The organism is Cytobacillus sp. IB215665 (assembly GCF_033963835.1).
Classification (GTDB): Bacteria; Bacillota; Bacilli; order Bacillales; family SM2101; genus Nanhaiella.
Map to the genome: position 1 here is coordinate 346,028 of NZ_JAXBME010000001.1, position 115,343 is coordinate 461,370.

Here is a 115,343-nt window from a genome sequence, read left to right on the forward strand (position 1 = left end):
ATACAATGGCTTCCATTTGTTGTACTGCACCAGCTATGCTTCTTTCAGTTACTGTTAATGAAAGTAAGGTGTTCTGTGCACCACCAAATAGGCTGTTAGTAATGGTTGTAGCAGGTATGCTCATGCTCCAACCATAATGAGTGTTATCTGAGTGTTGATCAAATGAATCCTCTACAGCTCGAATATAAGGTATAGGATTTGACCAAACATCTTCACTATTTTCAGTATAACCACCACTACTAGAGTGGAAAAATGCCTGAATCGGTTCGTTGTTATATGTTGCATATATGCCATTTGTTTCAGCAATTGCTTGATTAGTCGTTGGTGCTTCGTTCGTTTTACCACCATAAACCTGACTAGCAACAGTCATGTTTAAATATTCTGATGTTTGCATTTGCGAGAACGCATAACTACGTGCTGCTACAGCTTGTGCTTTAAGAGCTTCAATTGGCCAATAAGATGGCATCTCACTCGGTACAACACCTTTGATGTAATCTTCAATATGTAATGTGTTAACTAAGTTAGGTGCTTCGTCTGTTAGCTGAGGTGTAATTGAAAACGAACCACGATACAGTACAGGCTTCGGTCCAGAACCTGTTTGAATGTTAGATATTTCTACAGCATTTTGGTCATTTTGTTCTACTTCATATAGTCCAAATCCAGAACTCGATTCGTATGAGTCACCATTAGTTGTAGCATGGACTATACCATTCTGTTTCTGGAAAATAATGTCTGTATCGTAAGGGAGAGTCGATTGATCATCTAGGTTTACAAAATGATATGACCCAAAAATTTTTGCTGAAAATGTTTTTTCTGGTAACAATTTCACCTTAATACTCGTCTCATAGAGTGGAGGTGATATACCGGCTGTCCCAGACCCAGCAGAGATGGTTGGGAGAAGAGCAATGAACATGATTGACATTATAGTGATAGCGAATTTTTTCATCGTTTTTACACCCTATCGTTATGAGTTATTTTCAAGCTTGTTTTTTAATTGATCTACTTGATCTTCAAGCTCTGTCACTCTTTGTTCTAGGTTTTCTACCTTCTCACTCAATGGATTAATTTTTGACAAAACCCATTCTACACTTGCAATGACAGGCTCTGTATTAGCAGCAGTCTTAACTGTAAATATTGATAGTGCAAGCATACTAGTTACACAGATTGTTAAAATCGATTTCTTAGAGAATTTCATTTTTTATTTCCTCCTAGTAGATAATGGTCAAAAAATGAAAGATTTGCACGAATATTATTATAGCAAAGAATTGAGGACCTGAGTTTCACTATTTTTAGTGAATGTTATAAAAATAGCAGTAAACTGTTAAAAATAGTTGCTTAGTATTCTATTTATCTTGTAAAGTAGTTATGATATAATGCAATTTGTATAACTAGAAAAAAAGATAGAAAATATACTTAAATTTAGAATTAATTGTAATTTTTTATGTAAAAAAAGAAGATAGTTTTGAATGAAATTGGGCAACATATATTACTAAGGAGGGTCTACATGATTTATTTGACCTCATTGATTTGTTTAATAATCTCCATATTGATTACGCCACTTGTCAAGAAATTTGCGTATAAAATTGGAGCAACAGATCGTCCGAATCAGCGCAAAGTACATCAAAAAATCATGCCGCGTTTAGGTGGCTTAGCGATATATATAAGTTTTCTAATCGGTGTGTTGATTTTACGACCTCAAGATGAATTTCAATTAGCTATACTTATCGGTAGTGCAATTATTATCCTCACAGGAGTATTAGATGATGTATTTGAATTGTCTGCGAAGATAAAATTAGGTGGACAGTTATTAGCTGCCGGTGTTGTTGTATTAGGTGGTGTACAAGTTGAATTCATCAACTTACCATTCGGTGGTGAATTAGAATTTGGATGGTTCAGTATCCCGTTAACAATACTTTGGATTGTCGGCATCACGAATGCCATTAACTTAATCGATGGTCTTGATGGTCTAGCTGCAGGAGTATCTGCTATCGCCTTGATTACAATTACTGGAATGGCAATGATTAAAGGGGATATATTTGTTGTTAGTATTGGGTTAATTATGCTAGGAAGTATTTTAGGCTTTCTATTCTATAATTTCCATCCGGCAAAAATATTTATGGGTGATACAGGAGCGTTATTCCTTGGTTATATGATAGCTGTTCTATCACTACTAGGATTTAAAAACGTTACATTTATCTCCTTGATTGTGCCAATCATTGTGTTAGGTGTACCGATTTCAGATACATTCTTTGCGATCATTCGTCGAATCGTAAATAAAAAACCGTTATCTGCACCTGATAAATCACACTTACATCATTGCTTGTTACGACTAGGATATAGTCACAGACAAACAGTTCTTGTTATTTACGGTATTAGTGCCATGTTTGGAGTTGCTGCTGTTATTTTCTCACAAGTAACGATATGGTATGCACTCGTCATTATTTCAGTGCTATTACTTGTTGTGGAACTATTCGTTGAAAAGATCGGCTTAATTGGTGAAAATTATCGTCCACTAATTAATTTCATTCGCGGCATTTTATATGCACCGAATGTAAAAAAATAATTAATAATAAAGTAGAGGATGACTATGATCTAACCCGATGGGCATGATCATAGTCATCCTCTTTTTTGGCTTATTTTATAAAGACTGTTTTCATTCATAGGTTCGAATTTTTAACATTATTTATCTTGTCTATTTTTATTAAAAAAGCAACTAAGCTTACGAAAAGAGCAGACCTAAACAAGTGAAAATAAAACAGCTCTACTCGTCGAATATGGACGAGTAGAGCTGTGTATCTTAATTATTATCAGACGATTGTTGCTCGTTGTTTACAACTGAATCATTTGTAGTATTATCTGCGTTCACATTCAAATGTGTTTTTAATTCTTGCTTAATATTTTCTAATTGCTGATCATCTAGATCATAATAATAAATACCGTCAATCATTGCATTACTACCTTGTAATTGGAGATTATCAATTGTAAAGCTTGATGTCGCATAATCATAGAAAGAAATCATCTCGTCAAAGGTTAAGTTTGTTTTAATGTTATTACCAAGTGCTTCGATGATTGCACTATATTTTGTAACTGAACCTAATGAAGCTGCTTTTTCAGCAATTGCTTTCATTACGAGCTGCTGGCGTTCACCGCGCTTTAAGTCAGAGTCAATTTTTCTCGTTCGAGCTAAAGCAAGTGCTTCTTCACCGTTAAGTGTTTGTAGCCCTTGTTCAAGATAAATTGCACCTTTACGATCTTGACTGTCTTGCTCAGAAAACGTAATTGGAACATCGACTTCAATACCATCAAGTGCGTCAACTAAATCAACGAATGCGTTGAAATTTAATTTTACAAAGTAATCAACTGGAATATCAAGTAAGTTCTCGACTGTTTCAACCGCACCGTCAGTTCCACCGAAAGCATGTGCATGATTTATTTTGTCATTATATCCTACTGAAGGGATATAAACATATGAATCTCTCGGAATACTTAATAGTTTTACAGACTTTTCTTCCTCGTTAAATGTAGCTAGTAATAAAGCATCTGTTCTACTATTACCACTACCTCTTGCTTCACTATCATCTACACCCATAAATAGAATTGAAATATTATCTGCTTTTGGGTGTACGACTTCTTCGCGTTTTTCTGATTTTTCGCCTCTGACTAATTCTTCATTGGCCTCATTAGCAGCTGATTGTGCTTGGTTTAATAAAATTGAACCGTATGTTGATACGCCTAATATAATCACTAATAATGGGATAGTAAAAAGATATATTATTCTTCTTCGCTTCTTTTTGCGATGCTTTAACTTAAGATAGCGTCTATCATTATTCATAGCATTCTACTCCTTTAAGTTATAAAGATTGTTCGAATGGGCACAAACAAAGTCTAGAAAAAGAGCCACTATATAAAATAATCGTGGCTACTGTTGATTTCAAAAAAAGTATAACAGCTTCCATTGTACCTTTTTTTTAAAGTCTCGTAAATGGGGAAAATTAGTAACATGTAAAGCTAATATTATTCATAGCCAACTAACATGTCATACTTCTAGGTGCTGTTAGTGGCTATATGTTGTTCCGACTGGTTGCCCAAAACGTAAGCCACTATATTTAGTATAACATGTTAGTGGTTGGTTCTAATATCCAATATTTAGGATATGGTTTGAACGTTGAAATAAATCATTGGTCGTTATCCGAGCTATCGCTGCTAGGAGACTCATTGTCTTCTAGATGATCCTGCAGTTCTTTTTTTACTTCTTCTAAATAAGCTTCATCTAATTCAAAAATATATGCTGCTCCAGCTGTTGAATCGTACCCTTGTAGCTGAAGTGTCTCGATCGTAAGATTAGACGAGGCATATTTGTATAATGAAGTGATTTCAGAAAAAGTAGTAAAATTATGCTTTAAGTTGTCTCCAAGTGCTTCAATCATCGTCCCATATTTCGTAATTGAACCGAGTGAAGCGGCTTTATCAATAATCGCCTCAATAATAAGCTGTTGACGTTTACCACGTTCAAAATCATTATCAAGCTTCCTTACTCGTGCTAAGGCAAGTGCTTCCTCACCAGTTAATGTTTGCAGGCCTTTTTCTATATAAATGCTATTAAGTCGATCCTGACTATCTTGTTCAGAAAATGTGATAGGGACATCAACTTCAATACCACCAAGTGCGTCAACAATGGCAACAAATGCATTAAAATCTAATTTAATATAACGGTCAATCGGTAGATCAAGAAGCTGTGAAACAGTTTCAATCGTTGCTTGAGTGCCGCCATTATGAGAATGTGTGATTTTGTCTTTCCTATCCTTATATGGAATATATACATAGGAATCACGTGGGATGTGTAAAAGCTTCACAGATTTTTTTTCTTCATTAAATGTAGCAAGAAGTAATGCATCTACATTATTTGCATCCACCCTCGTTTCACTATTCTCTATGCCCATAATTAACAACGAAAAGTTATCTTTTTTCTTTATATCCGTTTCTTGTACTGGTGGAGTAGATGTATCCTCATTAGTTGGAACATCTCGTGAATTTTCGAATGCGTTTTGAGCTTTTATATATAAATTTGCACCATAAGCAGTGGCAGCTATGATGATAATGAGCACTGGAATGATGAAATAAATAAGTCTTTTACGTCGTTTTGGTTTAACCTTTTCAGATTTATTGTCCTGATTGTCTTTCATTCCCTCACCCTTCTTCGTTTCGTATGATTGCTCATATTATAACGGTCTCCTCTAAATATGTGCTTATGCCCTCAGAGATGACAGCTTTACCATTCGTTAAATCTGTCATCCATTCTATAAATTGTTGCTTTTGATCTTCTTCTACATATACCTCAATATCAACATCTTCTAAATAGTGAATTTCCTTTAGCTTGTATATTGAAGACCGCAACTCATTTTCAAGCTTGCCAAGCCAATTATAATCAATTTTAGTGTGCATAACACGCATCAGCGTTCTTTCGACAATACCCGTCGCTTGAAGCCCCTCCGATACTGCTTTTCCATAAGCTCTAACAAGTCCCCCTGCACCAAGCTTAATTCCACCAAAATAACGAGTGACAACGACGACGGTATCTTTTAGGCCCTTCTTCTTCAGCACTTCAAGCATCGGTACACCTGCTGTGCCACTAGGCTCGCCATCATCGTTTGCTTTTTGAATCTGATCTCTTTCACCAATTAAGTATGCAGAACAATTATGAGAAGCATTCCAATGCTGCTTCTTAATATCTTGTATATATTGTTGCGCTTCTCCATCATCGGTTACTCGCTTTACGTGACAGATAAAGCGGGATTTTTGAATCGTAATTTCATGTTCTCCATTTCCCTTTACGGTATAATACTTTTGTAACAAACTGAAAACCCTCCTGATTATGCCTTCTCATGCTAACTTATATATTAATTTTAGGCTATTTTCGCATTAATGTTGTTTCAAACTAGCGCTTACGGTTATCCTCTACTCCAAAGATTGACAGCCCCATTTAGTAACATTATTTTAATAAAGAGCCTGATTTTATGTAGCGCTTTCGTCAACAAGCCACTATATTCATTATAAAACGACAACAATTTCACAGCAAATAACTGTGTCCAATTCATGCAAAGAAAAACAGCATATCAAATAATTGGTGAACAGGAATATTTTACTATACATTTTCCAATTTGTATAAATTTTATTAAGAAATGTAGCCAAAAAAAGCGAATGTTGTCGTTTGTTAAATGGGACAATATACTTGTTTACTCCATGATATAATGGGAAGTAAGAGGCCTTTTACAACACAATTTGACATTGTGTATACATAAATTGCTAATTTAATGATCAAAAGTCCTGAAAAGTAAATGTGGTGGTTTACTTATCGGACGAGAGTATGAGGTTACAAGTTGATTGCTTCGTTGACCCCTACTTCAACAATGGGACTTTTCAATCAGTGGCGTATACGTTCCACCTACCCATTGCTCAAGCTCTATGAATGAGTTTGCATAAGAAACAAAAAGACCATGCTAATTACATCCCATGGCAAAATATAGGTCATCCCTACTTATATTATTTGACAAGGAGGCACAATGACAAAGAAAATTGACACCAAAGCACTAGACAAAATACTAGAAAGAATGATTGAAACTGTCGATAATAGTAAAGGCGAAATTTTTCGAATAAGTGAGCAATCTAGAACGGAGTATGAAAAATTAGTCGAAGAATTATCTAATACGCGTGTTCTTGTAAACGAAGTGATTGAAGATGGAGACAAGTTAGACACACATGAAAAGTTCGCAAGACAACGCTTAGTTGAGGTAAGTAAGCATTTCGAGAAGTATAGTGAAAGTCAGGTTCGTGAGGCCTACGAACAAGCACATGCGTTACAGATGAACCTTTCCATGATTCGTGAACGTGAAAAGCAGCTTAGAGATCGTCGTGATGATCTAGAGAGAAGAATATTAAACTTAAGAGAAACGATTGAACGAGCCGATCACCTTATAGGGCAAATTACTGTTGTTCTACATTATTTACATAGTGATTTTCGTCAAGTAGGTGAAATTTTAGAAGACGCCATCCAAAAGCAAGATTTCGGATTAAGGATCATCGAAGGGCAGGAGGAAGAGCGGAAACGGTTATCACGTGAAATTCATGATGGACCAGCTCAAATGCTTGCAAATGTCATGATGAGATCCGAGTTAATAGATCGCTTGTATCACGAACGTGGAGGCGAGGAAGCATTAAAGGAGATTCGCGACTTGCGAATAATGGTTCGCTCAACTCTTTATGAGGTTAGAAGAATTATTTATGACCTACGACCTATGGCTCTTGACGATTTAGGATTAGTACCTACCCTTAAAAAATACTTATCAACAGTCGAAGAGTATAATAATAATGCAAAGATTGTATTTACTAGTATTGGCAAAGATAACAGACTACCAACTCGTTTAGAAGTCGCGCTCTTTCGTCTAGCACAAGAATCTGTTCAAAATGCGATAAAGCACGCGGAACCAACTAAAATTCAAGTGAAAATTGAGATTAGAGCAAAAGATGTTATACTGATCATTAAAGATGACGGCAAAGGCTTTAATATTGATCATAAAAAGGAAAATGCATTTGGGCTAATTGGAATGAAAGAACGCGTAGACCTGCTAGAAGGAGAAATGTCGGTTGATTCCAAAATCGGTGGAGGCACGCTTATAATGATTAGGATTCCAGTTACGAATTAATCAGCTCACAAATATGGGGAGGATTACGATGAAGACAAAAATAGTAATTATAGATGATCATCAATTATTTCGCGAAGGTGTAAAAAGGATTTTGGATTTTGAAGATAGCTTTGAAGTAGTAGCCGAAGGAAGCGATGGTAATGAAGCTTTATCACTCGTAGAAACATATAATCCAGACGTTGTCTTAATGGATATAAATATGCCAATCGTAAATGGTGTAGAAGCAACAAAGCTACTTACCGAGGAAAAAACTGAAGCAAAGGTAATTATCCTATCGATTCATGATGATGAAAGCTATGTTATGCACGCTTTAAAAACTGGCGCACGCGGCTATTTATTAAAGGAAATGGATGCTGATGCACTTGTTGAAGCTGTGAAAGTGGTTGCTGACGGAGGATCATATTTACATCCGAAGGTGACGCATAACCTCGTTAATGAATTTCGCCGTTTAGCTGAAGGTGGACAATCAAGTATGGTTAGTACATTGCAGAAAACAGAAATTCGCCGTCCATTACATATACTTACTAGACGTGAATGCGAAGTGCTTCAATTATTAGCAGACGGGAAAAGCAATCGTGGAGTTGGTGAAGCGTTGTTTATTAGTGAAAAAACCGTTAAAAACCACGTTAGTAATATTTTACAAAAAATGAATGTAAATGATCGTACACAAGCCGTTGTCGTTGCCATTAAAAATGGATGGGTTGAAGTCCGTTAACGAAAAGATTGTTGAGTGCATTCTTAAAGGTACACCTTTATTTGTTATCCTGCGAATTTGAGGCTGCGAAATACATATTAACAAACAGGGTTATACTCCAATTACTTAAGTGGAATTGGAGTTTCCGGCGGTATCCACTTGTGAAACTAGCTTGAGTGTAAGTGCTGTGCAGCGCTTCTTTTTCAATTAATAAAATGTAACCCCTTTCATTAAAGGGTGTTTCGTACTATGACATCACTCAACGAAACAAATTGTAGGAAGTTCATTGAAGAGTTCCTGAATGGCGCACTTGTATGGTGACATGACTCTATAATTTTGTTATTTATTGTAAAATTGACGCAAGTTCTGTCAAGGTAAAGGTGCCTTCTGTGCAATGTTTTCTTCTTTGTACGAAAAATCACAAAGGTAGCCTGGGAGAAAAATTAATGTTTTCGCTACATTTTAGCTTATAATTCATGTAAAATACATTATGCAATGATTATTTATTTCATAATCAAATTTTTAACAGTATTGATAAGGATGGGTTAATGTAATGAAAACGGCAATCTTAACTGATAGTACGGCATATATCCCTAAGAAAACACGTGACAATCTGCATATATCAATGATCCCACTCGTTGTTAATTTTAAGAATGAATCATTTGAAGAAGAGATTGAAATTACAACAGATCAGTTTTATGAAAAGGTTCGCCAAAACGATGAGCTCCCAACAACTTCACAGCCATCTATCGGTTTATTTGTGGAAAAGTTTGAACAACTAGCTCACGATTTTGATGCGGTCATTAGCATTCACCTTTCCAGTGGAATAAGCGGAACATATCAAGGTGCAGTCGCAGCTGGAGAAATGGTTGACAATATTAAAGTATTTACATTTGATTCCGAAATTAGCTGTATGATGCAAGGTTTCTATGCTATTGAAGCAGCTCAAATGGCTAATGAGGGAAAATCACCTAACGACATCATAGCTAGACTAAATGAAATGAAGAAAACATTGAAGGCATATTTTATGGTCGATGATTTGTCTCACCTCCAACGTGGGGGACGCTTAAGCAGTGCTCAAGCGATGATTGGCAGCCTATTACAAGTAAAGCCAATTCTTCATTTTGTAGATAAAATGATTGTACCGTCCGAAAAGATCCGTACGAGAAAAAAAGCACTCCAGCGTATAATCGAACTTTTTGAACAAGAAGCCGAAAAGGGTCTGCCTATGAAAGCAGTATTAATACATTCAAATCGTCAACAAGAGGTTGAAAAGCTGCAAGATCAGCTTGAACAGAAATTCCCTCATGTTGAATTTAGCATCAGTTACTTTGGTCCGGTGATTGGCACACATCTTGGAGAAGGTGCCATAGGATTTGGCTGGTATATAAAATAATGATTTTGATACATGCGTTGCAGGTACACTATCTGCAACGCTGTTTTGTTATATTGAGGTGTATTTAAGCAATTGATGAGATATCACGATTTCAAGTAAATGAACTTTGTTAGGTTTAGTTGAGAGAAACAGGATCGACCAATAAGATGGAGCTGTTGGACAGTAAACCGTAGTATTTCGACAGTAAGAAGTCGAGTTTGGACAGTAAAAGAGCGTTTTTGGACAGAAAGAGGTCGAGTTTGGACAGTAAAGGAGCGTTTTTGGACAGAAAGAGGTCGAGTTTGGACAGTAAAGTAGCGTATTTGGACAGAAAGAGGTCGAGTTTGGACAGTAAAGTAGCACTTTTGGACAGAAAGATGTTGAGTTTGGACAGTAAAGTAGCGTATTTGGACAGAAAGAGGTCGAGTTTGGACAGTAAAGTAGCACTTTTGGACAGAAAGATGTTGAGTTTGGACAGTAAAGTAGCGTATTTGGACAGAAAGAGGTCGAGTTTGGACAGTAAAGTAGCACTTTTCGACAGTAAAACCATAAATTTGGACAATAGACCAATCAGACAATAAAATAAAAAATCTAGTCAGTAAAACAGCAGGCTAAGCTCAAATTAAAGATCTATACTGAAACGTATATATTTTCCAACATTAAGAGGACTACAGTGAAAAATGTCGAATAACTTACTTGTCAAAAAATATACAATAAGGAGGAATATATGCGCTTTTTAAGTAAACAGGGACTCCTTATCCCCGAACCCCTTGTCCAACCCCTGAATCATGAACGAGCTAGATCAATTCGACATGCCACAGCCATTCACACCCCGACCTTAAACACTTCCTTCAATTACTCAAAAGAATTGCAGCAGCTATTAGCAGGAAAACAAACGCTTCTATGTGCTATCACTCACCCGGTTGAACAAATTTACGAGCATTATAAGAATGGATATGTATCATATACAAAAGGAATTGCTGAACAGAGAGGTTTATCTACTTGCGCGAGGTGCGGGAATAACGACAAGCATCTTTTCGGTGAATTTGACTGTGCTCGCTGTCAAGAGTCGTGCACGTATTGCAGAAAGTGTATACAGCTAGGGCGTATAAGTACGTGCACTGCACTTATTCATTGGCTCGGTCCTATCAATACAAGTGTCATAAAAAACCCACTACAATGGACTGGCACATTATCGAAGGGGCAACAAGTGGCTTCACAACGTGTTGTACAAGCAGTAACAAACAATAAAGACCTACTCGTCTGGGCTGTATGTGGTGCTGGCAAAACGGAGGTTTTATTTCATGGGATTGAAGCAGCATTACGAGCAGGAAAAAGTGTATGTATTGCAACACCACGTACAGATGTAGTGTTAGAGCTTGCTCCTCGTATGCGATCAGCCTTTCCACAGGTCGAAGTCATCGCTCTCTACGGAGGAAGTGAAGATCGCGGGAAAATAGCACCTATCACAATTACTACTACTCATCAACTGCATCGATATTATCAAGCCTTCGATATTGTCATTATTGATGAAGTCGATGCTTTTCCGTACTCTATTGATCCGATGCTCCAATATGCAGTCCTACAAGCAAAAAAACTTACCTCTCCAACGATTTATTTAACCGCAACTCCATCAAAAAAATGGCAACGAGAAATAGCATCCAATAGGCGTGATGCCGTTACAATCCCAGCCCGTTATCATGGCTTTTCATTGCCACTTCCTACATTTCAATCGTGTGGAGACTGGCGTAAGTTGTTACAGAAAAAACGTCTACCAAAACCTGTGCTCGCATGGTTGCTAAACCACCTCACTGAAAATAAGCAAGCGCTACTATTTGTCCCTCACATTGAAGCTTTATCGACAGTTGTCGAATTATTAAAACGTCACCATTCGAAAATTGAAGGCGTTCACGCAAATGATGTGACACGTAAAGAAAAGGTGTCTGCATTTCGTGACGGTAGCATACCTATTCTCATCACAACCACCATATTAGAGCGTGGAATCACAATACCTAATATTAATGTTGCGGTGCTAGGTGCTGAGGATCGAATATTTACTGAGAGCGCATTAGTGCAAATTGCAGGACGGGTCGGTCGTAGTGCCAAGCATCCAACTGGTGAAATCCGCCTATTTCATTTCGGTAAAACAAAGGCGATGCTTCATGCAAAACGGCATATAGCGTATATGAATGCTGAAGGTGAAAGGATGGGGCTGCTTCATAGGGGATAATTTTTTGCCAGGTTATTAAAACTAAATTGCCATTTTCCCTTGATAATATACGACTTCCTTCGTTAAATATGTGTTTTAGTAGGAAGATTACAGGAGGTTTGGTTATGTCATATTGTATACTTTGTCATGAGCCAATTAAACAGGAGGTCAGCTGGCATGACCTGGTTTTTAAAATTGATCAGCAAAAAGTTTGTTCAGCATGTCATGAGAGCTTTGCCTACATTGAAGGTGATGTATGTAAGGTTTGTGGACGACCGTTAGCAGAGCTTGCCAACAAATATAAGCACGGTGATTCATGCTATGATTGCATTCGATGGGAAGAAGATATTCGGTGGCAAGGTGTTTTAATGAAAAATCGTTCTATTTATTTGTATAACGATTTTATGAAGGAGAAGTTGAACTTATTTAAATTCCGTGGTGACTTTATGATCGCACATGCATTTAAACAACCAATACAAGCGTGCTTTAACATGTACTTTAATGAAAACGACTATATTATGCCCATTCCGTTAAGTGAAGAAAGGTTATACGAACGCGGCTTTAATCAAGCTACGGCACTTGCAAGTTTACTAGAGCTCCCCATCCTAAACCCACTTTCTCGAACCCATCATGAAAAACAATCTAAAAAATCAAGAATGGAACGTCTACAATCAACCAATGTTTTTACAATGAATGAGGATCATAGAAATGAGCTTAACAATAAATGTGTGTTACTCATTGACGACATTTATACGACTGGTTCAACTGTACGACACGCTGCAGAGGTGCTTCGACAAGCAGGTGCAAAGTCGGTTTCTTCTCTTACTCTAGTAAGAGGATGAGTAAGAGAGTTTATGATACGAGAAGTTTCACTTTATAATTATGATCGACAAGCGATATAATAAAGTTATCTATTAGAATTCTACTAACCAACTGAAGAGAATGGCTGAAAGGAGAAAGATGCTATGGCTGAGTTAGATAATTGCCCAAAATGTGACAATATATTTGTGAAAAATCAATTTCGTGATGTATGCGACAACTGCTATAAAGAAGAGGAAAAAGCATACCAAGAAGTATATAATTATATCCGCAAAAGGGAAAACAGAACTGCAACTATGGATCAAGTTGTCGTTGCAACAGGGGTAGAGGAAGAGTTAATCATTAAATTTATTAAAAAAGGTCGTTTAAAATTAGCTCAATTTCCTAACCTCGGTTATCAATGTGAGCGCTGTGGAACAACAATTCGCGACGGTAAGATTTGTCCAAACTGTGTGAGAGAATTACAAACTGATTTATTTACTCATAATAAAGAAGAAACACGTAAACAAGAATTGAAAGAAAAAGAAAAAGAAACCATTACTTATTTTTCGGTTAATAAAAATCGTAATAAGTGAAGCTAATCTATCAAATTACAAGAGGCTACATTTATAGTAGCTTTAAGAACTAACATTACGCTGAAGGATCTTACTTCGCTTTATGCCTAGATGCTAGAAAGTGAGTTTGATCCTTTAACTGTGTCTATGGTTGATGCTTTTTGTACTGAGGCATATTAAACGATATTTCGTAGCACTTTTTCTTCAATAAAAAGATGAGAACGGTATAAATCCTCATCTAACAATAGCACGATGTTTACTACAACAATCTTCTTAAGATAATACCTCACAGCATTCATACTATAAAATAAATAATTTTTCGTCACGCTACATTTAACAATCTCCCAAATTAACCGATAATAAAAACAAGATGATACTTCTGCCGCGAGGAAAGTGAGGGATCGGCATGAAAATAAACCAATTCGGGGTATCTGGAATCAACCCGTATAAGCAACAACTGAATAAGCTTGATACAATCAAAAAAAACAACACGATGAAAGATAAATTAGAAATTTCTTCAGCTGCTAAGGAGCTTCAAGAAACGACAGATATTGAAGCTGCTCGTCAAGAAAAGGTTGAGGCAATTAAGCAACAAGTAGACAGTGGAACATATACGATCAATCGTGAAGCTGTTGCAAGAGGAATATACGACTTTTATTCGAAAAAATAGGAGGGGGAGCATTGTCAGTTCAAGCCTTACAATCAACGCTACAAAAAATGTACAAGATCCATAAAAGCTTGTACGATCTAGGCACCAAGAAAACCGATATTGTAAAAAAAGGCGACATTAAAGCCCTCGATACATTATTAAAGGATGAACAAAAACATGTCGCTGCCATTCGTACGCTTGATGAAGAACGGAAAAAACAAGTGTACAAAATGGTCAGCGGTCATACAATTGCAGGAAGTGAGCCGACGGTTACAGATTGCATCGACATCGCAGCTGGTGATGACAAACAGCAATTAATTCACATCCAATCACAGCTTACTCAAATCATAAACGAGCTAAAACAACAAAATGAACTTAATCAACAGCTGTTATATCAATCGTTACAATTTGTAAATATCTCATTAGACATGCTCCTGCCACAGCCAGAAGTATTTAATTATGAAAAGCCAGCAATGTCAGAAGGGCCTCAACCAAGTCGTTCATTGTTTGATTCGAAAGCATAAGCGGTTATTAGCTTATGACCTTTGATGTGTCTGGAGTGAGTCAAAAAATAGATCTTAAATTCTACTTTTCTATGTTTTACAAAGGAGGAAACACAGCATGACTTCAACCTTTCATGGGTTAGAAACCGCCCGCCGCGGTATGGCTACACAGCAGTCAGCATTATATACAGTTGGACATAATATCGCCAATGCCAACACACCTGGCTATACAAGACAACGAGTGAACTTTGTCCAAACAGAGCCATATCCATCAGCAGCGATCAATCGTCCAGATATGCCTGGACAAATTGGAACAGGCGTTGAGACAGGTTCAGTACAACGCATGCGTGATAGCTTTTTGGACGTTCAATTTCGAGGTGAAAATAGTAAGCTAGGTTATTGGGACTCACGCGCACAAGCGCTTGAAAGAATGGAAGGCATTATGAATGAACCATCAGATACAGGTTTGGCAAATGTCATTGATCGTTTTTGGCAATCATGGCAGGATTTAGCGGTAGACCCGTCAAATGCAGGTGCCCGCGAAGTTGTACAGCAGAGGGGTATCGCAGTTGCCGAAACATTCAACTACATATCTGATTCGTTACAGGCTATCCAAAATGATTTGCAAAATGAACTAAGCGTAACAGAAAAAGAAATAAACTCTCTAGCAGATCAAATCAATGATATAAACCGACAAATTGCCGATGTCGAACCGCATGGTTATTTACCAAATGATTTATATGATGAACGTGATCGTTTGCTAGATCAATTATCATCTCTCGTAAATATTAAAGTTACGAATACATCTAGTGGTGGTCAAGCATTAGATATAGCAGAAGGAAAAGTGACGGTACATATTGTTGACAGCACAGGTAATCAAATTGGCACACTTGTGGATGGTAAATTTGATATTGTAAATGAACTATCGGTTAATTACAGTAATGACGGGCTAGTGGAAAGCGTCGATTTAGGTTCACAAAAAGGTATTGCTGTAGAAGACTTCGGCTCCGTCGGTTCGTTTGTTAGTTTGATTGAATCATATGGTTATCAAGATCGTAACGGCACACCTAAAGTTGGTGTGTATCCTGAGATGCTTCAGAAAATTGATGAAATGGCATATCAATTTGCGATGGAAATTAACCGTGTTCACCAATCGGGCTGGAATATTACAGATATTAATGATGGAACTCATAACGGTGTGAATTTCTTTGAAAATCTTACAGGTGTTGAGGGAGCAGCAAGTGCACTTAAAGTAGATGACGTCATTATGGCATCTATTGATAATATTGCAGCAGCAGCTGATAAAAGCGGATTAGTCGTTGAAGGTGGTTTTAGTGGGAATATCGGTGGAACTGCTTATGGTGATATACGATTAGAAATAGCTGTTTCTAATGGGGTGTATAGTTATAGTATATACGACAGTCTAAACAATCCGATAAAAACTAATCAACCGATAGATGATCTTGCAAATGATCTACCTGACCTTTCAATAGATATTTCTCATTTAGACAGTGGTATTGCCAATGGTAGCTGGACATTTAATATTTCAGAAGGGTCTGTTTGGGATTTCGCTTTTTCATCAAATGGCCCTGATAGTCCAAATTTGGGTGATGGAGATAATGCGCTAGCTTTAGCTGAAGTGAAAAATAGATTGATGAATATTGGTGGCGACTCAACGACAATCCAAAACTATTATGAAGGTATCATTGGTGAAATGGCAGTTGATACGCAGGAAGCTGAACGTTTAGCTTATAATAGCTCGGTATTACGAGACTCTGTTGAAACGAACCGGCAATCAGTGAGCGCGGTATCGTTAGATGAAGAAATGACAAATATGATTACATTTCAGCATGCGTACAATGCGTCTGCTCGAATGATTACATTAACAGATGAAATATTAGATAAAGTTATAAACGGTTTAGGAATCGGTGGAAGGTAGGTGTTAAATGATGCGTGTCACACAAGGAATGTTAGCTAACAATTCATTACGTCATCTAAGTAATAGCTATGAAAAGCTTGGCAAGCTGCAAGATCAATTATCAACAGGTAAAAAAATTACTCGACCGTCAGATGATCCTGTTGTAGCGATGAAGGGTATGTATTATCGCACAAATTTAACTGAGGTTGAACAGTATAAGCGTAACTTGTCTGAGGCATATATGTGGATGGATAATTCAGAGGATGCAATTAGTCATGCTAATAATGCCATGCAAAGGGTTCGGGAGCTTGTAGTACAAGGGAATAATGACGCATTAAGTGCAGAGGACAAGGAAGCGATAGCAAATGAAATTGAACAAATTAAAGAGGATATAGTATCTGTAGCAAACACAAAGGTAGCAGGTAAATATATATTTAATGGAACAGCGATCGACAAAGCGCCAGTTCAGAGTGGCTCACCTCCTACAGCTAACCAGCAGACAGATGCTTTTTCTATTGAAGTTTCCCAAGGTGTACAGCTACAAGTGAATGTTGATCCGAGTAATATTTTCGGGCAGGGTTTATTTGATACGCTACAAGCAATTGAAGATAATCTTAACGGTAACCCGTCTGCTGATTTAGATACGCTGCTAGCACAGGTTGATGACCATGTTGATCAAATAAATGCTGAACGTTCATCAATAGGTGCACGGTATAATAGGTTAGAACTAATTGAGGACCGAATTGGTAGTCAAGAGGTCGTAGCGAATCAAATTTTATCTGAGAATGAGGATATAGATTTAGAGCGAGTGATCATTGATTTAACAATACAAGAAACTGTTCACCGAGCAGCATTGGGTGTTGGTGCTGACATTATTCAACCAACATTAATGGACTTTTTACGCTAGTTTATCTTTATTCATTACATGCTATCTTCTTTATGGGAGATAGCTTTTCTAATAGTGATGTATTAAAAGTTTGGAAACAATGACTGTTGAAGATAATCTTACGGGACTTGCTTCCTCCATTTCGAATATGTTTGTTAGGGGTGAGAACATTGCAATTACCACAAATCCGTCTGCAATCAATATCTGCACAAATTGAATTGAAGGCCAACCAACCACAACAACGTATGGAACAACCAAAAGCTGAACTATCAATTCAACAACCGCAAGCGGACGTAAATATAGAAACAATTAAGGGAAAGTTAACGATTGATCAGACACAAGCATGGGAGGATATGGACTTAAAGCACATATCTAAACGAATTGAAGAAGCAGCTAATCTAGGGTATCAAGATTGGCTAGATGGGATTGCTAGAAGGGCACAACAAGGTGACGAGCTTATGAAAATAGAACTCGGTGGTAATCCAATCGCTAAGCAAGCGAAGGAAAATAGCCAAGATCCGATGTATGATTTTAATATTGGTTACATTCCGTCACACTTTAGTGTCAAAACAAACTATGAACCTGCGCAAGTGAAGATAGACGTCCAGGTAAATAAGCCAGTAATAGAAGCGAAGAGAAATAAACCAATTCTCGATTACACACCAGGGGATGTACAAGTAAATTTAGCAAGGTATAATGATTTGCAAATTGATTTTGTGAATTTAAAGCATATTGGTCCCAATTTTGAACTTGAAATATAGCTGTAAAGGAATGAAATGATGAAAATTCAGACAAAATACCATGGAGAAATGACAGTTGAAGAGAGCACTTTTTTTACGTTCAATAACGGATTGCCTGGTTTCATTGATGAAAAAAAGTATATTATTATCCCTTTCTCAGAGGATACACCTTTTTTTATATTACAGTCAGTTTCAACGGCTAATGTAGCATTTGTAATGATAGAACCATTTACTTATTTTAATGAGTATGATTTTCAACTTGACGATCATATTGTTGAGCAATTACAGCTTACTTCTGAAAAAGATGTAGCAGTCTATAATATTATAACTGTTCAGGAGCCATTTGATAAAACAACCATCAACCTGCAAGCACCCATCGTAATCAATGCTAACAAACGTCTCGGCAAACAAATCATCTTAACAAACACACCGTATCATACAAAGCATGCCTTATTTGAGAACAAGGCACAGTCTGTAAAATAAGGAGGGAGCACTGTGCTAGTGTTAACGAGAAGGAAGGACGAAGCCATTCACATAGGAGAGGACATTGAAATCACTGTTCTAGACATTGATGGCGAACAAATAAAACTCGGTATTCAAGCACCAAAGCATGTGGAGATTCACCGTAAAGAAATCTATGTAGCGATACAACAGGCAAATAATAAAGCTACAGAGGCTTCAAAGGATGTATTAAGTCAGTTGAATAAGCAAATGAAACAAAACCTCTAGACGATTGTGTAGGGGTTTTTCTAATAAATTTATTAAGGCTTGAAAATTATTAATCCTTTAAAACTGCATATTTTTAGCATTCATTTATCTACTTTTCAACAAAAAAATATAATATTCCACAAATAAATAATAAAAAAACTAAAAAACTATTAAACAACTCAAAAATAAGTCGATATATAGAATACAAGATAGTTACAAAAGGCGGCCGGCTTTTGTCTATCTGCAAAAAAATCCACAAGGATGTGGACAAACACAACTCAAGGAGGAAATAAAAATGAGAATTAATCACAATATCGCGGCGTTAAACACGTACAACCAATTAAACAGTGCTAACAATGCAAATGCAAAGAATATGGAAAAGTTATCGAGTGGTCTTCGTATTAACCGTGCAGGAGATGATGCAGCTGGTCTTGCAATCTCTGAAAAAATGCGTGGGCAAATTCGTGGATTAGATCAAGCGTCACGTAACTCACTAGATGGTATTTCTATGATTCAAACAGCTGAAGGTGGATTAAGTGAAACAACTGAAATTCTACAACGTATGCGTGAACTAGCTGTTCAAGCAGGAAATGACACAAATACAACTTCTGATCGTGAAGAAATTCAAAAAGAAGTTAACCAATTAACGAGTGAAATCAACCGTATTGGTAACACAATGGAATTTAATACTCAAAAACTATTGAATGCAAGTGCTGGCGATGTAACAGCTGGGACAAATGTTCCAGCTGCAGGAGGGACAGCAACTGGTATAGCTATAACGCTTGGTACTGGTACAAATTTTAGTGGTGGTAACAATTTGACATTTGATGTAACAGTTGGTAGTGGTGTTGCTCAAACAGTAGACCTTACTGCTGATTATGATGGTACTACTCTTGATGGGGATGATTTAGCTACTGCCATTTCGACTGCTATTACTGGGGCTACGGCTACTTGGGATGGGGCTTCAGGACAATTAACAATTACCGCAGATAATGATGCTGATGGCATTCAAATCGATAGCGCTTCTGCTGGCTCTTTGACTTCTATTGGTTTATCACAAGGAACTCATGCTGCAACTCCAGCATCATCAACACCAGATTCATCTAAATTCACATTGCAAATTGGTGCGAATGAAAACCAAACTATGACACTTGAATTTACTGATATGACTGCGGCAGCTCTAGGTATCACTGGTATGGGCACTGGTTTCACAACAGGAACTGACGTTACAAATGGTACTGATGACAACGGAATTGAAAGTGGATTAGATGTTGTTAATGAAGCAGGGAATGCAATTACTGTTATTGAAAATGCACTTACAAAAGTATCTGCAGAACGTTCAAAAATGGGTGCTTACCAAAACCGTTTAGAGCATACAATCAATAACTTAGAAACTTCTTCTGAAAACTTAACAGCAGCAGAATCACGTATCCGTGACGTTGATATGGCTAAAGAAATGATGGAAATGACGAAAAACAACATCCTTTCTCAAGCAGCACAATCTATGCTTGCACAAGCAAATCAACAGCCACAAGGAGTATTACAATTACTTCGTTAAGCTATTTAAAAACCACGCTCGAATTTTTCGAGCGTGGTTTTTTGTATATGTCATGTAATTCAAATATTCTTTATGCCAAGTATAGATTAACAACAAACTAAATAAACATTTTTCCATGATAAAATAAGCCTAGTAATTTTATAATATATAAGAAAAAAGCCTCATAAAATTATCCTCAATAATTAATTTTTCATTTTCTCTCCTCAACAATTTGCAATAATTACCGATAATAAAAGAAAAGTATTGAAAAGGGAGCGAGTTTCATGGAAATTGGAAACATAACGACACAATCTCCATCACCCACATCTTCGACTGGAGTAAAGATGACACAGCTAGAAACTCAGCTAGAAATGAAAACTACAACTGATAATAAAGAGACATTATCAAAAGATAAAATTAATGATGTCATAAAAAGTATTAATGAATTTTTAGAACCTACATACACATCGGTCCAATTTGAGCTACACGAAAAACTTGAGGAGTATTTCGTTGTCGTAATAGATGCTGAAACGAAGGAAGTTGTAAGAGAAATTCCTCCTAAGAAGTTACTCGATATGTATGCAGCAATGACCGAATTTGTTGGCTTAGTTGTGGATAAAAAAATATAAGTGAAGAGGGATATAAATGGTTGATTTACGTATAGGTGGTTTAGCAAGTGGTATGGACATAGATCAAATTGTTAGTGATTTAATGTCAGCAGAAAGAATCCCACTTGATAAGCTGTCACAAAAGAAACAAATCTTAGAATGGCAACGTGACAGCTATCGGGAAATGAATACGTTATTAAAAGAATTAGATACGTTTATTTTTGATGGGATTGATCGACAAAGTAATCTTTTGAAAAAAACGACAACAAGCTCGAATGAAAATATTGTCACAGCCGTTGCAAATGCAGATGCTTCAGATGTGAGTACAGAAATCGAAGTCCTTAATATAGCCAAGTCAGCAACATGGATTTCTAATGAGGCTGCAAACTTTACTGGTGGACAAGCAGTAACATTAACATTAGATGTAACAAATGGTGATGGGACGAAAAGTGAAGGTGTAACAATTGATATTGCAGATACAGATACACTCGATGATGTAATTAGGAAATTAAATGAAAATGAACAGCTTGGTATAAATGTGTTTTATGATTCAGAAACTGAAAAAGTAGTGATGACAAAAGAAGAAACAGGGTCGCAAGCTGGTCTAGAAGTTGTCGATAGTGATACACAACGTTTTTTTGCTCAACTCGGATTTACTGATCCAGATGCAATTAAAACTGATGGAGAAGATGCAGAGTTTATTATTAATGGTTTGCAGACAACTCGTTCAACTAATGAATTTTCTATCAACAACGTTTCTTACACGTTACATAATGAAAGTCCTGGAGAAAAAATAAGAGTTTCTACATCGACAGATGACGATGCAATTGTTGACACTGTTGTACAATTCGTTAATAAATACAATGAAATTATTGAAAAAATAAATAGTACGATCTCTGAAGAAAAATATCGGGACTATCCTCCATTAACAGATGCAGAAAGGGAAGAATTATCTGATGATGAAATCGAAAAGTGGGAAGGTTTAGCGAAAAGTGGTATTTTAAAAGGAGATTCAACATTATCAAGTGTATTAAATCAAATGAGGCTTGACCTCTATTCACCAATATCTGGTAGTGAAACGGGCTTTAGTCAATTAGCAGAAATCGGTATTACTACATCGGCTGACTATACTGAAAATGGAAAACTATTGATTGACGAAGATAAATTACGAGAAAAAATTGCGGAAAACCCTGAAGCTGTGTACGAATTGTTTAATGCTGAGGGAGATAGCTATGAAACCTCTGGTATTGCTAGTAGGCTTCGCGACTCATTAGATAATGCAATGACTCAGATTGTAGAAAAAGCAGGAAGTTCAACAAAGACGAATGACCAGTTCTCGATCGGCAAAAGCCTTGATAATGTTTTAGATGACATTTTAAATTTTGAGAATCGCTTAGAGATGGTCGAAGACCGCTATTGGAGCCAATTTACCGCTATGGAGCTTGCTATTCAAAAAGCAAACGAACAAGCAGCGTATCTGGCAAGTCAATTTGGTTATTAATTATAGTGTCTATGATTTTCTTTCAGAGGTGTCAATATCAAGCTGTGTAATGTTTAGTAACTATGGATAGATGATTGTATTATCTTTTCCAAACAATTTATTTTCAAAAGGAGTATGAAATAAAATGGCAACACAAAACCCTTATCAATCGTATCAGACAAATTCAGTGACAACAGCATCGCCTGGGGAGTTAACATTAATGCTTTATAACGGCTGTTTGAAATTTATCAATCTAGCTCGCAAAGCGATCCAAGAAAATAATATTGAGGAAAAAAATACGAATCTCATAAAATCACAGAACATTATACAAGAATTAATGGTGACGCTTAATATGGATGTCGAAGTGTCGAAAAATATGATGTCGATGTACGATTATATTAACCGTCGTTTAATTGATGTAAATATAAATAATGATTTAGATGCTCTTGCTGAAGTGGAAGCTCATGTTGCAGAGTTTCGTGATACGTGGAAGCAGGTTATTCAAATCAACCGTCAAAAACAATTTGCACAAGGCGGGCAAGCGTAGTGAGTGTCATTAAAGAGCTATATCAAGTAACGAAACAATTATTCGAGCTGCTTCAAACGGACATTAATAAAAGTGACCGTGATGAACAAATCGAGCGCATTCAACACCTTTTAACTGAACGTACGCAGTTTATTGAGAAGTTGGCGCCTCCATATTCAACGGGGGAAAAGCGTGTAGGCGCAGAAATTGTGACTTTAAACAAACAAATAGATGCTAAGCTTCTTGCTATGAAAGATGAAATTAAGCTCGATATTGCAGGATTAAAGAAGAAGAAGCAATCGCAAAAGAAATACATCAATCCTTATAATACGCGCACGGTAGATGGTGTATTTTATGACAAACGGAAATAGGTGAGTATATGGTGAAATTAGACGCACCACAATATGAAATTGTAAAGAAATATACTGAATTGCTAGATACGATTGAAGAAGGGCTTGACTATGTTAAGGGGAGTTTTGACAACCTTGAACGTACCGAAGGAGATAGAGTATTAGCTGACATATTTACTGCTTTTTCTAAAATCAATGATACGAATCAGCAGCTATTAGATATTTTTTCTCGAAATGAGATTGTTCGAAATCAAGTTAATCAGTTCCCAGGAGTCATTGCTGAGTGTGTGAAGCTGGAACAACATTTCTCGAACCAAACGGAAAAGCAAGCTATTATTAGTAAAAACATTATTCCAGCCTTTCTTGCATGGAAGGAACCAATTCAGCATACATTTTCAAGTTATATTCAACAATAGTACAATGCTCCTATACAAATGTATGGGAGTGTTTTTGTTTTTTAACATTTTCCATCAGGTACACTCTTTTGGAAACATATAAAAAATATAATTGTGTAATTTAAGGTTGTTTTCGGATTGATTGGTGCTTTTTGATCTAAGCAAGTATATTTTATCGTTCATAGCACCTTTGCTATTTTTACAATTAATGAGTACTCATAAAACATGCCAAACTGTCCATTTGCAGTAAAAAAAACCACAAAGTTTACGAAAAGAACCTTTAAATTTCGCAAAAAGGAATTTCCTCTCACATATCATTTTTCCTTACTGCATAACAATAAATACACATCAATTTTAACAATATATCGGTTATGTAAATAATGAAAATCGTCACAATTTATTCACAGTTAATTTCACGTTTAAGAAGGAATTGTTAAGGGTATTGTAGAAATGTATATACATAGCTTAAGAAAACCGCTTAGCGGATTTCTAGAGATAAGAAATGGAAATGTGGCTTTAATGTTTTAAGCATTTTCACCCATCTTAACTCGAATAAGTTATAAGTTTCAAGAAAAATGAGGATAAGAAGAATGGGGAAAGGAAAGTCACACTAAGTGCCGAATGAGTGGATTAGATCTTGTACAAGTTCATTATTCCCAGACTTATTTGAACATCCTTTCAAAATGGAGTTCAAAAAGGAGGAAAAAAGGACGAAAAAGATCAAGGCTGTGTAGCTTTGAGTACCAGAGTGTACGTTTGAAGAGTACATGAGGAACGGAAAAGCAAACCAACGCAGATATTCACTGTCATTTTTCCCGGACTTTTTTGAACATCCTCAAGTTAACTAAAGGAGGAGTTCGTGTATGATTTACAACATTCGTGGTGAAAACATTGAAGTAACTCCAGCATTGCGTGAGTATGTTGAGAAAAAGATTGGTAAATTAGAAAGGTATTTCGATGATTCTTCAGATGCCACAGTCCATGTTAATTTAAAAGTTCATAGTGATAAGCATTCTAAAATAGAAGTAACGATTCCAATGTCTCAGCTATTGTTAAGAGCAGAGGAAAATCATGAAGATATGTATGCAGCGATTGACCTTGTTCTTGATAAACTTGAGCGTCAAATTCGCAAACACAAAACAAAGGTGAACCGTAAGTTCCGAGATACTGGAACTCCTAAATATATGTTTACAAATGAGCCTGTAGCGATTCCTGATGAAGAAGAGGATGACTTAAAGCTTGTCCGTACTAAGCGCTTTAACTTAAAGCCGATGGACAGTGAAGAAGCAATTCTGCAAATGAATATGCTCGGTCATAATTTCTACGTATTTACTAACTCAGAAACGAACCGTACAAATGTCGTTTATTTAAGAAAAGATGGCAAATACGGTTTGATTGAACCGAATTAATAATAATGATTAGAAAACGTTAGGTTGCTTAGAACCTAACGTTTTTTGATGTTAAATATGCTGTAGGATGTTTTTGGTAGTTTATTGACCAATATCTCATTGTTCTTTTATCGAATGTTACTTTTTCAATATGATATAATAAAACATGTCTACAAACCTCATTTGTAGTCAATGGAAGGCTAGTTCGAGGATTATCTTTGATAATGAATGGAGGTGAATATGATGGAGAAGCTGTTACTAGAATTTATGAGCGAAATGCGCGAATTTAGAACAGAGGTAAATGGACGATTCACAAAGCTAGAACATGAAATGAACGACCGCTTTACAAAAGTAGATGAACGTTTTACTCAAGTGGACAAACGCTTCACAAAGCTAGAAGGTGAAATGGACAAGCGCTTTACAAAAGTAGATGAACGTTTTACCCAAGTGGATCAACGCTTCACGAAACTAGAAGTTGAAATGGCCGAGCGCTTTACAAAAGTAGATGAACGTTTTACTCAAGTGGACAAAAGCTTCACAAAGCTAGAACATGAAATGAACGAGCGCTTTACACAAGTAGATAACCGTTTTACTACAGTAGATATGCGACTATCAAAAATTGAAAACGATGTAACGGTAATTAAGGAAGCTGTTGTAAATAACCTTTCTGAGTCAAGGAGTCATTTCAAACATATCGAACAATCTCTTCAGCAACATCACTCCATGTTCCAGTTAATGACTGATGAAATTAATAAAAAGTACCGCTATTAATATGTACTACTTCATTCAAAAACATTAAAGTAACAACAAAGTTGTTAAGACCCAAATCTCTAGCTCACTTCAAGAAACACTTTTTTTCACATACACACCTCCAATTGTTAGCAATTGAACAGCTTTGGAAGTCTACAGCCTAATATGAAGGATTTACAATAAAGAAACGATGTGGTTGTCACATACCCTTCTTTTAACAATACTTTTCGTAAACTACGTGAGTTATTAAAAAAATACTCTTATATGAATGATCTAACTCTTTTTCATACATGGTTTGTTAAGGTTTTTGAATCAAATATAAAATATTCATATGATTCTGCCTTCTTATGCTCCCACATTCCTCCAAAATGTTGTTCACTTTGTCTCAAAATGTTAATATTAGAAATAGGATTTCTATAAGGGAAAAAAACTTAGTATATACATTATTATATATCCAGTGTGTGTATATGTCGTATTGGGTGTAACTTATATGAAAATAGAGGAGCGTTTTGAATGCTTGGAATGATAAAGAAAGTATTTGATGGTAATAAACGTCAAATTACTAAATTAGAAAAGCTTGCAGCACAAATTGACTCATTAAGTGCAGATATGGCGAACTTAACGGATGAGCAGCTACAATCAAAAACAGCAGAATTCAAAGGTCGTTATGATAAAGGGGAAAAGCTTGATGACATGCTTGTTGAAGCCTTTGCGGTTGTTCGTGAAGCAGCAAAGCGTGTGTTAGGCTTATATCCATACAAGGTACAATTAATGGGGGGTGTTTCCCTTCATGATGGTAATATCTCTGAGATGAAAACAGGAGAAGGTAAAACATTAACAGCGACAATGCCAGTATACTTAAATGCGTTAACAGGTAAAGGTGTGCACGTTGTAACTGTCAATGAATACTTGGCAAGTCGTGATGCTCATGAGATGGGTCAGTTATATGAATTTTTAGGATTAACAGTCGGTCTGAACTTAAACGGTATGTCTCGTGAGGAAAAAATTGAGGCGTATGCTGCTGATATTACATATGCAACGAACAATGAGCTAGGCTTTGATTATTTACGTGATAATATGGTGCTTTACAAAGAACAGATGGTTCAGCGACCGCTATATTATGCGGTTATTGATGAGGTTGACTCAATTCTTATTGATGAAGCAAGAACACCTTTAATTATATCTGGTTCAGCACAAAAGTCAGCACAATTATATGTACAAGCTAATGCGTTCGTTCGTACGCTAAATAAAGAATCAGATTTCATTTTCGATGAAAAATCAAAAAGTGTTCAGCTTACTGAAGAAGGCATGAACAAGGCTGAACGTGCTTTCGGGATTGATAATCTATTTGATATTACACATGTTTCATTAAATCATCATATAAATCAAGCGTTAAAAGCGCATGCTAGTATGCATAAAGACATTGATTATGTTGTTCAAGATGGCGAAGTTGTGATCGTTGATCCTTTTACAGGACGTTTGATGAAAGGCCGTCGATATAGTGAAGGCTTACATCAAGCAATTGAAGCAAAAGAAGGACTTGATATTCAAAATGAAAGCATGACACTGGCAACAGTAACGTTCCAAAACTATTTCCGTATGTATGAAAAGCTTTCTGGTATGACTGGTACGGCAAAAACAGAAGAAGAAGAGTTTAGAAATATATATAATATGCACGTTGTTGGGATTCCAACGAATAAGCCGATCGTGCGTGATGATCGTGCAGATCTTATATATAAAACGATCGAAGGGAAGTTTCGAGCAGTTGTTGAAGATATTGCTGAACGTCATCAAAAAGGGCAGCCAGTACTTGTCGGAACAGTGGCTATTGAAACCTCTGAAATTATCTCTAAGTTTTTGAAGAAAAAAGGTATTCCTCATCACATCTTAAATGCGAAAAATCATGGGAAAGAAGCACAGATTATCGAAGAAGCTGGTCAACCTGGTGCGGTTACGATTGCAACGAACATGGCTGGACGTGGTACGGATATTAAGCTTGGTGAAGGCGTGAAGGAAGCAGGAGGACTTTCGGTAATTGGTACAGAACGACATGAAAGTCGCCGAATAGACAATCAATTACGCGGTCGTTCCGGTCGTCAAGGAGATCCAGGTGTGACACAATTTTATTTATCTATGGAAGATGAACTCATGCGTCGCTTCGGATCAGACAATATGAAAGCGATGATGGAGCGACTCGGCATGGATGATACACAGCCTATTCAAAGTAAAATGGTTTCAAGAGCTGTTGAATCTGCTCAAAAACGTGTTGAAGGAAATAACTTTGACGCTCGGAAACAGCTTTTACAATATGATGACGTATTACGTCAGCAACGTGAAATTATATATAAACAGCGATCTGACGTCCTTTCATCAGAGAATCTACGTGATATCGTTGAAGGTATGATTAAGTCAACGATTGAACGATCTGTTGATTTGCATACACCGAAGGAAGAGCTTCCAGAAGAATGGAATCTTAAAGGCATCATTGATTATACAAATGCAACAATGCTTGCTGAAGGTGATGTCACACTTGACCAAATTAAAGGTCAGGAGCCTGAAGAAATTAGTGAGCTTATCTTTGCAAAAGTAAAAGAACGCTATGATGAAAAAGAACAGCAATTAGAGACAGAGCAGATGCGTGAGTTTGAAAAAGTTATCGTTCTGCGTGCAGTTGATAGTAAATGGATGGATCATATTGATGCGATGGATCACCTACGTCAAGGTATTCATCTTCGAGCTTATGGCCAGATTGATCCATTGCGTGAGTATCAAATGGAAGGATTTTCAATGTTTGAAAATATGGTGGCTTCCGTTGAAGAGGACGTTGCGAAGTATGTGATGAAGGCGCAAATTAGAAATAACCTTCAACGTCAAGAAGTCGCAAAGGGACAGGCGGTTAATCCAAAGCAAGACGGAGAAAAGCAAAAGCGCAAACCAGTTAAAAAAGCAGTTTCGATAGGCCGAAATGACCCATGTTATTGCGGAAGTGGGAAGAAATTCAAACAGTGCCACGGCAAATAACAGGGATCTGACCCCCGACCGAGGCATTAAAGTGATAAAATGTATTTTTCTTTACTGTGAACAAAGGTGAGTTGGCAGTGGATGCTTGCTCACCTATTTTCTATGATAATTTGTTTTGATGTATTTATTTTACAGTCAACGGGATATACATGTAAGGTAGGTAAAAATTTTATTGAGGTGGAAAATAAATGGATTTAGTTGAAATTAAGCAAGAGCTTGACAAAATGGCTACTCGTTTAGCTGATTTTAGGGGGTCTCTTTGACCTCGATACGAAGCAAGCTCGAATAGATGAGTTGGAAGAATTAATGGCAGCACCATCCTTTTGGGATGATCAACAAGCGGCTCAAACTGTCATAAATGAAGCAAATGGCTTAAAGGACTTAGTTAACAAGTTTACAGAGCTAAATGAGACATTTGAAAATCTCGAAGTGACTCATGAACTTGTCAAAGAAGAGCCAGATGATGAGTTACAAAAAGAGCTTGAAAATGAATGTAAAGCATTAACGAAGGACTTAAATACATTTGAATTAGAGCTGTTATTAAGTGAACCGTATGACAAAAATAATGCGATTTTAGAGCTGCATCCAGGTGCGGGTGGTACTGAATCACAAGATTGGGGTTCAATGCTATTGCGCATGTACACACGATGGGCAGAGCGAAGAGGTTACAAAGTAGAAACCTTGGATTATTTACCTGGAGATGAAGCTGGTATTAAAAGTGTCACACTGTTAATTAAAGGGCATAATGCATACGGTTATTTAAAAGCAGAAAAAGGTGTTCACCGTCTCGTTCGAATCTCACCTTTTGATTCGTCAGGACGTCGACATACTTCATTCGTATCATGCGAAGTCATGCCAGAGTTTAATGAAGACATTGAAATTGACATTCGTACTGAAGATTTGAAAATAGACACGTACCGTGCAAGTGGGGCGGGTGGTCAGCACGTCAATACGACAGATTCGGCAGTAAGGATTACTCATACTCCAACGAACGTTGTTGTTACGTGCCAATCAGAGCGTTCACAAATTAAAAACCGTGATCGAGCGATGAAAATGCTAAAAGCAAAGCTCTATCAAAAGAAAATTGAAGAACAACAAGAGCAGCTTGCTGAAATTCGTGGTGAGCAAAAGGAGATCGGCTGGGGAAGCCAAATTCGTTCTTACGTATTCCATCCGTATTCTCTCGTAAAAGATCACCGTACAAATACTGAAGTAGGTAATGTACAAGGTGTGATGGATGGTGAGCTTGATTCATTCATAGATTCGTACCTTCGTTCAAAACTTAACTAAACAGATGTTGCCCCATTCAATATGAGTGGGGTTTTTGTGTATCTTATTATGTGCTTACTACTTAGGGAAGTAAATCTTCTTATTTGGACAGTAAACCAAAAGTTCGGCAAGTAAATCTTCTTATTTGGACAGTAAACCAAAAGTACGGCAAGTAAATCTTCACATTTGGACAGTAAACCAAAGTATATGGCAAGTAAACCCTCCCATTTGGACAGTAAACAGGAAAGTATGAAAAATAAAAGCATACAAATGGACAATCACAAACATGTTCAACAAATAAATTATAGCTTTTGCACAATATACAGAACATATAACGTGAATATCATGCAAAGTGAACGATGAACGATAAATCGTATATAAACAAATCAATTTGACACAAAAAACTACTATACATAAGAATCAGATTCAATTAATGTCTCCGAACTCCCTGCTCCATCTCTTGTTATTTCCTATGTGTTAAATAATTTTTCATTTTTTACCACTTATAAGATAATTCTTCAAACAAAAAATAAGCAATAAGTTCCTTCAATTGTTTACTCCTTTAACACGTTATATGGTTAGCATTTACACTATATTTCCACCATGCTATACTCTCATAGGCAATTAGTAAAATTGTCTACATGACTTTTAGAATTGTGTTTAAAAAGGTGGAGAAAAAAGGATGAAGAAACGAAGCCGTAAGAGTCAAGCATTGGACCCGAAAATAATTGCAACATTAGACATATTTTATATACTGATTGGATCGGCTATTGTTGCTCTTGCTTTTAACTTGTTTTTACTACCCAACAATGTTGCCTCTGGTGGGGTAAGTGGGATTAGTACGATTACAAAAGAGATGTTTGGATGGAAGCCTGCTTATGTACAATGGGCATTCAATGTTCCATTATTTATCGCTGGCGTCATGTTGCTCGGTCGTAAATTTGGAATGAAAACATTAATTGGTACAGTATTTTTGCCGTTTGTTGTTTATTTATCGGAAAACCTCGAGCCTGCTACGCAAAATCCTCTACTAGGAGCTTTGTTCGGAGGAATGGGTGTCGGACTAGGGTTAGGAATCGTTTTTCGTGGACAAGCATCAACAGGTGGAACAGATTTAGCTGCGCAAATTTTTCACAAGTATACTGGTATTTCACTTGGAACATGCGTCGCATTTATTGACGGTTTAATCGTTATTACAGCAGCAATTGTATTTGATATTGAGAGTGGTTTATATGCAATTATCGCATTATTTGTTACGAGTAAAACGATCAATTTCATACAAGTTGGGTTCGGCTATTCAAAAATGGCAATGATTATTACAAATGAGCAAGAGGAAGTACGCAGTAAAATATTGCATGAACTAGATCGAGGAGTGACAAAGCTGTCAGCTTTTGGAGGCTATACAGATGACGAAAAACCAATTCTTATGTGTGTTGTCAATCAAACAGAGTTCACTAAATTGAAACAATTGGTTAAAAGTATTGATACATCAGCATTTGTCGTTGCTATGGATGCCACTGAGGTCCTTGGTGAGGGTTTTAAAAGGGCTTAAATTGGGTATAATAAAGTTATATTTTACTAATTTCAGACATGAGGGGGAATCGCAAATGAAAATGAAATTACTTGCATTATTGATGGGTACATCTCTTGTATTAGCTGCTTGTGGTGGTGGCGGAGATGAAGCTACAGAACCAAAAGAAGAGGCTGAAACTACACCAACTGAAGAAACAGAAACAGAAACAGGAGATACAGGTGCAGTGAATGTTGCTGCAGCAGAAGATGTTTATAAACAAAGCTGTGCTGGTTGTCACGGTGGAAATTTAGAAGGCGGATTTGGACCACAGCTAGAGAATATTGGCAGTAAGCTTTCACAAGCAGACATTGAAGATATCATTGCGAATGGTCAAGGTTCTATGAGTGGTGGAATCATTACTGGCGATGATGCAGTAAATGTTGCAGCATGGTTAGCTGAGAAAAAATAAGTAAAAATTAGCTTTTACATAAAAGTCATTCCATTAACATGGTTTGGCTTTTTTTTATTTGTATTCTATAAAAAAATAGCCAAATTATGCTTTCCTCTAGTACATTTTCTTCCTCATTTTTTTAAGTATTTAATTTCTCCTACTCAAAGATTTTCTGTAAAACAATGCTAATCGTAGAGCTTTAATCATCTCAAAAAAATATCATTTTTCTCCATTTTATTAGCCATTTTTTAAATAGCGATATTAAGCTCTATTTTTTTATCTTCTTTGACAATGTTCACGTGTAATTGAGTGAGTTTTATGGGTCCTTTTGAAATATAACTGTAATAATTTTTTGTCCTAAATAGTCTATCTTTGATGTTATAATGGATACTGTGAATGTAAAATTATTGGATTTATCCATATAATTTGTCAAAAAACAGACTAACACGAGTGGTTTTTACATAAAATGACAAAATTTAGGTGATATTAAATGATAGAAATGCAGGATGTGTATAAAACTTATCCTAACGGTGTCCTAGCGATTAACGGGATTAGCGTGAAAATTAATGAAGGTGAATTTGTTTATGTCGTTGGTCCTAGTGGTGCAGGGAAATCAACGTTTATTAAAATGATGTACCGTGAAGAAAAGCCATCAAATGGTTCAATTATGATAAATGGAATCAATTTATCAAGCCTTAAAGAAAAAAAGGTTCCTTTGTTACGAAGGCATATAGGAGTAGTCTTTCAAGATTTTAAACTTCTTCCTAAGCTTACTGTATATGAAAATGTGGCATTTGCTTTAGAAGTAATAGAAGAAAACCCAAAATACATAAAACGAAGAGTGATGGGAGTATTAGATTTAGTACGCCTGAAGCATAAGGCTCGTTTTAAGCCAGATGAATTATCTGGTGGGGAGCAGCAGCGTGTATCTATTGCCCGTTCCATCGTTAACTCTCCAAAAATAATGATAGCAGATGAACCTACGGGGAACCTTGACCCAGATACAGCGTGGGAAATCATGGACATATTTGAGGAAATTAATAATAGGGGAACGACAATTTTGATGGCGACTCATAATAGTGAGATCGTAAACAAAATTAAAAAACGAGTTATTGCAATTGAAAATGGCAAAATTGCCCGTGATGAAATGAGAGGGGAGTATGGTTATGAAATTTAGTACTCTCAAAAGGCATACACGGGAAAGCGTTAAAAACCTAGGAAGAAACGGGTGGATGACCTTTGCTTCTATCAGTGCAGTGACTGTTACGTTGTTATTAGTAGGTGTTTTCCTTGTTATTATGATGAATATGTATCACTTTACTCAATTGATTGAAGAAGATGTAGAAATACGTGTGTTCATTGATACTGTAGCTACTGGTGATGAGGTAAAGGAGTTAGAAAAGAATATTGATAAAATAGCTGAAGTTAAATCTATTACCTTCGTATCAAAGGATGAAGAGCTTGATAGCTTAGTAGAAAGTCTCGGACCAGTCCTTGATATGCTCAAAGGTGATAATAATCCTTTATCTGATGTTTATGTCGTGAAAACGAATCAACCGATTGAAGTAAATGAAGTAGCAAAAAAAATAGAAGATTTCTCAGCAGTCGCACAGGTTGATTATGGTGAAGAAGTTGTAGACAACCTATTTAAAATATTTAATGTATCACGAAATATAGGGTTTGGTTTAGTCATCGGACTATTATTTACCGCAATGTTTTTGATCTCAAATACGATAAAAATTACGATTGTAGCACGTAGAAGTGAGATAGAAATTATGAAATTAGTTGGCGCAACTAATTCATTTATTCGCTGGCCATTTTTCTTAGAAGGGTTATGGCTTGGAGTATTAGGTGCAATATTACCTATATCTATCATTCTAACAGCCTATTATTATTTACATGAAAATGCACAGCCGATGCTATCTGCTGATTTTCTACAAATGCTCCCATTTTACCCATTTGCACTGCAAATTGCTTTAATACTCATTTTGATTGGTGCGTGTATCGGTGTTTGGGGTAGTTTAATGTCCGTTCGAAAATTCTTAAAAGTATAGATAAAGAGATAACAAAAAATGAACTTAGTGTGTGAAAGAAAGAGATAATGAAAACTCAATGTTTGGAGGAATAAGACTTTGAAGCCTTTCAAATCAAAGCTATTATTACTTGGAGTTTCAGTTACAGTTGGGCTTAGTGGATTATTAGTCACTTCGGATAAAGATGCTGCTTTCGCAGTAACAACTCAAGAAATTGAAGATAAGAAAAACGAAATTAAAAATATCCAAAGTAAGAAAAGTCAAGTTGCTGGTGAAATTACTGATGCAGAAAAGGAAGTTGAAGAATTACAACAGGAACAAGCTGTGTTACTTGATGAAATTAGACGATTAGATATTGCCGTAGCAGAAACAAATGAACAAATTACTGCAAAGCAAGCTGAGATTGAACAGAAAAAGCAAGAAATCGAAGTATTAAAAGGTAAAATAGCTGATTTGAAAGAACGAATTGAAGCAAGAGATGAGCTTATAAAAAATCGTGCTCGTTCCTTACAAGAAGGAGGAGGAGCAGTTAGTTATTTAGAAGTTTTGCTTGGTGCAAAAGACTTTGGTGATTTGATTGGACGCATGAGTGCGGTAGCTAAAATTGTTAAAGCAGATAAAGAAATTTTACGTGCACATGAAGCGGACAAGCAATTGAAGGAAGAAGAGGAAGCAAATCTTACTCAACAAAAGGAAGATTTAGAAAAAATACTAGGTGAATTAGAAACATTACAGGCTGAACTTATGCAAAAATCACAAGAAAAAGAAGCATTTATGGAACAGTTAAGGGATAAAGAAGAAGAGATAGAAAGAGAGATTCTTTCAAAAGAGGAAGAACAAGAGATTCTTGCAAAGCAAGAGCAGGCAGAAAAAAATCTGCTAAAAGCATTGGAGGAAGAGCTTTCGAGACAGAATAGTGGCTCTTCAGCAGGATCTGGAACATTTATTAAACCAGCTGCAGGATCTTTTACATCTGGCTTTGGGGCACGCTGGGGATCAACACATTTTGGGGTAGATATTGCAAAAGGCGGAACAGTGCCTATAGTAGCATCAGCTGACGGGTATGTATTCAGATCATATTATTCTACTAGCTATGGTAATGTTGTATTTTTATTGCATGATATTGGTGGACAAACATATACGACTGTTTATGCACATATGAGTAGTCGATCAGTATCTGAAGGACAAGTTGTACCCCAAGGGCAGCAAATTGGTGTGATGGGTAACACTGGGTTTTCCTTTGGTCAGCATCTTCATTTTGAAATACATAAAGGCTATTGGAATGCATCAAAATCAAATGCTGTAAACCCTAGAGATTATATTAACTAAAGACTTATTATACAAATATTTACATCGTAAAGTGCTGTAAGAGGTATATATATTTAAGCTAGCTATTCTTTTTACAATAACAGTTAAGCTTATAAAAAATACCATACTAATGATGTGTTCAGACCATATAATAGAATTTGTTAATTAACCTGAGGTAGTCTGTGTAGAAAAGACCGTAAGTGCTCATGTCACTTACGGTCTTTCTTTAGCATTGCTTTTTAGTATACATCATCGGTAGATTCATATAGAATAAGAAACAAACGGTAAGCTACATTACAGAAAATTCAAGTTAACATAGGTACAATATACCTGTTCATACGGGTTGAAAGTCTTAGTTTTGATGTGCTTTATTCACATAATGACGGTGATCTATGTCTAATAGCTCTTCAGATAGTTTCAGCCTGTATTTGTTCACTTCAGAGTTGGTTAACTTAAAACACGTCTCCTTCAAGAAGCACAGCCTTCATAAGAAATGATTTCAGAATTTGGTGGTAGTCATAGTGATCACAAGCGCATTCAAGAGGTGTAGCTATTAAGGTGTAAATCAAATGCAAAGGAGTGAAAAATTTGTCTCAAGCGATAAATAATAATAAGCTTTTACAAGCAAAAAATGTTATGGAGCTACAAAAAAAAGAAATGACTGAATTTTTAAATAATGCTGATGGCATTGTCGAATCATCCAATAACTTAACGTACCTTTCAAACGATATTAATAACCAAGTAAATGAGGCAGCCCAGTATGCTGAAGATGGCACTCAAACAGTTGTCCGTACAGTTGAAGAGATGAACAGTATTCAACAATCTTCTACGGAGTTATTAACAAAGGTTGAAACGCTGGCTGGATTATCTCATCATTTAACTGAGATGATTAAATCATTACAAAATATTTCTTCGCAAACGAATCTTTTAGCTTTAAATGCCTCCATAGAAGCAGCCCGTGCTGGTGCTGAAGGGAGAGGATTTGATGTCGTCGCTAAGGAAATTCGTAAGCTATCTGAAGAAAGCGCCAAAGCAACAAAACAGGCGCAAACTTCAATTTCATCTATCTTATCTGAGATTCAAGATATTAGTGACCTTTCAAAGGATGGACAACATAAGATAGGAACAGGGATTCAAAGTGTTCAAACATCAAAAGAGTTATTCGATTCAATCCATTCAGCGATCTCAGTTGTAGCTAACCAAAAAGAAGAGCTAAGGAATGTAACTGAAGAGATCAATCAAATGAGTCAAAAGGCTAACACGATAAGTCAAAGTATTTCTGAAAATAGAAAAGTTATTGCAATAGGTTTAGATTCAGCCATAAGTGTACATAGTTAACTAGCCATAAGATAACTGGTGGAACGACAAGCAATACATAAGGTGATGGACCATATCGGTTAACGACAGTTCTCATGCCATGCATACATACAACAGGCGCATTTAACATGAACGTCCATCCAGCAACTGCTGCCACCATTTTCTCAGCAAATGTCCATTTCTTAAAACATAAATGTACGATTAGGATGCTTAAAATAGCAATAATAACTGTCTTTATGACAATTAAATACAATATGGATAGTGAAAACATTGTATGGTCTATCATAACTGATCGATAAATATTTAAGATAATAAATCCATATAAGCTAATTGTGCCGAGCTTTTGATATTGCTCGGTTTTCTTCTTATACAAGTGCATGTCCTTCTTTAATAAAAGCAAACCATTACATAGACCAATGAACATACCGAGTACAAAGTCATATACAAAAGGAATGTGAGGGAATAAATCGTATTTGAATGCAGCAACGATCATAGCTGTTATTGCTAATAAATATGCACTCTCCTTCGTAAAAGGGATATGTAATTTCTCTTTCTTTCCTATATACCTATCTTGTAAGTTATCTTTACTATAAAACTGTCTGCTCAACAGTAAAAATATTGGCGTGATGAAAAAGACAAGCAACATCTGAATCGAACACCAATAAGATACGCGTGTTAAATCATCTTCAGAAACAAATGTGCTCACAAGTTCAATGTTAAAAGCAAACATAATAGAACTAAAAACCCATGTGTCAGTGCCACTAAATAAATATGAAAGGACATTCAAAAGGGTAATCAGTAAGGCACAAATGATGATTAGAGCAACTAGTCTAGATATGTATTTTCTATTAAGGACCGGAGCCATTTGCATACCAATCGAAAAAAGAAATGCTGTTACCATAATTCTTTCTAACTCTAAAGGGAAAGTTAAAGGGTCGTTGAAAAATGCTGAAATTATAAACATTAGTACACTTCCGATGAACGGGATAGATACGAAATAATTTTGGAGTCCGTACTTTATAACTATGCTTTCACTTAATTTCATGACTAAGATAAGAAGAATGATCGATACTACTATCAACATAAACACTCCATATAATTGCTCTTATATCATAGCTACTCTCGCATTGTGTTGTTAGTGTAAAAAAACATATACAACTGTAGATCGTGACACTTTTGCTCTTCAGTCGGATATAACCGTAGCAACAAAGTATACGAAAAGAGCTTAAACAATAGAAATAAGGCAATGTGAATTATTAAATCATCTTCAGCAACTGTATAATATAAATGACTATAATTCAGTAAGCGACCTTACATCCTATTCTCATGAGCTGTAAATGGAGGAATTGATAAACTATATTTTAGAGTGTAGAGCACGATATTTAGTATTTATATGTAAATATATGGATTAATTACGATAGGATTTGAAAAAAGAGTTGGAAAGCTTTAAACTATATATAACGACATAAAATGAAATAGTTATTCATATAGTTGCTGTAAAGGCATCGCACTACTATCGTGTGATGCCTTTGCTACAATGTTTTAATAAACATGTAAGATCATACGTTATTTTGGTTACGCTTAATAGTGTGTGTTCAAATGGAAAGTTGGACATCATGATATAATAGTGAGTGTGAAGTTAAGGGGGAACGTAGTTGTGAGTCGAAAAACAGCAGTAATTTTGATCGTTATATCGATGCTACTAGGAGCTGGAGGTACTTACGCTGGAGTAAAGTATGTTGATGATGATCAACCAGTCATTCAGTCGGATCAGTTGACTAGTGTAGAAGACAAAGCTGTTCAGCAAGAAGTCACCAAAGATGAAGAGGATTTTACAAAAGTTGAAGAAGTGTTTGAATTAATTAAAAATCGTTATGTAGAACAAATTGATGACTCGGAGTTGATTGAAGGAGCCATCGAAGGCATGATTGAAACGTTAGAAGATCCGTTTTCATCATATATGGATAAAGAGACAGCTGACCAATTTAATCAGTCACTTTCATCATCATTTGAAGGAATTGGTGCAGAGGTAAGTATGGAAGATGGCATTCTTACAATTGTAACACCTTTTAAAAATTCACCTGCCGAAAAAGCAGGGCTAAAGTCTAAAGATAAAGTTATTAAAGTTGATGGTGAAAGTATAGAAGGCTTAGATTTATTTGAAGCAGTGTTAAAAATTCGTGGAGAAAAAGGCACGACCGTCGTTTTAGAGGTAATTCGAGAAGGTGTTTCTGACACTATAACTTTTGACGTTGTGAGAGATGAAATACCTATTGAAACAGTCTATTCATCTGTGAAAGAATACGCAGGGAAAAGCTTAGGATATATTCAAATTACTTCTTTTTCTGAAGACACGGATGAAGATTTCGAGCAACAGCTAGAACAGCTTGAAAAACAAAATATAGATGGTCTTGTTGTTGATGTTCGTGGAAATGGTGGAGGTTATTTAGATAGTGTCGAGAAAATGTTAAAGCAATTAGTTACGAAAGATAAGCCATATGTACAAATTGAAGACCGCAATGGTGAGAAGCTACGTAGTTCTTCATCATTAAAGGAACAGAAGCCATATCCAATCGTAGCTCTAATTAATGAAGGAAGTGCCTCTGCATCAGAAATCTTTGCTGTGGCGTTAAAAGAAGCAGGTGGTTACGATATTTTAGGGGAAACATCATTCGGAAAAGGAACAGTTCAACAGGCGATTCCGATGGATGATGGAAGCAGTGTAAAGCTTACACAATTTAAATGGTTAACACCAGATGGAAACTGGATTCATGAAAAAGGTGTGGAGCCAACTATTGAAGTGAAGCAACCAGCTTATTTTTACACAAATCCAATCCAGTTTGAAGAAGATTTAGCCTATGATATGAATTCTGAACAAATTAAAAATATTCAAATCATGTTAAAAGGACTAGGCTTCGACCCAGGCCGTGAAGATGGCTATTTCGGGAAAGAAACTGAAACAGCTGTATCGAAGTTTCAGCAAGAGAATAACATTGAAGCTACGGGAGTTATAAATCAAGAAACAGCAACACAAATAGAAGATAGAATTATTGAGGAAATCGGTAAAGAAGAAAATGATGCTCAATTAAAGGCAGCATTGGAACAACTGACAAAATAAGTTGCAAAGGTCTGACACTACAATCAAATTCTGTGTAAATATCTTTTTAGAGATGCTATACATGGTATGATTGTGTGGCAGACCTTTTTTTATTTATTTTCTTGTTTCTTCATGTGAATTTTTGTAGTAGACAAGATTGTCAGTCCACTCATCGAATTCAAAGATAAACCCTTTCCTTATACATTCAAATTCCATACCTACTCTTTTGGCTAATTGAATGGATGGTGTATTATCAGTATTAATATGGGCTTCAATACGATGGAATTTTAAATCTCTGAAGGCCATATTAAGTGCTTCATTTACAGCCTCCTTACCATAGCCTTTCCGCCAATGATGATTATGAATCGTATAACCAATTCTACCCCATTGAAAAGTATCTCTTGCTAAAGTGGAAAAATCAATCATGCCTATATGTGTACCTGCTTCTTTCAGGAAAATACCGAATATGTACACTTGATCACTCAATGCTAATTCTTGATGCCTTTCTACTAAGTTGTTAAACCACTCACGTGTACACATACTCACATCAATTTTTCCTTCGTCATGCCTATGTTGAGATTGGAGTCTATTGTTAAATTCGTTAAGCCAGTTTTCGTAATCTTCTTGTGCTAATGGTCTTATGACTAATCTTGTTGATGCCGAAGCAGTATTAAATTGCTGCAAATAAACACCCCTAAATACTTTATATTTTTTTCATACTTAAATATACAACTAGTGCTATTTTCGTAAACTTTGTTGCTACTGTTATCAAATTAGTTCCAAAAAGTGGTTTGATATTGTTAGTTATCGATGTACAGAAGAAAAGATGCCACGAACTCTAGTTGTGTATATATTTATTTCTTAATACGAAAACAACAGTCAATGCGAAAACAGCCTTTATAAAACGCTTATTAAGCTTTATGTAACTAATTTACTTTAGTAAACAAAGAGGTAAGAGCTAACGAGCTAACTCATTTGCTAGATCACACACACAATCATGTAAACTACTAAATAAATTCGTATTTGATGTAATATTCATAGATGCAAATTATGTATTCACATCATATCATGAAAGGTCAAGCAGAGGTTAATATTGAACATATCCTTTTTTCCAACAATTTGATAAAATAATAGATAACTAATTGTACGTATTTTATAGATAACAGAGGGGGTGGCTTAGTGGTAGAAGAGTGGGTACTAGAGTTCCTTAAAGCGATTGGTCGCTTTTTCCTTCATCCATTAACATATTATTTCATTGCATATACATTACTAATCGGCTTTATCCGTGTGAAGAAAGAACGTCGTGATTTCCATGTTCGTATTTATGATTCTTTTCATGAGCTTCGATCCTTATTCTCAGTCGGTTTATTTGCCGGAGCAATTCTTTCAATCGTCACAATCGGGGTAGGAATTGTTCTAACATTAGAAACTATTGTTATCGTGGCAATAATTACTTTGATATTAAGCTTTATGATCACACCTAGATTGTTAACACCTGCAAATGTGTTAGGCTTAACATTTTTTTCTTTAATATTATTACCTAAATTAGACTTGAATGATTTTGCTATGTTGTCATTTTCGTCAGACCAGTTGTGGACAAGCCTGTCAGGATTAGCCATTCTACTCGCATTATTTATGATAATCGAAGGTTTTTTAATATGGAAAAAAGGTGGGGTAGGAACGTCGCCTTACTTGAAAAAAAGTAAGCGTGGACTACAAGTAGGGGCACATAAAGCACAACGAATTTGGATGTTGCCTGTACTATTTCTATTACCGGGTGAAGTTATTACTACTCAAATACCTTGGTGGCCTGTTTTTTCTATAGGACAAACTGAGTATGCTTTATGTTTCGTTCCTTTTGTCATCGGCTTTTCAATGCATATTCAAGGTATTCATCCAACTGAAATGATCCAACAAACTGGTAAACGCGTCTTATTTCTCAGTTTGATTGTAGCTACTGCTGCTATTAGTAGTATTTGGCTACCTGTATTTGCAACGATTGCTGTATTCATTGCGATACTAGGAAGAGAAATGATTGCCATTCAACAACGGTTGAATGATGACTCCTATCCTTTTTATTTTTCACAGCGTGATCACGGTCTTGTTGTGTTAGCTATTATCTCCCAGTCTCCAGCAGAAACGATGGCAATTCAAGTTGGAGAAATGATTACGAAAGTAAATGGTGTAGCTGTTCGATCAGTTGAAGAATTTTACGAAGCTATACAAAAAAATAGTGCTTTTTGTAAGCTTGAAGTCATTGATGTGAATGGTCAGGTACGCTTTACACAAAGAGCGTTATACGATGGCGAGCATCATGAGCTGGGCATACTCTTCGTCCAAGATGATAAGAAATGGGATAATGAAGCGGTATAAAGTTGAAAAAAGGTTCCACTCGTCATTTGTTTTTTAAAAGAAGGCCATGTCATATGACTGTTGAGTATGCGTCTATTTTAGGAACTATAGCAACAAAGTTTACGAAAAGAGCCTAACTGAAAGATAAAGAAAAGAGGGGCGTTAATAAACGCTCCTCTTTACAATAATTGCATTTCAGTCATACAAGTTTGATCAGTTTTGTAAGTAGAAAAACTACTTTCTGCCATTTTTCCGTCATGAGTTATTCTAACTTCGTATTCTTTGTCACGTGGTAACCACATGTCAATAAAGCCATTTTCTCCAGACACCATTGTTTCCTCAATGATAATATTTCCTGATGCATCTACAATTACAACATCAAATTGCTCATTCGCTAGTTCACCTTGGCAGCCAGTCAAGCTATGATTTGTACATGGGTGTGTATTCTTTACGTATGGTGCAAATGAAACAAAGAATTCATCATCTGGTAAATCATACTCGTGTTTCTCTCCGCTAGTTTCCTCTACAATGAGTTGTTCAGATGTAATAGATGCATTTTCCGCGTCAATGTTACCTATGCTGTAGTCATTTACTAAATCTTTAATAGATTGTGGATCCATTTCTTGTTGAGATTGTGTCTGTGTATTTTCTTCACTGCAGCCTACTAACAAAAACGCGGTTGAGAGGACTACAAATATACTTTTTAATTTCATTAAAATACACCCCTTATTAGTTTCTACATGGTATTATACAGTATTTATTGTTAATTAGATAAAAAGAAAAATGTTTATCACTGAAATGTCATAATTCGTTTCACAATGTTCTTAAAGTGTTGCATTGGTGCTTTGAATATGAATGAACGATATGTAGTTTAGTACGAGGCACATAACAGCTCTAGCCATACGAACATGACAAGAAAGTTAGCAAGCAAAACTAAGCGATAGCTAAGTATTGTTGTCATCGGATGAAGAAATTTCGGTTGGCTACTTTAAGCATATATGTAATGTCTTCGTGTTTTAAGTTGGATGTTAACAAAATGTTTTAAGAATCTGCAAAGTTTCTCAATTTTTTTAAAAGATAATAGCAGTAAATAAATGAAGGAGGGAAAACGATGAAAAACAAAATAATGGTCGGCATACTAACTGTAAGCTTAGCAATTGGAGCTGGTACTACTGCTTTGGCATATGGTGGTCAATCAAGTAATTCAATGATTAATTACGAGAAAATGAATAACTTGGATTTGAACGAAAATAACTTTGAATGGGCTGAAATGAAAGAATACATGGAGGAAGTACATCCCGAACTCGGGGAAGAAGATTTACAAGAAATGTATAACTCTTGTCATGGTGAAAGCTCAGAGGTATTAACAAATTCAACATTATGATTGAAGAAGTAGCCGAAGGTTGAGCACAAATTGTTGTTATGGGCTATGAAAAATGGCGTATCCTCATTATTTAGGTATACGCCTATTTATGATAATAATTTTGCAGAAAAAAGCCTATTGGCTTTATTGATTAATGTTAATTGTGTTCATTACAAGACACTCACACTCAAGTTTGACTGTTTTTATCCATACTACTGGTGTTCGTTTGTTGTTTATAAAAGCTTGTTGTAAGTACATAGCCTAAAAAAATAATAGCATACAGACTAAGATTATTTTTCCAGCTAAAATACTGTAAATCAAAAAAGATAGGGTACCTTGGGCGATAAAAGTAACTTATAATTACAATAAACAATGCTGGTATTCCTAGAAACGTTAGCTTTTCAATAAGTACTTTCCATTTACCTCGATTTTTGCTCTCTTTGTATAGAGTTGGTAACCCTATCACTATACCAAATATCAGATTAGATAAGACGAATAGAGACGAATACATATAATACGAAATCGCAAATAATTTAGAACTTTCTTCTAACCAACTATCAAAACTACTTTTAAAATACCAGAATATAAAAAATAATAGTGTAAAGATCATATATTCCTTTATTTTGCTAAATGATATCACGTTTGTCACCTTCTCATTAAATATTATTATGAAAAATAAGTCGCAATGATTTATATTATAGGTGTCCAAAAACCTAGTTTTCACTGGTCATGTTGGCTAGCTCTCATTTACATATAAATGAAGCTAAGTTGATTCACATTTATTATATGTACTAAAAATAATGCATTTCGTGGAAGTTGTCCATAGATTACTTTATTGTCCAAATGAGCACGGTTACTATCCAACTACTTGCTTTTACTGTCCGAATAACTGCTTTTACTGTCGAAATATTACCTTTTACTGTCCGAATAGCTGCTTTTACTGTCGGAAAATCACCTTTTACTGTCCGAATAACTGTTTTTATTGTCCAACAACTGTCTCACAACAAAAACAGGCTTCTCTTCGCGAAACAAAAGAGAAGCCGCTATATCTCTCCAATCCAAGTAAATGTTACTGTTTGCTCGTCACCATCAAAGATAGTGACCTCCGTCGTGTCTCCAATTGCTTTTCATCCAGGTTTACCTTAAACCACTCATACAGCTAGTACATTAGTTAATTCCAACTAATTTTTTATATTCATTTTTCGTCATCCGAGGAGAAACATTTAAGCGGTTTAATAGGTATGGATTATCTCCCTTTTTTACAAATCCTCGTTTAGTTGTAAAAGCCATTTTGAACCCTTCCTCCATCACAACTTTTACGACATCTTCATTATATTGGCCAAAAGGATAGGCAAAATAAGCCGTCTCCAAGATTGATTTATTCAATCGCAAATCTTTTTGTACTTCGTCAAGGGACTTAGTCACTAAGAAACTTTTCTGTCCCTTTAGCCGGTGCATTTTATGTGTGTGTGCGCAAACGGTAAAAACATCACTCATGTTTTCAATCATTTGAGTACTCATAAATTGATATTTTGTAGCTTTTGGATTATATGGTTCCGCTTCATTCGGGGAACGACTAGTTATAATAAATAAGTTCCCAAGTTGGTTATTGGCTTTTAATGTTGGATAAACATATTCATTAACAGATTGTAACCCATCATCAAATGTCAATGCGACGACTTTTCCAGGTAAATTGGTCGTACCATTTAGAAAACCTTCTAAATCTTTGAGTGAAATTGTTTCAACTTCTTCCTCATTTAATATAGCCATTTGCTGATAAAATTCATGAGGAGAAATTGTATTAGGATTACTTAGGTCAAGATTATCTTCATCATGTGAAAAATGGTGGTACATTAATATTGGAATACCGTCATCAACCTCGACGTCTTCCTTTTGTACATAACCGATCTTACCTGCTATCTTCACCCCATAATAATCGTTTGACTCAGACATGATAGGATATCTTAAGTTTTGAGATATCGTTGCGATAGGATGAAGAGAGTCTGATGGTTGTTCATATATGTTCGTCTCTTTTATTGTAATAAACATATTGTTTGTGTTTTTTGTAGCCTTCAATACGTATGGTTCTTCATTAACAATGACATCTGTTTTTCTTACATATCCATAGCCATTACCAAAGGAAATTTGCCACCATTCATTGCCATAATCACGTAGTATCTTGAATGTATGTCCATTTTGTAAATACCCTACAATGGTGAATTCTTCCTTTCTATTATCGTACACAGGAGTATAAGCGCTAATAGGCTCTATTATGTTCGTTTGTTGGATTGCTTTTGTAGATGTATAACCAACACTCATAACAGATCGTTCTTTGTCTATAACGAATGCAAAAAGCAAAAATAATCCTGCTATGACACTTAAGGATGTAAAAATCATTTTATAACTTTTCATGTTTTCCCCTTGTTCCAATGATGTTTAATTTTTGTTAGTAATATGGGTAAATAAAATACTATAAATTTAGACAATTTAAGAGCTATAAGTATATGAGATCATTTACTTAGTTACTAATCCTTTTTGATATTAGTATAGATGTCCAAATTATTTCAATGGTATGTATATCCAATCGTAGTTTTGTAGCTAGGTTATGTCGAAGAGGGAATAATTACATGTTGTTGTACGATATATAATAAATGAAAGGGGTAATGAGTTTAGTTGTTATTTGTAGACCGTTTTTACATAGATAGTTGCTTTTCGTATTAAGGTCTGAACACGTTACATATTGAGTTCATGTCAGCCTTTCTTCTGTAATCAATAGTAGCTGTATAAAACGACTGCATGTCGTTCATCATTTGTAAACAACAGCAACATATTTTACGAAAATAGCCTATCTAAAGCTCTTTTCATAATCTTTCTTACCATTGTATTTAAGATAGCATATCTAGAAATGTTCGATTAGTAGTAGTTAAACGAGGATAAGATGTAGGAGTATTAATTATAAAACAATAATAATATAATAATAAATAATAAATATTTATTGATAAACGATATGTAATATATTAGGATATACTATATGAATGATAAGTGAATGATAAATTAGCGAGGTGTTTATTATGAAGAAAGTAACTACACTATTGTTGAAAATAGCCATTTGTATGATAGGAGTTACGGTACTAGCTTTATGTATAGATTGGCTACCTTGGCAAGCGAATGTGCTTGAGGCGATGTATCCAGAGTTTACCCATTTAAAATACCCTCTGTTAATCGGTATCTATATGACAGCCATTCCATTTTTCTTTGCTCTGTACCAAGCTTTAAAACTACTAAGCTTTATTGACAAAAACAAAGTTTTTTCCAATTTATCTGTAAAATCTTTAAATTATATAACTTATTGCGCAATCACTATATGTATCTTATATGTGATAGGTTTTATCATTTTACACTCACAAAATGCAGAGAATCCAGGTATCTTAATACTCGGCTGGGCTATTACGTTTGTATCATTCGTAATAGCGACTTTTGCGGTGGTGCTTAAAAAACTCTTACAAAATGCCATACATTTGAAAGCAGAAAACGATTTAACAGTTTGAGGTGATGAAAATGGCGATTATCATCAACATCGATGTCATGTTAGCGAAAAGAAAAATGAGTGTCACAGAACTATCTCAAAAAGTGGGAATTACAATGGCTAACCTATCTATTTTAAAAAATGGGAAGGCAAAAGCTATTCGATTTTCAACTTTAGAAGCGATATGTAAGGCTTTAGAATGTCAGCCAGGTGATATTTTAGAATACAAAAGTGAGGAATAGTGAGATTTTTGACAAGCCCCTAAGTGAAAATAAACTAAGGAAAAGTAACACATGCCTTGCTGTCAGGGTAAGGAATATTATCGTTTGCAGGAGTCTCATACCTTAAGGGTAGAGCGGAGTGGTGATCGTTTTCGAAGGCTGGCAGAGCGTTTAGTATTTTTATGCTGTAGATGCAATCCACAACTGCCTAATTTCTCTACGTTAAATGGTGAATTTTATCTAAGGATTGATATTAGGCTTTCTTACGTGAAATGATTAATAGCGCTAGGGAAATCTCCCAGCGCTAGAAGTGTTACTGTTGTACTACTTGTTATGAAGAAGCTGCTTTATTCGATTTTGGAAAGACTGAATATGAAAGTGAGATTACCGCATCAAGTATTAGAATGATCATCCAAATTCTGCTTAGGTTATTTACACTTGCGTTGTTAAATGGGAAAGTAGCATTTTTATTGTTTAGCCAAACTGTAAATAGTTGTTCGATACTGTTAATATTAACAATTTCATCTGACAGACCATAAGAAATGAATAATATGATATGTACAATAGCAAAAATAAGAAAATGAGAAAAAAATTGTTTTCGTTGAATTTTGGCATGAGCTTTACCATATTGCACTTTAGCTGGTTTAGCTTGAGGGGTAGGTTCTCCTTTCCAAAGAGCAACTTTTTGTTGAATAATTGCATCTAATTTTTGTGCATCTGCTTTACCGTATGTGAGAGCGTAGACGATAATAACTAAAATAATGATTTGATAGCTCGTAAATTCTCCTGTTTTTAAATAATCAAAAAACCCCATTGCTGCAATCCATAAATCATTGATGATAAAAATGAAAAACAACAGCATGCCCAGCTTTTTTAACCCAAACCAATAGCGAACAGTCAAAAATGATATCATAAACACCCAAAAGAAGATTTCAGCAATAATTAAAAAAATCCATTTATGTTCTAGCACGAAATCCATAACGAACTTCTCCTCCTAATTTTTTTAAGAGTTTTAGGCCCTCACCTCAATATGTAAGGTCCTTTCAATATTAACCTTAACTAACTTTTTCTATTGTCATATTAGGCCAAAGCAGTAGCTATTACAGCAATACCATTAAAGCAACCATGAATGATCATAGCTGGTATGACCGACCCTGTCCGTTCGTACGTCCATGAAAAAACGAGTCCACTTACAAAAGTGATTGGCAACACATTATATGTTGGAATGTGAACGAGCATAAAAATTAATGAGCTAACCGTCATCCCGCTATATATCCCCCATTTGCCCCTTAGCCATTTATAAATAAACCCCCGATAAAAAATCTCTTCATAAATAGGAGAAATTACAGTAGCTGATACAAATCCAATGATAAAGTTAATAGGGGTAACCTGCGATTGAATACTAGCTGTTTTACTATTTTCATAGCTAACTCCAAACCATGACATAACAAATATTATAAAGACGCCAACAAAGATTAAAAGTATTATCCAAAGTATAATCCATGTCAAATATTGAATTGGAAACGATCGTATACCGATATCCTTCCATGTTAAATGATGTGGTTTTAATGATAATATATAAATACTATATAAAAAACATATTGCCATAATTAGCCCAGTGAGGGTGCCTACATATAGATCGTTTGCTAATATATTATTTATATATCCATGTAATAAATATTCAATAAGAATGGGAACAACAACGAATGCTACTATAAGTGCTCCTATGAATTCCTTCCATGTCCATACTTCATTTTTTAAATTGAATCTTTTAAATTGTATACTTTCCATAAATGAATCCTCCAAATTAATGTATGTTTTAGCTAAGAATGGTTAATGACTTCGATATGAATAAATTCCATATGATACAATTATTGTAAAAGGTGACGTAACGTCACCTGCAAGTACTTTTTTCGTAACGTGTTTTTATACGATATTGTCATGAATAGATGGCAGTTTCTTAACAATCATTGTGAAAACAACTTTTTGTAAGGCTTTATTCAGAAATTTTGTTGATATAGTTCCTAAAATAGAAGATAAAAAGGCCGTTTTACTCAACATTCAACATTTTATAGAAGAAAAGATGACCTGAAGTCTTGTTGCTTTACGTGTTTATTTCTTAGTATGAAATACAACATCCTATACGAAAATAACTCTTTGTAAAAAATAGATATGTATCACCTAAGGGTTTTTAGAAAGTTGTTTTTCTAAATATAGGGGTAGTTCATTGTGAAATAATTTCATCGATTGTGCTTGCTAATAGGGGGGATAAAAGTGTCATATTATTCAACGGGTGACGCTTCAAAGAAGCTTCATCTTTCCGTACGAACGCTTCGCTATTATGATCAAATTGGACTCGTCGAACCGACGATTAAAGAAGACAACGGTCGACGTCTTTATTCAGAGCAAGATATGCTTAAGCTAGAAAAGATCACAATACTGAAAGCTCTTTCACTTTCTCTAGATGACATTAAAAAAGTTCTAGATCAAATCACTGTTCAAGACATTTTAGCTGTCCATAAAAGGTCATTAGAGAACAAAATTCTTGAGCTACAAGGGTCGTTAAATCATACAACGACAATTTTAAATAGTATAAGAGTAGAACAGCAATTAAATTGGGAGGTTTTGTTACCACTAATAGATGAATATCAACATCGTAAGTCAACAGAACAGAAAGAAATGATTTGGAAGGAGCTTTTTAATGAAAAGGAAGTTGATGCACTCTCAAATAACCTTCCAAAAATGGGTGAGGACGATGAGCAAACTACGAAGTGGATTAACATTATTAGGAGAGTAGAGCTATGTTTGACAAACAGCATAAAACCAGAAGCTGAAGAAGGTCAACTCATTGCAGAAGATATATTATTACTGTCGAAAGAAACCTTTCATGGTGACGAAGGACTGGAACTGAAATTTTGGGAAGTTCGCAAATCAAAGGAGAAATCTCAAAAGCTAGGACTATACCCGATTAATGATGAAGTTGTTAAGTTTATCGAACAAGCTATTGATTATATTTTAGAAGAAAATTACATATGAAACTGCTAGACAAAGTCATCAAAATCATAAAAAGGAGAGATAAGATGGATTTCAAAGAGCTGCAGGAAAGTTGTTTAACAAAACGAGGTGCTTATGAAGATTTTCCATTTGGGGATGATGCACATGTGATGAAGGTAGGAACTAAAATGTTTGCTATCTTGTCTCTAGGAGAAACCCACCCTGCCATTAGCTTAAAATGTGAGCCAGATGTTAATGAAATACTTCGTGAGCAATATCCCGCCATTAAACCAGGTTATCATTTAAACAAACGACATTGGAATACAATTACTGTTGATGGCACAGTACCAACTAAACAAATCTTACATATGATTGATAGATCTTATGAGTTAGTGTTTAACAGTTTAAGAAAGGCTGAAAAGGCAGAAATTAATGAAAAAATTAATTAAAAGCTGTTTTCGCAAAACAGGAACACAGCTTCAATTACATTAATTACGAAGGTCAATCACATCAAAACGTCCTTTACCTATTTCATTTGATTACATAACTAAAATACGTAAACTTTGTTGTTATAGATAATACTCAACAGTCATCGTTTTATAGAAGAGAAGGTGTACGAGTTAATTTATAGTACGTAAACAACAATCTATGCGAAAATAGCAAAACAAAAAAACATTTACATATAATTGAAATGCAACGTATAATAAAAGTGAGTAATCACTCATTAAAAATGGAGGGATACAACGTGGATAATGATACTTGTATTTCAGTTAGTCATGTAACTAAGAGGTTTGGTAAAAAAGCTGCTCTACAAGATGTAACATTTGATATTTCCTTCGGAGAGTTTTTTGGCTTACTAGGTCCATCTGGAGCTGGAAAAACAACACTTGTAAAAATGATAGGTGGAATAGATGAAGTAACTGAAGGATCGATCTCGGTTTTACACACTAAGATGCCTAATTTAAAGATGATGAATAAAATCGGTTTTATGGCACAATCAGATGCGTTATATAATGAACTAACAGCATTTGAAAACATTGATTTTTTTGCAACGATTTATGGTTTAAAAGGGAAGGCAAAGCAACAAAGAATTGATAAAGTATTAGAGCTTGTCAACCTGCTACCAGAAAAGAAAAAACCTGTTCACCAGTTTTCTGGAGGTATGAAGCGGCGGTTATCACTTGCTATTGCTATTGTTCATGAGCCAGAAGTTTTATTATTAGATGAGCCGACTGTTGGGATTGATCCTATCTTAAGACAATCGCTTTGGGATGAATTAAGAAGATTAAAAGATAACGGGAAAACAATCATCGTAACAACACATGTCATGGATGAAGCAGAGAAGTGTTCTCGCCTTGGTATGATTCGAGAAGGGTGCTTAATCGGACTTGGTACACCAGAGGAATTAAAAGCGCAAACGAGTGCTAACACTCTAGAAGAAGCCTTTTTAACATTCGGGGGTGTAAGAGCATGAGAATAAGAGCGATGGTAATTCGAATTATTCGTCAGTTCTTGGGAGATAAAAGAACGATAGGTCTCATGTTGGTAGCCCCTATGTTTATTTTATGGTTAATGTCGCTAGTATTTGATGGGAATGAATACACACCTACAATAGGGATGGTTGATGTCCCTGATATGTTGTTAGAGCAACTAGATGAGGAGAATGTTGAGCTACTTTCGATAAATTTAGAAGAAGCAGAAGAAAAACTAACTGAGCAAGAAATAGATGCGTTTATCATTATGGATCAGAATGTACCTCACATTAGCCTTGAAGGTAGTGATCCGACTGTTAATAAAGCGGTTTTATTATCAATACAACAAGCATTTCAACAGCTTGAAAACGAGCAACAAGCGTTAATAAAGCCTGAATTCACATATTTACATGGTTCAGAGGAGATGGCTCTCTTTGATAACATTGGTCCGTTTCTAATCGGTTATTTTGCATTTTTCTTCGTATTCTTAATTGCAGGTGTCTCTTTCTTACGAGAAAGAACGAGTGGTACGTTAGATCGTATATTATCTACACCGCTCAAACGATGGGAAATGGTTATAGGTTACGCTTTAGGATACGGTATATTCACAACCGTTCAAGCGACTATCATTGTGTTCTTCTCGATAGAAATTCTTGATATTATTATGGTTGGATCCATATGGTATGTGTTACTCATTACCTTTCTACTGTCATTAACTGCACTAACTTTAGGAACATTCTTGTCTGCATTTGCTAATAACGAATTACAGATGATCCAATTTATCCCGCTAGTTATTATCCCACAGGTGTTCTTTTCTGGATTATTCCATTTGGAAACAATGGCACCGTGGTTACAGTCATTAAGTGTAATTATGCCGATGACGTATGGTGGGGATGCTATGAGAGACATTATGATCCGTGGTGGAGGCTGGGCTGATATACAAATTGACGTATTCGTCTTGCTTGGATTTTCTTTATTATTTATGGTATTAAATGTAGTAGCTTTAAAGAAGCATAGAAGATTATAACAGTATAAAAAGCTGGGGTTTCAAAATGGTAATAGAAGAGAGCAAAGCTAGCAGATGTAAGGAGTTAATCATAATGCAGGATAAAGAGTGGCTTGAAGAGCTTCTAGAAATGGGTAGTCGTGACGAAAAACTTAGCCCTAAGCAAAAGAAAATCCTTGAGGCTGCTGTTGAAATATTTTCCGAAAAGGGATTTGCAGCATCATCTACTAGTGAAATAGCTAAAAGGGCTGGGGTAGCAGAGGGTACAATTTTTCGACATTACAAAACGAAGCATGACCTGTTAATTTCAATCGTAGTTCCAACTTGGACAAAAATTATTACACCATTGCTCGCAAAATCATTCGTGAAAGAAGTGTTTAATAAAAATCAATACAAGCAAGCTGAGGATTTTCTTCGAGCGTTATTAACTAACCGCTTAGAATTCGCTAAGAAGCATTTACCGATGCTGAAAATTCTGTTGCAAGAGATCCCTTTTCAGGAGGAGCTGAAAGAGCAATTTACGAGTATATTTACTGAACATATTTATGTTCAGTTGCAAAAGATAATTGAACAGTTCCAAAAGCAAGGCGATATTATTGATCTCCCCTCAAAAACGGTCATTCGTATGATTTTGACTACTGGTATTGGATTTATACTAACAAGGTTATTGATTTTACCTGAGGCTGAATGGGATGATGAACAAGAGATTGAGCATACTATTCAATTTATGCTTTATGGTTTATCTGGGAAAGAAGACAATTAAAGAAGCGACGTAAGTGCATATATAATAGCTGTCTGTACTGGACTAATGTTAAACAATTGTCAATGTGAAAATATCCATTTAAAAAGAAATGTGTGTAAAATCATACATTTCTTTTTGCTGTTTAGGCGTTCCCATTTTTTAACGGAATGAGGTTTAATGTGATTGTTACGTTTTTTTATAGAAGAAAAAATGCCAAGACACTGTAACTGTTACGTATTTATTTCTACGTACGAAAAAACAAGCAAAGCGAAAAAAGTTCTTACTTAAAACATAATTAAATTAATATAAAGATTACTATTCTAAAAAATATTTACAATTATCTGTCCATTCGTTAGTATAAAAATGGGTATTAATCTATTTTTTTGAATATTAGCATGGATAGTTTAGTATCTAAAAAATCTAAGGAGGAGATTAAGATGGTAATTACAACAAAGTTAAAGGATTTTAATAAGGTTAGGAATTGTAAAACGTAGAAATAAGAAAAAACTATAACTGAGTGTTCAACAATGACAAGCGGCTTGAGATAACGATGCATTTTTCTAGAAGAAAAATTAAGCTATGAATAAACGTAATTAAAGCAAAAAGCTTCTAGAGTGGACTCACCGACGGATTTTTTGAGCATCTCAATAAGGGGAATGATCATGGGGAAAGTGACATCAGATATTAATATTGTAGAATATCATAACGGATTAGCTGAAGCTGTAGCAGATATGTGGAATAACAGTCAAGAGGGCTGGGGAGGGTCCACATCTGTAAAAACAGGTGTACAGGTGAAAGTGCAGGAACAGAATTCTAGTAATATTAAAGTATTTTTAGCAATGGATGGAGATATGGTAGTTGGTTATTGTTCATTATCTGAATACCGTGAAGACCGAGGAGCTATGTATATTCCATTATTAAATGTTCGCCCAGATTATCATGGGAAAAAGATCGGGAAAATGCTCGTAACAAGAGTATTGAACGAAGTAATTCAAAGGAAATGGCCGCGTCTTGATTTGTATACATGGCCCGGAAATACGAAGGCTGTTCCTCTATACAAAAAATGTGGGTTCTTTTGGGAAGATCGTGATGATACTACACATTTGATGAATCTTATTCCAACTGTGCTCGATACAGATGCAGTGAAAGATTATTTTGCAAAAGTAGATTGGTATACTGCTAGTGATCGGCAAATAGAAGTCATACCAGATGATATTAAACGTAACCATTTTGTTTATTACGAGTATTCGTGGAACGACGAGAACTATGGTAAATTACGTATGCAGTTTGAAAGGTCAGGCCGTGGTTTACGGCTTATTGAAACGGATGACTATTTAGTAGAAGCTACAGTAGAGGACTTTGAACTTGTTTGTAACAAATCTCATCAAATCCAATTTCATGTCATAAATAAAACCGATAAGCCCCTTCAACTTCGATTTGAAGGGGAAGAGCAAGGGCAAATTAGTTTTTTATATGACAATGAAGTCATGGTCGAAGGTGAAAAGACTATTGAAGCGATGTTTTCAATCGCTGACTATGTAGAAGAGCAAAGCCCATGGCGAACACATCCAACTGTGCAAACAAATGTGTGGATAAATGGCAAAAAAGCTACTTTTGCAATTGGAGTGAATCCGAAATTACCTGCAAATATGAAAGCTGTTGCACCACAAGATCAATTTATGATAGGGGAAGAGGTAACCTTTTTCATTGATATTGAAAATCAATCAAAGGGCGAGCAAACATTTTCTTTCTCATTACCTTCTACGGATTTGCTAAAGATTAAGCAACAAAAGGTAGAAGTAACATTACAAGGGAAAGAAAAAATGTCTTTACCGATTGATGCACAGTTACATGGCTATGGTTTTTATGGACCAGAAATAGAAGTTTTTGTTATAAGGGACGGTCTTACGGAACAAACCTTTAATAAACGAATTGGGGTTGGTTTTAAAGGGATTGGCGCCCAATTTGACGGGGAATGTGATGAATACTGGCATATTTATAATGGGAGTTACCAAGGATATTTTAGTAAGTTTAATAATGAATTCATTCCAGGTCGTAATATGAGTGATTCTCAACGGACAACGCTCATGTTTGCTAAGCTTGGGAAGCCGTATAACGACGAGTTTTCTAAGAAAAAACCAACGAAGGTGGAGTTTGAGCAACAACAAGGAGCAATGGTTTTAAAGGCAACATTTGAGTCAGAGTCCATGAATAATATTTCATTTGTTTATATTTATAAGCTTTTTGCAGAAGGTTTAATAGAGGCAGCAGTACAACTGACGAACCAAGGTAACGAAGTTACATCAGAAGATGTGTGGATAAGTCAGCCGATTTATCATAGTCTGGAAAACCCAGTTTTTCATTATAATAATGAGCTAGTTGAACACGGTAAAGGCTTCACTTTTTACGGAGAATGGGAAAGCTCTAAGCTTACGGAAAACTGGATTTTTTCACAGTACAAACCCTACCCTAGTGGATTTTGCTGGCCAAAGAAATCGCAGTTGCAATTTGAAAACTGGTACACGTATTGTGAACAAAACCTTGGTAAGCTTGATGGGGGAGTGACTGTACAAACAGAGCCAATCTTCATCAACATGGGTGCCTTTCAAACATGGAAAGAGTTCCGTCGTTTTGCGGAAAGAAAGCCTGTCAACAAACAGTTGCCACAGGATGCAATAGAGGTTGTATATAATGATAGAAACCCTGTTATCTCAACAAATGAAATCGTCATTAAAGCGGAACAAAAGAAAAATACCTCATCAGATGGAACTGTCCAAGTCAACTTGGCAAATGACACATACGCAGGAGAACATGAAGTATCTGTCCCAGTTAAGCACATTCATGATCCGTTCGTGCATGTGAAGGTGAAAGATCGACGTAATAATATAGCATATTATTCAGACCGCGTCTTACTGAAACCTTCAAATGATAAAGTTGTGCATCATATTGTTGAAGAGGATGACCTAAAAGTTCATAGAGTGAATAATGGTTTAATAGATATAGGAGCGTCAACAGACTTTTTCCCTACGCTATTTTCATTAAAAATGAATGGAGTAGAATGGTTGGATTCATCCTTTCCGAAGCTAACGTCTAAATCGTGGTGGAATCCATGGTCAGGTGGTATTCGTAGCACAATGAGTGATATGAGTAACCGTTCTTGGAGCAAGGAATCATCTTCGATTCAGTTTGCTACTTTAAAGGATCAATTTCATAATGTATGGGAAGGTTTAGAAATTTCAACGAGCATTACGGAACACAAAAAATATAAAGGACTTAATTTTCACCAATATTTTATGATGCTACCGGGAGTACCTGTCGTTGCTCATTTCTCGAAAATTGAACAACATACAGGTACTTACCTACTCGATAAAAAATTGGAAACTGAATTGTTAATCAAACCTAATTCACATTTGAACAAAACCTTTATACAAAATGGTGATGTGAAGGTTACTGGTGGTGGCGCGGAATACGAGGCTAAGCTAGAACTCCAGCATGTGTTTGGTGGGGAACAAGTAGACGAAATATTGCACATCATTCAACATGACGAAGTATCAGATACTGAAGTATATATGAACAAGGATGTAACTTTTACAAGTATCGATCAAAAGCTACATTTAGCTAATCGTCAAACAATATTTACAAAACCGTTACTCATCACAGTAGGCAAGGATAAAATTAATCACAAGGCACTGGGTCATTTAGCAAATTTAGTCTTTACAAAAGAGGAACAATCGCATGAAAATAATTGATGCTCATCTGCATTTTTCAAAAATTAATAGCTTCTTTCAAACTGCAGATGAAATGTCAAAAGTTAATTACTCATCTGAAGGAATCGTAAAGGAATTTAAAGAGGCGAATGTTGTACTTGGGATTGCAATGGGGTTAACTGAAACGTCCAATCAAGGATTTCCTTCAAAGTACGCACAAACACCAATGGGGATTGATTTATCGTCGTCAATCCCTCCTTCTTTTGTATATTGTGCAGGGGTTAATCCTTATACTTTAACTAAGGAATCATTGCGAATGCTCGAGAAAGAAGTTCAGAAGCCTCATGTAGTTGGGATAAAAATTTATTTAGGGTACTATCCTTTTTATGCGTATGATGACGTTTATAAGCCAGTATATGAATTAGCTGCGAAATATGGGCTACCAGTCGTATTTCATACAGGAGATACTTATTCAGATAGAGGATTATTGAAGTATTCCCATCCTCTCACGCTTGATGAAGTTGCTGTAGAACATCGTGATGTCACATTACTGATGGCTCACCTCGGAGATCCATGGGTGTTAGATGGGGCAGAAGTAGTATATAAAAACTCCAATATGTACGCAGATTTATCTGGATGGCTTGTTGGTACAAAACAAGATATTGAAAAGCATTTAAACTCCAACTTTTTAGATCATATTCGTCATGCTTTAACGTTTTGTGATCATTACGACAAGCTATTATTTGGCACAGATTGGCCACTTGCTCCGATACAGGCATACATTGATTTAGTGAAGGAGTTAGTACCAGAGCAGCATCACGAGGATGTTTTTTATCAAAATGCAATAAAAGTGTTTCCGAAAATTAAACCATTTTTATAAACAAGTGTTTTGTTAACGTTAGTTAAACTCATGTTTAGCGCTTATTGCGAAAAAATAGCTAATGTTTTAAGGTAAGGCTGACCAAAATCCTTTTTAAGTAATACACATATATGTGTACTTAAGGGTTATAATGGTCAGTCTTATTGTTATTGGCTTGCTATTGTTACTAAATTAAAACCACAAGAAACGGTTATAAACGTTTATCATCTTTATATAGTAGAGAAGGTTTGACCAGCAATAATTCATTATGAAAACAGCTGTTTCTTAAATAAATGCCCTTTACGTAAACCTTTGCTATAAACGTCGTTTTACACAAATTTTTTAACAAAGATACCCCGAAGCTTAGCTATATGCGGGTTTGTTTTTTTGTGCGAAAAACAACATTCTATACGAAAACAGCCAAAAAAATTATTGTAATATTGTTGTGTTACTATGACGATTAAGTATAAGAATTGAATAATGCAAAGGTTAGCTGTTATGATGGAGATAGGAATGTAACGTAGTTAAAAAGATCTTATCCGATAACAGAAAGTAGGGGTTACAACATGTATGTAGTTATGAATGTGTTAACTGTACCTGAAGACGGTAAGTCAAAAATGGTTGAGTTATTTAGCAAGAGTGCTGAAAATATGAAGAAGGTACCAGGTTGTGTAGAATTTCAATTTTTAAGCTCGTCTGAAGAAGAGAAACAAGTCGTATATACTAAATGGGAAAGCAAGGAAGATTTTAAGGCATGGACTGAAAGTGAAGCTTTTCGTCAAGCTCACGCTGAGCGTCGAACACGTGGCACAACTGCAACTGGATCAAAGATAGAAATCTATGAAGTCGTACATAGCTCATAATTCAACAAGAAAAGATGGTGTTTAGCCATCTCTTTTTTTCTTACATGAAACCTCTATTGTGAATGTATTGACGATATCGTAAAGGTGTTTTAGTTGGCATGGATATATTAAGCAAAAATAATTTGTGATTGTACTATTTTGAATGCCTATCTTAGTATGAAAGATAAGTTAATACGAAAGCAGTTAAGGTGCGTAAATCATGGCTTAAACGGAAAATATAATAAGGATGTACATTGAGGAGGTAGTCATATATGTGGACGCCTCCTCAATTGATTTTTTCTTTTCAATTGTTTTCAGCTAGCTCTTCACATCAACCAGCGGATAATGAATCCTGCAGACAAACTAAAGAGGAAAATCGCACCGATGAGAATGACTAAAACAATAATTAGACTTGTAAATATTTCCCCTAGCTCTTTCACTATTTTTCTGCACCTTTCTTTATTTATGGACATTTTCGTAAATATTGTGGCTTATTTTCACTTGAATTTGTGAAACAGATGTGTATTATAGAATTTATTTTCTTTAGAGAAGAAAAGAAGCTACGAACTCTAGTTGGGTACGCGTTTACTTCTTAATAAGAAAAACAACAATCAATGAGAAAACAGCCTTAATTATTGGTATATAGTCACATTGTACAAGTGTTTTAATTTATTTTATACAGGTGTATTTATCCAATATAGTAAGAAGAATGATGTACCATGAATAAGAAATTAGTAAAAAATGGATGAATGTGAGTTTGAGCACTGTAATCCTTAACAGTTGTTATTATCATTTTGTTAGTATATAAACCGTGAGTCATTATTATGGGAGGAATGAATGATGTTACATACTCTTACAAAAAATATATATTATATGGATTTTAATCAAGAAACAGATCAGCCGATTTTATTACTTATAGTAGGTAAAGAAAAAAGCCTTGTAATAGATGCGGGACATTCCCCAAAACATGCGGAAAAATTTTTAGAGGAAGTTCGGCAGTTAAATGTTCCAAATCCAAGCTATTTAGCTATTACACACTGGCATTGGGATCATGTTTTTGGGATTAAGACAATGAATCTCCCAACTATCTCACACGAAATGACGAAAGAAAAGCTTACGGAAATGAGCCGATTTGAATGGGACGACAAATCAATTATAGAGCGTGTTCAAGCAGGAATAGAAAGTGAATTTTGTCAGGACTACCTATTAAGAGCGATAACAGAGGATGAAAGAAAGCAATTAACAATACAGCTTCCTGATATGACATTTTCAAGTAAATTAACTGTTGATCTTGGTGGAGTGACTTGTATATTGGAACATGTAGGTGGAGACCATGCACCCGATTCTATCGTGATCCACATACCTGAAGAGAGAGTGCTTGTCATCTCGGACTGCTTATGGGTTGATATTTATGAACGATCATTTAAATATTCAAAAGAAAATATTTACCCCCTAATAGACAAAATATTAAGCTATGATGTCGATTACTATGTTTCATCACATATAAATCCTGAAACGAAACAGCAATTGGCCGACTATTATCTAAATGTAGTAAAAGCGATAGGGGATTTAGTGGAAAGTAACGACACAGAACAACAGGCAACCCAAAAATTCGTAAACCACTACAACAGAAAACCAAATGAAGATGAACTATTCTTACTAAAAGCATTTATCAAAGGGGTCTGATCCACGTTGCTGTAGCGTTAAATTAGTAGGAGGTCAGATCCCTTAGTTTTGTTTTGGTAGTAAGAAAACACAATATTTGTATTGTATTTAAGTCTCAATTATAAAAAAGTGACCGTGGATATTTTCGCATTATTTGTTGCTTTTATTTTTACATATAAGCATTTCTACACCAAGCGTTCGTGGCATCTTTTCTATTGTACAACGATGACTAACCTATAAAACCACTTTTTAAGGTACTAATTTGATAGCAAAAGTTAAAAAGAACCCCCATCACCTTAACAATTTAAAAGTGATGGGGGTCAGAGCTCTTATACTAGGCCTAGCCCTCTTACGATTTGTGCGATAATGAATGTTACCCCTACTGCGATGAGTGTAGGAATTAAGAACGATAGAAATGTCCATTTTGCACTTTTAGTTTCTTTATATATATTTACTAATGTTGTTCCACAAGGATAATGGAGTAATGAGAAAAGCATGACATTAAGGGCTGTTAACCAAGTCCATCCATTATCGATGAAGATATTCTTTAAAGAATTTAAATCTTCTACCTCTAGCATGGCACCTGTAGATAAATATCCCATTAATAAAATTGGCAAGACAATTTCATTTGCTGGTAAGCCCAAAATAAATGCCATTAAGATAAATCCATCAAGCCCGAGCAGCTGTGCAAATGGGTCTAAGAAGTTGACAACATACATTAAGACACTCGTATCCCCAATATAAATGTTTGCGAAGATCCATGTGAGTACACCTGCTGGTGCTGCGATAATAATTGCTCGTTTTAACACAAATAAAGATTTATCAAGTGTAGCTCTTACAATTGTATTCCAAAATTGTGGCTTACGATAAGGCGGTAGCTCTAAAGTATAGTGAGTTGGAACACCCTTTAACGCTGTTTTGGATAATATCCACGATACTGATAACGTCACGACGATACCAAATAAGACGATACCCATAACAGTTGCTGCTGTAACAAGTGTGGCAGTACCTCCAGTGAAGCTTGCAGCCATAAACAATGATGCCATTAAAATAATTGTTGGCCAGCGTCCATTGCAAGGTACAAAATTATTAGTAAGAATTGCTAGCATTCTCTCCCGTGGAGATTCTATAATTCTAGTCGACATGATTGCCGCGGCATTACATCCAAAGCCCATCGCCATCGTTAACGATTGTTTTCCGTGTGCGCCGGCACGCTTGAATAACCGATCCATATTAAATGCTACACGAGGTAAATACCCATAGTTTTCTAGTAAAGCAAAGACAGGGAAGAAAATCGCCATTGGCGGTAGCATGACGCTTATGACCCAAGACGTCCCTCTATATAGTCCTAATACTAAGACCCCATGTAACCAATCTGGTGCATTTACCGCATTAAATGCAGCCGTAATGTAACCTTCGATGGTGCCAAAAAATGTTGCTAGCATAGAAGATGGTACGTTCGCGCCTGCGATTGTTAGATAAAATATGAGCCCTAAAATTGCTAGCATAATCGGGAAACCCCAAATAGGAGATGTGAGAATTTTATCTATCTTTTCAGATCTTTGAAATCTATCTTGCTGATCGAGCGTCAAAACATCTGATGTAATAGCATTTGATGTTTCATAAATTTTTGATACAATTTGATCTCTCGTTCTATCGTCAGAGGAGCTCTCTGTTGCTTGGGCAAATAATTGATCAATGGCATCCTGGTTGAACTGGATTTGACTCTGCAAGGTGTTGAACCTCCTTCTGTCCTGTTAAATGTAGCTTAAGTTCTTCTATTAAACTCGTATCTCCGTCTAAAATACGCAGTGCAATCCATCTCAAAGGTAAGTTAGTGCCAAGCACATTTTGAATTTTTGGGATGAGGTTAGTAATCTCCTCCTCTAATTCATCGTTATATTGAATTTGGTATGGTTTAGTCTCAGTTTGTCCAAGGCACATTTTATTAATCTGATCTAACAAAGTATTAATACCTGTTTTGTTTCTGGCAGAGATTTTTACTACAGGTACCCCAAGAGTTCTAGCTAGTTTTTCTTCATTAATATGAATTCCTTTTCTCTTAGCTTCATCAATTAAATTGACACAGACAATTACTTGGCCTGTCATCTCCATAATTTGTAGCGCTAAATTTAAATTTCTTTTTAGCGCAGTTGCGTCTATAACAACGACTGTAACATCTGGCTTTTCAAACAATATATAATTCCTTGCAACTTCTTCGTCGGCTGAATTTGAGTATAATGAGTATGTTCCTGGTAAATCGATCACTTTAAATTGGTTTTCTTGATGTTCAAAATCTCCTTCCGCTCGTAACACTGTTTTTCCCGGCCAATTACCAGTATGTTGGCGTAAGCCAGTAAGAGTATTAAATAACGTGCTTTTTCCAGTATTGGGGTTCCCTGCGAGCGCAATAGTAAATGTACTCAACGTGATTCCCCTCCTATTTTCGTAGCATAAATTTTAGAGCTTTCTTCTTTTCTTAAGGCAATGACAGTGTCACTGACCGCAAATGCAATTGGATCACCCAAAGGGCTGCGCTGTAGGACTTTTACGGTCGCTCCAGGAACGAAGCCCAAATCTAGTAATCTTCTTCTCATTGTTCCGGAGATATCTAACCGATCAATTTTTACTTCATCTCCAGATGTAAAATGGTACAATTCATTTATTTTATTGGATATACACATGAATATTCCCCCTAGCCTAAATGTATGGGTGAAACTTAATATGTTTCCCTCGACCAACTTTTAATTACATCATATGTAGTAAGTGCCTAATTGTCAAATTTTTTTAGTAAATTGCAAGAATTTTATTGACGATTATAAGACAGCTATGGTAGTTTTAAATCAAATTATTGTCAATATGAACATATGTACATATAAATATTATAGAAAAGGTGTGATATTGAATGACTGACAAAAAAGATCACATTGATATAAAAACAGCTTATGAGGAATTAGATGAAGAAACGTTATTTATCGTTTCTCAAACGTTCAAAGCGTTATCTGATCCTACAAGAATACGAATTCTCCATTTGTTATCAGCTCAAGAATGCTCAGTAAATGAAATTGCTGATAAATTGGGCTTACTGCAATCAACTGTATCTCATCAACTACGCTTTTTAAAAAATTTACGATTAGTGAAATACAGAAGAGCAGGCACCACTTTATTCTATTCTCAAGACGATGAACATGTAATGGATATTCTTGAACAAACTATAAACCATGCTCTACATCATTAGAATAGTAAAAAGGAGCTAGACAATGAAAGAGTATAAAATTGAAGGTTTGAGCTGCGCGAATTGTGCAGCTGATATGGAAAAGCAGATTAAAGGGCTAGATCATGGTGAATCAGCTGCCTTATTATACAACTCGTCTAAGTTAAAGGTTGATGAAAGTATCGACCTCAACAAAGTTAAAAAAATTCTTGCTAGTGATGGTGCAGCCCTTATAACAACAGAAGGTCACGATCATTCACATACCCATTCCCATGGTACAAATAAAATAAAGATGTACTTAGGGATTTCTACGACGTTATTTTTGTTAACCATTTTATTGGAATCATCAATACCAACTCTACTAGCTGTTTCATTATATCTTGTGGCAATTGTCATCAGCGGATATCAAACATTTATAAAAGGGGCTAAAAACTTAGTTCGTTTTAAATTCAATATTGATACGTTAATGACGATCGCTTTAATTGGAGCAATTTCAATTGGTGAATGGAAGGAAGCGACAATTGTTGCCATCTTGTTCGGTTTAAATGAATACCTTGAAGGTCTCGGTATGGAAAAGGCCAGAAAATCAATGGAGAAATTACTACAAGTTGCTCCAAAAGATGCAATATTAATTACGAATGGTATTGAACAAGTCGTTCCTATTTCAACTTTAACAGAAGATGACATCGTCCTTGTGAAGCCTGGGGCAAAAATACCATCTGATGGTGTCGTAATTGATGGTAAAAGCTCGGTAAACGAAGCAGCGATTACTGGTGAATCATTACCAGTAGAAAAAGAAGCAAGCACCAATGTGTTTGGTGGCAGCATTAATAATGAAGGTGTCCTTAAGGTGAAGATTTTAAAAGCATATGAGGATTCATCCTTGGCCAAAATCTTACACCTTGTGCAAGAAGCACAGGAAACGAAGACACCAACTGAGCAGTTTATTAACAAATTTGCTAAGTACTATACACCAATTATAATGATCATTTCTTTACTTGTTATGGTTGTACCCCCATTGTTATTCGGGGATGCTTGGGGGCCATGGTTTTATCAAGGTTTAGCTGTGTTAATCGTAGGCTGCCCTTGTGCATTAATATTATCTTCACCAATTGCGATAGTATCTGGGATTACACGCAACGCACGGAACGGTATTCTCGTAAAAGGCGGTGTTTTCCTAGAGCAGTTAGGGAAAATTGAATCCATTGCATTTGATAAAACAGGTACGTTAACAAAAGGACAGCCTCACGTAGAAACAATTATCGAGTATGATAACAATTTGTTAAGCATTGCAGGAGCTGTTGAAAGTAAATCTTCACATCCATTAGCAAAAGCGATCATGAAAAAGTTTGCTGAAAAAGAAATAGCTTACGTTGAGGCAGATGATATAGAAACGGCAACTGGACGTGGTGTCATTGCGAAAATTAGTGACAAAACTTATTTTGTCGGTAATGAAAAAAGTATGCCTCACATACACTTTGATGAAAATAAACAGTTAGATATTGATCGCCTAAAGAGCGAAGGGCTCACACTAGTTATCGTCGCTGATCAACAGCATGTGTTAGGAATCTTTGGTATATCTGACGAGATACGTGAGGAAAGTAAAGTTGTTATGAAAGAGCTCCACAAAAAGGGTATAAAACATACAATTATGCTTACGGGTGATCACGGGAAAACAGCTGAAAAGGTAGCTAGAATAGTAGGCGTAACAGATTTTTACGCAAACCTTCTTCCAGAAGAAAAAGTAGATAAAATAAGAAATATACATGAGCATGGACAAGTAGCGATGATTGGTGACGGTATAAATGATGCACCTGCTCTAGCGGTCGCTGATCTTGGCATAGCGATGGGAAAAGGAACAGATAGTGCGATTGAAACGGCTGATATTGTTTTAATGCAAGACCATCTAGGTAAACTGCCCAGTGCTGTATCCATTGCGAAAAAGGTGAATAGAACGATTAAACTTAATATCACTTTAGCACTAGGGTTAAAAGTCATTGCGCTTTTATTAACAATCCCTGGCTGGCTAACTTTATGGATTGCCATTCTAGCAGACATGGGCGCCACAATCCTCGTGACACTCATTAGCTTAACAATTATGCTAGAAAAATAAGGGGTCTGACTCCCGCTGCGTTAATGTGTTGTAGCAGCTAGGGTCAGACCCTATAGTTTTGTATAATGATGTAGAATTAATTCAGTAATAAGAAAGTTTTTGCGGAAATACAAATACTCCTATTGTAGAGATGAGAGCATAATTATCCCCATCTATCAGAAATGTATAGCTCAAGAAAGCTGCTATTATAAAATAAATACCATACTATTGGATGAGAAAATGAAGCTTTTTCTTAAGTGTAAGTTACAATTTATTGATGTTTACCTTTCCCTGTGCTTGCTAAGTTTTCTTTAAAACTCTACATAATGCCATTCTACGATAAATAACAGAAACCTCTAAAAAATATACGAGGAGCGATACCCCGAGTGCAAACCTAGAAGTTATCCATTTAATATCATTTTCATCCATTTTAATCTTGTATCAATAAAAAATGTTGTTTCGTACTAACATATAAACAAGTACACAACTAGAGTTTCGCGGCATCTTTTCTTCTATAAAACGATGACTGTTAAGTAAAATGATGTTTTAATCTTCAATTATAGCAACTATTGCGACAAAGTTTACGAAAGGTGCCCTGTTATTTTCTTTCTTTAAAGTAATGGTGATTTGTTAAAAAACGAATATAAGTTCGTATTTTTGTTTAATTAATGATAAAATATGGTACAATGATAATACAACTACTACGGGATTGGGGGCTTTCGTCAAAAATGGATCAGTTCGAGTTAGTCTCAGCTTTTAAACCGTCTGGTGACCAGCCACAGGCAATTACTGAAATTGTAGACGGTATTACACAAAAGAAAAAGCATCAAACATTATTAGGGGCAACTGGTACGGGAAAAACGTTTACGATCTCTAATGTAATTAAGGAAGTTAATAAACCTACTTTAATTATTGCTCATAATAAAACGCTTGCAGGACAGCTATATAGTGAGTTTAAAGAGTTTTTTCCTAATAATGCTGTGGAATATTTTGTTAGTTATTATGACTATTATCAACCTGAAGCGTATGTTCCACAAACCGATACTTTTATTGAAAAGGACGCCAGTATAAACGATGAAATTGATAAGCTGCGTCACTCAGCAACTTCTTCATTACTTGAACGGAAGGACGTTATTATTATTGCGAGTGTATCTTGCATATATGGTCTAGGTTCCCCAGAGGAATATAGTGAGCTCGTCGTGTCATTACGTGTTGGAATGGAAATAGAGCGTGATCAAATGCTTAGAAAACTCGTCGATGTTCAATATGACAGAAATGATATTGACTTTAAGAGAGGAACGTTTCGGGTACGTGGAGACGTAGTTGAAATCTTTCCAGCATCACGAGACGAACATTGTATACGCATAGAATTTTTTGGAGATGAGATTGATCGTATACGTGAAGTCGACGCTTTAACAGGGGAAATTATCGGTGAGCGTGAACACGTGGCTATTTTTCCTGCATCACATTTCGTAACACGAGAAGAAAAAATGCAAATTGCCATGAAAAATATTGAACAAGAACTTGAAGAGCGTTTGAAAGAGCTTCGTGACGATGACAAATTACTTGAAGCCCAAAGAATTGAGCAACGTACTAGATATGATCTGGAAATGATGAGGGAAATGGGTTTTTGTTCTGGAATTGAAAATTATTCGCGGCATTTAACACTCCGTGAAGCGGGATCCACACCATATACGCTGATTGATTATTTTCCTGATGATTTTCTAATTGTTATTGACGAATCACATGTGTCATTACCACAAATTCGAGGTATGTTTAACGGTGATAAAGCTCGAAAGCAGATGCTTGTAGATCATGGTTTTCGGTTGCCATCAGCATTAGATAACCGCCCGTTACGTTTTGAAGAGTTTGAGGAGCATGTGAACCAAATAGTCTATGTATCAGCAACACCTGGTCCTTATGAATTGGAGCATTCTCCTGAAATGGTTCAACAGATTATTCGCCCAACAGGGTTATTAGATCCATTAATCGATGTGCGCCCAATTGAAGGACAAATTGATGACCTTATCGGGGAAATTCAAGTGCGTATAGCGAGAAAAGAACGCGTGCTAGTTACAACATTGACAAAGAAAATGTCAGAGGACCTAACAGATTACCTCAAAGAAATAGGCATAAAAGTTACATATCTCCACTCAGAAATTAAAACGCTTGAACGAATAGAGATTATACGTGATCTCCGACTTGGTAAATTTGATGTACTCGTTGGTATAAATTTATTAAGGGAAGGTTTAGATATACCAGAAGTTTCTCTAGTTACTATTTTAGACGCCGATAAAGAAGGATTCTTAAGATCGGAAAGGTCGCTAATCCAGACAATGGGAAGGGCTGCACGTAATGAAAACGGTAGAGTCATTATGTATGCCGATCATGTGACCAATTCAATGGATATTGCCATTAAAGAGACGAAGCGGCGTCGTGAAATACAAGAAGCTCATAACAAAAAGCACGGCATTACGCCAAAAACAATAAGAAAAGAAGTCCGAGATGTCATACAGGCAACTTATGCAGCGGAAAATCAAGAAACATACGAAACAAACAAACCAAAAGTAAAAATGACCAAAACAGAACGACAAAAGCTAATTGCAGATATGGAAAAAGAAATGAAGGATGCTGCAAAAGCACTCCACTTCGAACGTGCAGCTGAACTGCGTGACATATTGATCGAGTTAAAAGCGGAAGGATGAAAATAAGAGCATGGTAAAGGATAAAATCATTGTCAAAGGAGCTAGAGCTCATAATTTAAAAGACATCGACGTCACAATACCAAGAGACCAGCTTGTTGTCTTAACTGGTCTCTCTGGTTCAGGTAAATCTTCGTTAGCATTTGATACCATTTATGCGGAAGGTCAACGGCGCTATGTTGAATCATTATCAGCATATGCACGTCAATTCTTAGGACAAATGGACAAACCTGATGTCGATGCAATCGATGGGCTTTCTCCAGCCATATCGATAGACCAAAAAACGACAAGTCGTAACCCTCGATCAACAGTCGGTACAGTTACTGAAATATATGATTATTTAAGGCTATTATATGCTCGTGTAGGACGTCCAGTATGTCCTAATCATCATATAGAAATTACATCTCAAACGATAGAGCAGATGGTTGATCGCATTTTGCAATACCCTGAGAGAACGAAAATGCAAGTTCTTGCTCCAATCGTTTCCGGGCGTAAAGGGACACATGTGAAGACTTTTGAGGAAATTAAAAAACAGGGCTATGTTCGTGTTCGTGTTGATGGTGAAATGACTGAGCTTACAGAAAATATAACATTAGAAAAAAACAAAAAGCACTCAATTGAAATCGTCATCGATCGGATTGTCATAAAGGATGGCATTGCTTCAAGGCTATCAGATTCGCTAGAAACCGCATTGAAGTTAGGTGAAGGTAAAGTAATCATTGACGTAATAGGCGAAGAGGAGCTGTTATTTAGTGAGCTTCACGCATGCCCACATTGTGGATTTTCAATAGGGGAATTGGAGCCGAGAATGTTTTCATTCAACAGTCCATTTGGAGCGTGTCCAAGTTGTGATGGACTAGGTACTAAGCTTGAAGTAGATCTTAATTTAGTTATTCCTAATTGGGATCTATCATTACTAGAACATGCTATTGCTCCGTGGGAACCACAAAGCTCTCAATACTACCCTCAATTATTAAAGGCTGTTTGTGATCATTACGGAATAGATATGAATGTCCCAGTAAAGGACATACCTAAGCATTTGTTTGAGAAAGTACTGCATGGTAGTGGGAATGAAGAGATATATTTCCGTTATGAAAATGACTTTGGTCAAGTGCGTGAAAATCATATTATTTTTGAAGGGGTTATACCTAATATTGAGCGTAGATATCGTGAAACGAGCTCGGATTATATTCGTGAGCAAATGGAAAAGTATATGGCACAGCAGTCTTGCCCAACGTGTAAAAGCTATCGCTTAAAGAAAGAAAGTTTAGCTGTATTAATAGATCAAAAGCATATTGGTGAAATTACTTCTTTTTCTATTACAGAAGCGCTAGATTTCTTTGAGAACCTTAAACTGACTGACAAAGAAATGACAATAGCTAACATGATTTTACGAGAGATTAGTGAGCGCTTAGGCTTTTTAAACAATGTTGGACTAGATTATTTAACTTTACACCGGTCAGCTGGAACACTTTCTGGAGGAGAAGCCCAAAGAATACGTTTAGCGACACAGATTGGATCAAGGTTAACAGGTGTTTTATATATTCTAGATGAACCTTCAATTGGTTTACATCAGCGTGATAACGATCGTCTTATACAAACATTAAAAAACATGAGAGATATCGGTAATACATTAATCGTCGTGGAACACGACGAGGATACTATGTTAGCAGCTGACCATTTAATTGATATCGGCCCAGGCGCAGGAATCCACGGAGGACAGGTTGTTTCTGCAGGTACGCCTGAAGAAGTTATGAATGACCCACAATCATTAACTGGCCAATACTTGTCGGGAATCAAGTTTATTCCTCTGCCAACAGAACGTCGTAAACCTGATGGTCGTTATATTGAAATCGTTGGTGCAAAGGAAAATAACTTAAAAAATGCGAAAGTCAAAATTCCTTTAGGCACATTTATATCTGTTACAGGTGTGTCTGGATCAGGGAAGAGTACACTGATTAACGAGGTTTTACACAAATCGTTAGCTCAAAAGCTTCACAAGGCAAAATCAAGGCCTGGTGAGCATAAAGAAATCAAAGGAATAGAATATTTGGATAAGGTTATTGACATTGATCAATCACCAATCGGCCGAACTCCACGTTCAAACCCAGCTACATATACAGGTGTGTTTGATGATATTAGGGATGTATTTGCCGCTACAAATGAAGCAAAGGTTAGAGGATATAAAAAAGGACGTTTTAGCTTTAATGTTAAAGGTGGTCGCTGTGAAGCGTGCCGTGGTGACGGAATTATAAAAATTGAAATGCACTTCTTACCTGACGTTTATGTTCCTTGTGAGGTATGTCATGGGAAACGCTATAATCGCGAAACTTTAGAAGTGAGGTATAAGGATAAGAATATATCAGAGATATTAGAAATGACAGTAGAAGATTCACTCTCTTTCTTTGAAAATATTCCTAAAATCAGGCGGAAGCTTCAAACGATCTACGATGTTGGTCTAGGCTATATTACGCTTGGACAGCCTGCTACGACATTATCAGGCGGTGAGGCTCAGCGGGTAAAATTAGCATCGGAACTACACCGACGTTCAACGGGAAGGTCTCTGTATATTTTAGACGAGCCAACGACTGGTTTACATGTAGATGATATTTCACGGTTATTAAAGGTACTTCAAAGACTAGTAGAAAATGGAGATACCGTTTTAGTAATTGAACATAACCTAGATATTATTAAAGCTGCTGATTATCTAATTGACCTTGGCCCTGAAGGTGGAGATAAAGGTGGAAAAATTATTGCAACAGGTACACCAGAACAGGTAGTTAAGCAAGACACTTCTTATACTGGAAGATATTTAAAGCCTATTCTAGAACGAGATCGAAAGCGTATGGAAGAAATTATAAAAGAAAAAGAGGAGCTCGTTCTGAAAAAATAAGGCTGTTCGTAAACTTAAAAATCTTAATTATATTAGCAAGATGTGTTTATATGTGAATATCATCGTTTTATAAATACGGAAATTTAAATAGAGGATTTTATTTAAGACACTGGGAAAAGTCCCAGTGTCTTTTACTCATTTAGTATTAAGCTCCTAAAAATAGAACAAGGAATATGCCTAACGGGATGAGGAAGCGAACACTAACGTACCAAAATCGAAATAAATAGTTTCCAACCTGTGATGATACATTAAAACTTTTTTCTAGAATTGGACGAGATACTTGATAACCGACAAATAACGAAATAAGTAATGATCCCACAGGTAGAGATATGTTACTTACAAAGTAATCTGCTAAATCAAATATTGTTTTATTAAATACTTTGATATCCTTCAACATTCCAAATGATAATGCTGACGGGATACCTACAATAAAAATAATGATTCCACCAATCCAAGTAGCGACTTTTCTTTTTTCTTGTTGTTCTTTAATCAGTGCAGCTACGATGATTTCTAAAATTGAAAAGGACGATGTTAACGTTGCAAATAATAGCAATAATAAGAATGTTGTTAGGAATAATCCTCCAAATGCTATCTCATTAAATACAGCTGGTATGACGACAAAAATTAGTCCTGGACCTGTATCTGGCTCAAAACCAAGAGAAAAAACAGCTGGAAATATAGCTAGTCCTGCTAATAAAGATATGACAATATTCAACGTTACAATCCATGACGCTGATTTTACAATATTTTCTTTTTTAGGTAAGTATGAACTATATGTAACCATGATGGAAATTCCAAGGCTTAATGAAAAGAGTGATTGCCCTAATGCAAGAAAAACGGTCTCTTTTGTAACTTCACCTACATTTGGCTGTAAGAAGAATTTTACCCCCTCTATCGCACCATCAAGTGTCAATGACCGGAAAACTAAAATGATAAAAAGAAGAAATAGCGCCGGCATCATAACACGGCTAGCTCGTTCTATACCTTTTTGTATCCCACCTTGCACAACAAGGATAGTCAAGAGAATAAATGAAAATTGTGCAATCGTTGCTTCTAGTGGACTTTCTATAATTGAATCAAATAGTTGTCCATAAGATTCAGTTGGAAGGTTGCTAAGCCTTCCAGATGCACTTCTAATCAAATATAAAATGATCCAGCCACCCACAACACTATAAAAAGATAATAATATAAAACTTGCAATGACACCTAAATAACCGATTCCGTACCATAGTGATCGAGGGGCTAATTGTTTAAAAGCGGAGATGGCATTTTTACCTGTTGCTTTGCCAATGACAAACTCAGCCAACAGCATCGGCATGCCGATAAGAAGTGTAAAAAGTAAAAACAGGAGAAAAAATATCCCGCCCCCATTTGTGCCGGCCATATATGGGAACTTCCAAACAGCTCCTAGCCCAATTGCTGAGCCTGCAGCTGCCAAAATAAAACCTAGCTTTGAATTCCATTGTTCTTTCTTCATGATGTATAAATCACCTTTCTTTGCAATATGCTAAAGGCTCTTTTCGTAAAATTCATTGATGTTATTACAAAATAACAACGAGATTTTATACGCTTATGTCAGCGATTTATTGTAGTAATTATAAGTGTTTACTGTTATCAATACGAAAATAGCCAAGCTAAAAAAGTTAATGAATACATTAACATGAAACACAATCGAATTCAAATTAGCCATGAAAAGTGTAAGCGTAAAATTTTATTTTTCAACGCTTTATTCATTCTTATCACTTGACTTGTTTAATATTAAGTAGGAAATATGCCACGAACTTAAGTGGTATCTCGTTAAATACCTTCATACGAAATACAACAAATAAAAAAGGTCTGCACCCTTGCTGTGCTATACAGCGTAGGTGCAGACCATGAATATAGGTTGTTAGGAATCACATGAAAGAACGAAGGACGTAAGTTCATGACTTACATTTTAAATTGACTAGACTTTTCACTAAGCTCATTAGCCAATGTCACTTGCTCATTCGTGTAATCTGCTATTTTCTTCATGGAATCTACTTGCTTTTCAAAACTGCTAGAGATCTCTTGCATCACAGCACTTGTTTGCTGACTTGTTGCACTCGTCTCTCTCACGTTACTTTGGATGATAGTCGCCTTTTGTTGAACGTCTATAAGGTTATTATTTATTAGTGCTAGTTCCTCTAACATAGCGTTAAAACGAATACTAACGTCTTCAAAGCTGTTCATGACTATTTTTGTATTTTTACCATTTTCTTCATTTTTGTTATTTGCAAACTGTAATAATTGTTGGAAATTAGCCATCTTATCAACATTAACTTTTACGACTTCTAAAATTTCTTTAGAAACTTCTGATGTTTGTGTCGATAAGTTTCTTACCTCTTCTGCCACTACATTGAAGCTTTTACCGTCTGCCCCTGCTCTATTCGCCTCAATAGATGCATTTAAAGACACTATTTTAATGCTGGAAGCAATATTTACGATTTGTTTAGATAATTCATCTATATTTTCGAAACTAGACAATAACTCAGTGAATGAAACTAATAATGTATTGTTTGTTTCTTCTACATCTTTAGAATTATTAGAGACATTAGCTAAACTTTTAGAAAAAGAGTTAATCTCATCATCTGTTTTAGTTACATTTTTCTTAAACATGTCCAACGACTCAACCGTAACATGGAGTTTATCTGTTAATTCAGTTACGTGGAGTAAAGACTCCTCAGCTGCACTGGCCTGCTGGTCTATCCCCCTAGTTATTTCCTCTACAGCACCTGCTGTATTTTCAATACTAGCATTACTACTCGTCATATTTGTCTTAGTCTTTACAGAAAGGTTCTTTAATTTCTCTACAAATTCTTTTATATCGAAAAAGGTTGTTTTCAATACTTCTACTAAGCCATCTATATTATCAGCTAGTTTACCTAATTCATTCTTTTTATTTGAGCCTGTACTAATTCTAAAATCACCAGATGATAAGCCTTTATATTTATTAATAACCTGTACGATATCTTTAGAAGTACTTAAATAAACCCAACTAGCAAAAGAAATGATAAGTACAACTAATGTTATAGAGATTATGATGACTGTTAAAATGATGCTCTCAGCAAGCTTATCTAACTCTGTTTCAGTTTGTAAAAGGTATTGGAAAGAGGCTCTGTCATGAGCTGAAAATGCTTGCATTAATGTAAGATAGCTATTCTTTTCTAAATCATAGTCTATTAAAAAGGTTTCTAAATCAAAATTTAGCATTTGCTCTCTTATAGATTTTAGACTGGATTCAAATAGACTGTAATTTTTTATGATACTATCTAAGTGTGCTGTATCTTCCGTACTGTAATAATCCAATAACGGGTTTTCTGTAAATTGGTTTAGCAAACTATTAATCAGTTCCATTGATGTTTCTAAATCTGAAACCAAAGATTCATCATACGTTTTAGAAAAATCCACAACAATCCCATGGGCTTCATCAACTTTGCCAAGTATGAAATGTAAATCCTCAATGACAGCTAAGCGATTACTGTATTTTTCTTCAATGTGACCTTTATAACTGTTCATACTTACAATTGGACTGATGGCTAATGTGATGACGGTAATAGTAACAAAAACCATGAGTAAAATGAGCTTCATTCTTATTGTCATATCAAAGATTTTAGTAAAAAATGAACGCATAAATAATTTCTCCTCCTATAAATTATTGTGAGCAAACTAAATTAAGCATCATTCTCATGTATGTGAGTGATGTGTTATTCGCTATTAAATGAATACGTTTTCAATTGGTTATGTCGAAAAAATTCCTTGTTGTGTAGCTTTGGATATAGAAAAAAATTCGTAAAACATAGGAGATAGTGCAAGATATTTAGTTCCTTAGTACTAATCATTCATAAATATGTAAAAATCATCTATGTGTTTGTCACTATAATATTTTGCTGTACCGAAACAATTCGGCATAGTTTGATAAAATCCTCTATTCACGAAAGTTTTATACTAATTTATTTTACCATTTTGTAAAACACATAAGGAAAAAATATTTAATTTATAATAGTTTTCACTAAATTGACAAGATGTCCCATAAGTAATATTACAATCAAACTTTTGTCCTATAAAGTTGAAGAGAACTTATAGAAAATATAATATTTAGCCATTATTTATTATTTTTTGACTAGTTTTGGGAAAATTCATGAAACTTCTTCTGGGTTCTATTCGTATAATAGGCTAAAGGAGATGATGTCTTTGTGGATATAAATAAATTATTGTCTTCATTAAGCTATTTCAGCGTGTTTTTTGCACCATTTTTATTTCCGATTGTTGCATATTTTGTATCAGATAGTAATGAAGTTAAATCACATGCGAAGAGTGCTTTTGTTTCACACCTATTACCGTTCGTATCTATCATACTTGCTATCTTCATTGCATTTATAGATATATTTTCTGGCGGTGTAGCATTTACAACAGTATTTTGGCCAATAGTCATTATAATAATTGTAAATGTAGGTGTAGTTATTTGGAATATTATTAGAGGCATCCAAGTACTGATTCAATAAACTGTAAGTAACATAAAGTGAATGGAGTATTGTTAATAAATCCAATCCTCTACTGTAGAACTAGCTAAAAAAACTTTAAATTAAAAAATCGAAGAGAAAAGTGAGGGTATTTTAAATGATTGAAGAACGTAAGCGGATATTGAAGATGGTCGAAGAAGGAAAGCTTTCAACTGATGAAGCATTAACACTTTTAGAAGCATTAAGTGATCAGCAAGAAAAGGATAAAGCGGATCAAGTAGTAAATACGGACTTATCGACAGAAATTGACTATGAGAATGCTCAACAACGTCCGTACAGTAGTGAAACTAAGCAAACATCAACGAAAGAAAAATTCATTGATTTCATGAATACAGCAGTAAAGAAAGTGAAGAATTTAGATTTAGACTTTAATTTTGGACCTTCGGTTGACGTGCATCATATATTTCAAAATTCAAATGTTTTCATTGATAAGGTTGATTTAGATGTGTATAACGGGAGTATTGAGCTAATACCGTGGAATGAAAATGATGTTCGTATTGAATGTGAGGCGAAAGTATACAAAGTCGAAAATAATGAAGAAGCAAGAAGAGTATTCTTACAAGACGTGTTATTTTCCACTGATAATAGTCTAATGCGTTTTGCTGTTCAGAAAAAACAAATGAAGGTTCATACAAAAATTTATATTCCTGAGAAGGATTATAGCCAGATCAGAATTCGGGTATTCAATGGGCCGGTTATTAGTACAGGGTTTAATGTGAAAGACTTTAAAGCAAAAACATCTAACGGATCAGTTACATTAGAACGCATGCATGTTGATGAGATGGAAATTGAGACCACAAATGGCGCTGTTGATGTGTTCGATAGCTATAGTCGTGACTGTGAGGCCGAAGTAGTTAATGGTGGTATTAATGTTAGAGGTAGCTTTGAAAGAGTAGACCTACAAAGTGTTACTGGCAGTATCAAATGTAAGATAAACAATGAAAAGGCACATACCGTTTTTGCTAAAACAACAACGGGTAGTATAGATATTACTGTCCCTGACGGCATGACAATGGAAGGTGATTTAAAGTCAAGTGTAGGGAAAGTAAAATGTTATGTGCCAAATATTAATATTATTGAGGAAAAAGACGAAATTGTTCAAAAAATATTAAGGTTTACTGTTAATGATAAGGCAACTGAACCGCTTCATTTATTTGCTGATTCAAAAAGTGGCTCAGTACACGTTACTACACATAGTAACGACTAACAGAAATTATTTTTCTACACTCCATTTTGCAAAGGGAATTACCTTTGTGAAGTGGAGTTTTTATCATATACCGATCACTTCAAGTCGCTTCACCGTTTCAAAAAGTGCCTTCAAATGAAAAGGATCCAGTACTGTATAGAGGTTTTATGGCGCTAAGGCATTTCTTCTTTGCCTAGCTTTTTCGCCTCCTAGTCCTTTGAGGTTACTCCATCAATTCATTCGAAGTCAAAAACGTCTTCAAATGAATTGCTTCTAGTGCTAGTCGTGACAAATCTATAGGCTAAGGCATTTCTTCTTTGTTAGTAGGGAAAAAAACTGATAAAATAAAGAAAGTGTTTGTGAGTGTTCAAAAAGGAGGATTTCTATGCCTAAGGTTAAAACGATAGACATTATAGATAAGTTTCAGTTAGAGTTGATAAGTGGGGAAGATGGGGTAAATAGACCGATTATTACGAGTGATTTATCTAGACCTGGGATTGAAATGGCGGGATATTTTACTTATTATCCAGCAGAACGAATACAGCTATTAGGTAAAACAGAGCTTTCATTTTATGATAAGTTAACAAAATCGGAAAAACAGCTTCGTATGAATAAATTATGTACTGATATAACCCCAGGAATTATTATTTCAAGAGATTTGGAAATTCCTGAAGAGTTAATTGAAGCTTCTGAGCGTGAGGTAGTACCTGTTATGCGTTCATCAATGAAGACAACACGCTTAACGAGTCGTCTCACAAACTATTTAGAAAGTAAGCTTGCACCTACAACTGCAGTTCATGGTGTGTTAGTAGACATATATGGTATAGGTGTATTAATTACTGGGAAAAGCGGTGTTGGAAAAAGTGAAACTGCTCTTGAATTAGTGAAGAGAGGGCATAGACTAGTTGCTGATGATTTAGTTGAGATTCGTGAAGAAGACCAAAACACGTTAATAGGAAACGCACCAGATCTGTTGGAACACTTACTAGAAATTCGTGGCTTAGGAATTATAAATGTCATGACATTGTTTGGTGCGGGAGCAGTTAGGAATTTCAAAAGAATTTCTTTAGTGATCACTTTAGAGCTTTGGGATCAAGCTAAACAATATGACCGTGTTGGTCTAGATGAAGATAAAATGAAAATTATTAATTCAGAAATAACACATTTAACAGTTCCTGTTCGTCCAGGAAGAAATTTAGCAGTCATTATTGAAGTAGCAGCTATGAATTTTCGATTAAAGAGAATGGGTATGGACGCTGCAGAACAATTTTCAAATAGATTGGCGGATGTTATTGAAGATAGTGAAGAGGTATAAGGTGTACATATTATATGTAGAAATATATGTTAGGAGTTGAGAGGATGGAAGAGCAAATACAGCCGTTAGATCGTGTTTTTATTGAACTTGGTCCATTGTCGATTCAATGGTATGGTGCAATCATCGGTATCGGTGTCATTTTAGGTTTATATTTAGCTGTCAAGGAATCTGAAAAGAGAGGTCTTCATAAAGACACGTTTGTAGACTTAGTATTATTTGCAGTACCAATTGCTATTATTTCAGCACGACTTTATTATGTCATTTTTAAATGGGATTATTATTCAGAAAATCTCTTAGAAATTGTTATGATTAATCAAGGTGGCTTAGCCATTCACGGTGGTTTAATTGGGGCGGTATTAACGGCTATCGTCTTTGCGAGGAAAAAAGGTATTTCTTTTTGGAAGCTTGCAGATATCGCTGCACCAAGTATCATTTTAGGACAAGCTATCGGTAGATGGGGGAACTTTGTCAATCAAGAAGCACACGGTGGTGTAGTGACAAGGGAATTTTTGGAGAACCTACAGTTACCAGATTTTATTATAAATCAGATGTATATTAACGGGGAGTATTATCACCCAACATTTTTATATGAGTCAATTTGGAGTCTCACTGGATTTATTATCTTACTACTGCTAAGAAAAGTTAATTTAAAACGTGGTGAGATATTCTTAACGTATGTCATTTGGTATTCATTTGGCCGCTTTTTCATTGAAGGAATGCGAACAGACAGCTTAATGCTAACTGAAAGCTTACGTGTTGCTCAGTTTATCTCGTTGTTATTAATTGGTTTTGCAATTGCCATGATTGTAGTCCGACGAGTAAAAGGGTATGCTGATAAAAGGTATAAAGATTCATAGAAGCTAAACAGTATAATAAGTGACGTTCAAAGTGAACAAATGTTAAAGCAATTGGGTATTTACCAATTGCTTTACATTTTGTTATTATTCTAATTAAAAAGCTAGGAGTGGGAATTTGGTTGGGTCAGTTAAAAAGGGGTTTATTGTAGGGTTACAGACGACATGGACATTAGGGAAAATCATTTTTCCAGTTACATTAATAGTGACTATTCTACAATACACTGTTATTCTACAATGGATTATGGAAGGCATATCACCTTTGATGGGCTTGTTTGGACTATCTGGAGATGCAGCAATCCCGTTGGTTCTCGGGAATTTCCTCAATCTGTATGCTGCTATCGGTGCGATTTTAACACTTGATTTGACTGTAAAAGAAGTATTTATTTTAGCTGTGATGTTATCGTTTTCTCATAACTTGTTAATAGAGTCAAGCGTTGCTGCAAGAGTAGGGGTAAAGCTCTGGATAATGATGGTTACTCGTATAGGATTAGCAGTTATATCAGCATTCATGATAAATATTCTTTGGGCAGGCGGAAATGAGTTAGCTCAATATGGATTTATATCGAAAAAAGAAGAAGTTGTTTCAGGCTGGGGAAGTATCATCATGGCTGGGGTAGAAAAGGGCTTAATAGGAATTTTACAACTTGCACTTATCGTTATTCCACTTATGATCGGTATACAAATATTAAAAGATCTAAAATGGTTAGAGACGTTCTCCAAGTGGATGTCACCCTTGACGAAATTATTAGGTATGAAGGAGAATACGTCAACGACATTAGCAGCGGGACTTTTATTTGGACTTGCATATGGATCTGGTGTCATGATTCAAGCAGTAAAGGAAGACGGTGTGTCTAAAAAAGATACTGTACTTGCATTTATATTTCTCGTCTCATGCCATGCTGTTATTGAGGATACACTCGTATTTATACCTTTAGGAATACCAATTTTACCATTGTTATTAATACGTGTATTCGTTGCGATACTATTAACGATGCTTGTCGCTTTTATATGGAAAAAAGCAGAGTTGCAGAACAGAAAGGAAGCGAACTATGACCATTAAGACGATATTGTTTGATTTAGACGGAACATTGATTGATACGAATGAATTAATTATCCAATCGTTTATGCATACATTAGAGCAGTATTACCCTAATGATTACTCAAGGGAAGATGTGCTCGAATTCATCGGCCCACCGTTGTACGAATCATTACACTCAGTAGATAAAGACCGTGTTGAGGATATGGTAAAAACCTATCGCGAGTTTAATTTAGCAAATCATGATTTACTCGTAAAGGAATATGACAGTGTGTTTGATACCGTTAAAGCACTGCACGAGCAAAAATTTAAGTTAGGAATTGTGACAACAAAAATGAGGTTAACGACAACAATGGGACTAAAACTCACAAACCTAGATCAGTTCTTTGATGTGGTCATTACTTTAGATGATGTTGAACGTGCAAAACCAGATCCTGAGCCAATTCATAAAGCATTACAGCAACTCAACGCTCTTCCACATGAAGCGATTATGGTCGGTGATAATCATCATGACATGTTGGCAGGTCAAAATGCTGGAACAAAAACTGCCGCCGTAGGATGGGCGATCAAAGGTAGAGAACATTTAACACAATACAACCCAGATTATGTTTTAAATAAAATGAGTGATTTACTCTCCATTGTAAAGGCTGAGAATCAGTGAGAAAAACAACAAGATACCCTGTAAAGGGAGCAAATTCATTATGGCATGTTTATAAGACAGTCCCCTTTTGGAAAGTAGTAAAAAACTTTATCGTTATCCAAACAGCCCGCTATACGCCATTTTTAGGCATGAAAAACTGGTTATATCGTACATTTTTACGAATGAAAGTTGGCGAACAAACATCCTTTGCATTAATGGTAATGCTAGATGTCATGTTTCCGGAAAAAATTACTGTAGGACGAAATTCTGTGATCGGCTACAATACGACAATATTAGCACATGAATACTTAATTGAAGAGTACCGTCTTGGCGATGTTATAATTGGAGATGAGGTGCTAATTGGGGCTAACTCCACTATTTTACCTGGTGTAGTAATTGGTGATCGTGCGATAGTGTCGGCAGGGACGCTCGTACATAAAGACGTGCCTGCTGGAGCATTTGTAGGCGGGAACCCAATGCAAATTATTTACACGAAAGAAGAGATGGAAAAACGAATCTAAAATGGTGTTAAGGATAAAATCATGAGCTAATGTTACATATAAAAGAACCTGTTTCGACGAAACAGGTTCTTAATTTATGATAAAGGCTTTCTCGAGTTGGTAGCTGTTTTTTAATGCTAGAATTAAATATATATTTCCTGGTAAATCTTTAACATTTCTCAAAGTTAGTAAAAATTTCCGTCAACCTAGTCCCTTCAGATCACTTCATCCCAAAGTATATTGTACCTTCAGTGCTTCACAGGAACCTCGACTCGGCTTTTCAATTTTCACAGCTTTTAGCTGCTTGGGGAAAATGCTCTCCAATCTTTGATGAGACTACCCAGTCGTCTCCACTTTATTATTTTCATGCTTGTTTCCAGTGAAAAACCACTTCATCATAGGTGGTGTAACAATTGTTGTAATTAGGACAACAACTACAATTACTGCAAATAATTCTTGGCTTAACAACGCGGCTTCTAGTCCAATTGCTGCAATAATTAATGCTACTTCACCTCTTGATACCATACCAGATCCGATACCCATTGAACTTCTCCAATTGAATCCAGCGGCTTTTGCACCAACTGCTGAACCAAGCAGTTTCGTAAGGATAGCTACGATACTAAGGATGACTATTAGACCAATGTTATCTCCAATACCGAATAATTCTACAGTAACACCAATTGATGTGAAAAATACAGGTACAAAGATCGAGTAGCTGATTGTTTCTACTTTTTCAAACACTTCATGTTTATGATTAGTTAAACTGATCGCAACACCAGCAATATAAGCACCAATAATTGCTGCAACTCCTGCATACTCAGCGATAAATGCATAGGTAAAGCAAATGATTAAGGCTGCAGAAATGACTGATTCAGTTACTTTTAATGGTGCAAACTTATTTAATACCCAAGGGACCACTTTCCAAGCTAAGCCTATAGCTACCGCGAAGAAGATAACTTTCTTTATAATCACTTCTCCTAAATGAACATCCCCACCTGCTAAGCTCATTAAAAAGGCCAATGATACGATAACGAGAATATCGTCAATGACAGCTGCTCCTAAAATCGTCGCACCTTCTTTTGACTTAAGCTTATTCATTTCTTTCAATGCTTGGACTGAAATACTTACGCTTGTAGCAGAAAGTAATAATCCAAGAAATATAGCTTCAAATGTAGGTAATCCAATAATTACTCCTGATAAATATCCGATAGATAAAGGTACAATGATTCCAAGTATCCCTACATAGGTTGAAGCCTTGCCAGTACGTTTAAATTCATCAACATCGGTTTCTAAGCCTGCAATAAACATTAATAAAATGACTCCGATTTGACTAATTTCACTTAAGATTTCTGTGTCGTTAACGATTCCTAAAACGGTAGGGCCTAATACAATTCCGATTAATAACTTACCTAGAACAGATGGCTGGCCAAGCCTGACACTAATATCTCCAGCTATTTTTGAAGCAAATAAAATAGCTGCTAATTCAATAATAAGCACTGCTTATCTCCCCCTCTTTGTATACGTAATAATCAACTATCGTGCTTGTAGCACCTTTTTTCCCTAGTAAAAGACCTTTAAAAAGTAATAATTTCTCAGTAAACACCTGTGTTTAGTGGTGTTTTTGTCGATATGACTCCAATGTTTAATACGAGTCACTTCTTAAAAAGATTCAAAAATCAATGGTTTCTTTTGAAATATATTTTCAACTTGCTTAATAGTAGGCTATATTAGTATCTCTCCTTTCCATCATTTTTTATCTAGAATGAATGAAGTAACTTTTGGTACTCTATTCATTATTTTTCTCACAAAAAAACCCTTACCAATGATGGTAAAGGTTTTTTACATCAAAAGGCCTTTACCAACTGATAAAGGTCTCGCTAACAACGTATGTTGCCAACAAAGCCGAGAGTATGATACTCCGTAATGACGACTTTGCTGTAAAAGCTACTCCCCTTTAGGAGAAAATTTAATTATATAAAAGATCATAAAATAAATATTATAATTTTGTCAATTAATTAGGCTCTGTTGGTAAAAATTGTTGCTGTAGCTTCTAAACTATTAGGAATTTTAGTTGTATACGTGTTTGTTTTGTAGTACGAGAAATAACAATCTTTAGGTAAACAGCCATTTTTAATACGGTTGTTTACCCATTTTTTGTATATTTAATAATAGAATGTATGTTTCTCGCACAAACCTTATGAATACAGCTACATGTAAGTCAATACAGTATAAGTAGAAAAAGACTAAATTAAAAAGTTCTACATAATATTATTTCGAAATAATAAGACCTTATTGTGAACAAATTAAATTATGAGCAAGATATTACAATTTGTATCTTGACGAATGATAAAAGCCAAGTTACAATACTAAAAACTTTAACTTATTAGCAAATTAGCGAACTAAAGTATTTTAGTTTAATTTTGGAATAAATTTCAATATAGCTAGCGCATAAATTGAGCCTCCAGGGATGCTTAATGCGTTGAAGCTTTACAAATCAATAACTAAAGGGCGGATTGAAATGCAGAAGCTTTTTATGTTTGAAAAGCCATTAGGTATGAGAGACACATTACCTTCATTGTATGAAACTAAAAAAGAACTTAGGAGTGAGTTACTAAAGGGGATTGAGCAATGGGGTTATCAGCTAATTGAGACGCCAACGCTAGAGTATTATGATACCGTAGGGTCATCATCAGCGATAGCGGATAGGCAGCTGTTCAAGCTATTGGATCAGCAAGGTCATACGTTAGTATTACGGCCGGATATGACAGCCCCTATTGCTAGGGTAGCAGCATCAAAATTATTAGCAAACAAGAACCCGTTACGTCTTGCCTATTCTGCCAACGTTTTTCGCGCTCAACAGCGCGAAGGGGGACGTCCAGCAGAGTTTGAACAAGTTGGAATTGAATGTATAGGTGATCAAACACTAAGTGCAGACGCTGAAGTGATTGCTCTGCTAGTATCCCTATTACAAAATATTGGGTTAGAGACATTTGCAGTTACTGTTGGTCACATCGGGTTTGTTAATGAGCTATTTTTAGAAACAGTCGGTAATGAAGAGCGGGCTAACACGTTGCGACGCTTCTTATATGAAAAAAACTTTGTTGGATATAAAGAACATGTGAAAGGTTTGCCTCTATCATCTATTGATAAACAACGTTTATTACAATTATTACATTTACGTGGTGACGAAAATATTATAAATGATGCTATGCAGCTTGTTGACGGGGAGAGAGGTAAACAATTGCTTCTGGAACTGCAACTAGTATGTGAGCACCTACGATCATTTGGTGTATCCAGATTTATAAAATTAGATCTTACATTATTGAGCCATATGAGCTATTATACAGGTCTTTTATTTGAAGTATATGCAGATAAAGTAGGTTTCTTACTTGGAAACGGTGGGCGCTATGATAATCTACTATCCAAATTTCATGTTGATGCACCAGCAACAGGGTTTGGAATACGGATAGACCGTCTACTAGAAGCGCTCGGGTATTGTGGTCAAGAACCTCTTATTCATAGTGTCATTTACAGTTCTGATAACTTAAAACGAGCAATCGAGTTTGCAGACGAACGTAGAAAGAATGGTGAGCGTGTCATACTCCAAGATATATCTGGCCTTACGAACGTCGATGCTTATACGAAATCTTTTGCACAGGTTTCATTCTTTATAGGGGAACAAAGCCGAAGTTGAATATATTGTATCTCATCACAGAAGGGAGATGAATAGGCTTGCTTACTATTGCTATGCCAAAGGGACGCATATTTACGGAAGCAGTTGAATTACTGAGAAAGGCTGGCTATCGGTTGCCTAATAAATTTGAAGCTTCACGTAAATTGATTATAGATGTAGAGGAAGAACAAATTCAATTTATCCTTGCTAAGCCGATGGATGTGACAACGTATGTTGAATACGGTGTAGCTGATCTCGGTATCGCAGGTAAGGATGTCATGCTAGAAGAAGAGCGAGATGTATATGAGCTACTTGATCTTTATATTAGTCATTGTTACTTAGCAGTTGCTGGGTTACCTGATGTAAAAACGACAGATGTCGCACCTAAAGTAGCGACCAAATATCCAAATATTGCATCTACTTATTTTAGAGAGCAGGGAGAGCAAGTTGAAATTATAAAATTGAATGGTTCTATAGAATTAGCACCACTCATCGGCTTAGCTGATCGCATCGTTGATATCGTTTCAACAGGTCAGACTTTGCGGGAAAATGGACTTGTTGAAATGGAGCATATAGGTCATGTAACTTCGAGACTCATTGTAAATCCAGTAAGCTATCGAATGAAGGAACAACAAATAGATGAGCTTGTTGAGCGTCTTGCATCAATTATTGAGCAACTCGATTTTGCGATGGATGGTGAAAAAATGCTATGAACATAAAACGTGTATCAAAGGACATGACGTTGAAGAGAACAATTGATAGTGGAACAGAACAGCAGAGACAGTCAGTATTATCAATTATTGGGCAAGTTAAAGCAGATGGAGATGTAGCTCTTAGAGATTTAACAGCTCAGTATGATGGTGTTCAGCTATCCTCTTTTCGTGTGACTGATGAAGAAATCTCTACTGCTTACGAAAAAGTTGATCAAACACTCATACAAGTAATGAGAGAGGCAGCAGAAAATATCCGAGATTATCATCAACGTCAAGTACGTCAAACATGGATATCGATGAAAGAGGACGGGTCATTACTAGGTCAAAAGATTACGCCCCTAGACGCTGTAGGGGTATATGTTCCTGGGGGAACGGCGGCTTACCCATCTTCGGTTTTAATGAATGTCATACCCGCACAGGTTGCAGGCGTTGAACGCATTGTTATTGTTTCACCTCCTCAACATGATGGGGCATTACCTCCCGCCGTCATCGTAGCTGCACATGAAGCAGGAATTAAAGAAATATATAAAATTGGAGGAGCACAAGCAATAGCGGCGCTTGCGTATGGCACAGATTCAATTCGTTCAGTTGATAAAATAGTTGGTCCAGGAAATATATATGTAGCACTTGCGAAACGTGAAGTGTTTGGGCATGTTGCTATTGATATGATAGCTGGCCCTAGTGAAATTGTTGTATTAGCAGATGATACAGCAAATGCAAAAGAAATTGCTGCTGATTTATTATCACAAGCAGAGCATGATGCATTAGCCTCAAGCATCGTTGTGACACCGTCTATAGAACTTGCAAAAAAAGTACAGCATGAGATAGAAAAACAACTTGAAACATTACCTCGGAAAGAAATTGCTCATGCATCATTACGAGATTATGGAGCTATCTATGTCACAAATAATTTAGTGGAAGCCATTGATGTTGTAAATGAACTTGCACCAGAACATCTAGAAATTATGACTGTAGACCCAATGTCTATTGTAGCAAGTATTCGTCATGCTGGTGCCATCTTTCTTGGAAGGTATAGTACAGAGCCAGTTGGTGATTATTTTGCTGGACCGAACCATGTTCTTCCGACTAATGGGACAGCGCGTTTTTCAAGTCCTCTTTCAGTGGATGACTATGTTAAAAAATCAAGCATCATTTCTTATAGTAAGGATGCGTTAATTACTAACGGAGCAAAGATTGCTTCTTTTGCGCGAGCTGAAGGATTAGAAGCACATGCCCGTGCCATAGAAGTGCGTTTATCGACAGCTGATAAGGAGGGATCATGATGAGAAATACGAGTGTAAATAGAGTGACGAATGAAACATCTATTCAGCTTTCATTTGAAATTGATGGGAAGGGAAATGCTGACCTTGAGACTGGTGTTCCATTTCTAACACATATGTTAGATTTGTTCACTAAACATGGACAATTTGATTTAGCAATACTTGCAAATGGTGACACTGAAATCGATGATCATCATACGACAGAGGATATTGGTATTTGTTTAGGACAAGCGCTAAGGGAAGCTCTTGGTAATAAGAGTGGAATTAAAAGATACGGAAATGCTTTCGTACCTATGGATGAAGCACTAGCACAAGTTGTCGTTGACCTCAGTAATCGCCCTCACTTTGTATTGAAGGGTGACTTGCCTAGTAAACGGGTTGGCTCCTTTGATACTGAGCTCGTTCATGAATTTCTTTGGAAGCTAGCGCTTGAGGCTCGTATAAATTTACATGTGATTATTCATTATGGTCATAATACACATCATATGATTGAAGCGGTGTTTAAAGCATTAGGTCGAGCGCTTGATGAAGCTACTATGATCGATCCGAGAGTAAAAGGGGTACCATCTACGAAAGGGTTGTTATAAATGATCGGCATTGTTGATTATGGTATGGGGAATTTATATAGCGTGAGTAAAGCATTAGAACGGATGGATGTTGATTATGTGATAACAGACGACCAGCGCCTGCTAAAACAAGCTAAAGGGTTAATTCTCCCGGGCGTTGGAGCATTTAAAGACGCGATGGCAATTTTAAATGACAGAGGATTGACTACATTTTTAAAGGATTGTACCCAGCAAAGGAAACCACTCCTTGGTATATGTCTAGGTATGCAGTTATTGTTTGATGAAAGTGAAGAAAATGGACTTTCAGAGGGGCTTGGCTTAATTAAGGGACGTGTCGTCCGCTTTCCTCAAAATGAAGCTTATAAAATCCCACATATGGGATGGAATAAACTACATGTTCACCAACCTTCATCACTTCTAGAAGGTGTGAACAATGGATATGTATATTTCGTACATTCTTATTATGTTCAAGCAGGAGAGCAGTCAGATGTGATCGCAAGTAGTGAGTATGCTGTGGATGTTCCAGCTGTGGTTGGTAAGGGCAATGTCTTTGGAACGCAATTTCATCCAGAAAAAAGTAGTGATACAGGCTTAAGAATACTAGAAAACTTTGCAGCGGTTGTTGAAGGGAAGGTGTTGTCGTCGTGAAGCAATTTATGATTTATCCAGCGATTGATATTAGGAATGGCAAATGCGTTAGATTATTACAAGGCGACTACGCTAAAGAAACGATTTATGGTGAATCGCCTTTAGCAATGGCACAGCTCTTCGAAAATCAAGGAGCAACATGGATTCATACTGTCGATTTAGATGGAGCAAAAGTGGGAAAACCAGTGAATGACAAAGAAGTCATTGACATTGCTGAACAATTACAAGCAAATGTACAGGTTGGTGGTGGAATTCGAACAGAGGCAGACATCGTCTATTATCTGGAGAAAGGTATTAAGCGCATTATTTTAGGAAGTGCGGCAATTAACAACCCACCTTTTGTCAAAGAAATGCTTAAGAAATATCAGCAACATATTGCAATAGGTATTGATGCAAAAGATGGTTATGCAGCGATAGAAGGTTGGCTGGAGATGTCGACAATCAAAGCGACTGTAATTGGTAAGGAGCTTGCAGAACATGGAGCGGAAACTTTTATCTTTACAGACATTAAGACGGATGGGATGTTGTCAGGACCTAACACAGATGCCGTCGTTGAAATGGCACAAGCTACGAAAAAGCAGGTTATTGCATCAGGTGGAATTTCCTCACTTGATGATGTAAAGGGCTTAATGCAATATAAGCAAATAGGTGTAAGTGGTGCGATTATTGGAAAGGCACTATACACGAATCAGTTTACTGTAAGTGAGGCAGTGAGTTCGGTGAAAGACATATGATTACGAAGCGAATTATTCCTTGTTTAGATGTCAAGGAAGGAAGAGTTGTGAAGGGAATCCGGTTTGTTGAACTACGTGATGCAGGTGACCCTGTTGAATTAGCCTCCTTCTATGATCAAGAGGGTGCTGATGAATTAGTCTTTTTAGATATATCCGCTTCACATGAAGGAAGAAAAACGATGGTTGACGTCGTGCAAAATGTTGCTGGTCAGCTAGCGATTCCGTTCACGGTTGGTGGTGGCATTAATAGTTTAGCAGATATGAAAAAGATGTTACGTGCAGGTGCGGACAAAGTTTCAATTAACACGGCGGCTGTTAACAACCCTCGTCTTATCACTGAAGGGGCAAATTATTTTGGTTCACAATGCATTGTCGTAGCGATTGACGCAAAATATGATCAAACTATTCAAACATGGCGAGTGTTTACACACGGAGGAAGGCAGGCAACTGATTGGCGTGTTATTGATTGGGCGAAAGAGGTTGTTAGACGCGGGGCAGGAGAAATTTTATTGACGAGTATGGATAGTGATGGTGAAAAGAGTGGTTTTGATATTGATTTGACGAAAGAAGTAAGCATGGCGGTTTCTGTCCCGGTAATCGCATCTGGGGGAGCGGGTCGTGCAGATCATTTTGTCGAGGCATTTACTGAAGGGAAAGCTGATGCTGCATTAGCTGCATCAATTTTTCATTACAAGGAAACATCAGTTAGAGAGGTAAAAACCTTTTTACATCAGAAGGGGGTGTATGTAAGGTGACAGTACCACATCTTACATTTAATGACCAAGGATTAGTGCCTGCAATTGTTCAAGATATCGTCAGTAAGGAAGTATTAATGTTAGCATATATGAATAAGGATTCTTTAGAAAAGTCTATCGAGACGGGAGAAACATGGTTTTATAGTCGCTCTAGACAACAGTTGTGGCATAAAGGCGCAACATCAGGAAACACTCAAAAAATTATTGAAATGAAGTATGATTGTGATAAGGATGCATTACTAGTACTCGTTGAACCCGCAGGTGTAGCTTGTCACAATGGCACATATACATGCTTTACAGAAGAAATCGTAAGTGCAAAAGAACAGTTAGGACATGAACGCTTTGCTATTATTAATCAGTTAGAGCAAATTATTGCAAAAAGAGAAACAGAACGTGAAGAAGGCTCATATACTACGTATTTATTTGATAAAGGTGTAGATAAAATATTGAAAAAGGTAGGAGAAGAAACAGCGGAGGTCATTATTGCAGCAAAAAATCGTAATAGTGATGAACTTACATGGGAGACAGCTGACTTACTTTATCACTTACTTGTATTGTTACGTGAGCAGAAGCTTCCATTAGATGATGTGCTAAATGTTTTAGAAAAAAGGCATAAGCAATAAATTGGACTTTCCAATCTCGAAGGTTTATTTAGGAGAGAGAAGAAATTGTGTCAACGACGATAAAATTCCACCTAGTATTTTTGAGCATAGATCAGGCTAGGTGGAATTTTGACGTTTTTCAATTGATATACTAAGCAGCATCTTTTTTAGGCAATAGCGCAATTAATATTAGACTAACAATTGCAAATGCGAGAACAACATAATATACAGAGTGAAGCGAGAAGGTTAGTCCATCTTGTAGTATTTGTTTTACACCTTCAGACAGCTGATTCCTTTCTTCTTCATTAAGTAAAATATTTGCTGAATTAATCGTTAACCCTTCAGTGTTGGTTTCCTGTTCATGAATATATCGCTGAAACTGATTGTTTAAGATTCCTCCAAGTAGAGCTGCACCTATTGTATTACCAACATTTCGCATGAACATATTTGCTGCTGTGGCAACCCCTCGTTGTTTCCAGTCAACTGTACTTTGAATAGAAACAATAAAAGAAGTAGTCGTTAATCCCATCCCTACACCGATAAAAAATGAGCCAGTAGCAGCAGTAATAGGTCCTGCATCAGGAGACATGAAAACAAATATCATACTTCCGAATATTAATGAAGCCCCACCGAACAAGGATGTTGTTCTAAAGCCGATTTTCAGTAATAACCTACCAGCAACTGTCGCTGCAATTGGCCAACCGATACTCATCGTCGTCAATGTAAAACCAGCAACAATAGGTGATTGTTCCATGACCCCTTGTACAAATGCAGGTAGGAAACTAGAAATTCCGATAAGCATGATGCCTGTTGTCAAAGAAGCCATATTAGCAATAAATATCGAGCGCTCTTTCCATAAGTTAAAGGGCATCATCGGATCTACAGCACGTCTTTCTTGAAAAACGAATAACGTAATTGCAATGATTCCTATCATTAGTAGAGCTAATGTAGGTAGTGAAGTCCACGACTGATTATTACCGCCTTCAACAAGAATAAACATAAAGGAAGCAATTGAAATGGTTAATAGTACAGCACCAAGATAGTCAATGTCATGTTTCTTTTTTTCAACATCTTCATGAAGAAATGCCCATAAAGCGATGATGGCCAAAATACCAAGTGGTATATTAACCCAAAAGACATAACGCCAGCTAACGTATTCAACTAATAACCCACCTAAAGCAGGGCCGGTAATTGCAGAAATTCCCCAAACACTTGATAAATATCCTTGAATTTTGGCTCTTTCCTCTTTTGTATAAATATCACCGACAATGGTTGAAGCGATCGGCATAACAGCTCCTGCTCCAAATCCCTGAATGACACGAAAAAGAATTAACATGCCCATTGATTGAGCAAATCCACATAGTATAGAACCTAATAAGAAAATAATAATGCCAAACGTAATAACTGGTTTGCGACCAAATAAATCAGACAGTTTACCATAAATAAGTACTGTAACAGCATTCATTAATAAATATCCAGAAAAAACCCAGCTATATAAAGAAAAGCCCCCTAATTCTCCAACAATGACTGGCATAGCTGTAGATACAATGGTAGCTTCGATGGCAGCCATAAACATAGCAAGCATCACAGCAGCCAAGACTAACGGCTTTTTTGTTTGCTTTTTCATGGGGACATTTGCAATATCATCTGCGGCTTGTCTCATTGGGTTGCTCCTTCCTCTTTAACGCATATTATTATAGTATTATAACCTAAAACTTACACTGTTTTTGGACAACATATGTATGTTATACTACCATCGGTGAAATGAACTTAATTTTAAGTATTTAATTTAATCAGTAGCAGAAATTACTTTCAGGCTGTTTTCGCTTAAAATGTTGTTTTTCGTGCTAAGAGTTAAATCTGTATACCACTAGGATTGTGACTGTAACTATTTTCATCATAACTTGTTTTAGGTTATAAATAGAACGAACAGCAACAAATTTTCTGAAAAGAGCCAGTTTAAATATTAAGAAAGAATTGTATGTTTACCTCAGGCGCCATCAACGCGAGGTCATAAAGTCAAAATGTAAGAAGATTAACAAGCAATCTTCCTGTCACTTCATCTAATTTAGCAGATATATTCATGAGTAGTATTGTCACAAGGTGCGGGCTAATTTTCGTGAGTTTAGCACCTTACGTTTACAGGAAATACACTTTTGAACAAATTGAGTGTTTAGGCAGGAAGATATTTTTCGGAGGCATGAATGGGGAAAAACTCAAAACAATCAGCGATTATTATTCCATTTCAAGATGATGAGAAACTTTTCTTGAAAGGAAAAAAAGCGTATCGAAATAGCGATTTATATAAAGCAAAGAAGTATTTATCTCGAGCAATACAACTGAAACCAAATGAGCCGGAGTATTTATGTCAAATGGCGATCGTTCTTATGGAGAATGGAGAGTTTCAGCAATCAAATATTATACTAGCTAATATATTAGAAAATGTAGACCCAACGATGGTGGAATGTTCGTATTTTATGGCAAATAATTATGCTCACCTAGGGCTGTTTCAAATGTCGCGCAAATATGCGCTTGAGTACCTTAAACATGCTCCAGATGGAGAGTTTAGTGAAGATACTGAGGATCTACTCGAGCTGTTAAGTATTGAATATGATATAAGCACAGAAGCGCAAGATAGTGAGGAAGATGCGCTCATCTTAAATCAAGAAAGAGCGCGAAGCTTGTTAGAAGATGGTCAGTTTTCAGAAGCTATACAATTATTAAACTCAATGATTAAGGAAAACCCTGAATTTTGGTCAGCATATAATAATTTAGCGTTGGCGCATTTCTACTTAGGTGATTTAAATCGTGCTATACAAATCCTTGACGAGGTTTTTGATAAAAATCCTGGAAATCTACACGCGCTTTGCAATATGGTTATCTTCTTTTATTACCATAAAGAAGATGAGCTTGTTAAGCCACTAATCAATAAACTTGAAAAGGTATACCCAATTACGGTTGAACATCGCTACAAGCTTGGAGCAACCTTTGCGCTCGTAGGAGAATCTGAGCTAGCGTACAAGTGGTTAAAGCAGCTTTATAAACAAGGGTTCGAAGGTGATGGTACGTATTATTATTGGCTTGCAAATGCCGCGTATTACTCAAACCACGAAAGTTTTGCAAGGAATATATGGAAGAAAGTTATTGAACTCAGTCCAGAAAGGAACGGCACAGAGCCATGGAAAATGCATGTGGCTCATGAGGTAGTTAAAGGCGCAAACTCACTTTTGAAGAGTGACAATAAATATGAACGTTTGTATGGTTTGTTTTTAGTTAGCCAAGGAAATAATGTTGAACCAACTGGCATTTATCAAGAAAATGTTCAAACAAAATATACATCATTTGAAAGTGAGCTTGCTCATTATATGACTGGTAAAATATGCCAGAAGGGATTAAATAGTCATTCAGGCTACATTAAGAATTCATACATGATATTGGAACAAATTTTTAAAAGTAATAAACTGAGTCATGTAGAAATGGCTGACCTTTTCAACAAGGCATGCTTAGTATTTGATAACGGAATAAATATGGAATATGAACTTTTGAATACACATGCTTGGGCTGCAGCAATTGAATATAAATGGAAAAAGTTATTACGTAAAAAAGTAACTCAACGAGAGGTTGCCCTAAAATATGATGTTTCGGTAAAAACTGTTTCAAAATATGGTGAATTTGTGAATGTTCTCCTTCAGTGAGCAGATTATTGGACGATTCATTCAGTGTCTTATAGGATACAATTAAGGAAAGGCGCTTTTCGTAAACTTTGTTGCTATTTTAAAAACTAGAACAGCACATAAGAATATATGGGATTATCATCGTTTATAAAGATAAAAAGATACCATGAACTTTACGTGCTTATATCTTAATTTAAAAAGTAGCAGTCAATGCGAAAACAGCCAAAGGAAAAGGTATTATATATTCATTAACTTATAGAGATGTTCTAAGTGAAAGAATATTTTATAACATTCTTATGAGTGAATCAGTTAATAATGAAGGAGTGAATAAAATGGCAGAAGATACAATTTACGATGTAGTAATTATTGGAGCAGGACCTGCTGGAATGACAGCAGCGGTATATACATCAAGAGCTAATTTGTCAACAATAATGGTGGAACGTGGTGTTCCTGGTGGTCAAATGGCGAACACTGAGGACGTTGAGAACTTTCCGGGATTTGAATCAATCTTAGGGCCAGAGCTATCAAATAAAATGTTCGAGCATTCGAAGAAATTTGGTGCTGAATATGCATATGGCGATATTAAGGAAATTATAGATGGTGAAGAGTATAAAACTGTGGTCACTAGTAGTAAGGAATTAAAAGCAAGAGCAGTTATTATTGCCACTGGTGCAGAATATAAAAAACTAGGAGTGCCTGGTGAAAATGAACTAGGTGGTCGAGGGGTATCATATTGCGCAGTTTGTGATGGAGCGTTTTTTAAAGGAAAAGAACTGGTTGTTGTAGGTGGTGGAGATTCTGCAGTAGAGGAAGGGGTATACCTAACTCGTTATGCATCTAAAGTAACAATTGTTCATCGTCGTGATCAACTTCGAGCGCAACAAATTCTACAACAGCGCGCATTTGATAATGAAAAGATTGATTTTATTTGGAACCACACGGTGAAACAGGTTAATGAAAAAGACGGAAAAGTGGGTAGTGTGACACTAGTTGATACTCAGACAGGTGAGGAGCAAGAATTTAATACTGATGGTGTGTTCATATACATCGGTTTAAATCCATTATCAAAACCGTTCGCAAACCTTGGTATTACGAATGAAAATGGATATATTGAAACGAATGAGCAAATGGAGTCGAAAATTCCTGGTATTTTTGCATCAGGAGATATTCGAGAAAAAACGGTTCGACAAATCGTTACAGCTACTGGTGATGGAAGTGTTGCCGCCCAAAGTGCAGCGCATTATATTGAAGAGTTAAAAGAGAAATCAAAATAATTATAACAAAACCGTAATAACGTTTTAACCGAGTTGTAACACAGGTGCAACAATTATTAGGTACTATAAATATAAGTAATTGACCCCCTTTTATAAATATATCCTTGGCACGGGAAATGACCCCGTGTCCTTTTTTTATATAGATTTATTTCGTGGTTCTTCTATCATGAGGACGTTAGATGTAGAAACGTACTTACACCTAAGAACGAAAAGCAAATAATTAATGTGAAAACTATCTATATATAAGAAAAAAGACCATGAAAACATATGTAAGTAATGCGAAAACTACATTATATAGGTATGTTATGAGCAAAATTCTCTGTTTGTCATTTATTACTATGCAACGACCTGAATTGCCTTCCGCATTTCTTTTATACCATTTATTGTGACGAGCAAGTAGAAATAGTATAATTAATGGTATAAATACAACGAGGTGAAAGGCGTGCAAAGAGTAACTAATTGCGTCTTAGTTCATGAAGGTCAAGTATTACTTTTACAAAAGCCTAGTAGAGGCTGGTGGGTAGCACCTGGTGGCAAAATGGAACAGGGAGAATCCATTAGAGAATCTTGCATACGTGAATTTCGTGAAGAAACAGGTATATTTATAAAAGATCCAAGCATTAAAGGTATTTTCACAATATTGATAAAAGAGCAAAATCAAATCATTTCGGAATGGATGATGTTTACCTTTCTATCCACAGAATTTGATGGTAGCAATGTGAAGGAATCAGAGGAAGGGAAGGTTGCATGGCAGAAAGTGGAGCAAATATCCAAGCTACCTATGGCGCCAGGTGACTATCACATTATTGACTATATGGTTAATGGAAAAGGTATCATTTATGGTACTTTCACATATACGCCGAACTTTGAGTTGCTTTCTTATCGATTAGATCCTAGTTAAACGTGTTTGAGGGGGTAATAGTATGAGTACTGGCTCAACGAGTGATATCCAAATGGTCATTATTACAGGAATGTCTGGTGCAGGGAAAACAGTAGCCATACAAAGCTTTGAAGATTTAGGATATTTTTGTGTTGATAATCTACCGCCTTCTTTACTTCCGAAATTTCTAGAACTTATGAAGGATTCCGGTAATAAGATGAATAAAGTAGCACTTGGAATGGACTTAAGAGGAAGAGAATTTTTTGAAAGCCTATTTGAAGCACTAGATGATATGGCAGAGAAAGCGTGGATTACACCTCAAATCTTATTTTTAGATGCCAAGGATGCCACTTTAGTTAGTCGTTATAAAGAAACAAGGAGATCTCATCCGCTGTCCCAAGAAGGACTTCCTCTTGAAGGTATTCAGCTAGAAAGAAAAATGTTGGAAGAGTTAAAGGGAAGAGCACAGCTGATTTATGATACATCTGATCTAAAACCTCGTGACTTGAGGGAAAAAATATTACAGCAGTTTGCAACCCAGGGTAAACAAATTTTTACTGTTAATGTTGTATCTTTTGGTTTTAAATATGGCTTGCCGATAGATGCTGATTTAGTCTTTGATGTTCGTTTTTTACCGAACCCACATTATATTGATCATATGAGACCTAAAACTGGTCTCAATGAAGAAGTTTCATCATATGTTTTAAAATGGAACGATACGCAAAAGTTTTTAACAAAAGTTGTTGATTTATTGACTTTTATGCTGCCGCATTATAAAAGAGAAGGTAAGAGCCAGCTCATCGTCGCAATTGGATGTACTGGTGGTCAGCACCGCTCCGTAACACTAGCGGAGTATTTAGGTCAATATTTTGAAAATAGCTATAAAACTCGTATATCTCACCGAGATATTGACAAGCGAAAGGAAAAATAATACATGGAAAGAAAAAAACAGCCTAATATTGTAATTATAGGCGGAGGTACAGGCTTACCTGTCTTATTGCGGGGCTTAAAACAATACCCTGTGAATATCACCGCTATCGTTACAGTGGCTGATGATGGTGGGAGCTCAGGAAGACTTAGAAATGAGCTTGACATTCCACCACCTGGTGATATTAGAAATGTGTTAGTAGCTTTATCAGATGTTGAACCATTGGTTGAAGAGTTGTTCCAGTATAGGTTTGAGGATGGCAATGGTTTATCTGGACATTCACTAGGAAATATTATCTTAGCTGCAATGACAAATATAACAGGCGATTTTGTTCATGCAATTGGAGAAATGAGCAAAGTGTTAAACGTGAGAGGTCAGGTGTTACCAGCTGCTAATAGAAGCGTTAATTTGCATGCTGAAATGGCAGATGGAACATTGGTATCTGGTGAATCGAAAATACCTGATTATGGAAAGAAAATCGAACGTGTCTTTTTGACACCTGAAGATGTCAAGCCGCTTTCTGAGACAATAGCAGCAATACGTGAAGCAGATTTAATTGTCATTGGCCCCGGAAGTTTATATACAAGTATTTTACCTAACCTATTAGTTTCTAATATAGGAAAAGAGGTTTGTGCTGCAACAGCAAAAAAGGTCTATATGTGTAATGTGATGACTCAGTTTGGAGAAACATCAAACTATACAGCAAGTGACCATGTTAGAGCACTTTATGATCATATGAAATGCGATTTTCTTGATGTTATTATGGTGAATGAAGAGGAAATTCCTGCGTACATTATGGATAGATATGCAAAAGAAATGGCTCAACCAGTCATCTATGATATCGACCGATTAAAGGATTTAGGGTTAGATATTATTCACGATAACATTATTAGCTTTGAAGATGGAGTCATTCGACATGATACAAAAAAAGTAGCATCTCTCTTATACTCACTTTTACAAAATGTTCACAAAATCCATGGAATATAACAATTGCATACAAAGTACTCATTTACCTTTTATGTACGAGTGTGATAGCATTTAATGAAACTACTTAATTTTTGAATGCAAAATACAATTTTATTTGTATCTGCATATACTAGTTATATTGGAAGGAGTCAAGGAGGTTGCTCAATGTAAGTAACCTCAGAGGTGACAGATACTATACCGCCTTATTCTGCGTCGACCTTTTTGTCCTCCTATTTTAAGTCGCATATAGATAAAAGGGGCTGAGAGGTATGTCATATGCATCAGAGACCAAAAAGGAACTAACAAATATTGAAATTAAAGATTGCTGTGCAAAGTCAGAGCTCTCTGCATTAATAAGAATGAATGGGTCATTAACTTTTTCAAATCGTAAACTCATTGTAACTATCCAAACTGAAAATGCAGCAATTGCAAGACGTATCTATACATTGCTAAAAAGATTGTATGATGTGTCAGTTGAACTATTAGTTAGAAAGAAAATGCGTTTGAAAAAGAATAATGTATATATTGTTCGCTTAATTGAAAGCGCTAAAGGTATTCTTGAAGACTTAAAAATTATCGATGAAGGTTTCTCGTTTCTTGGAAGGATTTCAGATGACTTAATTAAGAAAAAATGTTGTAAAAGATCTTATTTGCGTGGAGCTTTTTTAGCAGGTGGCTCGATTAATAATCCAGAAACGTCTTCATACCACCTAGAGATATTTTCGTTATATCGGGAACATAGTCAAGCACTTTGTGAATTAATGAACACCAGCTTTCAATTAAATTGTAAAATGATTGAAAGAAAAAAAGGCTTTGTAACGTATTTAAAAGAAGCTGAAAAGATTGCTGAATTTCTAAATATTATCGGTGCCCATAGTGCATTGTTAAGATTTGAAGATGTCCGTATTGTTAGAGACATGAGGAATTCAGTTAATCGCTTAGTTAACTGTGAGACTGCCAATTTAAATAAAACAGTTGGTGCAGCTATTAGGCAAGTAGAAAATATTCGGTATATTGATGAAACAGTAGGACTTAGTTCACTTCCCGACAAGCTTCGAGTTATTGCAGAGCTAAGAATTACTTATCAAGATGTTACATTAAAAGAACTAGGTGAAATGCTACCTGGTGGGAGCATAAGTAAGTCAGGGATTAATCATCGCCTACGAAAAATAGATGAAATCGCAGAAAAGCTGCGATCAGGTCATTCTATTAATACAAAATAATAGCTTTTGAAAAAGGGAGGAACATTAAATGGTTGAAAAAAAAGTAGAGGTACAATTGAAAACAGGATTACAAGCTCGACCAGCAGCTTTATTTGTTCAAGAGGCGAATCGTTACGCTTCAGATATTTTTTTAGAGAAGAATGGCAAAAAGGTAAATGCTAAGAGTATTATGGGCTTAATGAGCTTAGCGGTTAGCAATGGTTCAACAATTACATTGTATGCTGATGGGCAAGATGAAGAAGAAGCACTTGAAGCATTATGTAATTTTGTTATTCAAAATGGCTAAAAAAACCCTCTCACAGCAGTGAGAGGGTTTTTTCATATTTAGAAAGTAGACGATTAAGTCGCAGGATCTAGAACTTTATCGATTAAGCCGTATTCTTTAGCTTTTTCTGCAGTCATAAAATTATCACGCTCTGTATCACGTTCGATCACTTCTAACGGCTGACCAGTACGTTCAGAAAGGATACCATTTAATTTATCACGTAAGAATAAAATGCGCTTCGCAGCAATTTCTATTTCAGTTGCTTGACCTTGTGCACCACCTAGTGGTTGGTGAATCATCACTTCACTATTTGGTAAAGCAAAACGCTTGCCTTTCGTACCAGCAGCTAGTAAAAATGCACCCATCGATGCCGCCATACCAATACACATTGTTGAAACATTCGGTTTAATAAACTGCATCGTATCATAAATAGCCATACCAGCAGTAATTGATCCACCAGGACTATTTATATATAACGAAATATCTTTATCAGAATCTTCTGCTGTTAGAAATAATAATTGTGCTACAATTGAATTTGCTACATTATCATCAATTGCACTCCCCAATAAAATAATACGATCCTTTAATAATCGTGAATAAATGTCATATGCCCTTTCTCCACGGTTGGTCTGTTCGATAACAGTAGGAATAAGATTCAATTTATTTATCCTCCTTTTTAAACTTTATTTAGATATTTATGTAATTTTTATCATACACCTATGGTCAATAAAGGTCAAACGAAAAGTACTAACAATACTATCTTATTCATGTTTTTTTAAATCCATACCTGCTATACCTAAATACTACTGAATTCCGCTTGCATTGTACATCAATCTAACATATAATATTGAAAGCAATCTGTATATGCCCTCGTAGTGTAGTGGATAGCACGAGAGATTCCGGTTCTCTTAGGGTGGGTTCGAATCCTGTCGAGGGCGTTACGTAAGAGAAAAAACCTTCTTTTCAAAAGAAGGTTTTTTTTGTTCAAGAAACTTCGAAGGCGAAGAGCGCCTTCAAATGATAGAGCTAAGGTGTTTGTCGAGGTGAGTCATGAATGCCGACATTGCTACGGAGCCTACAGGACTTGGGCGGATGTTAGATGGAATTGAGTCGTCTCCACTTTTCTAGTTGTCTAACTCCAGCACCTAGCCCCTCGAGTCGTTTCACCATCACACCGAAAGGCAAAAAGCGCCTTTATGTGTAATGGTTCCAGCGCTTGTCGGGGATGACCAAGGTGCTTCCGTTTTTCTATGTCTAGTTTCGCCTCCTAGCCTCTCGAGTCGTTTCGCTTAAAACCATAAAGGCAAAAAGCGCCTTCACAGTTTTAAGCTCCAACGCTTGTCGAGGCTGAGCAAGTCGTCTGCGCTTTTCTAACTTCCATTGTTTTACCATACACCTATTATCTCATATATTGTAAAATAGATATGGGGTGGAGAGCATGGAAATGAGACCGGGGTTATTTCAAGAACAAACGTTAAAGCTTACGATGACTAAGGAACTATCTCAAGCAATTGAGCTTCTTCAATATTCCTCTCAAGAACTACTTACCTTTTTACATGATATAGCTATAGAAAATCCTCTTGTTGAGATACAGGAAAGTACACCATTTGACATACCTAGAAAAAAAACTTCCAACACATCCTCTCAAAGTAAGCAACATAATTGGTTGGAGAATATCGGAGGAGAGCCTGAAAAATTATTCGATCATCTTCGTTCACAAATATTACTATTACCAATAAGTAATATAGAAAGAAATGTTGTTGATCATCTAATAGAAAATATAGATAATAACGGTTATCTTCATTTTGAGGCTCAAGATGTCATTAATCGCTTTGGGGTTACTGAGCAGGATATAACTAAATGTGTAGAAATTATTCAAAACCTTGATCCAGTTGGAGTCGGGGCAAGGAATGTCCAAGAGTGCCTGCTTATACAGCTACAAAGGGAGCAGCATAGGAACGAACTAGCCGAAATTATTATTAAAGATTACTTTGAACTGTTTACACAAAAATCGTGGAAGGCTTTGGCGAAAATATTGAATGTTAAGCCTAAGGAGATTCAACAAATATTTGATCATATACAAATGTTAGAGCCTCGTCCTGGGCATATTTTTCATCATGAACAGACAACCTATATTATTCCTGATATAATTATTGAACGGAAAAATGGACATTTTGAAGCTTCTATTAACGAAGATTATTTTCCAAAGCTATCATTTAACGTTCAATATGAGCAAGACCTATCTAATGTAGACGATGAGAAAGTGAGTGCTTTTGTAAGAGAAAAAGGTTTACAATGGGGATGGATTATGAAAAGCCTCGAACAAAGAAAGCAGACTTTATTAAGCGTTACAAAACAAATCATATTGAGGCAGACAGATTTTTTTGTTAATGGGTTATCATCTTTGAAACCCCTTACAATGAGAGAGGTCGCAGAAGTAGTAGGATGTCATGAATCTACTGTCAGTAGAGCGGTTAAAGGAAAATATGTGCAGACTCCTTTTGGTTTAGTTGAAATGAAGGTGTTTTTCAGTAGTAGTCTAAATACTTCTTCTAATGAAGATGCTTCCTCAACAAGAGTTAAAGAGTTAATACAGCAAATGATTAACGAAGAAGACAAAGCTAGCCCTTTGTCTGACCAAAAACTAGTTAATCTGTTAAATAGAGATTTCAAAATTATTGTGTCACGAAGAACAATTGCAAAGTATAGAGATCAATTAGGTATCTTGTCTTCTTCAAAAAGAAAAAGATATGATTGAAGAAGGCGTTTTTGTTTTGAAAGGATGAAAGATATGAGCAAAACAGTAATCATGTATACGAAGGAAAACTGCCCTTTATGTGACAAAGCTCAAAAAGTATTAGTTGAACTACAAGAGGAAATTCCTTTTCAACTTGAATTAATTGATATTTACAAGGATGATCAGCTATTAGAGAAATATCAGTTAATGATACCTGTAGTTAAGATAGCCGACGAAGAAATTGCGTATGGAGTTATTCACAAAAATGTAATAAAAAAGCGCTTACAGCAAGGATTAAATGGTTGATTATAGTAGTCAGTCCTGTTAGAATAAGAGTTGTAACAGGGGTGATTTTTTTTACCACATGCGGGACATAATATGTCATAGGTGGACTTAATAAGTCCCGGATGGTAATTTCACCAATTTTAAGGAGAACTGCAATGCGTTCATTAATTGAAGTTCAACAAAAATTATTACCTAACCTTCTAGAGGTTATGCAAAGGCGCTATCAAGTTTTACAATATGTAAGGTTAATGCAACCTATAGGCAGAAGAAGTTTATCACTTAGCCTAGGTATGAGTGAAAGGGTCTTACGTGCTGAAGTACAATTTTTAAAGGATCAAGATTTACTTTCTGTACAAGCGTCTGGTATGACAATTACGAAAGATGGTGTCTACGTTCTTCGGCAGCTTGAGGAGATGATGAAGGAAATCTCTGGACTAAAGCTACTTGAAGAGAAGGTTAAGAAAAAATTAGGCTTACACGAAGTAATTGTAGTATCAGGTGATAGTGATCAATCAGCTTGGGTTCAGAAAGAAATGGGCAGAGCGAGTGTTGCATGTATTAAAAAACGCCTGAAAGATAACAGCATCGTTGCGGTAACTGGAGGTACAACTTTAGCTGCTGTAGCAGAGATGATGACTCCCAATACCGAAAGTAAGGAAACCTTATTTGTTCCTGCACGAGGTGGCTTAGGAGAGAATGTAAAAAATCAAGCGAATACGATATGTGCAAAAATGGCTGAAAAAGCAATGGGTAACTATCAATTGCTTCATGTTCCAGATCAAGTTAGTACTGAAGCTTACCAATCGATTATAGAGGAACCAGCGATTAAAGAGGTACTCACGCTTATAAAATCATCCAGTATAGTTATACATGGTATCGGAGACGCTAAAACTATGGCTATACGCCGAAAAACTTCTGATGAAGATATGAAGAAAATCGAACTGGCTAATGCTGTAGCAGAAGCTTTTGGATATTACTTTAATAAGCATGGAGAAGTCGTATATAAAGCTCAAACGATTGGCTTACAACTTGAAGACCTAAAACATAGTAAATCAGTAATAGCAATTGCTGGTGGTGGCTCAAAGGCTAAAGCAATTAAGGCCTATTTTAAACAAACTAGTAACGCCTTGCTAATTACCGATGAAGGTGCTGCAAAAGAGTTAGTTAAGGGTTAATCCCTACCTAAATATATTTAAGCTTTTTATCTTAAGGAGGAAATTATCATGACTGTAAAAGTTGGTATTAATGGATTTGGCCGTATTGGTCGTATCGTATTTCGTGCTGCATTAAAAAACCCTAATATTGAAGTAGTTGCTGTTAATGATTTAACAGATGCAAATATGCTTGCTCACCTTTTAAAATATGACTCGGTTCATGGAAAATTAGATGTTGATGTAACTGTTAATGGTAACAATTTAGTAGTTGACGGTAAGGAAATCCTTGTAAAAGCAGAACGTGATCCAGCACAACTTGGTTGGGGAGACCTTGGAGTTGATGTTGTAGTTGAGTCAACTGGTCGTTTCACTAAGCGCGTTGATGCTGCTAAACATATTGAAGCTGGCGCTAAAAAAGTAATTATTTCTGCTCCTGCTTCAGATGAAGATATTACAATCGTTATGGGTGTAAATGAAGATCAATATGATGCTGCAAACCATCACGTAGTTTCAAATGCATCTTGTACAACAAACTGTCTTGCACCATTCGCTAAAGTATTAAATGATAACTTTGGTATCCGTCGTGGTATGATGACGACTGTTCACTCATATACAAATGACCAACAAATCTTAGATTTACCACATAAAGATTACAGACGTGCTCGTGCAGCTGCTGAAAATATTATTCCAACGACTACTGGTGCTGCAAAAGCTGTTTCATTAGTATTACCTGAATTAAAAGGAAAATTAAATGGTATGGCTATGCGCGTACCAACTCCAAACGTTTCTTTAGTTGACTTAGTTGCTGAGGTTGACAAAGAAGTTACTGCTGAAGAAATTAACGCTGCTTTCAAACAAGCTTCTGAAGGCGACCTAAAAGGAATCTTAAACTACAGTGAAGAGCCATTAGTATCTGGCGATTACAACGGTGACCCTGCTTCATCTACAATTGATTCACTTTCAACAATGGTTATGGAAGGAAATCTTGTGAAAGTTGTATCTTGGTATGACAATGAAAGTGGATATTCTAATCGTGTTGTTGATTTAATTGACTACATGGTTGCAAAAGGCTTGTAAGATAACATAAATACATTGCAATAGGGGAGAGGGGAAGTATTCCCCCTCCCTTTACTTAAGAAAAGAGAATTTGATATAAATACTTCGCTTATCATGATTTAGTAATGATTATGAAGAATCATCAGAAATGGAGGCCTTTTGCAAATGAACAAAAAGACTGTAAAAGATGTTGATGTAAAAGGAAAGCGAGTTTTTTGTCGTGTCGATTTTAATGTGCCTATGAAAGATGGAGTTGTCACTGATGACACTCGTATTCGTGCAGCACTTCCAACAATTCAATATTTGATGGAGCAAGGCGCAAAAGTAATTTTAGCAAGTCATCTTGGACGTCCTAAAGGAAACGTTGTGGAAGAACTACGCTTAACTGCGGTTGCAGAACGTTTAAGTGAGCATCTTGGGAAACAAGTAGTTAAGACTAATGTTGCATACGGTGAAGAAGTAAACAATGCAATTGCTAGTTTATCAGAAGGTGATGTACTTTTACTTGAAAACGTTCGTTTCTATTCAGGAGAAGAAAAAAATGATCCTGAATTAGCAAAAACTTTCGCAGAGCTTGCTGACATATATGTAAATGATGCTTTTGGTGCTGCACATCGCGCGCATGCAACAACAGCTGGTATAGCAGAACATTTACCTGCAGTATCAGGATTTTTAATGGAAAAAGAGCTTGAAGTGCTAGGCAAAGCTTTATCTAATCCTGAGCGCCCATTTACAGCAGTTATTGGAGGAGCAAAAGTAAAAGATAAAATTGGTGTAATTGATAACCTTCTTGATAATGTTGATAATCTCATTATCGGTGGAGGATTAGCGTACACATTTATCAAAGCTTTAGGACATGATGTTGGTAAATCCTTACTAGAAGAAGATAAAATTGATCTAGCAAAATCATTTATTGATAAGGCAAAAGCAAAAGGTGTGAACTTTTATATGCCTGTTGATACGGTTGTTGCAGACGATTTTTCAAATGAGGCTAACATAAAACATGTAAGTATCGAAAACATCCCGAGTGATTGGGAAGGTTTAGATATTGGTCCAAAAACAAGAGAAATTTATCGAGATGTGATTGCGAAATCTAAGCTTGTTATTTGGAATGGACCGATGGGTGTTTTTGAATTGGACTCTTTTGCTAATGGAACTAAGGCAGTTGCAGAAGCACTTGCTGATGCAAATGAAACGTATTCTGTCATCGGTGGTGGAGATTCAGCTGCAGCGGTCGAGAAATTTGATTTAGCTGATAAGATGAGTCATATTTCGACAGGTGGTGGAGCTTCACTTGAATTTATGGAAGGTAAGGCTTTACCAGGTGTTGTAGCATTACAAGATAAATAAATAAAGAAGTTGTTTAAAAGGTAAGGGATAAATGACGGTCGAATTACTCAGTTGTCCATTCTTTTTGAACACGACCTTATAGTAATTTCCCAATAAATGCTTGTTCAAGAACGAATGAAACTTCTTGAACATCCTCTAGAAAGAAAGGAATGTTGTACGATGCGTAAACCAATCATCGCTGGGAACTGGAAAATGAATAAAGTACTTTCAGAAGCAGTAAGCTTTGTAGATGAAGTGAAAGGTCTTGTACCTGCTCCTAGCAAAGTTGACTCAGTCGTTTGTGCTCCAGCATTATTCTTAGAAAAGTTAGTGGCAAGTACTACAAATACTGATTTGAAAATTGGTGCACAAAATATGCACTTCGAAAACAGTGGTGCTTTTACTGGAGAAATTAGCCCAGTTGCACTTGAAGATTTGCGAGTAAGCTATGTTATTATTGGACATTCTGAACGTAGAGAGATGTTTGCTGAAACTGACGAAACTGTAAACAAAAAAACAAAAGCAGCTTTTGATCATCAACTTACTCCTATTGTTTGCTGTGGTGAAACATTAGAGCAACGTGAAGCTGGTCAAACTAATGATCTTGTAGCTGATCAAGTGAGAAAAGCGTTGGATGGTTTAACATCTGAACAAGCAAAACAAACTGTTATAGCATATGAACCAATTTGGGCAATCGGTACTGGTAAGTCATCTACATCTGCAGATGCTAATGCAGTTTGTGAACATATTCGTTCAGTTATTGCTGAGCAATTTTCTCAAGAGGTGGCAGATGCAACACGTATTCAATATGGTGGAAGTGTAAAGCCTGAGAACATTAACGAGTATATGGCACAACCTCATATTGACGGTGCACTCGTCGGTGGAGCAAGTCTAGATCCAAAGTCTTTCCTACAGCTCTTGGGGGCAGCAAATCATGAGTAAAAAACCAGTAGCACTAATTATTTTAGATGGCTTTGCATTTCGTGATGAAACGAAAGGGAATGCTGTAGCCCATGCAAAGAAGCCTAATTTTGATCGATATTGGAGTAGCTATCCTCATGCAACATTAACAGCAAGTGGGGAAGCAGTAGGACTTCCAGAAGGTCAAATGGGTAACTCAGAAGTTGGACATTTAAATATTGGTGCTGGTCGAATTGTTTACCAAAGCTTAACACGTGTCAACGTAGCCATTCGCGAAGGTGAATTTGAGAGTAACGATACTTTCTTACATGCGATGGATCATGCGAAGAAAAAAGGTTCAAACCTCCATATTTTTGGCTTATTATCTGATGGGGGTGTTCATAGCCATATACAACATTTGTACGCGTTGTTAAAGCTAGCTGCAAATGAAGGTGTAGAAAAGGTTTATGTTCATGGTTTCCTAGATGGACGCGATGTTGGTCCACAAACAGCGAAAACCTACATTCATAGTCTTAATGAAAAAATTGCTGAGATTGGTGTAGGAGAAATTGCTACAATTTCTGGACGTTATTATTCAATGGACAGAGACAAACGATGGGACCGTGTTGAAAAATCTTATCGCTCCATGGTTTATGGTGAGGGACCGACGTATCAAAGTGCGATTGAATGTGTAGACGATTCTTATGCGAACGGCATTTATGATGAATTCGTGTTACCTTCAGTTATTGTCAAAGATGATGGCTCACCAGTAGCAACCATCCAAGATGATGATGCGGTAATCTTCTATAATTTCAGGCCAGACAGAGCAATACAAATTTCAAATACTTTCACGAATGAAGATTTTCGTTCGTTTGACAGAGGACCAAAGCATCCGAAAAACTTACATTTTGTTTGTCTAACACATTTTAGTGAAACGGTAAAAGGATACGTAGCCTTTAAACCAGTAAATTTAGACAATACAATTGGTGAAGTCCTATCACAAAATGGCTTAAAGCAATTAAGGATTGCAGAAACTGAAAAGTATCCGCATGTCACCTTCTTTATGAGCGGTGGTCGTGAAGAAGAATTCCCTGGTGAAGAGCGGATTTTAATTGATTCACCTAAGGTAGCAACGTATGATTTAAAGCCAGAAATGAGTGCCTATGAAGTGACTGATGCGTTATTAAAGGAAATTGACGCAGATAAGCACGATGCAATTATTCTAAACTATGCCAATCCTGATATGGTTGGGCATTCCGGAATGCTAGAACCAACCATTAAGGCGATAGAAGCAGTGGATGAATGTTTAGGAAAAATAATAGATGCAATTGAAGCCAAAGGTGGAACAGCTATTATTACCGCTGACCATGGCAATTCTGATGAAGTGGTAACTTTAGAAGGAAAGCCAATGACAGCACATACGACAAACCCAGTTCCTGTGATCCTAACAAAACACGGAATTGAGTTAAGAGATGGTGGTAAATTAGGTGATTTAGCACCTACAATGCTACAATTATTAAATGTAAAGCAACCAAGTGAAATGACTGGAAAATCATTAATTAACGAATAAGGAGAGATAATTATGTCAATCATTGTAGACGTTTATGGTCGTGAAGTATTAGATTCTCGTGGAAATCCAACAGTTGAAGTAGAAGTATATACTGAATCTGGTGCATTTGGACGTGCATTAGTACCAAGTGGTGCATCTACTGGAGAATATGAAGCGGTGGAATTACGTGATGGGGATAAAGATCGTTATTTAGGTAAAGGAGTTATCCAAGCGGTAAATAATGTGAATGAAATCATCGCTCCAAAAATGGTAGGCTTTGATGTTACTGATCAAGTAGCAATTGACAAAGCGTTAATGGCATTAGATGGCACAGAAAACAAAGGTAATTTAGGTGCAAATGCTATCTTAGGTGTATCAATGGCAGTTGCACGTGCTGCGGCTGATTTCTTAGAAGTTCCACTATACCAATATCTAGGTGGAGTTAACGCAAAAACATTACCTGTTCCTATGATGAATATCGTAAATGGTGGAGAGCATGCAGATAATAATGTAGATGTTCAAGAATTCATGGTTATGCCTGTAGGTGCACAAAACTTCAAGGAAGCACTTCGTATGGGCGCAGAAATATTCCATAGTCTAAAATCTGTTCTTAAAGCAAAAGGCTACAATACAGCTGTAGGTGATGAAGGTGGATTTGCACCAAACCTAAGCTCAAATGAAGAAGCGTTACAAACAATTATTGAAGCTATTGAAAAAGCAGGCTATAAACCAGGCGAACAAATTATGTTAGCAATGGATGTAGCTTCATCTGAGTTATACAACAAAGATGATGGCAAATACCATTTAGAAGGTGAAGGCGTTGTGAAAACGTCTGAAGAAATGGTTTCATTCTATGAGGAGCTTGTTGAAAAGTATCCTATCATCTCAATTGAAGATGGCTTAGATGAAAATGACTGGGAAGGCCATAAGCTACTAACAGAACGTATCGGACACAAAGTTCAATTAGTAGGTGACGATTTATTTGTAACAAATACGAAAAAACTTGAAGAAGGAATTGAAAAAGGAATTAGTAATTCAATCCTGATTAAAGTGAACCAAATTGGTACCTTAACTGAAACATTTGATGCAATTGAAATGGCAAAACGTGCGGGCTATACAGCTGTAATTTCTCACCGTTCAGGTGAAACTGAAGATAGCACGATTGCTGATATCGCTGTTGCAACAAATGCAGGACAAATCAAAACGGGTGCACCATCACGTACAGATCGTGTTGCGAAGTATAATCAATTGTTACGCATCGAAGATCAATTACAAGAAACTGCACGCTTTGATGGTTTAGCATCATTCTATAACTTAAAGAAATAACATTATTGAAGATTATTGAAGACCTCACGTAATGTGGGGTCTTCTTAGTTTGATATGCAATTTTTTGCTTCTATACCCATAGCTTTGTATTTTGAATCACGGCTTATTGCGTAAAGGAGTCTACAGAGATATACTTCTGCTCTAAATATTCTTCTATTCCAAAGTACCCGCCTTCTCTACCTAATCCACTTTCTTTATAACCGCCAAAAGGAGCTTGCGCAGCTGATGGGAGTCCATCATTTACACCTATTACTCCATACTCTAAATTGTTCATGAAAAATGTAGCTTCATCTAAACTAGTTGTGAATACATATGCAGCAAGACCATATTGACTGCTATTTGCCCTGTTCACTACTTCATCAATCGTTTTAAAGGAGGTAATGGGGGCTAACGGTCCAAACGTTTCATCCTGCATACAGACCATATCATCTGTCACATTTCCAATGACAGTAGGCTGAAAATAATGACCTTTTTCTTCCGAGATCTTTTTCCCCCCTGTTAAAATAGACGCACCTTTCTCTACAGCATCTTCAATATGATACATAACTTTTGTTATAGCATTCTCATTAATGAGGGGTCCTATATCAATGTTATTGTTCAACCCATTTCCCATGGTTAAACGAGAAGTGCGTTCTACTAATCTAGCTGTAAAGCTTTCTATCACATCTTCATGAATATAGAAACGGTTAGATGCAACACACACTTGACCTGCATTGCGGAATTTAGATTGAATGGCTCCTTCAACAGCTCTATCGATGTCTGCCTGTGCTGTGACAATGAATGGTGCATGTCCCCCTAGTTCGAGAGATAATTTTTTTACAGAATCAGCTGCTTCTTTCATTAGAAGTTTTCCTACAGGTGTTGATCCAGTAAAACTTAATTTTCTAACCCGCTTATCTCGTAACCAAGCATCGCCAATTTGTTTAGCATTACCTGTTACGATATTTATTACGCCTCTAGGGAAATTAGCTTTTTCTGCTAATTGTATTAACTTTAAAGCGGTAAAAGGCGTTTCTTCTGAAGGCTTTACAACGACGGTACATCCAGCTGCTAATGCTGGGGCAAGTTTCCTAGTAATCATTGCAGCAGGGAAATTCCAAGGTGTAATAGCAGCAACTACTCCTACTGGCTCTTTTTTTACTATAATATGTTTATTAGTTGTAGAAGCTGGAATCGTATTACCATAATTTCGTTTCGCTTCCTCTGCATACCATAACACATACTCATTTGCATATTCGATCTCTGCTAAAGCTTCCTTTAATGGTTTTCCTTGCTCAATCGTTATGATCCGAGCTAGTTCATCTTGATTCTCTTTAATTAATTGATACCATCGATAAAGAAGTTGACTTCTATACCTTGCAGTCTTTTTTGACCATAAAGCAAAGGCTTTTGATGCTGCTTCAATAGCTAAAACTGCTTCTGTATGCCCGCCATTTGAAACTTCTCCTATTATTGCTTTCGTTGCCGGGTTTTTGATAGCAATAACATCTTCTGATGCTATCCATTGACCGTTTATAAAATTTTGCTTAATAAACATCTGTCCCACCCTTTTATTTGTTTAACTTAGTCTGTTACTAAGTGTGATAGTATACTTAAATAAGTTTACCTTTCGAACAGACTTGCATATTTCCGTAGTCAAATCTTCAGAAAAGAAAACAGCTGAAACACAAATTGAAATTCTTCATGTGCCAGCTGTTAATATAATTAATCTTTCTTTAATGCTTTTACAATTTCTTGAGCGATACTTTCCGATGATGCAGGGTCACGGCTCGTAATAATTTGATCATCTGCCCAAATCGCTAATGCTGGCTGGTCTAATTTGTCGACATATGTGCCTACTTTCGCCAGCTCTTGCTCTACACTATATGGTAGAAACTCTATTACTTCCTTTGGTTCATAGGCATCTGGAAAAGCAGTAACCTTTTTTCCATCGATGATTGATTTACCGTCTTCTCTATAAGTGAAAGCTAGCACAGAAGGTGCATGACACTCTGCTGCAACGATGCCTTTATTATCATAAATTTCATTTATTAAACGATGAGCATGTGGATCGTAGGAAACATCGAACATAGGTCCATGTCCTCCGACAAATAATATGACATCGTAATCTTTTCCTTGTAAGTCAGCTAAACGTAGCGTATCCTTCCAACGCCCAAGCTTTTCAAACTCTCTTGATTTCCCGTCTGGGTCTGTTTCATCATTTAAAGAAAACTGATCAACCATCCCATCTCCGCCTTTTGGTGAAGCAATTGACACAGTATGACCCTCTGCTTCTAATACATTTAATGGAACATGAAATTCCTCAGACCAATAACCTGTTCGATATGATTTTACTGCTATTCCATTTGATATAACCATTAATATATTTGCCAATGTATATACCTCCTAATTAAAATAATTATTGATGTAGTATTGTTCTTATTGGAAAATTGTCTTCGTTACTTCTATAGGTTATCATCAATATATAAGATTATGTACTTCCATTATGTTAGATGGGAATAACAGAAAGTTATAAAGGTGAAATACATGAAAATTGAATGGTTAGAAGCATTTCAAATAACTGCAGAAACGAAAAGTTTGACTAAATCGAGTGAATTATTACACATGAGTCAACCTGCTTTAAGTAAACAAATAAGAAACCTTGAGATAGATTTAGGCGCTAGTTTATTTATTCGCTCTTCTACGGGTGTTCGATTAACTCAAGCTGGTGAAATATTATTAAAAAGCAGTAAAAATATCTTAAAGGAAGTCAATTCTGTACGTAAAGAAATTAATCTTAGTCAAGGAATAGGTGATATTACAATAGGATCTTGGCCGAGTATAGCAACGTCTTATCTTCCATATAAATTTGCTAAGCATAAGTTCAATGATCAATTCAGAGTGAAAATTTCTCATAGCTTTTTGGAATTATTATCTGGACTAGAGCAGGGGCTAATAGACGTTGCATTATTTGATGATCGAGAAATCAAACATTCTTATTACTCTAAGTTTTTATTTTCAGAACGCTTTTTCTTATTTATAAATGCCAATCATCCGATTTATACTAATCAAACTTCTATTTCCTTTCATGAAATAAAGGATGAATCATTTGTTGTACTTCCCCCTACTTGCGATGCTAGAATGCTCGTTGACAAAGAATTTACGTCAAAGGGCTCTACTTTAAAGGTTGCCTCAGAAATTGAATTTGGTCAAAGTATATTAGGTTTTGTTGAAGCAAACCTTGGTATGTCCATTCTTCCAGAAATATTTATACAAAATAGTTCAGAGAATGTTAAAGCTATCGAAATTCAAGATTTTAATATATCACGTCATGTTTCTCTAATAGCAAATGACGAGGCCATCGGGGAAAAATTAGTTTCAATGCTAAGGTAACTCTACTCGAATACTATGAATGCCATAGTGCAAGAGACACTGGGTGGCAGCGAAAGATCATTAAATATCTCCTCATATAAATAAATATAGGTAAAGCTGGAATAACAAATAGTACAAATAATCTGTTTCGGTAGTGCTTGAAATACTGCCACTACCTGAAAAGGACTTGTCTGTAGTTTTAAGATATGCTAAATTATAATAAGTGAATAGTACGATTTTCTGGAGGTGTATCATATGAACACATTTCTTGTGACATTATTAGTGATAGATTGCTTAGCTCTTATTACGGTAGTTGTTTTACAATCAGGGAAAAGCGCAGGATTATCAGGTGCCATTTCTGGTGGAGCTGAGCAGCTTTTCGGAAAGCAAAAGGCAAGAGGATTAGATGCTGTTTTACAAAACTTAACGATTATTTTGTCTGTATTGTTTTTCTTGTTAACAATTGTATTAGCATATAGAGGCCTTTAAGGGTTATCAGAGCTGAATTAAAAATAAGCTTACAAGCAATAATTATTTCATTAATGTACTGGCATGCTCAGAGGTTTTCTCTAAGCGGTTCAGATAACCTGGTGAAATAAATATAAACGTGTATTAAACGGCAACGTAATAATCGTATATATGATGACATAAAAAACGCTTGAATATTAATTCAAGCGTTTTTCATTATGAGTATTGTCTTATACAATTTAATCCCTATTTGTAGATTGAAAATTTCCGAAAAGCCACTTCGAACGTTAGAGACGAGTAGTTTTGCTAAATCATTCACCTTTGCGCTTGGTCCTAGTAAATTTCAAATAAAAGGGTTCGATTTTATTAAAAAGCCATTGAATCACCAACCCGTGAATTACAACTCCGACTATTGAATTAAAAGTTACACATATATAACTAACAGTATGACTTACCTCGTATATATCTCGTCCAAAAAACATCAATTGTCCTATCACAAAATAAAAAGAATGCCAAAAAGATATAATATTGTTCTCTAGTTGCCATAATAGCAGTGCTTCAACAGAAAATATTATCAATAAGGCTAAGATAATTAGTAATTTTGATAAATTAGATATCCGCTGAACTAATGGCTGTACATAATATTTGGTAATGGTCTTAATCCTAAATAAATAAATGATTCTTACAAGACGGGCTAATTGAAAAAATTGATCAAATGGAATAATTGCAACAATGAGTAATGGATTATTTTTTATGAATTCCCATTTATTTTTTACAAAAATTAATCTGCCTATGAAATCTAAGAAAAACACAACCCAAACTATCCAACTTATAATGGGATTAAAAGAATTTTCTACCCAAAAAGTAAGTATGATTAAAATTACTAAGCTTATCATAATTAACTCATATAAAATCTTCACAATTCATTTACCCCTTTTATTCCTTTATCAATCAAAAAACTGCTTAATCTGTCTAATAACGACGAATAGTTTGTAATTGAAGTAATTATTCAATATCTATCGTAACATCTTACAAGTTACCATGTGGTGGAATTGTGCGTTTCCAAACATTTATGATATAGAAAAGTAATATCTGCATAAAATAAGAAAGACCGCAAGTGTCTTTAGAACTCACGGTCTCACACAATAGACGATTCTCTAAGAAGTGACCACCCTTAGAAAACCCATTGTAATAAATTAAAGAAAAGTTGGGTTATTTTGATCAGCACTCAGTTCTTCTTGTTTGCACAGGTTCTTCCTTTTTAATTTTCTCAATTGATCTTGTAATATGTCTATGAATCTCGCTATAAAAAAATGATCCTATGAATGGTCTTTTTCTCGCCTCTTCCTCGGCCTTTCGCGAAAAAAATTTACGATTTTCCTCTATACAAGTGTATTACATTTTACTAGCTAAGAGAGATTGTATCATTTTACGGTCAGAATACCCCCACCTGAATCAAGAGCGTGAGATCTGATAAGTGAAGG

The 115,343-nt window shown here is 36.0% G+C and carries 105 protein-coding genes and 1 tRNA gene (1 of these 106 cut by a window edge); 83 read left to right on the forward strand and 23 right to left on the reverse strand.

The features are described 5' to 3' along the window. A protein-coding gene (locus SLH52_RS01400; protein ID WP_320207517.1) for a SpoIID/LytB domain-containing protein crosses the window boundary here: on the reverse strand, positions 1 to 946 show its 5' portion. 422 nt of this gene lie to the left of the window's left edge; 946 of the gene's 1,368 nt are visible here — the first part of the coding sequence; its start codon is at positions 944 to 946; its stop codon lies off the left edge, out of view. An 18-nt stretch (positions 947 to 964) separates the two neighbouring features. Next, a complete protein-coding gene (locus tag SLH52_RS01405) occupies positions 965 to 1,195 on the reverse strand; it encodes a hypothetical protein (protein WP_320207518.1) in 231 nt (76 codons plus the stop codon). 309 nt (positions 1,196 to 1,504) lie between these two features. Between SLH52_RS01405 and SLH52_RS01410 the strand changes: the two genes are divergently transcribed. Beyond that, positions 1,505 to 2,563: an MraY family glycosyltransferase gene (locus SLH52_RS01410; RefSeq protein ID WP_320207519.1), complete on the forward strand. Its 1,059-nt coding sequence runs from the start codon at positions 1,505 to 1,507 to the stop codon at positions 2,561 to 2,563. Positions 2,564 to 2,797: 234 nt separating this feature from the next. On the opposite strand, the gene SLH52_RS01415 is transcribed toward SLH52_RS01410, so the two are convergent. The 3 genes from SLH52_RS01415 to SLH52_RS01425 all read right to left on the reverse strand — a co-directional run bounded on the left by SLH52_RS01415 (position 2,798) and on the right by SLH52_RS01425 (position 5,853). Next, positions 2,798 to 3,832, reverse strand: coding sequence for an LCP family protein (locus SLH52_RS01415; protein ID WP_320207520.1), 1,035 nt, complete (start codon positions 3,830 to 3,832; stop codon positions 2,798 to 2,800). Positions 3,833 to 4,175: 343 nt separating this feature from the next. Beyond that, positions 4,176 to 5,183: an LCP family protein gene (locus tag SLH52_RS01420; protein WP_320207521.1), complete on the reverse strand. Its 1,008-nt coding sequence runs from the start codon at positions 5,181 to 5,183 to the stop codon at positions 4,176 to 4,178. A 31-nt stretch (positions 5,184 to 5,214) separates the two neighbouring features. After that, positions 5,215 to 5,853: a YigZ family protein gene (locus SLH52_RS01425; protein ID WP_320207522.1), complete on the reverse strand. Its 639-nt coding sequence runs from the start codon at positions 5,851 to 5,853 to the stop codon at positions 5,215 to 5,217. A gap of 707 nt (positions 5,854 to 6,560) precedes the next feature. On the opposite strand from SLH52_RS01425, the gene SLH52_RS01430 reads away from it, so the two are divergent. The 6 genes from SLH52_RS01430 to SLH52_RS01455 all read left to right on the forward strand — a co-directional run bounded on the left by SLH52_RS01430 (position 6,561) and on the right by SLH52_RS01455 (position 13,372). Further along, positions 6,561 to 7,700 carry a sensor histidine kinase gene (locus tag SLH52_RS01430; RefSeq protein WP_320207523.1) on the forward strand — a complete coding sequence of 380 codons (1,140 nt, stop codon included), beginning with the start codon at positions 6,561 to 6,563 and terminating at the stop codon, positions 7,698 to 7,700. Between the two features lie 28 nt (positions 7,701 to 7,728). Beyond that, complete coding sequence (locus SLH52_RS01435; protein ID WP_320207524.1) at positions 7,729 to 8,415, forward strand: response regulator transcription factor; 687 nt, start codon at positions 7,729 to 7,731, stop codon at positions 8,413 to 8,415. 532 nt (positions 8,416 to 8,947) lie between these two features. Continuing rightward, positions 8,948 to 9,790 carry a DegV family protein gene (locus tag SLH52_RS01440; RefSeq protein WP_320207525.1) on the forward strand — a complete coding sequence of 281 codons (843 nt, stop codon included), beginning with the start codon at positions 8,948 to 8,950 and terminating at the stop codon, positions 9,788 to 9,790. A gap of 706 nt (positions 9,791 to 10,496) precedes the next feature. Then, positions 10,497 to 11,999 (forward strand): DEAD/DEAH box helicase, encoded by a 1,503-nt coding sequence (locus SLH52_RS01445; protein WP_320207526.1) that lies wholly within the window; start codon positions 10,497 to 10,499, stop codon positions 11,997 to 11,999. Positions 12,000 to 12,103: 104 nt separating this feature from the next. After that, positions 12,104 to 12,820 (forward strand): ComF family protein, encoded by a 717-nt coding sequence (locus SLH52_RS01450; RefSeq protein ID WP_320207527.1) that lies wholly within the window; start codon positions 12,104 to 12,106, stop codon positions 12,818 to 12,820. A 123-nt stretch (positions 12,821 to 12,943) separates the two neighbouring features. Continuing rightward, positions 12,944 to 13,372, forward strand: coding sequence for a TIGR03826 family flagellar region protein (locus SLH52_RS01455; RefSeq protein ID WP_320207528.1), 429 nt, complete (start codon positions 12,944 to 12,946; stop codon positions 13,370 to 13,372). Positions 13,373 to 13,527: 155 nt separating this feature from the next. Here the strand turns inward: SLH52_RS01455 and SLH52_RS01460 are convergent, their stop codons facing one another. Beyond that, positions 13,528 to 13,677 carry a hypothetical protein gene (locus SLH52_RS01460; RefSeq protein ID WP_320207529.1) on the reverse strand — a complete coding sequence of 50 codons (150 nt, stop codon included), beginning with the start codon at positions 13,675 to 13,677 and terminating at the stop codon, positions 13,528 to 13,530. 80 nt (positions 13,678 to 13,757) lie between these two features. On the opposite strand from SLH52_RS01460, the gene flgM reads away from it, so the two are divergent. From flgM to SLH52_RS01575, 23 genes are all read left to right on the forward strand, one after another. Then, on the forward strand, positions 13,758 to 14,021 hold the full coding sequence (flgM, locus tag SLH52_RS01465) for a flagellar biosynthesis anti-sigma factor FlgM (protein ID WP_320207530.1): 264 nt from the start codon (positions 13,758 to 13,760) through the stop codon (positions 14,019 to 14,021). An 11-nt stretch (positions 14,022 to 14,032) separates the two neighbouring features. Then, complete coding sequence (locus tag SLH52_RS01470; protein ID WP_320207531.1) at positions 14,033 to 14,524, forward strand: flagellar protein FlgN; 492 nt, start codon at positions 14,033 to 14,035, stop codon at positions 14,522 to 14,524. A 97-nt stretch (positions 14,525 to 14,621) separates the two neighbouring features. Then, a complete protein-coding gene (gene flgK / locus SLH52_RS01475) occupies positions 14,622 to 16,442 on the forward strand; it encodes a flagellar hook-associated protein FlgK (RefSeq protein WP_320207532.1) in 1,821 nt (606 codons plus the stop codon). 10 nt (positions 16,443 to 16,452) lie between these two features. Next, positions 16,453 to 17,328 carry a flagellar hook-associated protein FlgL gene (gene flgL / locus SLH52_RS01480; RefSeq protein ID WP_320207645.1) on the forward strand — a complete coding sequence of 292 codons (876 nt, stop codon included), beginning with the start codon at positions 16,453 to 16,455 and terminating at the stop codon, positions 17,326 to 17,328. Between the two features lie 140 nt (positions 17,329 to 17,468). Continuing rightward, on the forward strand, positions 17,469 to 18,068 hold the full coding sequence (locus tag SLH52_RS01485; RefSeq protein ID WP_320207646.1) for a DUF6470 family protein: 600 nt from the start codon (positions 17,469 to 17,471) through the stop codon (positions 18,066 to 18,068). A gap of 18 nt (positions 18,069 to 18,086) precedes the next feature. After that, a complete protein-coding gene (gene fliW / locus SLH52_RS01490) occupies positions 18,087 to 18,530 on the forward strand; it encodes a flagellar assembly protein FliW (RefSeq protein ID WP_320207533.1) in 444 nt (147 codons plus the stop codon). Between the two features lie 12 nt (positions 18,531 to 18,542). Beyond that, on the forward strand, positions 18,543 to 18,776 hold the full coding sequence (csrA, locus tag SLH52_RS01495) for a carbon storage regulator CsrA (protein WP_320207534.1): 234 nt from the start codon (positions 18,543 to 18,545) through the stop codon (positions 18,774 to 18,776). Between the two features lie 274 nt (positions 18,777 to 19,050). Continuing rightward, positions 19,051 to 20,313 carry a flagellin gene (locus tag SLH52_RS01500; protein ID WP_320207535.1) on the forward strand — a complete coding sequence of 421 codons (1,263 nt, stop codon included), beginning with the start codon at positions 19,051 to 19,053 and terminating at the stop codon, positions 20,311 to 20,313. A gap of 263 nt (positions 20,314 to 20,576) precedes the next feature. Next, on the forward strand, positions 20,577 to 20,921 hold the full coding sequence (flaG, locus tag SLH52_RS01505; RefSeq protein WP_320207536.1) for a flagellar protein FlaG: 345 nt from the start codon (positions 20,577 to 20,579) through the stop codon (positions 20,919 to 20,921). 16 nt (positions 20,922 to 20,937) lie between these two features. Then, entirely contained in the window at positions 20,938 to 22,401 is a 1,464-nt protein-coding gene (locus SLH52_RS01510) for a flagellar hook-associated protein 2 (protein ID WP_320207537.1), read from the forward strand. Between the two features lie 124 nt (positions 22,402 to 22,525). After that, positions 22,526 to 22,927 (forward strand): flagellar export chaperone FliS, encoded by a 402-nt coding sequence (fliS, locus tag SLH52_RS01515; protein ID WP_320207538.1) that lies wholly within the window; start codon positions 22,526 to 22,528, stop codon positions 22,925 to 22,927. Further along, positions 22,927 to 23,277, forward strand: a complete 351-nt coding sequence (locus SLH52_RS01520; protein WP_320207539.1) for a flagellar protein FliT — start codon at positions 22,927 to 22,929, stop codon at positions 23,275 to 23,277. Before fliS ends, SLH52_RS01520 begins: the two co-directional genes overlap by 1 nt. A gap of 8 nt (positions 23,278 to 23,285) precedes the next feature. Next, positions 23,286 to 23,672, forward strand: a complete 387-nt coding sequence (locus SLH52_RS01525; RefSeq protein WP_320207540.1) for a hypothetical protein — start codon at positions 23,286 to 23,288, stop codon at positions 23,670 to 23,672. Positions 23,673 to 24,514: 842 nt separating this feature from the next. Further along, positions 24,515 to 25,060 carry a ribosome hibernation-promoting factor, HPF/YfiA family gene (gene hpf / locus SLH52_RS01530; protein ID WP_214484304.1) on the forward strand — a complete coding sequence of 182 codons (546 nt, stop codon included), beginning with the start codon at positions 24,515 to 24,517 and terminating at the stop codon, positions 25,058 to 25,060. A 222-nt stretch (positions 25,061 to 25,282) separates the two neighbouring features. Next, complete coding sequence (locus tag SLH52_RS01535) at positions 25,283 to 25,810, forward strand: hypothetical protein (protein WP_320207541.1); 528 nt, start codon at positions 25,283 to 25,285, stop codon at positions 25,808 to 25,810. Positions 25,811 to 26,302: 492 nt separating this feature from the next. After that, positions 26,303 to 28,810, forward strand: a complete 2,508-nt coding sequence (gene secA / locus SLH52_RS01540) for a preprotein translocase subunit SecA (protein ID WP_320207542.1) — start codon at positions 26,303 to 26,305, stop codon at positions 28,808 to 28,810. A 188-nt stretch (positions 28,811 to 28,998) separates the two neighbouring features. Continuing rightward, positions 28,999 to 30,100 (forward strand): peptide chain release factor 2 gene (prfB, locus tag SLH52_RS01545; RefSeq protein ID WP_320207543.1). Its coding sequence is split into 2 segments (ribosomal slippage): positions 28,999 to 29,070 and positions 29,072 to 30,100, totalling 1,101 coding nucleotides; the frame shifts between segments, so codons are not numbered across the junction. A gap of 661 nt (positions 30,101 to 30,761) precedes the next feature. Further along, complete coding sequence (locus SLH52_RS01550; RefSeq protein WP_320207544.1) at positions 30,762 to 31,631, forward strand: YitT family protein; 870 nt, start codon at positions 30,762 to 30,764, stop codon at positions 31,629 to 31,631. Positions 31,632 to 31,686: 55 nt separating this feature from the next. Next, a complete protein-coding gene (gene cccB / locus SLH52_RS01555; RefSeq protein WP_320207545.1) occupies positions 31,687 to 32,061 on the forward strand; it encodes a cytochrome c551 in 375 nt (124 codons plus the stop codon). A 472-nt stretch (positions 32,062 to 32,533) separates the two neighbouring features. Beyond that, positions 32,534 to 33,220, forward strand: a complete 687-nt coding sequence (gene ftsE, locus SLH52_RS01560) for a cell division ATP-binding protein FtsE (protein WP_320207546.1) — start codon at positions 32,534 to 32,536, stop codon at positions 33,218 to 33,220. Next, on the forward strand, positions 33,210 to 34,097 hold the full coding sequence (gene ftsX, locus SLH52_RS01565; protein WP_320207547.1) for a permease-like cell division protein FtsX: 888 nt from the start codon (positions 33,210 to 33,212) through the stop codon (positions 34,095 to 34,097). The genes ftsE and ftsX overlap by 11 nt, the downstream gene beginning before the upstream one ends. A gap of 78 nt (positions 34,098 to 34,175) precedes the next feature. Next, positions 34,176 to 35,405, forward strand: coding sequence for a murein hydrolase activator EnvC family protein (locus tag SLH52_RS01570; protein WP_320207548.1), 1,230 nt, complete (start codon positions 34,176 to 34,178; stop codon positions 35,403 to 35,405). A gap of 567 nt (positions 35,406 to 35,972) precedes the next feature. Continuing rightward, positions 35,973 to 36,722: a methyl-accepting chemotaxis protein gene (locus tag SLH52_RS01575; RefSeq protein WP_320207549.1), complete on the forward strand. Its 750-nt coding sequence runs from the start codon at positions 35,973 to 35,975 to the stop codon at positions 36,720 to 36,722. Here SLH52_RS01575 and SLH52_RS01580 read toward each other — a convergent pair. Continuing rightward, a complete protein-coding gene (locus tag SLH52_RS01580) occupies positions 36,679 to 37,782 on the reverse strand; it encodes a hypothetical protein (RefSeq protein ID WP_320207550.1) in 1,104 nt (367 codons plus the stop codon). The genes SLH52_RS01575 and SLH52_RS01580 overlap by 44 nt on opposite strands. 576 nt (positions 37,783 to 38,358) lie before the next feature. Between SLH52_RS01580 and SLH52_RS01585 the strand changes: the two genes are divergently transcribed. Next, positions 38,359 to 39,819: a S41 family peptidase gene (locus tag SLH52_RS01585; protein ID WP_320207551.1), complete on the forward strand. Its 1,461-nt coding sequence runs from the start codon at positions 38,359 to 38,361 to the stop codon at positions 39,817 to 39,819. A gap of 93 nt (positions 39,820 to 39,912) precedes the next feature. Here the strand turns inward: SLH52_RS01585 and SLH52_RS01590 are convergent, their stop codons facing one another. Beyond that, positions 39,913 to 40,482 (reverse strand): GNAT family N-acetyltransferase, encoded by a 570-nt coding sequence (locus SLH52_RS01590; protein ID WP_320207552.1) that lies wholly within the window; start codon positions 40,480 to 40,482, stop codon positions 39,913 to 39,915. A gap of 495 nt (positions 40,483 to 40,977) precedes the next feature. On the opposite strand from SLH52_RS01590, the gene SLH52_RS01595 reads away from it, so the two are divergent. Next, positions 40,978 to 42,171 carry a PDZ domain-containing protein gene (locus SLH52_RS01595; protein ID WP_320207553.1) on the forward strand — a complete coding sequence of 398 codons (1,194 nt, stop codon included), beginning with the start codon at positions 40,978 to 40,980 and terminating at the stop codon, positions 42,169 to 42,171. Positions 42,172 to 42,329: 158 nt separating this feature from the next. Here SLH52_RS01595 and SLH52_RS01600 read toward each other — a convergent pair whose 3' ends face one another. Continuing rightward, the gene (locus SLH52_RS01600) at positions 42,330 to 42,863 is read right to left on the reverse strand and encodes a CueP family metal-binding protein (protein WP_320207554.1); all 534 of its coding nucleotides are present in this window, start codon (positions 42,861 to 42,863) and stop codon (positions 42,330 to 42,332) included. A 398-nt stretch (positions 42,864 to 43,261) separates the two neighbouring features. Here SLH52_RS01600 and SLH52_RS01605 point away from each other — a divergent pair, with 398 nt between their 5' ends. Together SLH52_RS01605 and SLH52_RS01610 are read left to right on the forward strand one after the other, a co-directional pair. Then, a complete protein-coding gene (locus SLH52_RS01605) occupies positions 43,262 to 43,534 on the forward strand; it encodes a hypothetical protein (RefSeq protein ID WP_320207555.1) in 273 nt (90 codons plus the stop codon). Between the two features lie 795 nt (positions 43,535 to 44,329). Continuing rightward, positions 44,330 to 44,659, forward strand: coding sequence for a hypothetical protein (locus SLH52_RS01610; RefSeq protein ID WP_320207556.1), 330 nt, complete (start codon positions 44,330 to 44,332; stop codon positions 44,657 to 44,659). A 21-nt stretch (positions 44,660 to 44,680) separates the two neighbouring features. Here the strand turns inward: SLH52_RS01610 and SLH52_RS01615 are convergent, their stop codons facing one another. After that, positions 44,681 to 45,925, reverse strand: a complete 1,245-nt coding sequence (locus SLH52_RS01615) for a polysaccharide deacetylase family protein (RefSeq protein ID WP_320207557.1) — start codon at positions 45,923 to 45,925, stop codon at positions 44,681 to 44,683. Between the two features lie 659 nt (positions 45,926 to 46,584). Between SLH52_RS01615 and SLH52_RS01620 the strand changes: the two genes are divergently transcribed. After that, on the forward strand, positions 46,585 to 47,061 hold the full coding sequence (locus SLH52_RS01620; RefSeq protein ID WP_320207558.1) for a DUF2975 domain-containing protein: 477 nt from the start codon (positions 46,585 to 46,587) through the stop codon (positions 47,059 to 47,061). A 10-nt stretch (positions 47,062 to 47,071) separates the two neighbouring features. Further along, a complete protein-coding gene (locus tag SLH52_RS01625; protein ID WP_320207559.1) occupies positions 47,072 to 47,281 on the forward strand; it encodes a helix-turn-helix transcriptional regulator in 210 nt (69 codons plus the stop codon). A 310-nt stretch (positions 47,282 to 47,591) separates the two neighbouring features. On the opposite strand, the gene SLH52_RS01630 is transcribed toward SLH52_RS01625, so the two are convergent. Both SLH52_RS01630 and SLH52_RS01635 read right to left on the reverse strand, forming a co-directional pair. After that, a complete protein-coding gene (locus tag SLH52_RS01630; RefSeq protein WP_320207560.1) occupies positions 47,592 to 48,239 on the reverse strand; it encodes a hypothetical protein in 648 nt (215 codons plus the stop codon). Between the two features lie 101 nt (positions 48,240 to 48,340). Further along, positions 48,341 to 49,051, reverse strand: coding sequence for a type II CAAX endopeptidase family protein (locus tag SLH52_RS01635; RefSeq protein WP_320207561.1), 711 nt, complete (start codon positions 49,049 to 49,051; stop codon positions 48,341 to 48,343). 483 nt (positions 49,052 to 49,534) lie between these two features. On the opposite strand from SLH52_RS01635, the gene SLH52_RS01640 reads away from it, so the two are divergent. The 10 genes from SLH52_RS01640 to SLH52_RS01685 all read left to right on the forward strand — a co-directional run bounded on the left by SLH52_RS01640 (position 49,535) and on the right by SLH52_RS01685 (position 60,568). Then, the gene (locus tag SLH52_RS01640) at positions 49,535 to 50,296 is read left to right on the forward strand and encodes a MerR family transcriptional regulator (RefSeq protein WP_320207562.1); all 762 of its coding nucleotides are present in this window, start codon (positions 49,535 to 49,537) and stop codon (positions 50,294 to 50,296) included. Between the two features lie 44 nt (positions 50,297 to 50,340). Continuing rightward, a complete protein-coding gene (locus tag SLH52_RS01645) occupies positions 50,341 to 50,703 on the forward strand; it encodes an MmcQ/YjbR family DNA-binding protein (protein ID WP_320207563.1) in 363 nt (120 codons plus the stop codon). A gap of 296 nt (positions 50,704 to 50,999) precedes the next feature. Next, entirely contained in the window at positions 51,000 to 51,728 is a 729-nt protein-coding gene (locus SLH52_RS01650; RefSeq protein WP_320207564.1) for an ABC transporter ATP-binding protein, read from the forward strand. Continuing rightward, positions 51,725 to 52,753, forward strand: coding sequence for an ABC transporter permease (locus tag SLH52_RS01655; RefSeq protein ID WP_320207565.1), 1,029 nt, complete (start codon positions 51,725 to 51,727; stop codon positions 52,751 to 52,753). Before SLH52_RS01650 ends, SLH52_RS01655 begins: the two co-directional genes overlap by 4 nt. Positions 52,754 to 52,826: 73 nt before the next feature. Beyond that, positions 52,827 to 53,495, forward strand: coding sequence for a TetR/AcrR family transcriptional regulator (locus SLH52_RS01660; protein WP_320207566.1), 669 nt, complete (start codon positions 52,827 to 52,829; stop codon positions 53,493 to 53,495). A 641-nt stretch (positions 53,496 to 54,136) separates the two neighbouring features. Continuing rightward, on the forward strand, positions 54,137 to 57,223 hold the full coding sequence (locus SLH52_RS01665) for a GNAT family N-acetyltransferase (RefSeq protein WP_320207567.1): 3,087 nt from the start codon (positions 54,137 to 54,139) through the stop codon (positions 57,221 to 57,223). Then, positions 57,210 to 58,061, forward strand: a complete 852-nt coding sequence (locus tag SLH52_RS01670) for an amidohydrolase family protein (protein WP_320207568.1) — start codon at positions 57,210 to 57,212, stop codon at positions 58,059 to 58,061. Before SLH52_RS01665 ends, SLH52_RS01670 begins: the two co-directional genes overlap by 14 nt. Positions 58,062 to 58,606: 545 nt before the next feature. After that, positions 58,607 to 58,903: an antibiotic biosynthesis monooxygenase gene (locus tag SLH52_RS01675; protein WP_320207569.1), complete on the forward strand. Its 297-nt coding sequence runs from the start codon at positions 58,607 to 58,609 to the stop codon at positions 58,901 to 58,903. A gap of 251 nt (positions 58,904 to 59,154) precedes the next feature. Beyond that, on the forward strand, positions 59,155 to 59,280 hold the full coding sequence (locus SLH52_RS01680) for a hypothetical protein (protein WP_320207570.1): 126 nt from the start codon (positions 59,155 to 59,157) through the stop codon (positions 59,278 to 59,280). Between the two features lie 439 nt (positions 59,281 to 59,719). Then, positions 59,720 to 60,568, forward strand: coding sequence for an MBL fold metallo-hydrolase (locus SLH52_RS01685; RefSeq protein WP_320207571.1), 849 nt, complete (start codon positions 59,720 to 59,722; stop codon positions 60,566 to 60,568). Positions 60,569 to 60,876: 308 nt separating this feature from the next. On the opposite strand, the gene SLH52_RS01690 is transcribed toward SLH52_RS01685, so the two are convergent. The 3 genes from SLH52_RS01690 to SLH52_RS01700 are packed head-to-tail and all read right to left on the reverse strand — an operon-like array spanning position 60,877 to position 63,231. Further along, the gene (locus SLH52_RS01690; RefSeq protein WP_320207647.1) at positions 60,877 to 62,247 is read right to left on the reverse strand and encodes a nucleoside recognition domain-containing protein; all 1,371 of its coding nucleotides are present in this window, start codon (positions 62,245 to 62,247) and stop codon (positions 60,877 to 60,879) included. Further along, positions 62,243 to 62,974, reverse strand: a complete 732-nt coding sequence (locus SLH52_RS01695) for a FeoB small GTPase domain-containing protein (RefSeq protein WP_320207572.1) — start codon at positions 62,972 to 62,974, stop codon at positions 62,243 to 62,245. The genes SLH52_RS01690 and SLH52_RS01695 overlap by 5 nt, the downstream gene beginning before the upstream one ends. Continuing rightward, positions 62,971 to 63,231, reverse strand: a complete 261-nt coding sequence (locus SLH52_RS01700) for a FeoA family protein (RefSeq protein WP_320207573.1) — start codon at positions 63,229 to 63,231, stop codon at positions 62,971 to 62,973. The genes SLH52_RS01695 and SLH52_RS01700 overlap by 4 nt, the downstream gene beginning before the upstream one ends. Before the next feature lie 221 nt (positions 63,232 to 63,452). Between SLH52_RS01700 and SLH52_RS01705 the strand changes: the two genes are divergently transcribed. The 4 genes from SLH52_RS01705 (at position 63,453) to uvrA (ending at position 71,448) form a co-directional block, all read left to right on the forward strand. Further along, complete coding sequence (locus SLH52_RS01705; protein ID WP_320207574.1) at positions 63,453 to 63,785, forward strand: metalloregulator ArsR/SmtB family transcription factor; 333 nt, start codon at positions 63,453 to 63,455, stop codon at positions 63,783 to 63,785. A 22-nt stretch (positions 63,786 to 63,807) separates the two neighbouring features. After that, positions 63,808 to 65,874 carry a heavy metal translocating P-type ATPase gene (locus SLH52_RS01710; RefSeq protein ID WP_320207575.1) on the forward strand — a complete coding sequence of 689 codons (2,067 nt, stop codon included), beginning with the start codon at positions 63,808 to 63,810 and terminating at the stop codon, positions 65,872 to 65,874. A gap of 707 nt (positions 65,875 to 66,581) precedes the next feature. After that, on the forward strand, positions 66,582 to 68,558 hold the full coding sequence (uvrB, locus tag SLH52_RS01715; RefSeq protein ID WP_320207576.1) for an excinuclease ABC subunit UvrB: 1,977 nt from the start codon (positions 66,582 to 66,584) through the stop codon (positions 68,556 to 68,558). A 10-nt stretch (positions 68,559 to 68,568) separates the two neighbouring features. Continuing rightward, a complete protein-coding gene (gene uvrA, locus SLH52_RS01720) occupies positions 68,569 to 71,448 on the forward strand; it encodes an excinuclease ABC subunit UvrA (RefSeq protein WP_320207577.1) in 2,880 nt (959 codons plus the stop codon). Between the two features lie 145 nt (positions 71,449 to 71,593). On the opposite strand, the gene SLH52_RS01725 is transcribed toward uvrA, so the two are convergent. Continuing rightward, positions 71,594 to 72,925 (reverse strand): sodium-dependent transporter, encoded by a 1,332-nt coding sequence (locus SLH52_RS01725; RefSeq protein ID WP_320207578.1) that lies wholly within the window; start codon positions 72,923 to 72,925, stop codon positions 71,594 to 71,596. Positions 72,926 to 73,377: 452 nt separating this feature from the next. Beyond that, positions 73,378 to 75,099 (reverse strand): methyl-accepting chemotaxis protein, encoded by a 1,722-nt coding sequence (locus SLH52_RS01730; protein WP_320207579.1) that lies wholly within the window; start codon positions 75,097 to 75,099, stop codon positions 73,378 to 73,380. 563 nt (positions 75,100 to 75,662) lie between these two features. On the opposite strand from SLH52_RS01730, the gene SLH52_RS01735 reads away from it, so the two are divergent. The 7 genes from SLH52_RS01735 (at position 75,663) to SLH52_RS01765 (ending at position 81,544) form a co-directional block, all read left to right on the forward strand. Then, complete coding sequence (locus SLH52_RS01735; protein WP_320207580.1) at positions 75,663 to 75,971, forward strand: hypothetical protein; 309 nt, start codon at positions 75,663 to 75,665, stop codon at positions 75,969 to 75,971. A 115-nt stretch (positions 75,972 to 76,086) separates the two neighbouring features. Next, on the forward strand, positions 76,087 to 77,196 hold the full coding sequence (locus SLH52_RS01740) for a DUF4097 domain-containing protein (protein WP_320207581.1): 1,110 nt from the start codon (positions 76,087 to 76,089) through the stop codon (positions 77,194 to 77,196). Positions 77,197 to 77,560: 364 nt separating this feature from the next. Further along, entirely contained in the window at positions 77,561 to 78,490 is a 930-nt protein-coding gene (gene hprK / locus SLH52_RS01745) for an HPr(Ser) kinase/phosphatase (protein WP_320207582.1), read from the forward strand. 44 nt (positions 78,491 to 78,534) lie between these two features. Next, positions 78,535 to 79,347 carry a prolipoprotein diacylglyceryl transferase gene (gene lgt / locus SLH52_RS01750; protein ID WP_320207583.1) on the forward strand — a complete coding sequence of 271 codons (813 nt, stop codon included), beginning with the start codon at positions 78,535 to 78,537 and terminating at the stop codon, positions 79,345 to 79,347. A gap of 115 nt (positions 79,348 to 79,462) precedes the next feature. Continuing rightward, the gene (locus SLH52_RS01755; protein WP_320207584.1) at positions 79,463 to 80,407 is read left to right on the forward strand and encodes a nucleoside recognition domain-containing protein; all 945 of its coding nucleotides are present in this window, start codon (positions 79,463 to 79,465) and stop codon (positions 80,405 to 80,407) included. Next, complete coding sequence (gene ppaX / locus SLH52_RS01760; protein ID WP_320207585.1) at positions 80,397 to 81,044, forward strand: pyrophosphatase PpaX; 648 nt, start codon at positions 80,397 to 80,399, stop codon at positions 81,042 to 81,044. The genes SLH52_RS01755 and ppaX overlap by 11 nt, the downstream gene beginning before the upstream one ends. Then, positions 81,041 to 81,544 carry an acyltransferase gene (locus SLH52_RS01765; RefSeq protein ID WP_320207586.1) on the forward strand — a complete coding sequence of 168 codons (504 nt, stop codon included), beginning with the start codon at positions 81,041 to 81,043 and terminating at the stop codon, positions 81,542 to 81,544. The genes ppaX and SLH52_RS01765 overlap by 4 nt, the downstream gene beginning before the upstream one ends. A 315-nt stretch (positions 81,545 to 81,859) precedes the next feature. On the opposite strand, the gene SLH52_RS01770 is transcribed toward SLH52_RS01765, so the two are convergent. Beyond that, a complete protein-coding gene (locus SLH52_RS01770; RefSeq protein ID WP_320207587.1) occupies positions 81,860 to 83,020 on the reverse strand; it encodes a cation:proton antiporter in 1,161 nt (386 codons plus the stop codon). 1,021 nt (positions 83,021 to 84,041) lie between these two features. On the opposite strand from SLH52_RS01770, the gene SLH52_RS01775 reads away from it, so the two are divergent. From SLH52_RS01775 to hisIE, 8 genes are read left to right on the forward strand one after another with little or no spacing between them, the layout of a single operon-like run. Then, entirely contained in the window at positions 84,042 to 85,217 is a 1,176-nt protein-coding gene (locus tag SLH52_RS01775; RefSeq protein WP_320207588.1) for an ATP phosphoribosyltransferase regulatory subunit, read from the forward strand. A 53-nt stretch (positions 85,218 to 85,270) separates the two neighbouring features. Then, positions 85,271 to 85,909 (forward strand): ATP phosphoribosyltransferase, encoded by a 639-nt coding sequence (gene hisG / locus SLH52_RS01780; protein ID WP_320207648.1) that lies wholly within the window; start codon positions 85,271 to 85,273, stop codon positions 85,907 to 85,909. Further along, positions 85,906 to 87,192: a histidinol dehydrogenase gene (gene hisD / locus SLH52_RS01785; protein WP_320207589.1), complete on the forward strand. Its 1,287-nt coding sequence runs from the start codon at positions 85,906 to 85,908 to the stop codon at positions 87,190 to 87,192. Before hisG ends, hisD begins: the two co-directional genes overlap by 4 nt. Beyond that, on the forward strand, positions 87,189 to 87,776 hold the full coding sequence (hisB, locus tag SLH52_RS01790) for an imidazoleglycerol-phosphate dehydratase HisB (protein ID WP_320207590.1): 588 nt from the start codon (positions 87,189 to 87,191) through the stop codon (positions 87,774 to 87,776). The genes hisD and hisB overlap by 4 nt, the downstream gene beginning before the upstream one ends. Further along, positions 87,777 to 88,403, forward strand: a complete 627-nt coding sequence (gene hisH, locus SLH52_RS01795; RefSeq protein WP_320207591.1) for an imidazole glycerol phosphate synthase subunit HisH — start codon at positions 87,777 to 87,779, stop codon at positions 88,401 to 88,403. It abuts the gene before it with no gap. Next, a complete protein-coding gene (gene hisA, locus SLH52_RS01800) occupies positions 88,400 to 89,137 on the forward strand; it encodes a 1-(5-phosphoribosyl)-5-[(5-phosphoribosylamino)methylideneamino]imidazole-4-carboxamide isomerase (protein ID WP_320207592.1) in 738 nt (245 codons plus the stop codon). The genes hisH and hisA overlap by 4 nt, the downstream gene beginning before the upstream one ends. Beyond that, positions 89,134 to 89,892, forward strand: coding sequence for an imidazole glycerol phosphate synthase subunit HisF (gene hisF, locus SLH52_RS01805; RefSeq protein ID WP_320207593.1), 759 nt, complete (start codon positions 89,134 to 89,136; stop codon positions 89,890 to 89,892). Before hisA ends, hisF begins: the two co-directional genes overlap by 4 nt. After that, the gene (hisIE, locus tag SLH52_RS01810; protein WP_320207594.1) at positions 89,889 to 90,515 is read left to right on the forward strand and encodes a bifunctional phosphoribosyl-AMP cyclohydrolase/phosphoribosyl-ATP diphosphatase HisIE; all 627 of its coding nucleotides are present in this window, start codon (positions 89,889 to 89,891) and stop codon (positions 90,513 to 90,515) included. Before hisF ends, hisIE begins: the two co-directional genes overlap by 4 nt. Positions 90,516 to 90,645: 130 nt before the next feature. Here the strand turns inward: hisIE and SLH52_RS01815 are convergent, their stop codons facing one another. Continuing rightward, positions 90,646 to 92,157: an MDR family MFS transporter gene (locus tag SLH52_RS01815; protein ID WP_320207595.1), complete on the reverse strand. Its 1,512-nt coding sequence runs from the start codon at positions 92,155 to 92,157 to the stop codon at positions 90,646 to 90,648. Between the two features lie 541 nt (positions 92,158 to 92,698). Here SLH52_RS01815 and SLH52_RS01820 point away from each other — a divergent pair. From SLH52_RS01820 to SLH52_RS01850, 7 genes are all read left to right on the forward strand, one after another. After that, a complete protein-coding gene (locus SLH52_RS01820) occupies positions 92,699 to 94,189 on the forward strand; it encodes a tetratricopeptide repeat protein (protein WP_320207596.1) in 1,491 nt (496 codons plus the stop codon). A gap of 311 nt (positions 94,190 to 94,500) precedes the next feature. Then, positions 94,501 to 95,442 (forward strand): thioredoxin-disulfide reductase, encoded by a 942-nt coding sequence (trxB, locus tag SLH52_RS01825; protein ID WP_320207597.1) that lies wholly within the window; start codon positions 94,501 to 94,503, stop codon positions 95,440 to 95,442. Positions 95,443 to 95,884: 442 nt separating this feature from the next. Beyond that, positions 95,885 to 96,343, forward strand: coding sequence for an 8-oxo-dGTP diphosphatase (locus tag SLH52_RS01830; protein ID WP_320207598.1), 459 nt, complete (start codon positions 95,885 to 95,887; stop codon positions 96,341 to 96,343). 22 nt (positions 96,344 to 96,365) lie between these two features. Then, entirely contained in the window at positions 96,366 to 97,253 is an 888-nt protein-coding gene (gene rapZ / locus SLH52_RS01835) for an RNase adapter RapZ (protein WP_320207599.1), read from the forward strand. A 3-nt stretch (positions 97,254 to 97,256) separates the two neighbouring features. Beyond that, positions 97,257 to 98,237 (forward strand): YvcK family protein, encoded by a 981-nt coding sequence (locus SLH52_RS01840; protein WP_320207600.1) that lies wholly within the window; start codon positions 97,257 to 97,259, stop codon positions 98,235 to 98,237. Positions 98,238 to 98,485: 248 nt separating this feature from the next. Then, the gene (gene whiA / locus SLH52_RS01845; protein ID WP_320207601.1) at positions 98,486 to 99,439 is read left to right on the forward strand and encodes a DNA-binding protein WhiA; all 954 of its coding nucleotides are present in this window, start codon (positions 98,486 to 98,488) and stop codon (positions 99,437 to 99,439) included. 28 nt (positions 99,440 to 99,467) lie between these two features. After that, positions 99,468 to 99,725, forward strand: coding sequence for an HPr family phosphocarrier protein (locus SLH52_RS01850; protein WP_214484204.1), 258 nt, complete (start codon positions 99,468 to 99,470; stop codon positions 99,723 to 99,725). Positions 99,726 to 99,778: 53 nt separating this feature from the next. Here the strand turns inward: SLH52_RS01850 and clpP are convergent, their stop codons facing one another. After that, the gene (clpP, locus tag SLH52_RS01855) at positions 99,779 to 100,363 is read right to left on the reverse strand and encodes an ATP-dependent Clp endopeptidase proteolytic subunit ClpP (protein WP_320207602.1); all 585 of its coding nucleotides are present in this window, start codon (positions 100,361 to 100,363) and stop codon (positions 99,779 to 99,781) included. A 207-nt stretch (positions 100,364 to 100,570) separates the two neighbouring features. On the opposite strand from clpP, the gene SLH52_RS01860 reads away from it, so the two are divergent. The 9 genes from SLH52_RS01860 (at position 100,571) to eno (ending at position 110,040) form a co-directional block, all read left to right on the forward strand. Next, positions 100,571 to 100,642: transfer RNA gene (locus SLH52_RS01860), tRNA-Arg, on the forward strand. A gap of 500 nt (positions 100,643 to 101,142) precedes the next feature. Then, entirely contained in the window at positions 101,143 to 102,462 is a 1,320-nt protein-coding gene (rpoN, locus tag SLH52_RS01865) for an RNA polymerase factor sigma-54 (RefSeq protein ID WP_320207603.1), read from the forward strand. Positions 102,463 to 102,495: 33 nt separating this feature from the next. Continuing rightward, positions 102,496 to 102,747: a glutaredoxin family protein gene (locus SLH52_RS01870; RefSeq protein ID WP_320207604.1), complete on the forward strand. Its 252-nt coding sequence runs from the start codon at positions 102,496 to 102,498 to the stop codon at positions 102,745 to 102,747. A gap of 134 nt (positions 102,748 to 102,881) precedes the next feature. After that, positions 102,882 to 103,901, forward strand: a complete 1,020-nt coding sequence (locus tag SLH52_RS01875; protein ID WP_320207605.1) for a sugar-binding domain-containing protein — start codon at positions 102,882 to 102,884, stop codon at positions 103,899 to 103,901. A 48-nt stretch (positions 103,902 to 103,949) separates the two neighbouring features. After that, positions 103,950 to 104,957 carry a type I glyceraldehyde-3-phosphate dehydrogenase gene (gap, locus tag SLH52_RS01880; RefSeq protein ID WP_320207606.1) on the forward strand — a complete coding sequence of 336 codons (1,008 nt, stop codon included), beginning with the start codon at positions 103,950 to 103,952 and terminating at the stop codon, positions 104,955 to 104,957. A gap of 144 nt (positions 104,958 to 105,101) precedes the next feature. Then, positions 105,102 to 106,286: a phosphoglycerate kinase gene (locus tag SLH52_RS01885; protein ID WP_320207607.1), complete on the forward strand. Its 1,185-nt coding sequence runs from the start codon at positions 105,102 to 105,104 to the stop codon at positions 106,284 to 106,286. A gap of 159 nt (positions 106,287 to 106,445) precedes the next feature. Further along, positions 106,446 to 107,207, forward strand: a complete 762-nt coding sequence (tpiA, locus tag SLH52_RS01890; RefSeq protein ID WP_320207608.1) for a triose-phosphate isomerase — start codon at positions 106,446 to 106,448, stop codon at positions 107,205 to 107,207. Then, positions 107,200 to 108,735, forward strand: coding sequence for a 2,3-bisphosphoglycerate-independent phosphoglycerate mutase (gene gpmI / locus SLH52_RS01895; RefSeq protein WP_320207609.1), 1,536 nt, complete (start codon positions 107,200 to 107,202; stop codon positions 108,733 to 108,735). Before tpiA ends, gpmI begins: the two co-directional genes overlap by 8 nt. 12 nt (positions 108,736 to 108,747) lie before the next feature. Further along, a complete protein-coding gene (gene eno, locus SLH52_RS01900; RefSeq protein ID WP_320207610.1) occupies positions 108,748 to 110,040 on the forward strand; it encodes a phosphopyruvate hydratase in 1,293 nt (430 codons plus the stop codon). Positions 110,041 to 110,143: 103 nt separating this feature from the next. On the opposite strand, the gene SLH52_RS01905 is transcribed toward eno, so the two are convergent. Together SLH52_RS01905 and SLH52_RS01910 are read right to left on the reverse strand one after the other, a co-directional pair. Beyond that, positions 110,144 to 111,577, reverse strand: a complete 1,434-nt coding sequence (locus SLH52_RS01905; protein WP_320207611.1) for an NAD-dependent succinate-semialdehyde dehydrogenase — start codon at positions 111,575 to 111,577, stop codon at positions 110,144 to 110,146. Between the two features lie 167 nt (positions 111,578 to 111,744). Then, positions 111,745 to 112,413, reverse strand: coding sequence for a type 1 glutamine amidotransferase domain-containing protein (locus SLH52_RS01910; RefSeq protein ID WP_320207612.1), 669 nt, complete (start codon positions 112,411 to 112,413; stop codon positions 111,745 to 111,747). Between the two features lie 153 nt (positions 112,414 to 112,566). Between SLH52_RS01910 and SLH52_RS01915 the strand changes: the two genes are divergently transcribed. Together SLH52_RS01915 and secG are read left to right on the forward strand one after the other, a co-directional pair. Continuing rightward, a complete protein-coding gene (locus tag SLH52_RS01915) occupies positions 112,567 to 113,412 on the forward strand; it encodes a LysR family transcriptional regulator (protein WP_320207613.1) in 846 nt (281 codons plus the stop codon). Positions 113,413 to 113,646: 234 nt separating this feature from the next. Then, on the forward strand, positions 113,647 to 113,880 hold the full coding sequence (secG, locus tag SLH52_RS01920) for a preprotein translocase subunit SecG (protein ID WP_320207614.1): 234 nt from the start codon (positions 113,647 to 113,649) through the stop codon (positions 113,878 to 113,880). Between the two features lie 290 nt (positions 113,881 to 114,170). On the opposite strand, the gene SLH52_RS01925 is transcribed toward secG, so the two are convergent. Further along, entirely contained in the window at positions 114,171 to 114,779 is a 609-nt protein-coding gene (locus tag SLH52_RS01925; protein ID WP_320207615.1) for a transporter, read from the reverse strand. Between the last annotated feature and the right edge of the window lie 564 nt (positions 114,780 to 115,343).

What these genes read in the sequence shown, in the direction of transcription:
- SLH52_RS01405 (WP_320207518.1), bottom strand. Translation starts at nt 1,195, where the DNA reads ATGAAATTCTCTAAGAAATCGATTTTAACAATCTGTGTAACTAGTATG.
- SLH52_RS01410 (WP_320207519.1), top strand. Translation starts at nt 1,505, where the DNA reads ATGATTTATTTGACCTCATTGATTTGTTTAATAATCTCCATATTGATT.
- SLH52_RS01415 (WP_320207520.1), bottom strand. Translation starts at nt 3,832, where the DNA reads ATGAATAATGATAGACGCTATCTTAAGTTAAAGCATCGCAAAAAGAAG.
- SLH52_RS01420 (WP_320207521.1), bottom strand. Translation starts at nt 5,183, where the DNA reads ATGAAAGACAATCAGGACAATAAATCTGAAAAGGTTAAACCAAAACGA.
- SLH52_RS01430 (WP_320207523.1), top strand. Translation starts at nt 6,561, where the DNA reads ATGACAAAGAAAATTGACACCAAAGCACTAGACAAAATACTAGAAAGA.
- SLH52_RS01435 (WP_320207524.1), top strand. Translation starts at nt 7,729, where the DNA reads ATGAAGACAAAAATAGTAATTATAGATGATCATCAATTATTTCGCGAA.
- SLH52_RS01440 (WP_320207525.1), top strand. Translation starts at nt 8,948, where the DNA reads ATGAAAACGGCAATCTTAACTGATAGTACGGCATATATCCCTAAGAAA.
- SLH52_RS01445 (WP_320207526.1), top strand. Translation starts at nt 10,497, where the DNA reads ATGCGCTTTTTAAGTAAACAGGGACTCCTTATCCCCGAACCCCTTGTC.
- SLH52_RS01450 (WP_320207527.1), top strand. Translation starts at nt 12,104, where the DNA reads ATGTCATATTGTATACTTTGTCATGAGCCAATTAAACAGGAGGTCAGC.
- SLH52_RS01455 (WP_320207528.1), top strand. Translation starts at nt 12,944, where the DNA reads ATGGCTGAGTTAGATAATTGCCCAAAATGTGACAATATATTTGTGAAA.
- flgM (WP_320207530.1), top strand. Translation starts at nt 13,758, where the DNA reads ATGAAAATAAACCAATTCGGGGTATCTGGAATCAACCCGTATAAGCAA.
- flgK (WP_320207532.1), top strand. Translation starts at nt 14,622, where the DNA reads ATGACTTCAACCTTTCATGGGTTAGAAACCGCCCGCCGCGGTATGGCT.
- flgL (WP_320207645.1), top strand. Translation starts at nt 16,453, where the DNA reads ATGCGTGTCACACAAGGAATGTTAGCTAACAATTCATTACGTCATCTA.
- fliW (WP_320207533.1), top strand. Translation starts at nt 18,087, where the DNA reads ATGAAAATTCAGACAAAATACCATGGAGAAATGACAGTTGAAGAGAGC.
- SLH52_RS01500 (WP_320207535.1), top strand. Translation starts at nt 19,051, where the DNA reads ATGAGAATTAATCACAATATCGCGGCGTTAAACACGTACAACCAATTA.
- flaG (WP_320207536.1), top strand. Translation starts at nt 20,577, where the DNA reads ATGGAAATTGGAAACATAACGACACAATCTCCATCACCCACATCTTCG.
- SLH52_RS01510 (WP_320207537.1), top strand. Translation starts at nt 20,938, where the DNA reads ATGGTTGATTTACGTATAGGTGGTTTAGCAAGTGGTATGGACATAGAT.
- fliS (WP_320207538.1), top strand. Translation starts at nt 22,526, where the DNA reads ATGGCAACACAAAACCCTTATCAATCGTATCAGACAAATTCAGTGACA.
- SLH52_RS01525 (WP_320207540.1), top strand. Translation starts at nt 23,286, where the DNA reads ATGGTGAAATTAGACGCACCACAATATGAAATTGTAAAGAAATATACT.
- hpf (WP_214484304.1), top strand. Translation starts at nt 24,515, where the DNA reads ATGATTTACAACATTCGTGGTGAAAACATTGAAGTAACTCCAGCATTG.
- SLH52_RS01535 (WP_320207541.1), top strand. Translation starts at nt 25,283, where the DNA reads ATGGAGAAGCTGTTACTAGAATTTATGAGCGAAATGCGCGAATTTAGA.
- secA (WP_320207542.1), top strand. Translation starts at nt 26,303, where the DNA reads ATGCTTGGAATGATAAAGAAAGTATTTGATGGTAATAAACGTCAAATT.
- SLH52_RS01550 (WP_320207544.1), top strand. Translation starts at nt 30,762, where the DNA reads ATGAAGAAACGAAGCCGTAAGAGTCAAGCATTGGACCCGAAAATAATT.
- cccB (WP_320207545.1), top strand. Translation starts at nt 31,687, where the DNA reads ATGAAAATGAAATTACTTGCATTATTGATGGGTACATCTCTTGTATTA.
- ftsE (WP_320207546.1), top strand. Translation starts at nt 32,534, where the DNA reads ATGATAGAAATGCAGGATGTGTATAAAACTTATCCTAACGGTGTCCTA.
- ftsX (WP_320207547.1), top strand. Translation starts at nt 33,210, where the DNA reads ATGAAATTTAGTACTCTCAAAAGGCATACACGGGAAAGCGTTAAAAAC.
- SLH52_RS01600 (WP_320207554.1), bottom strand. Translation starts at nt 42,863, where the DNA reads ATGAAATTAAAAAGTATATTTGTAGTCCTCTCAACCGCGTTTTTGTTA.
- SLH52_RS01605 (WP_320207555.1), top strand. Translation starts at nt 43,262, where the DNA reads ATGAAAAACAAAATAATGGTCGGCATACTAACTGTAAGCTTAGCAATT.
- SLH52_RS01615 (WP_320207557.1), bottom strand. Translation starts at nt 45,925, where the DNA reads ATGAAAAGTTATAAAATGATTTTTACATCCTTAAGTGTCATAGCAGGA.
- SLH52_RS01620 (WP_320207558.1), top strand. Translation starts at nt 46,585, where the DNA reads ATGAAGAAAGTAACTACACTATTGTTGAAAATAGCCATTTGTATGATA.
- SLH52_RS01625 (WP_320207559.1), top strand. Translation starts at nt 47,072, where the DNA reads ATGGCGATTATCATCAACATCGATGTCATGTTAGCGAAAAGAAAAATG.
- SLH52_RS01630 (WP_320207560.1), bottom strand. Translation starts at nt 48,239, where the DNA reads ATGGATTTCGTGCTAGAACATAAATGGATTTTTTTAATTATTGCTGAA.
- SLH52_RS01635 (WP_320207561.1), bottom strand. Translation starts at nt 49,051, where the DNA reads ATGGAAAGTATACAATTTAAAAGATTCAATTTAAAAAATGAAGTATGG.
- SLH52_RS01645 (WP_320207563.1), top strand. Translation starts at nt 50,341, where the DNA reads ATGGATTTCAAAGAGCTGCAGGAAAGTTGTTTAACAAAACGAGGTGCT.
- SLH52_RS01655 (WP_320207565.1), top strand. Translation starts at nt 51,725, where the DNA reads ATGAGAATAAGAGCGATGGTAATTCGAATTATTCGTCAGTTCTTGGGA.
- SLH52_RS01660 (WP_320207566.1), top strand. Translation starts at nt 52,827, where the DNA reads ATGCAGGATAAAGAGTGGCTTGAAGAGCTTCTAGAAATGGGTAGTCGT.
- SLH52_RS01665 (WP_320207567.1), top strand. Translation starts at nt 54,137, where the DNA reads ATGGGGAAAGTGACATCAGATATTAATATTGTAGAATATCATAACGGA.
- SLH52_RS01670 (WP_320207568.1), top strand. Translation starts at nt 57,210, where the DNA reads ATGAAAATAATTGATGCTCATCTGCATTTTTCAAAAATTAATAGCTTC.
- SLH52_RS01675 (WP_320207569.1), top strand. Translation starts at nt 58,607, where the DNA reads ATGTATGTAGTTATGAATGTGTTAACTGTACCTGAAGACGGTAAGTCA.
- SLH52_RS01680 (WP_320207570.1), top strand. Translation starts at nt 59,155, where the DNA reads ATGTGGACGCCTCCTCAATTGATTTTTTCTTTTCAATTGTTTTCAGCT.
- SLH52_RS01685 (WP_320207571.1), top strand. Translation starts at nt 59,720, where the DNA reads ATGATGTTACATACTCTTACAAAAAATATATATTATATGGATTTTAAT.
- SLH52_RS01700 (WP_320207573.1), bottom strand. Translation starts at nt 63,231, where the DNA reads ATGTGTATATCCAATAAAATAAATGAATTGTACCATTTTACATCTGGA.
- SLH52_RS01705 (WP_320207574.1), top strand. Translation starts at nt 63,453, where the DNA reads ATGACTGACAAAAAAGATCACATTGATATAAAAACAGCTTATGAGGAA.
- SLH52_RS01710 (WP_320207575.1), top strand. Translation starts at nt 63,808, where the DNA reads ATGAAAGAGTATAAAATTGAAGGTTTGAGCTGCGCGAATTGTGCAGCT.
- uvrB (WP_320207576.1), top strand. Translation starts at nt 66,582, where the DNA reads ATGGATCAGTTCGAGTTAGTCTCAGCTTTTAAACCGTCTGGTGACCAG.
- uvrA (WP_320207577.1), top strand. Translation starts at nt 68,569, where the DNA reads ATGGTAAAGGATAAAATCATTGTCAAAGGAGCTAGAGCTCATAATTTA.
- SLH52_RS01725 (WP_320207578.1), bottom strand. Translation starts at nt 72,925, where the DNA reads ATGAAGAAAGAACAATGGAATTCAAAGCTAGGTTTTATTTTGGCAGCT.
- SLH52_RS01730 (WP_320207579.1), bottom strand. Translation starts at nt 75,099, where the DNA reads ATGCGTTCATTTTTTACTAAAATCTTTGATATGACAATAAGAATGAAG.
- SLH52_RS01740 (WP_320207581.1), top strand. Translation starts at nt 76,087, where the DNA reads ATGATTGAAGAACGTAAGCGGATATTGAAGATGGTCGAAGAAGGAAAG.
- hprK (WP_320207582.1), top strand. Translation starts at nt 77,561, where the DNA reads ATGCCTAAGGTTAAAACGATAGACATTATAGATAAGTTTCAGTTAGAG.
- lgt (WP_320207583.1), top strand. Translation starts at nt 78,535, where the DNA reads ATGGAAGAGCAAATACAGCCGTTAGATCGTGTTTTTATTGAACTTGGT.
- ppaX (WP_320207585.1), top strand. Translation starts at nt 80,397, where the DNA reads ATGACCATTAAGACGATATTGTTTGATTTAGACGGAACATTGATTGAT.
- SLH52_RS01775 (WP_320207588.1), top strand. Translation starts at nt 84,042, where the DNA reads ATGCAGAAGCTTTTTATGTTTGAAAAGCCATTAGGTATGAGAGACACA.
- hisG (WP_320207648.1), top strand. Translation starts at nt 85,271, where the DNA reads ATGCCAAAGGGACGCATATTTACGGAAGCAGTTGAATTACTGAGAAAG.
- hisD (WP_320207589.1), top strand. Translation starts at nt 85,906, where the DNA reads ATGAACATAAAACGTGTATCAAAGGACATGACGTTGAAGAGAACAATT.
- hisB (WP_320207590.1), top strand. Translation starts at nt 87,189, where the DNA reads ATGATGAGAAATACGAGTGTAAATAGAGTGACGAATGAAACATCTATT.
- hisH (WP_320207591.1), top strand. Translation starts at nt 87,777, where the DNA reads ATGATCGGCATTGTTGATTATGGTATGGGGAATTTATATAGCGTGAGT.
- hisF (WP_320207593.1), top strand. Translation starts at nt 89,134, where the DNA reads ATGATTACGAAGCGAATTATTCCTTGTTTAGATGTCAAGGAAGGAAGA.
- SLH52_RS01815 (WP_320207595.1), bottom strand. Translation starts at nt 92,157, where the DNA reads ATGAGACAAGCCGCAGATGATATTGCAAATGTCCCCATGAAAAAGCAA.
- SLH52_RS01820 (WP_320207596.1), top strand. Translation starts at nt 92,699, where the DNA reads ATGGGGAAAAACTCAAAACAATCAGCGATTATTATTCCATTTCAAGAT.
- trxB (WP_320207597.1), top strand. Translation starts at nt 94,501, where the DNA reads ATGGCAGAAGATACAATTTACGATGTAGTAATTATTGGAGCAGGACCT.
- rapZ (WP_320207599.1), top strand. Translation starts at nt 96,366, where the DNA reads ATGAGTACTGGCTCAACGAGTGATATCCAAATGGTCATTATTACAGGA.
- SLH52_RS01840 (WP_320207600.1), top strand. Translation starts at nt 97,257, where the DNA reads ATGGAAAGAAAAAAACAGCCTAATATTGTAATTATAGGCGGAGGTACA.
- whiA (WP_320207601.1), top strand. Translation starts at nt 98,486, where the DNA reads ATGTCATATGCATCAGAGACCAAAAAGGAACTAACAAATATTGAAATT.
- SLH52_RS01850 (WP_214484204.1), top strand. Translation starts at nt 99,468, where the DNA reads ATGGTTGAAAAAAAAGTAGAGGTACAATTGAAAACAGGATTACAAGCT.
- rpoN (WP_320207603.1), top strand. Translation starts at nt 101,143, where the DNA reads ATGGAAATGAGACCGGGGTTATTTCAAGAACAAACGTTAAAGCTTACG.
- SLH52_RS01870 (WP_320207604.1), top strand. Translation starts at nt 102,496, where the DNA reads ATGAGCAAAACAGTAATCATGTATACGAAGGAAAACTGCCCTTTATGT.
- SLH52_RS01875 (WP_320207605.1), top strand. Translation starts at nt 102,882, where the DNA reads ATGCGTTCATTAATTGAAGTTCAACAAAAATTATTACCTAACCTTCTA.
- gap (WP_320207606.1), top strand. Translation starts at nt 103,950, where the DNA reads ATGACTGTAAAAGTTGGTATTAATGGATTTGGCCGTATTGGTCGTATC.
- SLH52_RS01885 (WP_320207607.1), top strand. Translation starts at nt 105,102, where the DNA reads ATGAACAAAAAGACTGTAAAAGATGTTGATGTAAAAGGAAAGCGAGTT.
- tpiA (WP_320207608.1), top strand. Translation starts at nt 106,446, where the DNA reads ATGCGTAAACCAATCATCGCTGGGAACTGGAAAATGAATAAAGTACTT.
- gpmI (WP_320207609.1), top strand. Translation starts at nt 107,200, where the DNA reads ATGAGTAAAAAACCAGTAGCACTAATTATTTTAGATGGCTTTGCATTT.
- eno (WP_320207610.1), top strand. Translation starts at nt 108,748, where the DNA reads ATGTCAATCATTGTAGACGTTTATGGTCGTGAAGTATTAGATTCTCGT.
- SLH52_RS01905 (WP_320207611.1), bottom strand. Translation starts at nt 111,577, where the DNA reads ATGTTTATTAAGCAAAATTTTATAAACGGTCAATGGATAGCATCAGAA.
- SLH52_RS01915 (WP_320207613.1), top strand. Translation starts at nt 112,567, where the DNA reads ATGAAAATTGAATGGTTAGAAGCATTTCAAATAACTGCAGAAACGAAA.
- secG (WP_320207614.1), top strand. Translation starts at nt 113,647, where the DNA reads ATGAACACATTTCTTGTGACATTATTAGTGATAGATTGCTTAGCTCTT.